We start from the raw sequence: 93,978 nt of genomic DNA on the forward strand, positions 1-93,978 counted from the left end.
AAGACAGGCCTCCCGATGACTAGCAGGAACAGTATATTCATAAAGACCATCGGTATCTGGAATACGGCTTTTAACTGGATCAATTCTTCTATTGTCATGATATTTTCTCCTATGGCTTTTTTACGCCCAGATCCCATATGGAAATCTGCTGTTGCTTTCCCTCATCCATCCTGCGTTCTAGCTCTGGCTGCCGGTACATCATGATCTGCATATCCGTAAACTCACTGTCATACAGCTGCCTGATATTCTGGATCGCAGAGAAACGGTTATTGCTTAACGTGGAATGTGACATACGGAGTTCCGCCCTCACTACCTTCCAGGGCTTGTGTTCCACATATAAGGCTTTCAGCACCGCTCTCTGCCGATAGGGAAGTCCCTGGTAACAGATCCAGACCCGTTTTAGGGATTCCTCCTCCTGCATGAGCTGATTTATATACATTTTAAGGAACTCTGCATACCGCTCCTCATTCTCTTCATACCGCTCCAGAAGGTCCCCTAAATCCTTCTTCCTGTCTCCTCCAGATGTACCTGCAGTACCATAATTTTTCTTCATCTGCAGGCTCTCCAGAACGTCATCCGTCGTTGCCATGTTGCTGTGCAGGAAGCGGATCCGGTCGCGGACATCCTCCAGTAATGTCTCATAACCAGACAGGCAGCGTACAATATAATTCTCATCTATTTCCATTCGTTCCATCGTCATCACCTAACCTCCCGAAGCGGCACTGTTCCACAGGCGGGGAATATCCCCTGTATCAACGGATGGAATGCCTCTTCTTTTTTTTCACTGTTTCCCGGTGCTCCTCCTGCTTCTGTTCCGTTTTGATCGCATCCTCCGGTTCAAACTTATATTCAGCGATCGTTTTGGGGAATCTATCCCTCGTAAAGACTGATATGTAAGTATCCTGATCTGGTAGTATCCGTGCCTGATAGACCATTTCATCATCCATATATTGCTCTATATCCCAGGATCCGTTATCACCACTTCGTATTTCCTTATCAGGAAATCCATATATCTCTGATAATATGTAATGGCAATTTCTTGATTTTTTATTATCCATATCTATCTTTTTGTCCTCTAACTTCAATTCCTGTTTCTTTTTTTTGCTTTGAGGTTCAGCTTTTTCAATTATGTATTTTATTTTTTTATTCACATTCTTCTGGTGGGCAATAAAATCTTCTGCTAATTCCTGGCTGGCAAAAGCACATTTTAATTCATACATATCTGTACCCCCCAATTTCATCTCATAGTCTTTGTATACTCTGAATGGCAATATGCCATTAATAACCTCTATCCCATCGTTTAATCCATTAGTATAAGCGTCTACTTTATCCATATTTATTTCTCCCTTCAAAAATATAGGTATATGGTTTTTCCCTTTCTGTGCATTGTTTATTTGTCATCATTAAATATATTTTCCATTTTTCTTAAAATGTTGAATCACATATCCAATACCATATCTATTCTCTATCAAAGATAAGTATTTCCTTGCATAGCGAATACTGCAAAAAGCCGCGACTGGCTCATAAAAAATATCACGGCCTATTTTTACAGGTTGTCCATTATTATGATAAAAAATTTTATACACAATATAAGGACAGGCATGTATTAAATCCTTCATAGCTTCGCTTTTAATCACCTGATAATACTTGTGACTATTTTTCTGGTTTACTGCACCCGCAAATGTTTCTGCCTCTCCTATGTCTATAAAGGTTGCAAGGTAACAAGATGTCCATTCCGGGGTATCTGTTACGATATATTTGAAAATCATGCTATTCTCATGCCCCTCCCTCAATACAGCAGATTATAGTAGTCCTTAAAATAATTTGAACAAAAGAAAGGCCAGTTGTATCACAATAATCAAGCAAATTATTAACACGATTGTCAGAGGTATCAATTCCTGTTTTTCTTTCGCTTGGAAGTAATCACAGGTATCCGCTCCCCAGTCAAACCGACATATATCTTTTTTTTTGAACCTTGTACATTTTCCTTTTTTAAAGAATTTGCACCTTCCCATACTTTCTCCTTCCACGTGTTCTATTGCTACATGTACAACATGACACAGATAAAGAACGAAAACACAAAAAACACCCCTCCCAACACTATAAGGCGGACCACGGATGGTTTGATATTTCCTTGATGCAATTTGGTATTTTTGCCCTTTTTTACTTTTCTATAACTACAATATGTATCGCCGCATTTCAATCGGCAGATGCACGATTTCTTGAAACGTTTGCATTTTCCATTTTTGTAATATCTGCAATTCAAAATATTCTCCTTCCTGCGTATCCAGCCATACGCTCTTTCAGTAAATCATGAATTAATGTCCGTTATTCATGATTCCTCTGGTTTGAAACCGTATATCCTTGACAATACACATTCTTTTTTATCTTTTTCCATCGGTACTCTCCTCATAAATATTCGATAAAATGACGATAATCCTTGACCAAACGCCTGCCATCATTTAAAATGATGTTGTCTATGCATGGGCCTGGCAGTGTTTATCTGTCGGGTTCATTTTATTTCTGCCTTTTCCGCTTCGATATACTGCATGAGCTGTTCCTGATCCTCTTTCTTCTCCTGCAGGAGCTCCTGGTTGACCCTCAGCACCTCATCCCAGCTCTCCGGCTCCACCCCGCCCCATTTACATACTTCACAGTAATGCTCGTATGCCTTTTTCAGTCTGTCCGGTTCTTCTGTGAGCAGCTCTATATCGTGGTCATAGTTATAAACGTAGTATCTCCACGGCATCAGGAAATCTGTGGTGATACAGTAAGCCCTGTCATACCAGGTGTAGGCAAACTGCTCTTCATCGCTGCCGTTCCTCTGCCAGCCGGTCAGATCTGCGACAAAAGACTGTATCAGCTCTCTTGCATTATGCAGGCCGGCACGCAGTGCCATCAGCGTAAGATTGCTGTACTGTTTGTCTGTCAACTCCGGGATTAGATCACACCTTATCTGCAGCGTATCTAAATCTTTTATTACATCAGAATCTTTCATACTTCATTCTCTCCCCTCTCATACAGCTTTAAGCTCCCGCTCTTTTCTCGTATTTTTCTTCAAGTAATCTATTAATTCATCTTCTTCAATGAACCACTGCACCCCTACTTTATAGGCTGGTGAATCCTCAGCGTGGAAAATAGCGGCTGCCGTATTTGGACTGATACCGAAACGCTTGATTACATCTTTTGTGCATAAAGTCCTTCCTTCCATACCAGGTACAGGAAGATTTAATGAATTTATCTCCGTTATCAATTGTTTTATTTCGTTTAATTTTTCAATTGTTCTGTCAATTTCCGTATCGTTTATAAAAATTTTCGCTGAACTTATTTTTTTCCCTTCCATATTCTACCTCTAGTTCCTTTTCATAAAATTATCAGGGTTTACTTCGAGTGCCATGCAAAACGCAAGTAATTCATCGCCAGACATTTTTCTCTTTTGATTTGTTATCGCACTAAATTTGTTTTTATCCATATTGAGCTCAGGATTAATATCATTCATTTTTTTTATAACCCATGCTTGCGTTCTTCCTTGGTTTGATAATATTTCTTTTATAGTGTCTGCAATTGTGAAATTCATAAATATCCTCCTCTCATTCAAGTATTTCTTGATTTATTTCATATTAATCTATATTTTCTTGATTGTCAATACTATTTTCAAGAAATTCTTGATTTTTATTGTCACTTAATATATACTAAGACTATCAACCAAAAGGAGGTTACAAATTTGTCAACCTTAGGAGATAGAATTAAGCTTGTACGAGAACAAAAAGGCTTACTTCAGAGTCAATTAGCATCATTGATTGGCGTTAAGTCCTCCGGTGTTATTAGTAATTGGGAAAAGGGAATAAATAAACCTGACGCAGATAAAATTGTCAAACTATGTGAAGTATTAGATATATCTGTTTCTTATTTACTTAATTACCACGGTAAATCGCAATTAGAATTAGATCCATTAGAAAAAAAACTTATTGAAAAATTTCGTAGACTTGATGTCAATGAAAAAAAAGTAGTTGATAGTATATTAGATAGTATACTTGTTCTTAGTGAAGAAAAGAAAAAAAATCTTCTGTCAGAAGCTACTAATTCAGTAAATGAAAAACTAATAATGTATACTTATGCTCAACACATGGCCTATGCAGGTGAAGGGTTTTATTTTGATGATTTATCAACTGATTTAATAGAAGCTCCAGAATATCCTGGAGCCGATTTCGTCATAGGTGTTAATGGTGACAGTATGGAACCTACTTACTCTGATGGTGATAATGTCTATATCAAAAAAACATGTGAATTAAATTATGGAGAGGTTGGATTATTTGTTATGGACAATTCGGCTTATATAAAAGAGTATACGAAAGAAGGATTAGTTTCCCACAATAAATCATATCCTCTTATTGCCGGCAGAGATGACATTAGAATAATAGGGAAGGTACTAGGAAAAGTATCTAAAAAAGCAAAGATTATTAGGAAATAACAAATGAGGCATATATGAGAGAATTTATTAACAATATATTTGCAAATGAACTTTTTGCTACGATTTTTGCAGGGGTGATTATCTGTTCATTTCTTCTTTTATCTGATGGATTTTTAGCAACCCTTTATCGTAAACTGGCCAATTTATCGATGATTTTAATGATGATTATTGCTCCTTTCATAGCAACAGAATCACCAACACCTTTTGATACTATTCTTATGGCATTGTTTGGCTTTGTATTAATCAATCTGCCTATTACGATAAAAAGGCATATTCAAAAAAAGAAGTTACAAAACGAAATAAAAAAAACACTTTTTGATGATAGTATGAAAGATCAGCAATAATCAACCGAGCTTATAAACACCATATAATATACTTACCTGGGCAGCCAGTAGAGCGGCTGCGGTTTCCCGCCTAAGTCTTGATAGGAGGGGATGCTTATGAGTACATACGAAGAATTGCAGATAATTACTTCTATTGCAATACTGATCGTTGCGATTCTCACTTATGCACATAAGAAATAGCCGCCCTGCTCTGGTAAAGTAGACGGCTATTCTTAGTTAGATATTTCGCCAGGTCGGGGAGCCTTGACCTCCCTTACTGGCTGTCTTGTTAAGTATATTATATGTCAAGAAAAAAAATGTGTCAAGTGACCCTGCACACATGGAAAGGATGGCTTATGAATTACAAAGAGATCGAACAATTAAAAATATCTTTACCAAAAGCTGAAACTTATATAGCCAACTACACCTCCGCTTTTGATGTAAAATTCGCTCATCACTCTACGGCTATTGAAGGTAATACCCTCTCTTTCATAGAGACCAAATTAGTAATTGAAGATCGCCAGTCTATTGGGGGCAAATCATTACGCGAAATATATGAGGTCGCCAACCATCATGACGCCTTCATGTATATTTGTGATCAGGTTCAACAGGGGTTTTCTCTAAATGAAGAAAAGGTCAAAAAAATCCACAGGCTCCTGTTGGACAAGATTGCCACATATGCCGGAACTTATAGGGCAAATGATGTTTTTATCTCCGGTACAGATTATGTACCACCTAGTTATGATGGAGAGATGTATCCTATGCTCCGAAAATTCTATGAGGATTTATCTGTAAAAACAATGATATATAATCCGATCGAATACGCAGCATGGACACACGCTGAATTTGTCCATATCCATCCCTTCAACGATGGTAACGGCCGAATAGCCCGCTTGCTGCTTAATTACCAGCTGATGTTCAATGGCTATTTACCCATCATCATTCCTTTTGAAGAGCGCAACCAATACTACCAGGCGCTGCAGGTATATGATCACGATCACAACCTTGAACCATTTGCTGAATTGATTGGAAAATACGTTTATGAGGAGCTAAAAAAAACTGCGAAATACATCCGGAGATAGCCCCTCCCTGTTCGCAGCCAAAGAAAAAGTCTTTTCGTCACCGATTAACTTTATAAAAATAAAACCGCCCCTGCGCCAACAGGAACGGATTTATTATAGATGCAACCTATCACGAAAGGTGATGATATACACCTTACCAACAATAAGATTATATCATGCACCTTTCCTTTTGCATAGGTGTATTTTTTATGCTCAAAAAGGAGGTCTAGATATGGCAAAGAAGCGTTCTGATGGAAGATACGCAAAACAGGTAGTTCTAGGATACCGGAATGGAAAGCCTGTACGAAAAACCATCTATGGGAAAACACTGAAAGAATTGGACAAAAAATATAGGGATTTTATGAATGACAAAGAATCCGGAAGATTAATCAAAAATGATAAGATCAAATTTAAAGAACTATTAGAACTATGGTTTACAAATACCAAAGTAGGCGAATTAAAACCCCAATCCCTGGGTAACTTAAAAAGCCAAATAAAGGGTGTAAACTACTATATTGGCGACAAACTGGCAAAAGACATCCAACGTTCTGACATAGAACAAATTCGTGCTGAGTTAATAGAAGAGGATCATATAGACAAATATAATAAAGCTCTAGGAATAATCCGAGCAGTTTTTAACTATGCGATCGAGTGTGGATTTGTCTTAAATAACCCCACTCTCGGTATGAAAAGAATATCCATCAAAAGAAATACCCGGGCCTTAACTGATGAAGAGAGGCTTCTATTTGAGAAAACAGATTTAAATGAATTTGAACGATGTTTTACATCTCTACTTTTATACTCTGGACTCAGAAGAAGTGAAGCGCTTGCGCTTTTTGATTCCGATATTCATTTTGACGAAGGATATATCAATGTTAATAAAACCCTTGTTTTGTCAAAAGCCTCGACTTCACCTGAAATAATACAAGATATGCCCAAAAGCGATTCCGGAATTAGAAAAATACCAATATCCCATTATCTCTACCCTATACTATTTAATTACTGCCAAAACCGGACAGGACTTCTCTTTTTATCAGAAGAAGGGAACCCCCTTGGCAGTTCAACATTTAGAAAACGTTGGCAATCCATGCTTCAAAAACTAGAGGCCGTAAATGGTAAACCAATAGCAGAAGATATTACACCGCATATTTTCCGTCATACTTATACGTCCGATCTGGTCAAAGCCGGAATGGATATTAAAACAGCTCAATATCTTCTAGGCCATGCAGATGCAAAAACTACATTAAATGTCTATACTCATTTTGGCTATAATGATATCAAAATAAATAAGCTCGATGATTATTACAAAACTCTTGCAGTCAAAATGCAGTCAAGACAAAAAGAAAACCCTGAAAGTGCCTGAAATAAAGGCATTTCCGGGGTTCCCAATAAGTGAAATTATTTAAGTGTAACTTTAGCGCCTTCGCCCTCAAGTTTAGTTTTGATCTCCTCAGCCTCAGCTTTGGAAGCAGCCTCTTTAAGAACTTTCGGAGCACCGTCAACAACTTCTTTAGCTTCTTTTAAGCCTAAGCCGGTAACTTCACGAACAACTTTGATAACTTTAACTTTGTTAGGACCAACCTCTGTCAGTTCTACGTCAAACTCATCTTTCTCTTCTGCTGCTGCTGCACCATCACCTGCTGCTGCAACTACAACGCCTGCTGCTGCGGATACACCGAATTCTTCTTCGCAAGCTTTTACTAATTCATTTAACTCTAATACAGATAACTCTTTGATAGCTTCAATAAACTCAGCTGTTGTTAATTTTGCCATTTTTATTTACCTCCAATTTTTTGTTTTATTTTCGTTTGATTGTACGTCTGACTTTGTCAGCGTATTGAATTACTCTGCTGCTGCTCCACCCTGCTGTTCAGCAATCTGGTTAAGCACACGAGCGAAGTTTGTGATAGGAGACTGGATACTTCCAAGCAGTTTTCCAAGCAGTTCTTCTCTTGAAGGAACTTTGGAAAGTGCCTCGATTCCTGCCTTGTCGTAGTAAGCGTCTTCAACAACACCTGCTACTAATTCCAGAGTCGGAACATCCTTTGCGTATTTTGCAAGGATTCTTGCCGGAGCAGTTGCATCTTCCATACATACTGCCAAAGCGTTTGTTCCCTCTAAATGCTGGCATAATTCTTCACAAGGAGTTCCTTTGAAAGCAAAGTTCATCATTGTGTTTTTGTATACTTTGTAAGTAACACCAGCTTCTCTTAATTCCTTACGCATTTTTGTATCCTGCTCAACAGTGATACCTTTGTAGCTTACTAACACTACAGATGCGGCATCTTTAATACTGCTGGCAATCTCGTCTACGACCGGTTTTTTGAGTTCTACTTTTGCCATGAATTAGTGCACCTCCTTATTTTTTTAGGCTGCGCTGCTCATATATCGAAAGGTACTTCAACGATTAGTACGAAAAAAACCTCTCTGCATAGACAGAGAGGCTTCATCAATCCTAATAATTGCAAGAATGAATCTTTCCTCGGCAGGCGTTTTGTCCTTATGCCTAACGGCACCTGCTGTCTTCGGCAGCTATTCCTGTATTAAAATACCATGCAGGACAAGTATTGTCAAGCATTTTTTCAATTTTTTTATCTGCATCCTCATGTATCCTGTTCCACGAGAACTTCTTTTGCTGCCGCTTCCAATTTGCCGTCTTTTTTCTTTACCTCTGCTTTTTGTACTTCTGCCCGGATTTCCTGTTTTGCCGCTTCTGTTTTGATCTGGCTCTCCAGTACGCCTTTTACATCCTTCAGCGGCAGATATCCGTCCTCTTCCCTCTCAAGGCATTTCATGACCAGCATATTCTGCCCGGCTGCAAAAGGCTCACTTATCTCACCTGCCTGCATGCCGGCTGCCAGCATCCAGCGCAGACCGTACACGCCGCTTTTTCCCTCCTGGGTATCAAGGGAATTCATCTCCAGCTCATAAAAGCTGATATCAGGGAATGTTTCTGCCAGCTCTTCCTTCTCCATGCCGCTCTCCATAGCTTCGGCCGCATGCCGGAGTATTTCTGTGTTCTCTGCCTTTGTCTCTGCTGCCAGCACATTCACTTTATTTTCATACCGATAGCTTTCCAGGTTCTCATTGTATGCGGATTCCAGTTCCTTATCTGTGATAGTATGCTCTTTTTTCAGCGCCTCCGTCAGTTCTGATTCCAGTTCTGTATAGAAATACTGATAATAAGCTTCTTCCGTATAGGTGATAAGTCCATAGTTCACCTCACCGGAAGCTTCCTTCCGGCTGCGGGACGCATTCTCCTGCTCCATGGAATCCTTCAGCGATTCGTAATCTGCATCTACACGGATTCCCCGGGTCTCTGCCATGGATGCGATCACCTTGTCCCGTATCAGTTCCTCCTCTGCAAGACCCATGATCTCTTCTAAAGGTGTACTGCCATCTATCCTGCCGGTCCAGAAGTCCTTCCTGTTTGCCTCCTCTGTGGAATACCCGCTTTTCACCTGTGCCCGGAGTCTCTGCAGTATGAGCTGGTACTCTTCCCGTACAACGTCCTGACCGTTTACTTCCATCACGGTACGCATCTCTTCCGGCTTCTGAAATCTGATATAGATGATCAGACCTGCCAGCAGCAATAGAACCACTCCAAAAACAGCATTCACAATATATTTTTTCCGCATCTGTCGCTCCTGAAAATGGGAGCTGCCGAAACAGCCCCCATACATGTCTTTTAAATTCTGTATCTTAGTTTCTGTATTTCCGTTTCTTTCCGAAAATCACCACTGCTCCTCCTGATAATACCAGAAGTCCGGCCATAAGTGCAAGCGGTGTTTCATCGCCTGTCTTGGCACCGGAAGATTTTTTATTTCCGTTTGTTGTGGTGGTATTCTTCTTTTTGGTGCCGGGAGTGCTGGTTTTCTTCAGGTTCCTGACTGCTTTCTCCAAAGCCGCCTGCGCCTTGTCTACCTGAGACTGTGTTGCATCCTCATCCTCCAATACCGTCTTCGCTGCCTCCAGTGCCTTTTGGAAGTTCTTCCAGCTTGCACTTGTATAACTTCCCTGCTTGTCATCTTTATGCTTATCATAGAGTTTCTGCAGTTCTGTCTTATCAGCCTTTTTGGAATCCGTCTTCTCCTTCAGTCCCTTCACTGCGCTTTCAAGAGATGCGGCTGCCTCATTGATTTCTTTCTGGGTTGCAGAATCATCTTTCAGGACCTTATCCGCCTTTTTCAGGGCAGCGGTAAATGTTTTCCAGGACTCATCCGTATAATTGCCCTGCTTGTCATCCTTGTGGGCCTTATAGAGTTTTTCCAGAGCGGTTTTGTCGGCTTTGATCTCCGGATTTTCCTCAAGAGCCGCGATCGCAGATTTCAGGGCTTTCTCTGCATCGTTCACTGTATCCTGGTCCACATCATTGTCCAGAGCATTCTTTGCATCTTTCAGCGCGTCTGTAAATGTTTTCCAGGACTCATCCGTATAATTGCCCTGCTTGTCATCCTTGTGGGCTTTATAGAGTTTTTCCAGCGCCGTTTTATCGACTTTGACCTCCGGATTTTCCTCAAGAGCTGCAAATGCATCTTCCAGCGCTTTCTTAGCATCATTTACTGCTTCCTGGTCCACATCACTGTTTAAAGCTTCCTCGGCTGTTTTCAGCGCCTCTGTAAACACCTTCCAGCTTGCGTCCGTATAATTGCCCTGCTTTTTATCCTTGTAGGCATCATATACTTTCTGCAGTTCTTTTTTGTCTACAGCCGGAGCCGGTTCGTATTTCTCCAATGCATGAAACGCCTCTGTCAATGTATCTGCTGCTGCCTCGATGGAATCTTTTGTGGCATTTGCATTTACTTTCTCCAGTCTGGCAGCCAGAACCGCATTCCGGTACGCCTTCCAGGAGGCTTCTGTGTAATAGGACTCTTCCTCTGCAGGAGTAAGGGCCAGAGCTGTATCAATGGCGGTTGTATCCAGCTCTTCTTTTGCTATTGTATATCTCTCGTACAGGGAAACATCATCCAGCAGGACAGACGCCGCGTCACTGTTGACGCTGAGGCTTATCTTATTGTATTCCTTTGTGGTAAATGCAAGTTTTACCTTTCTCCATCCTTTATCGGAAGCTTCTGACTCGGGTTTGGCATTTCCAAGCTTGATGTCACCTGTATGAGTAACATTGTTATGATGTTTTGCCTCAATAGCAACTTTGTCAACATCGGAATCATTGCATTTTATCCAGGCTTCACATATATAATCTGTATCAGCCTTAACCGGAACTTCTCCGATTTCCGAGTACGCTGTACCCTGACTGGTCTTGTCCACCTTAAGACTCTGTTCACCACTGTGGGCATCCTCTTTTGTGACCCCTACACGGCTCTGCCATGCTCCCCAGTCGGTTTTTTCTCTCTCAAAGCCTGCATTATCTTTATCAGGATTATACTCTTTCAGGATATTGTCTGCTGAATCCGGAGTATTTTCTTTTATGTCAACCTTCTTTATCATGTCTTTCACTGCATTTTCCAGCTTCGCTGCATAGCTGTCGATCATATCCTGTGTCACAACAGGGCGTGCAAGTACCGTCTTCGCAGCTTCCAGAGCCTTCTGCATTGCGGTAAAACTGCCGGATTCAAAATCAGCTTCCCGGTATGCTTCTGCCATGGCTGTCAGGGCTTCCAGATATGTCTTGTCCACTTCCGGCCGCTCTGCTTCGCTTTCACCCTGGTATTCAAATGCACCCATATCCAAAACTGCTGTTCCGCTTTCTCCCGTATAAGGAGCGGGATTGCCTTCATAGTCCTTATTTTCAATGGTGATCTGTGTCGGTACCAGTTCATCTGCTACTTTCGGCATAGATTCCTGGGGAACCGGCATATAATCCATACCTGCATCAATACAGGGTGAGGTGGATTTAAGCTTGAATCCATCCGGACTTCCCAGGGTCACCGTATTGTCGGAAAAACTTCCTTCTGTATAGTTTGTCGGATCTGTAAACTGAGGATCTGCGATGACAGCACCCTGGTCCTCATCTACCGGATATATATCCGCAATACTTCCGTATACACAGTTATTGGCATAGGTAACACCGTCATTATTTACGAATTCATCACTGTCACCACAGAAGATATTGTTGTAGATATCCGTTCCGCTGGACGGTGGAGTTCCCCATGTTGCCTGCTCTACTGCATTTATCTTATACCCACGGTTCCAGTACATGGTGTTGTTGTAGAACTGGTTGCCGATACTTCCGTATTCACCGATACGCAGAATGCGGGCGCCGTCAAACAGGCCGTCATTTACACTGACATTGTACCTTGCAACTGCATTGACTGTGTAGTTCGGTCCCGGACAGGACATCCAGAAGCCGCCTTTGTTGTCATGACTGTAATTGTACTGATACATAACATTCTGGTTGCCATAGTCAAAATCAAATGCCATGCCATCCTGATAACTCTCCGTATGGGCCGCCTCATTGTACTGCATGGTCACATTATTGCAGTCCCACATCCAAATAGCCGCATGCGCAGGGTTTCTGCTGTAATCCCAGTCCTCGCTGGCGCTTTTTACGATCAGGTTCTTCTCTGCAACGCCGCCGTCTGCATTGATCAGGACGATGCCGTCACCGGCTACATCATAGACATAGTTCTCTGCCACATATACATTTGGCCATCCGACCCATCTTCCTTTTCCGGCTTCCTGTGAACCGCTGCCGCCGACTAATACTCTGGATGCCCAGGAGCTTTCCATATAAATAGCCTCATGGCAGACATTTTCCACCTTATTGCCAACGATAGTCAGGTCTGTAAAACTGGATTCAACCGCATCTCCGGTCACCAGGGCGATCACGCCGCCTGAGCCTTTCTGGGCACCGCCCTGCATGTAGCCGTTGACATCATGTACATAGTTATTTTTCACAACAACACCCGGCAGATCCCCTGCATCGTGGTTTTCCACAAGGATACCAGTGAGCAGATACCGGCTCTGTTTCTTATTGGCATTGTCTTTTACCAGGTCTGCCTCATCCGTCTCCCAGTTGGTCACTTCCAGGTTCTGGACTGTGATGTAACTGGAATTGTAAATGTGGACTGCTGCCACATCCTGCTTCGGTGCGTTCTTATTGGTCTGCCACGGATTACCGCTGCCGTTGATGACCGGATCTGCACCCTCGCCGTATCTGTCCACATATACGGGGTTCTCCGGAGTTCCTGCCGCCTCCTGCAGTTTAAGCTGCTCACCGTTCCATGTGCAGCCTGCTTTTAAAAGGAGTTTTCCCCCTGCCTGGAGACGGAGTCTCTTTACGTTCGCAAAGGTCTTCCATGCCTGCTCCGGTGAGGTTCCGGTATTGGAGTCATCCCCGCCAGCCGCATCAATATAGAAGGAATCGCTGCTTATGATCGGGGTATCCTCGTCCGGGATATCAGGAGTGTCAGGATTGTCCGTCTTTACGAGCCTGATATTTCTGGCCTTGGCAGTTCCTTTATCCAGCCAGACACTGATATTCTTTGAAGTTTCCCCTGCCGGCATCTGGAATTTAACAGAAATGGCCTCCCACTCATTTGTCTTTGTATTTTCCGCAAAAGACTTATCTGTCTTGTCTGTCCCTGGTTTCTTCTGGGCTATGGAAATGGCATTTGCAGTGTCCGCATACACCTCTCCGCTCAATTCATACCAGGCCCCCGGTTCCAGGCCGTTTACATCCCGGTTAATACCATTGGCTTCTTTGCCGGCATCAAATGCACTGTAGTTAACGCCATCCTCCTGCCCAATGGTGATCACTGCAGTATTCGGCCATTTTCCCCAGCCGTTTAACCCATCTGAGAAGTCACCGTTTGTCAGAAGATTGGTCTCCTCCTGTGACCCCTGCTGTTTCTCCAGGCTGCTGACAGTGTTCACCAGCTCTGCTGTAATGGCGTCCACTTCATCCTGGCCTTTCTGGGCTGCTTCATAGGAATTGGCATCTAAAAATGTCTTTGCCTCGTCTGTCTTGCTCTGAAGCGCTGCAAGAGATTCCGGTGTATAGATATCTGTCTGTCCCAGCTTCTCTTCCGCATCGGTGACTGCTGCATTCAGGTCAGACAGATTCGGTGCTTCATACAGTTTTACATCATCTGCAAAAGCATCGCCCGCGTTTGCGTTCAGCCAGGTATACACATTTGGTTTCCGGGCGCCTTCCCACATGGTAAAACGCACAGCAACTTTAACCCATTGGTTCACTTCACTCTGTGACTGTACGGCAAACTGCGGGTCACTGCCTTTTCCCTCATCCTCATGAAATCCTATAGAATAAGAACCCGGAACAGTCTGGTAAATCTGTGCTGTAAGCCAATAATCCTTTCCCGGTGTCAGTGCAATATCCTGTGTCACCTGTGAGCCGTTGCCCCTTGCATTTTCTTTCAGACAGAAGCTGCCCTCCGCAGGCTGGATAACATCGCTGCCAACCCGCTCCATGATGGCCCCTCCGTCCTGGCACCAGCCATTTCTTATCCATCCGTTTAAATCTTCTTCTTCAAATCCTCCATTTACAAGCAGGCCTGCTGTAGGTTCTGCTTTGACCGGCACAGCTATTGTTATATTCCCCATAATCATAGCTGCTGCCATCAGAATGGAAACTCCTGATTTCCATTTTTTCATCATTTTGACCTATTCCTCCTTCAATTTGAGTTTTTGTTTATTCACTTCTTAAAGTAGGCATCCCTCCTCTGCATCCTTTTACCGTCATTTGCACTGCTAACGGGGAAATTTATCCCATTTTTTATATAGTATCACAAGGGATGTATCTGTTTTTTTCAAATTCAACCATATTTTTAACAAATTCAACCATCTTTACTAAAATTTTATCCAATCCTTTTTTTATTAGAGTTAAACTTTTACGACCGTACACATAAACTAAAAGAAAAGGCCATTTTTATGAGTATACATGTTGTTTCCCAAGGCGAAACTATTGCCGACATCGCCGCAGAATACGGCGTATCCCCAAACCGTCTTTCCTTTGACAACCAGTTAAGCGAGCAGGACCATCTGGTGGCAGGCCAGGCTCTGCTTGTACTTCAGCCTGATGTGATCCACGAGACCGCCCGGGGAGAAACCATTCCCTCTATTGCAGCCCGGTATGGTGTCCATCCCCTGCAGATTGTGCGGAACAACCCCTTCCTCACCAGCCAGCCTTTTCTCAGACAAGGACAATATCTGGTCATCCTTTACCGGGGACAGTCTGACAGACCTCTGACGGCTGACGGATATGCTTATCCTTTTATCAATAAGAGGCTTCTGGGGGAGACGCTGCCCTACCTGGGATATCTGTCGATTTTCTCCTACGGTTTTACTGAATCCGGGGAACTGATCCCCATTGATGATGAGCCTCTTCTTGAGGCCGCAAGGGTATACGGAACAAAAAGTGTATTTGTTCTGACGCCTTTTTCGGAGGCAGGGACTTTTAACAGCAATCTTGTCACGGTCGCTGCTCAAAATATGGAGGTTCAGGAAAATCTTATAGATAATATACAGAGAACCGTACAGAGTAAGGGATATTCAGAAGTAGATGTGGATTTTGAATATATAAGGGCAGAGGACCGCCTTGCCCATGTGGAATTTGTCCGCAGACTGACACAGAGAATGAACGCCATCGACATTACCGTCTCCGTGGCCCTGGCCCCGAAAGTATCCGCAGATCAGCCGGGGCTGCTATATGAAGGAGTGGATTACAGGCTTCTGGGGGAAGCTGCCAACTCGGTACTGCTTATGACGTATGAATGGGGATACACCTACGGGCCGCCTATGGCCGTAGCTCCTATTCCATCTGTGAGACGTGTCCTTGAATACGCGGTGACAGAGATCCCTCCGGAGAAGATATCTATGGGCATACCAAATTACGGATATGACTGGCCTCTGCCCTTTGTCCGGGGCGAGACAGCCGCCGTGAGCATTGGCAACCAGGAAGCCGTGGCTATTGCTGCCGCCAACAACACGGTCATACAGTACGACGAAGTCTCGCAGGCACCGTTTTTTGAATATGAGGCCCAGGGCATATCCCATATTGTATGGTTCGAGGACGCGCGCAGCATCCTCGCCAAATTCCAACTGGTAAAGGAGTTCGGATTTCCCAGAGTGGATTACTGGCAGCTCATGCGGCCGTTCCGTCAAAACTGGCTGCTTCTCTGCACGGAATTCTCGCTGTCAAACCCGGCTTAAACAATTGCAGAGATACCGGCGGGCCGCCTGGGCAGATTGGAAGTACGGTGTTTTTCCCCCCAGAATATATCCGGCAGCCTCCTCCCACTCTTTCAGTGAGTATTCTTCTGAAGATATTCCGCATACGGCATCATAGATCTTCCCCCTGCTGATATAGCCGTGCAGATCCGACAGCATTGCTGTTCCGCTTTCCCTTGCCAGTCTGTCCAGTAAATTCTCCTTCACGCCCCGCACCTCCTCTGTCTTTCTTCATAAAAACCACATAATGGTGGTTATGTGGTCAAATGAACTTATGATTTCAACTTGAATACATAGCAATTTTATCATGCTTCCGTTTAAAATACAACATTTTATACGGGGTAAGATGAGAAAAGACACAGCGAATAAACCGGAGGCATCTCTGCGACAGCGCCGGTTTATTTCCTGTGTCTTTTTTCATGATTGTTATCTTTAGCGGGAGGCACAGAAGTCTGGATTTCAGATTTGTGACCACATAACCACCATTATGTGGTTTTTTATATTCTAAGAACTACAAGCCCCATTCTTTCTACTTGTTTTGCATGTTCCAATCCGCTTTCCATTGTATAAATGCGGGTAGTTGTCACGTTAGAATGTCCCAGAAGATCCGCAAGTCTGGACAGATCCTTTTCCATATGATAATAGGTTCTCGCAAACAGGTGCCGCAGATTATGAGGAAACACCTTCTCCGGTTCCACGCCGGCACTGCAACACAGGTTTTTCATATCTCTCCAGATATTGGAGCGGTCAAGAGGTTTTCTGTTTTTTGTGCGAAACACAACGCCTTCTTTGATTCCATGCTCCCGGCAGTATTCCTGCAGAGCTCGGCTTAATGCACCGGGCAGAAAAACCGTACGTTTCTTTCCTTTGCAGTCCACCACAGTCCGCCCGGTCCTGGCTGTTTCCAGCGTGATAAACTGCAGCTCCGAAACACGGATGCCCGTGGCACAGATTGTCTGCAGAATAAGGGCAAGACGGCAGTTCTGCTTTTCCTCGGCTGCTTTTACCAGACGGATGTACTCCTCCTTTGACAGCTCTTTCTCCGGTTTCGTAAATATCTCCCTCTGTATTTTCAGCGGTTTTACTCTGTACTGGGGATAACCAGCCCATTCCAGGAACCCATTCACTGCCGCCAGCATGGAATTTACACTGGCAGGAAGATACGTCTGTGTCAGCTTTTCTTTCCAGCACACCAGGCTCTCCTTTGTCACCGCTTCCCCCTGAAGAAAAATAAAGTAGGATTTCAGGTCACGCATATACTTTGTGATGGTATTTCTGCTTCTCTCTTCTTCCACCAGATAATTCTCATAGTCCCTCACAAGACCTGTTTTATCCAGCCTCAACATACCCGGTACATTTCCATACTCCATGATTTACCAACCTTTCTGTCACATTCCAAACCTTGCGTCAATATCTGTCACCTGTTATTGTACCGAACATCTGGTATATATATACATTTAATTTTTCTCCAAATGGCGCACGAATTCGATATTTGTTGTTGAAATGGTAAACGCAGCGAGATGATTACATGGTATAATAATAGTGGAAATTTATGTCTGGAGGTGTAGCACTTGAAAATTGCAATTGTAGATGACCAAAAAAAGGACCGGGAGGAGTTAACGGAAACTCTGATTCCCTATTTACATACATTAGATTTTGAAACAGAATTGTGCGAGTACGAAAGTGCCGAAGCGTTCCTGGCAGATTTTGAGAAGGATGAATTTGACATATGTTTTATGGACATTTACCTAAAGGGAATGGATGGAATGACTGCCGCCAGATTCATCGCCCGCAAAGATCCTAACTGTTTTATCATTTTCCTCACAACCAGTCCTGACTACATGGCTGAAGGATATGATGTGAGGGCATGGAGATATATTGTAAAACCCCTGCACAAGGATGCCGTCAGAAAAATACTGGAACCATGCATAGAACAAGTTGTGCTTTCCCGGCGCTACCTTCACGTAAAATCAGACAGACAGGAACTGGACATTCCCTATTCCAAAATTTATTATATTATCACTTCATGCAGAAACACGATCATTCATCTGAATGATATTCAGATCACAGTCTCATCCAGAACCTCATTTTCCGAGCTCACGGAGCCGCTGCTGAAAGACTATCGTTTCTTTTGCTGCAACAGGGGGATTCTGGTCAATCTTTCAAAAATAAAAAGTATGGACAAAGATACCCTCATCCTTATGAACGGAGAGCAGATACCTGTGAGCAGAAACAAAATCAGAGATACAAAATCCGCATATCTCCAGGTAGCCTTTGAACATATATAGGAGATACCTATGAAAAAAAAATATTTCTCTCTTCTCGCATATATTTTGTTTCTGACCGTCGTTTCCATTAACCCGGTACAGGCTGAACCCGCTGATATTGTACTGTATTCTTTTGACCCTCAGGACGATTATGACTGCTTCATGGAATATTCCTGCTATGCAGGCGAAGATATGTCCTACATAGCGGAAGAACTCTCAAATCTCAAAGTAAATGCCTGTACAAAAAATCCATTCTCTGCTTCTCCGGATACTGTATATTATCTGCAGGCAGACTGGTCTATAGAAGGACAGGCACAGACAGACACAGAATATGATAATATCCACTTTACACTAAGCAGCACACCCGGCAGGTATGAAATAACAGGGAAAGTTATCATTCCCCGTGGTTTCCGGCTTGCGGAAGACTTACAGCCGCCCACGGTCCGGCTTTACATCAACGTTCTGGCTGAAGAGGAAAAGAAGGAGATCACCAATCTGAACATATCATCCAACCTCACCGAGATACTGCATCCGGAAATTGTATATAAGGATAACGAAAATTATATGGATGATCTCTCTTCTTCGTTTTACAGTGATTGGATTGGCACTACATCTGATTTATCGCAGTTTGCCCTTCTGGATATAAACTGGGATTTCAGTTCAGTGGATATCAGCCATGAAGGAACTTACGAAGCCCGTCTGACCTTATCCATCAATGAGGAATTTGAAAACAGGTTTTATATCGCGGACGAAAATGCCTGCTATACCAAGACTATATATGTATCTGATGCAGAAAGCTGGAATTTTTATGTTACCATAATCAGTCCTGAATTTTTTTCCGCCGAACTTTCCAGAACCCCGGCTGTATGGTATGACCTGGAAGTCTACTGCCTCCAAAGCGAGAAACCGCTTGATAAAAACGCTGTCCGTTACAGTGAGTTTTCACTCTGTGACACCCCCGAATTTATAAGGTTAACTCCGGGCTATATCTCTTTTAAACGCAGCCAGCTTGATCTGAATACATATTATTATTTTTTCTTTAAGGCAGAAGGGGAATACAGCAATGTTATATGCATTCTGGATAACGGAACGAATCAGGTATTCTCTACTATGGAAGGCAACCGGGACGGCGGCGACTCTGCAGAGAGGCCGGATACCCCTGAAATTAATCAGCCTGTGCCTGACCCACCCGATACAGAGAATCTCCCTCAGGCACAGCCGGATACGGACATTCCCCCTCAGTCACAGCCGGATACGGACGGCACTCCTCAGCCACAGCCGGATACAGACACTCCTCCTCAGCCACAGCCGGATACGGGCACTCCTCCACAGCCGGATACGGACATTCCCATTCCGGACAGGCAGACAGATACCAGCGGCAGTGAGGATGGAACAGAACCGGATGATTCCTCATCAAATGGCAGCAAAGTACAGCCGGTCAAAGACAAAACGGCCCCTGCAGACAGAATGGCCGAATCGAAGAGCACCCAACAAAACACAAGCTCTGACTCCCCTTCAGAAAAAGCGGGAAAAGGCATAACCGGGATCTCAGGGACAAGATTGTCCTATCTGTATCAGGAATACGGGGATTACATTCCATTTTCAGCCCAAAATATAACAGTAAAAATCCCTTCCTCATTTTTAAAGGGATTAGATATGAAGGACTCTGATATCCTTACCGTAGACATCCAAAAATCGGATGACCTGTCCTTTCGACTGCGTATACTGGTAAACAGCAGGGAAGTATTTCCCCATACCGACATGAAGGTTACCGTACGGATCGGCAGCAGTCAGATGCCTGATACCCTGTTTTTTGAGGGAAAAGAAACCGATATTGAGATAACGGAAGTAAACGGTTACGCATCTTTTGAAATACAGACCTCCGGTTTCTACGAGTTAAAATATCAGGACGATCCCTCATTAAAGTGTCCTAAAAAAAGAAAGGCAGTTCCCGCCGTCATACTGCTGGTATCCGCCATAGTTATACTATCCGTTTATTTTCTGCATTCCAAAAGAAAGCAGGTGAAAAACAGAATATGAAGCTGCGCAAAAATCTAATACGTACTATTTCAGCCTTTTCCCTCAGTGTCATTTGTTTCTTTCTGTTCCTTTTCTTTCTCTATGAAAAGGACAATAAATATACAGACAGTTGTCTGCAGCCAATCAGCGGCATACTCTGTCCAGATGAGGAATCCCTGGAAAAAGACATCTTTTATCTCACAAATCAGTGGCAGTTTTATCCTGACGCGAGCCTGACACCCCGGGACTTTAAGCAGGGATTGCCTGATATGCCGATGGAATTTATCACAATAGGAAAATACAATGATTTTTCTCTGGGAGACAGGGACAGGTCACCATACGGGAGAGCCACATACCGGATGTCAGTGGAGCTTCCTCAGAAAAGCAGGGTATACTCCCTGTATCTGCCGGAAATCTTTTCCTCCTATCGGCTGTATGTCAACGGTACATTGCTTACTTCCATGGGAAACCCGGATTCAAAAGACAGAAAAACAGGAATACAATCCGTCTCCTTTTCTGCCCGGGGTTCTGTTGAAATACTGATTCAGGCTGCCAATTTCAGCCACTACTACAGTGGTATGACATACCCTCCCATTTTCGGACTGGAAAAGAATATATGGCGATATCAGTATACCCGGCTGTTCCTGCACAACGTAGTTATAATTCTTGTCTTTCTGCTGTGCCTGTTTTCTGCGTATTTCTTCCTGAAACTGCGGGACAAGAGAGCAGGGACTTTCTCTCTGATGGCTCTGTTGGTGACCGTTTACATTTCCTACCCGGTCTTCTATACATTTTTCAGCCCGGGCAATACTGTGTGGTACGGGCTGGAGCTGTTCACTACATATGCCATATATTTTTTATATGTTTATCTGCAGAATACTTTTTTAAACTGCCAGGCAAGGGGATATCGGATTTTCTCTGTGTTTCTGCTGCTGTTCAGCGCAACAGCCTTTCTATACGGCACATTTGGAAGCGCATTGCCTGCCGTACATGCTGCTTTCCCCTATGCTGTAACTGCTGTAAAGATTCTTGTATCTCTCTATCTGGCAGCTAATGTAGTGTATGCCGCAGTCTGTGGGGAGAATTTCTCTTTCTTTGTCCCTGCCCTGACCGGAATCGTATGCGTCTCCCTCTGGGCTGACCGCATTTTCCCTCTGTATGAGCCAAAATACGGAGGATTCTTTCCGGAATACTGCAGTCTGGCTGCCGTCACAGCCGGCGCCTTTTTCCTGTGGTCACAGCTCGCAGACGCTTACAGGCTGAATCATTTTTACGAAGAAGAAAGAAAGCGCCTGTCAACACAGGTGGCAGTGCAGAAGGCACACTACGGTGAACTGACCGAAAAGATAGAGGAATCTGCCAGGCAGAGACATGATATGCGCCACCATATGCTCACTCTGTATCAGTTTCTGGAAAAAGGCGAGGCGGAACAGGCCATGCATTATCTGGCAGGCTGCGATATCAACCAGGCAGCAGCAAACAGGGTAACCTACTGCAAAAATCCCATTGCCGATGCTCTGCTGCAGTATTATAAAAACATGTGCAGCCAAAATCACATTGCCTTTCTGGTCACCCTGGAAATGCCCCAGGACCTTCCCATTGAGGATATTGATATCTCAATTCTCTTTGGCAACCTTCTGGAAAACGCCTACGAATCCTGCCAGGAGTACCAGGGCGAACATCCGTTTATAAAAATAAGGGGAAAATACGGGGAGAACGGATTCCTTGTACGTTTTGAAAATACATTTTCTAATCCGCTAAAGGAAACGAATGGAAAGTTTTATTCAACAAAACATAACGGACCGGGAATCGGAACAGAATCGGTAAAGAAAGTAGTACAGCAGTACCAGGGGACTGTGGAGTTTGCCAGGGAGGGGCATGTCTTTCAGGTCTCCATCATACTGCCCATTTAAAAAAAGCAGACGGCCATTATTTCACAGGCCGCCTGCTTCAGTCACTCAACCATAACCGTCAGTTCATCATCTCCAAGGACTTCCCAGGTAAAGTTCTCATTTCTTCCTTCCACTCTGAGTTTAATGGCAGCGCCTGTCCTCTCCGCTCTTACTTCCATGACTGTACATCCTCTAACATCTGTAACAGAGGCCTCCGCCTTACTTCCCTCATCCGGAAAGTACAGAAGCAGGTTTACACCGTCTGCATAGTCGTAATCCGGCCTGTCACAGTTTCCACCCGCCGGAATAATACTGCCGGGACGTACAAGAAGGGGAAGGGTAAAGTAATCATGGCTTTCTTTCTGCCAGCCGCCGCCTGTCAGAGTCTTCCCTGTCAGTATATTTATCCAATTCCCTTTCGGAAGATAATATTCAACTTCCCCGGATTCCCTGAACACAGGTGCAACAAGAAGCGAGTCGCCCAGCATATACTGCTTATCCAGTGTTTCACAGCAGCGGTCCTCCGGAAATTCCAGGAACATCGGCCTCATCAAAGGGATTCCTTCCTCATGGGTTTTTACCGCCTGACTGTAAAGGTAGGGCATCAGCGCACATTTTAACTTAACAAATCTGCGCAGCACATCACACGCCTCCTGGTCAAACACCCAGGGAACCCGGTATGAGGAGGAACCGTGCAGACGGCTGTGTGTGCTCAAGAGTCCAAACTGGCACCAGCGCTTGTATATATCAGCGGAAGCTGTGTTTTCAAATCCGCTTATATCGTGGCTCCAGAATCCAAAACCGGCACACGCAAGGGAAAGGCCGCTGCGGATGGTCTCTGCCATGGACGGATATGACGCGGAACAGTCACCGCCCCAGTGTACAGGGAATTTCTGGCCTCCCACTGTAGCTGAACGGGCAAAAAGAACTGCCTCGCCCTCTCCTCTTTCCCTTACCAGCAGCTCAAATACTGCCCTGTTATATAAATAAGTATAATAATTATGCATTTTTACGGGATCTGAGCCGTCATGGTATACAATATCCCTGACGGGTATGCGCTCACCAAAATCCGTCTTAAAACAATCCACTCCCATGTCCAGCAGTTTCTTCAGTTTGCCCTGATACCAAGCCGCTGCGTCCGGATTGGTAAAATCCACAATTCCCATACCTGCCTGCCACATATCCGTCTGCCATACATCACCGTTCTTCTTTTTCAGAAGATATCCCTCCTTCATAGCCTCCTCAAACAGGGGGGATTTCTGGCCGATATAGGGGTTGATCCAGACACATATTCTGAGCCCTCTCTCATGGTACCGCTTAAGCATACCCTCCGGGTCCGGAAATGCAGCCGGATCCCAGGTGAAATTACACCATTCATAAGCCTCCATCCAGTAACAGTCAAAATGGAACACATGAAGGGGAATATCCCTGTCAGCCATTCCCTGTATAAAACTGCCGGTTGTCCCCTCATCATAATCTGTTGTAAAAGAGGTGGTAAGCCAGAGGCCAAAAGACCAGGCCGGAGGAAGTGCAGGTCTTCCCGTCAGTTTCGTGTACAGTGCCACCGTTCCTTTGGGGGTATGCCCGTTCACGATGTAATAAGCAAGCCGCTCGCCTTCCACGGAAAATTGTACTCTCTCCACCTTTTCACTTGCAATTTCATACGAGGCATCCCCCTCCTCGTCAAGAAGTACTCCATACCCCTTATTCGACAGATAAAAAGGGATATTCTTATAGGTGATCTCACTGGCTGTTCCGCCGTCCTCATTCCACATCTCTACACTCTGCCCGTTTTTTACAAACGGCGTAAATCGTTCTCCCAATCCGTAAATATATTCATCTACATCAAGGGCAAGCTGTTCAACCATATATACTCTGCCGTTGTTTTCATTCTTCATGTATGCCATATTTCTGAATCCTGTATTCGTCAGCTCCCTGTCACCGTCCAGAAAACGGATTCCCCAGGATTTCGGCCTTTTGTCTACAACAGCCCTGGTCCTGCCGCTTTGAAAACTTATGATATTCTCATCTTCCTCTATCACTACACGAGGAGCACACTGGACAGTTTCAGCAGATGGCCCTCTTGAGACCGTCCCCTCAAAGTGAGTAACCGAAACTTTTATGATATTCTCTGCAGGGCTTGTCAGACGAATGGTGAGAAGCCCCTGATTCAGACAGTCACCTCTGTCAGCAATGTGTCTGCCCGGAGCATAGATGACCAGTTCCCCATTCTTTACTTTATGTGAGGAATATTCTGCCGCGTAAAGCGGCGTGATTCCTTTTTTTACACACCAGTATCCGTCCGTAAATTTCATTTTCCGTCTCCTTAATTTCCGAATGACAGTTCCTCTGCGATTCTGCACAGTCTGTCATAACATCTGTCAAAAAACATCTGATAAGATTTGCAAAAGCAGTTCACAGCCTGTCCCTGTTCCTCCACACGATTTCTGCGGCAGCCGCCCCGGCACACAAAATAGTACCGGCAGTTTTTACACCGTGCATTTTGATTGCGGGAATTCTCCACAAACCCGGATACTGCTCTTTTTTCGTATATTTCCGCAAAGGAATTTTGATTGAGATTTCCAATGCCGTATCCATCCAGTACATAAAAATCACAGGGATATACGCTGCCGTCCGCCTCCACCACATTCTGCAGACCACAGACGCCGTTCTGTTCACATGCATCAGGATAGCTTCCCATTAATATAGCAATATAGTTTTCAAACTGACGTATATACGGTTGTCTTCCCTTTCGGTAATCCATATACCACAGCTCAAATAAATCTATCAGAAACCTGCCGTACACTTCAGGTTCCAGTCCATATTCACCGCCTCGTCCGTCATTTTCCAGGGAGTCCAAACATGCGATATACTGCTGGTAAGAAAAGCCCCATTTCCTGTACTGCTCATAAATCCTGGAGATTCTGGGCGCTGTTTTTTTGTTGACTACAGTCAGGACATTAAACTCCACATGATATGCCTTCAGCATCTGCGCTGCCTCAAATACTTTTGAAAATGTACCGTTTCCGTCTTTATTCCTTCTGCAGGAATCATGTGTGCATCGGATTCCGTCTATGGAAAGCCCTACAAGAAAATGGTTTTCATGGAGGAAACGGCACCAGGATTCATCCAGAACATATCCGTTGGTCTGCAGCGCGTTCTGAATCACCAAAGAATGCCTGTTATATTTTTTCTCAAGCCTTATCACATTTTCAAAAAATCCACGACCGGCAAGCGTCGGTTCTCCGCCCTGAAAGGCAAAGGTACATTGCCCTTCCGCGAATTCCAGTGATTTTCTGATCACATTTTCCAGGGTCTCCGGGGACATGAGCCCCAGATTCCCTTTCTCCCTGTGATTTATTTCATCCGTATAGAAGCAGTAGGTACATCTCATGTTACACAAACCTGACGCAGGCTTTATCATCACATTTAACGCAGGCACTTTTCTTTTCCCTCGCATTCACTCTTAATTTAAACGGTACGCCATCTCCATAGTGAACCGGACGCTCTCCCTGTCTGTTTCAGGGATTACAGTATCTATAAAACGTTCTATCACATTTCTGTCAATGGAGCGGATACCCCCTGCACTGCAGAATTCTTTGAACTGTTTTACCAGTTCCTCTTCCTTCATATAAGGTGAGGCTACATTTTTCAAAGCTGAGAACTGCCATTTTGCAGGTTCTTCCCACTGATACTCCTCCAGACCGCTCACGGGGTCGTAGGTTTCCTTCTCTTTTCTCATCTCAAGGACCATCTCTGCGGTGACACACTCCTCAACCGGAAATCCCATGCGGCAAAACTGTTCCTTCGGTGCATCATTCTCCTTCATAAGCCGTATCATCGCATTTATCAGCTCCGCCTCTTTATCCGGGTCATCCAGAGGATGCTTCTGTTCGGGATCATTTTCCAGATCAAACAAAAGGTCTCCGTACCGGAAGCAGGATGCCACCGCTCCCCATTCCTCAGAGGACGGAATCTCCAGAACCGGACAGCCTTTTGTAAAGGAGAATGGCTGTCTCAGCTTCATACCCTGCAGTTTCTCCGGTGCCATTCTGGAACGCATGACAGTGGGCATAAGTGTGTATTCCGCCAACGGCTGATTTTCCTTTTTTGCCGGCCCCCTCATGTAAATATACCTGCCGTCAGTGATGTTGATCATTGACCCAAAGAGGCCGAATATTCCGTATTTCCTTACAGGTTTATCCGTTTTGATCACATCTCTTAATGCAGAGCCCTGCATATCCTTTGGAATATCGGTTTGGAAATAATCCAGAAGTGTTGGGGCCAGATCAATATTCTGCACAAGAGACTGCCTGCGTTCTCCTTTCACACCGCTTCTTGGGTCCCATATGAAAAGAGGCGTCCTGGCCATCTCATTGTATAGAGGCATAACCCCCTTTGCCCACCAAAGATGTTCGCCCAACATAAACCCATGGTCTGTATTCACGATCAGCATGGTGTCATCCCACATCTCATATTCATCCATCAGATCAAGGACCAGGCCCAGATAATGGTCACACATACTCAGAAGCGCCCGATATTTATTGCGTACACCGGATACCACCTCTTTACTTTCTGTGACAGGACCGTAGGGTGGCCAGTCAAGAGGACACAGCTCCTCCCCCTCCATCCTGTAAAGTTCCTGATACTCTTCGGGTGAGAAGAAAGGTTCATGCGGGTCAAAGGTTTCAATCTGCAGAAACCAGTTGTCACAATCCTGATTCTCCCTGATAAATGCAAGGCCGTTTGAGAAGGTCTTCGCCTGCGGGAAATCCTTTTCTTCTTTTATATGTCTGCGGTTTGCACAGTCCTGACGCCTCATATTATTTCCAATGGGATCTCTTGGAAACGGCCCGAAAGACCCCGGGTGATCCTCTGCCCGCACTTTCAAGTCAGCTTTCCATGGATCTCCCTCCTGGCCTCTTGAGCACTCCCAGGAATTATAGCGCGTGTGGTAAGTAGCACCGCCATCCTCCCAGTAGTGCTGATGGTCTGATACCAGGTGGGTATAGATACCGTTCTTCTTCAGTATCTCCGGCATAGAATCATCAAAGGGTTCCAGAGGACACCATCCTCTGTGAAGAAAATTCAGTCTGCCTGTATGCAGTTCCCGTCTGGCCGGCATACACGGCAGGCTGCCCACATAGGAATTGTCAAATGTCACACACTTTTCCCCAAGGCGACGAAAATTGGGCATCTTCGTCAGTTCATTGCCGTAATTGGGAAGGAAATGACGGTTCAGAGAATCGTACATCACCATAATTGCTTTCATAATTCAGTCTCCTCTCAGTTCTTCATTCCGGATGATACGATTCCCTGCACAAAGTATTTCTGCGCGCAGGCATATACGATCACCATAGGTATTACTGTGATAATGGTAGCTGCCATCAGGTAGTTGTAATGGGTCATGGAACTGCCCCGGAACATCTGCAGTCCAAGCTGCACAGTCTTCATCTTCTCAGACTGGGTCATAATAAGCGGATAGAAAAAATCATTCCATGTGGCAACAGACTTCAGGATCGTCAGTGTTGCCAGTATAGTCTTGGAAAGAGGCAGGTAAATAACAAAATATGTCTTTATCACACCGCATCCGTCTATCCTGGCCGCATCGTCCAGAGATGTGGGGAATGTAGAGTAAAACTGTCTGCACAGAAAAATACCGAATGCCCCCGCCAAAAACGGCACGATCAGGGAACCATAAGTATCAAGAAGACCTGTCCCGCCCTGACCCAGAATGTTATTGCCTCCGAAAAGCGGAGCGGAGCGCATCATGACATACTGAGGTATGATAATGGACTGGGGAGAGACCATCATTCCCAGCAGAACACTCATAAACAAGAATTCCCTGCCCTTAAACTTCAGCCTTGCAAACGCATACCCTGCCATTGAGTTAAAGATCAGACTTCCCACCACAGTAACCGCGGTTATGAACAGGCTGTTCTTGAAATACTGGAACCAGTCCCCCATGGCAAATGCCTGCCGGAAGCTTTCAATATTGCCGAAACTCTCGGGAAGCCATTTGAAGCTTGCCATGGAAATCTCAGGATCTGTCTTAAATGCTGTCAGCACTGTAAAAATAATAGGCACCAGCGTGATGAGAACCCAAATAATCAAAACAGCATAGCTGATTCCTTTCACCAGATTTTCCTTTTTCTTTTTTCCCATATCAGCCAAGGTCATTCTCGTCACCTCCACCAAATCTCATATTAATCAGAGTGATCGCAAAGATTATCACCATAAGCACCACAGCCTGCGCGGAGGCATAACCCATTTTATAGTATTCAAAACCGTTTCTGTATATCTGATGTGCAATTGTCGTTGTGGAGTTCATAGGGCCTCCGTTTGTCACGATCAACACCTGTCCAAAGACCTGGAAAGAGTTGATGCACGCCATGACGAACACAAAAAAGGTCGTGGGCTTTAACATGGGAATTGTCACATGAATAAACTTTTCCCATGCAGTGGCCCCGTCAATGCTGGCTGCTTCATACAGGTAATCCGGTATGCCCTGCAGTCCGGACAGGAACAGGATCATGTTGTATCCGGTGGTGCTCCATATACTCATAATGGCTATGGAGATCATTGCCATGGAAGCACTGCTGATCCACGGCACAGCCTGCATTCCAAGGTCTTTCAGTACCTTATTGAGAATACCTGAGGTGGTATCGTACAGATACAGCCAGGCCATGGATACCGCTACCATGGAAAAGATATTGGGCAGATAGAAAAGCGTCCGCAGAAATCCTTTTCCTTTTAATTTCTGGTTCAGGAACATTGCCAGCGCAAGTCCCAGCAGCATAGCCGGGACAATCGCAAGCAAACAGTAAAACAGGGTATTTCCAACACTTTTTATAAAAATAGGGTCTTTTGTAAGCTGAATATAATTGCTGATTCCTACAAAATGGGCTTTGCTTAGGTTATAGTCTGTAAAAGACATGGCAATGGTCCAGATAACTGGAATCAGAACAAAAAACAGGTATATGAGATAACTGGGAGCGATCAGCAGATACGCCGCATTCTGCTGTTCCAGCTTTCCCCTCTTCTTTCCAATCCTCTTCATAATCATAGCCTCCTATTTACCGGCCTCCACAACTGCGTTCCACTGCGCTGCACTGTCCTTCAAAGTTGCCGCCGCATCTGTACCGTTAAACACGGATTCCATTGCTGGGCCTATATTAGACTGCGCCTCACCGAAATTGGGATGCATGGGTTTTCCGTAAGAAAATGATTTATCATATGAATATACAATATTCTCATAGTCCGGATTAATCTTAATATAATCCTCATTTAAGGACTTTCTTCCTGAATAGTGGCCTGCAATCTCAGCAAACTGTTTCAGAGATTCCTTTGAGAACATATGAAGGAGCATGTCTGCCGCCACATCGGGGTTTTTGGAGTTCGCATTTGCTGCCAGATAATCTCCGATCAGCAGTGTAGGCATTTCATTCTTTATACAGCCTATCTGTCCCGGGAAAGCACTGTCGTCTGTCACATATCCCTGGTTAGCATCAATCGCCATGGCTGCCACACCTGATGCCACACCTGTCGTACCTGCCGCGGCGTCCTGGAAGCATACATTTCCCGACTCATAAAGTTTGTTCATATACTCCATTGCCTGTATGCCCGCATCCTGGTCATAAACTGCCAGATAATCATCATCCCACAGCGCCGGTTCATCTGTAAACATTCCCATATAGGTAAAGAGCTCCTGTACTTCATCCGGGTCAATCTCCAAACCATAGGTCACAACATTGCCGCTGTCATCCCTGACTGTCATCTTTTCAACCAGTTTTTCAAAATCTTCGGGACTCTTAATATTAAGCTCCTCCTCTGTAACACCGTTCTGCTCAGCGATATCTTTTCTGTAGAAAACGGTTCTGTTGGACGGTTTGAATAAAGCATAGTAATCACCGTCGCGCTGACAGATCTCCAAGATATTTTCATAAAAATCGTCGTATCCGTCCCAGTCCTCCGGAAGATATTCACTCAGGTTCAGAAGGTTTCCCGCTCTCTGTACAGAACCAATCTGTCCGTATCCCAGCATAAAAATATCAGGACCGCTGGCACCTGCAAGGCCTGTATTCAGCTTTGTAAAGTAATCGCTCCATGGTATGTAAGTGAGCTGATAGTCCACATCTGCGTTCTCCTCACAGTATGCATCCAGAACTGTTTTGTATGCCTTGTCTGCATCGGCATCACCACTGCCTGCGATCCAGATATTCATGACTGTTTTTTCTGTCTCTTTCCCACCTTCGGTTTTTGCTTTGTCAGAACCCCCCTGACATCCGGTACACAGCATCATGGCAGCCATTCCCAATGCGATCAAACTTTTTTTCTTCATACTTTTTTCCTCTCCATTTACCATTATTTGGTTAAGCGCTTTCTCATTTAAATTTTATTAATATTTTTATATATGGCAGCAACTTCACAAGATTTCCCCTGTTTCATGTGGCAATTCCTTCCTTTTATCCACGAATCGTTGTAAAGAACACTGTCTTCGCTTTAGGTTAAGCGCTTTCTCATGGTGTTACCATACATCAATTTAGACAATTAGTCAATATATTCTTTTTATATTTTATTTTTTTATAATTTATGCACAAATACAGATATTGTTTTTTGTTAATAATGTTTTGATTCTTTTGCGTAACCGTTTACACAATTTTATTGACAAATAAGGCTTTCTCATTTAAAGTAATACTAACAAGATTTAACTGCCCGTGCCGCGGGCGGGGTATCAAAAGGAAAAGGATAAAAATATGGAATCTCAAAAGAACATAACGATATATGATATAGCACAGGCAACGAATCTGTCTATCGCTACCATTTCCAGGATAATTAATAAAAAGGGCCGTTATTCGGCAGAGACGGAGTCCAGGGTTATCAAGGCCATGGAGGAATTAGGCTATACCCCCAGCGCCAGCGCGCAGAGCCTGGCCTCCAACCAGACACATACCATCGGACTGGTTCTGCCGTTCTGGAGCATACAGCAGCCAAATGATGACTTTACCATTCAGTTTCTGAGCGGCGCCACGATTGCAGCCAATCACCTGAAATACGACCTTCTGCTGGACAACCGCTCTTTTGTTCCGTCAGCCTCTACCAGCCAGATCATAAAACGCCGGAGGGTTGATGGCTTTATCTTTGCATCAGTGGGAAACAGTTATCAGCACTTCATGGCAGAACTCATCGCAGCTGACTTCCCAACCATTTACACCGGAGTGCAGCTCCCCTTTGACAGGAACGGCAACAATGTCTACGGCGGACATGAAATATACAAACAGGATTTCCTGGAAATCTGTTATCAGAAGGGCTACCGCAACACAGCGCTGTTCACCAGCTACATGCAGGCACAGGAACTGCAGATGGTGGAGATCAGCCGGCAGATCGTGGAGGATTTCCGGCTTAAGAAGGGGCTTACTCAGGAGCAGTGCCGCTTTATCATGTATGATTATTACAATCCCAAAAGCTTCCAGTATGCGCTGGAAGAACTACTGACTCAGAAAAACCCTGTGGAGGCAATCTATCTGGATCAATTCCCCACCTGCAGCCAAGCCTATAGTATTATAAAAGCCATGGGGCTGCGCATCCCTGAAGACGTGGCTGTGGTGGCAACCAGCCACTACTCACGGGGAGGAGAAGAATTCTCTCCAAAACTGACCACTACCTATGTACATTCCTATGAAATGGGATACCGGGCAGTGGAACTGCTGGTCAACAAAATAGAAAAGAAGGGACTTGAGATCGAACATGATGTTCCCTACTCTTTCCTGTACAGGGAGAGCTTTTCCCCGTCGATAAAGACCCAGGGTCAATAAAAACAGGCCGCCGCATTGATTTCTCAATGCGGCGGCCTGTTTCATTTCATCTATTACTGAGCTAACTTAACCGGGTTAAGCTTAACGCTCGGTCCCATTGTGGAAGCGAGTGTTACACTCTTCAGGTACTGACCTTTCAGTGTGCTTGGCTTAGCCTTTGTGATAGCTCCCATGAGCGTCTGGAAGTTGTCCGCTAACTGCTCCTCTGTGAAAGAAGCTTTTCCGATTGGCACGTGAATGATATTTGTTTTATCAAGACGATATTCAATCTTACCAGCTTTGATATCCTGAACAGCTTTTGTTACGTCCATTGTTACGGTTCCGGCTTTCGGGTTTGGCATTAAGCCTTTCGGTCCGAGTACACGACCCAGACGTCCAACAACACCCATCATGTCCGGTGTAGCAACAACAACGTCGAAATCTAACCATCCTTCGTTCTGGATCTTCGGAATCAGTTCCTCTGCTCCAACATAGTCTGCACCTGCAGCCTGAGCCTCGTCAGCTTTGGCATTCTTTGCAAATACTAATACACGAACAGTTTTACCGGTTCCGTGCGGCAGTACAACCGCACCACGAATCTGCTGGTCTGCATGACGTCCGTCACAACCTGTTCTGATATGAGCTTCGATTGTTTCGTCAAATTTAGCTACTGCTGTTTTTTTAACTAAAGCGATAGCTTCTTCTGTATCATATAAGTTTGCGCGATCAACTGCTTTTGCAGCCTCTACATATTTCTTTCCGCGTTTCATATTAAATAACCTCCTAGTGGTAATTGCGGGAATGTCCCTCCCACGTTCGTTTCAATAGTTCAAAAGGCAAGGCCTGGCCTTATTCCTCTACAGTGATTCCCATACTTCTTGCAGTACCTGCGATCATGCTCATTGCTGCTTCTAAGGAACCTGCATTTAAGTCCGGCATTTTCATCTCTGCAATTTCCTGAACTTTCGCTTTGGAAATTGTAGCAACTTTAGTTTTGTTCGGTACACCTGAACCGGATTTCAGGTTGCAGGCTTTCTTTAACAGAACTGCTGCCGGCGGAGTTTTGGTTATAAAGCTGAAACTTCTGTCCGCATATACTGTGATAACAACCGGGATGATCAGATCACCCTTGTCTGCTGTTCTCGCATTGAATTCCTTTGTAAACTGTACAATGTTTACACCGTGCTGACCCAGAGCAGGTCCAACCGGTGGTGCTGGTGTTGCCTTTCCAGCAGGAATCTGTAATTTAATATAGCCTGTTACTTTCTTTGCCATTTTCGGCACCTCCTAATTATGTGGTAATGTCGGGGATTTCCCTCCCACGAGCCATGTGACGTATGGCCCTTTCATCTTCGTTACATTTTCTTAACTTCTGCGAAACTGATTTCAACTGGCGTTTCGCGGCCAAACAGCTCAACATTTATTGTTACAATCTGTTTTGCTTCATTGATGCTCTGGACAACGCCCACAGTATCTTTCCAAACACCGCCTGTAACAACAACACTGTCACCCTCTTCAAAGTCGATCTGGAGCGTTACGTTCTGGATACCCAGACGATCCATCTCTTCCTCTGTCAAAGGAACCGGTTTTGACCCCGGACCAACGAATCCTGTGACACCTCGTGTATTTCTGACAACATACCAGGTATCATCATTCATCACCATGTTAATAAGGACATAGCCCGGAAACATCTTCTTCTGCACCAGTTTTTTCTGGCCGTTTTTCATTTCCTCAACGTCCTCCATGGGAACACGGACTTCCAAAATCTGATCTTCCAGGTGTCTGTTTTCAATTGTCTTGTCAATGTTGGCTTTTACCTTGTTCTCATACCCTGAATAGGTATGCACAACATACCAATTTGTTTCTGACATAAAATCACCTTGTCCTTATTTGATTAATAGATTCAGAATCTGCAGGGCTCCGCTGTCAATCACGGCAATGAGCACTCCCAGAATGGCAGTGATCACCACAACCGCAACTGTCTGCTTTACCAGCGTCGGCCTGTCAGGCCAGATAATCTTCTTGAATTCAGCCTGAAGTCCTTTGGTCCAGTTCTTTTTAGGAGCTTTTACCTTCTTTTCTGCATCCATAGCTTCACCTCTCAAGCCAAATTATTTGGTTTCTTTGTGCATAGTGTGAGCCTTGCAGAACTTACAGTATTTTTTTGTCTCCATACGTTCCGGATGGTTCTTTTTTTCCTTTGTCATGTTGTAATTACGCTGTTTACATTCAGTACATGCCAATGTTATTTTTACGCGCACGACTTCTCCACCTCCATGTGTCTTTTATCTCCGGCAGATTCACGTCTCTGCCGCATGCAACGTTTCGGTTTCCTGCGACAAGATCCTATTTTCTGCCTGAAAATTAGGCACAAAAAAAAGACCTACTTCCACTGTCGCTTGTCCAGTTTAGCATAGAAATAGGTCTTTGTCAATTTATTTTTCTTTTGTTATCTCAACCCCCGGCCATTTTTTCGCCTTCATCATTCTTGATCTCCCAATGGATCAAAATCGTCAGGATTGCCCTCAGCACAATGATCCCCGCCACAATATAAATCTCGGACAGCTCCCTCACCACCACCGTGCGCAGGATCTCACTTCCCAGCTTGAACTCCAGCCCCATGGCAAGTCCTTTTGCAAGAAGCAGCTTTGTACCCGGGTCCCGCTTGACATAGTGGATTATCCCTCTGATCCCTGCAAATATAATAACTCCCACGCCGATATATTCAAATAACAGAATCGCCAGGTCCACGATTATACCCAGCACCTCTTCTAAAAACAGCATAGACTACCCTCTCTCGTCATTATGTAAACCATCTACATATGCCATCAACTCCCTCTCACTGGCAATATCGCCGTCAAAGGGATAGTTTTTTTCCACTTTCTCAAACAGCCGCTTCCATTTCTGTGCCGCTTCCCTGTCCTGATTCTGGATCAGATCATAGGCGTATTGGATACGCAGCACGGACGGCATTGAGAAGGAACGCTTCAAAAACTCCTGAATCCCGGTCTTCTCATACTCTCTGCTCAGTTCTTCTCCGGGGCCATCCAGCATAAGTCTGCAGAATATCATCTCCGCCTCCAGCATGGACCTCTGGATTCCTATAAGACCGGATGCATGCTCCAGCAGCCTTTCCCCTATTTTCAGGGCTGCGGGGAAGTCCTGCCTGTCAATATTCCGGCCGGCGGCAAATACACCAGTTGCCACACACAGGGCATTATCCCACAGCGCTTCCGGTACAGGTTCAAACCACTCCTGTGGCATATCCTTCAAGCGTACTCCCAATGTAAACTGTTCATTTATCTTTAGCTGCAGCCACAGACAGCGCACTGCCTCTTTATCCTTCCCCAGATGGAGCGCATTGTATCCATCATTGTTTATCCCGCCAAGCCGCATGGGCACTGCATTCATCAGTGCAAGAAAGACACCGACAACAGCAAATGCCATAAACAGGATCTGCAGATACCCGTGTCCGTCTGCTGCAAAACAGATCATTAAGGATATGGCAGCAGACAGCAGATTAAAAAGGCTTCCGCCCAGATTGTACAGCAGATACGGCATACTTCCATTCACCAAGTCAGGCGGTGCCAGAAGGCACTGTCCCCCTGTGCCCATAAGGGAATACCTGCCCCGCTTAATTCCGTCTCTTTTCTTAACCAGAATCACTTTTCCCACACGGAAGGAAGAAAACTTATATCCGCTCAGAAGCCCGCAGACCAGATGTCCCCCTTCATGTACGATCGTCTGCAGAAATGCTGCCGCATAAAGGCACAGGATTATCCACGCAAGACCTGCCAGAATTTCCGCAATCCTGACCTTTCCTCCATGCATTCTCTCCACAAACATCATGCCAAAGTACCCGCACGCTCCACCGATCACGGCTCCCACGATCATCTGCGGCCACAGTCTCTGTCTTTTCTTTTTTATTCTGCCCATAATCTGCTCATTCATCCTCCAAAAACAGCCTGTACGGCAAATACGCCCGGCTGTTGATCAATCTGCTGTCTCTTAATTTCTACAGTTACATATCATCTTACCCTGTATCCCGCCCACAACTTCAGGTGCTACGGCTAAAATATCGGACTGCAGGGCAGCCGAACCACTCCACATTTCTTTTATTTGTGGTAAATGCGGGCAAATTCTCTTACCTGCCGCTCCAGTTCCTCAAGTCCGTCCTCCACACTGCATTCCGGACTGTCATATTTATTCAGCAGAAAAAATATGGGGGCATAAAAATTAATTGCCATGGCCCTGGCATCCGCCTCTCGAAAGACTCCCTGACGTATCATTTCCTCAAACAAAACCGTCTGATAACGGATACTGTCCTCCATATAAATCTTCCTGTACACTGCCGCAATCTCCCTGTCCCTGTACTGCTCTATGGTGAGCATTCTGCGGAATCTGCCCGCAAAAGGGTCCTGCAGGTAAAACAGAAAGACCTTCCTGCTCAGCTCCACCAACTCCTCCACGCTTATGACGCCGTAGGCAAATGCTGCCGCCTCCACAGTGGTATCATCCGGAAGGCCAAACGTGTGGCTCATGGCCTCCATTCTTCTGGCCATCTCCTCCACAATGGTCTCAAAAATCTCCTTTTTGCTTTTAAAATGCTTATACAGGGAACTATCTTTGATTCCCACCGCATCCGCGATATTTTTTACACTGGTCCCCTGATACCCCCTGCTTGAAAAAAGTGTCAGGGCCTCCTCCACAATCCGCTCTTTAGTTGACATAACTTTGTTGTATCCCTTCCAGATATTTTTTCACAGTCTCTTCCTGTTCAAACAATGCACAGCCCCCTGTATGTATACCGGTGAGGTTTCCATCCTCCCGCAGTCTGCGAAACAACGGAGAACGCATGGCTTCCTTAAGGCTTACATCCTGCAGACTGGTGTCCGAATAGGGGAAGAAGGGACACGGTTCCGCCCCGCCCCGGGCATTGATATGGAAAAATCCCCGCCCCGCGGCAAGACACCCTCCGGATGCCCTCTCATCTCCCGGAAAAGAAATCAGAAGCATATCCCTCTGCGTCTCCCGCAGCGCATCCAGCCTGTCTGCCATATATACCCGATCCTCATCATCCGGTGCAAGACCTGCCGTATCTCTGTCCACAGGTACATATTCCACATAAATCACAGCTCTGCAGCCCAATAGGGAAAGTTTTTCAGAGAAAGTATCTGCAGTTACTTCCTCCATATTTTCTTTTGTCACCGTAACAGACACTCCATATAAGATATCCCGCGCCTTTAGCGCCTCCATGGTCTGCAGCAGACAGTCATAGATCCCGGCGCCTCTTCTGGCATTCGTCTTCTCTCTGTCCCCCTCAATGCTGAGAACCGGCAGAAGATTCCTGTTATCCGCAAATAGCTGCAGGCAGGCATCTCCCTCCGGGTCCGGCCCGCTTTTCCCGCTGTCCGGCAGAGTATTATTAATAATCATAGTACCATTGGTGAAAACAGGGAACAAGATATTTTTTCGCATTCCTGCTGCTTTCAGCACATCCGGCCTCATCAAAGGCTCCCCGCCTGCCAGCAGTATGAAGCCCACCCCCATATCCTCTGCCTGCGCAAAAATATCATCCCACTGTTCAGCGCGCATCCCATTATGCTCAGCCCCGCTGCCGCAGGAACGATTGGCCCATGCATAACAGCCTTTACAGCGGAGGTTGCACCGGCTGGTGATGCTGGCAATCAGAAACGGCGGGATATGCTCCCCATTTTTTTCAGCCTTCCTTCGTTTCCCCGCCGCCTGTCTGGCAGCCTGTGCATATTTCACCAGAAATACGGCGGATCTCGGATTTGTAAGAGACGCTTTCTTCATGCCTCTGATAATATTTTCCACCCCGCGGTTAAGATATTGTTCCAACTGTAATTTTTCCATACACTTCCCTCTCCCTTTCTCTGCATAGACTCTCTGCCCCTCAGGCTAGCAATCACTAGCTCTTTATCTCATTGTAGCTAGTATTCACTAGCTTGTCAAGCAAAATAAATCATGACTTCTTTGGAAATGAATGTTAAAATATAAGAATCACAGTAAATGACACCCGCATCCGCACGCATATGAAATGAGGAAACCTCTTTGAAAAATATACTGGAATTAAACCATGTAAAAAAAGAATACTCCGCCGACGGCCTGAAAACCCTGGCCGTGGACGATGTCAGTTTTTCTGTACCTGAGGGAAGTTTTATAGGGGTTATGGGGGCCTCCGGCTCCGGAAAATCCACACTGCTGAACCTTATCTCCACCATTGACCGGACCACCTCCGGCCGGATCATACTTGACGGTACAGACCTCTCCCAGATACACCCAAACCAAATGGCACAGTTCCGCAGAGAGCATCTGGGATTCATTTTCCAGGATTATAACCTGCTGGACACTCTGACCCTGCGGGAAAATATAGCGCTTGCCCTCACAATAAAAGAACTTCCCCGAGCAGAGATCACCAAAATCACATTGGAGACTGCAGCCAGACTGGAAATAGAAGATATCCTGGACAAGTTCCCCTGCCAGGTATCCGGCGGACAGCGGCAGAGATGCGCCTGTGCAAGGGCAGTCGCTGCCAGTCCCCGGCTCATACTGGCTGATGAGCCTACCGGTGCCCTGGATTCCCACTCTGCCAGGAACCTGATGGAGACCCTTGTGATGCTTAACAGGGAGTTTGGCGCCACAATCCTTATGGTCACCCATGACGCCTTCTCAGCCAGCTACTGCAAGACGATTCTGTTTATGAAGGATGGGAAGATTGTCCATTCCCTGGCGCACCAAAAACAGGACCAATGGGGTTATTTTATGGAAATATTAAATACCACTGCAAAAGTAATGGGGGATTCCGGATATGTATCTTAGACTTGCTCTCCGAAACGCCAGGCGTTCCGGCCATGATTATCTGATCTATATGACTACGCTTACTATTTTGATCGGGGTCATGATGTTGTCCAACCTCACTGCCGCTGCGGGAAAAATGGAGGCAGGCTTTGAGACGAGTTCTCTGCCGCTCATCATAACAGTCATTATCCTTCTTCTGCTGAATTACATGAATCGCTTTATTCTGAACCAGAGAGCACGGGAGTTTGCTGCCTATGCTCTGATGGGAATGGAAAAAAACAGATTGTCCTGGATGTACTTTACAGAATTTTTGTTTCTCGGACTGCTCTGTTTTATATTGGGACTTGCTGTGGGAATACTGTTATACTATGGGCTTTCCCTCCCCTTTTCCCGTTTCCTTGACAGATCACAGATAAACCTTATCCTGATTTTGCAGGCTGCTGCACAGACCGGTCTTTACTTTATGGCCATACAGGTTCTGTCCCTCCTGAACTGCCGGAGGATTATCAGCCGTCTGGAGATCATCCAGCTTATGACCGTTCAAAAGAAGAACCGGCAGGCCGCTGTCACCCGTTTCAGCAGAATATGGCCGGCAGCTTCGCTTATCAGCTTTCTTCTTTTCTGCTCTCTCGTGTCTGCCATTGCCTTTCTTCCGGGAAATGAAGGTATGGCGTTCGTTTCCTGCATCGCTCCGGTTATGCTGTTTTTCGTCTTTTCTTTTTATAAGGCGTCCTATATAAACGGCAATAAATACCGACAGCAGAAAAATGAACACTTGTACCACAAAAACCGGCTTTACACCGCAGCCCTGCTGCTTTCAGACAGCAGATCCGATATCCTTATAAACAGTGTCCTCTGCACCTGTCTGCTTTTCTCCTTTTCCTCTTTTCTATGCGGATGGGTCATGCTGCAGGCCAAGGATGCAGTTATGGATGCGGTCTCACAGAGATGGATGGGATTTCTTCAGATCTGCATGTGCTCTGCTTTTATTGTCATCTATTTTTCCGTTCTGTCTGTGCAGCAGATCGTAAGCATCCGCAAAGAGGCTCATGGGCTGCAGGTTCTGCAGTATCTGGGAAAAAACCGGCTCCAGGTGACAAGACTTATGGCCCTGCAGATCTGTCTGAAATTTTCCATCCCGCTCATTCCCTGGGCCATTCTGATGCTGCCTGCCGTTCTGCTGTCTGACCATAAATTAACCCTCGCTTTGAGGACACCGCATCTGGTGCTTCAGGGGGCTGTGGGGTTTCTGATCTGCTTTACCCTGCTTTATCTCCTGTATTTTTATCTGGTTTACCATACAAATATAAAGAATATTTCTTAGGAACAACATTAGAAATCCCGGGGTTCGCCGGCAGGAATACGGAACAGGCTGCTCCGTATCCATGCCCGGCAAAGCTCCGGGATACTGTTTTATTGATTGATAAATGCAGCGATGGTCTCTGTCACATCATCGGGGACATGTTTTGTTCCCTGATAGCTGGCAGGGCCGTCGTCATATCTGCCTTCTGTAAATAGATGGGTAAGTCCCGGGAAGGACACAAACTTCCAGTTAGCACTGCCCTCATAATTTTCTTTCCATATCTGAAAATCATCCATGGTCACCTGATAGTCTTCCTCACCCTGCAGGACAAGCACAGGAACGGTTATGTCTGCCGCTTCCTTTACGGCATCATAGTCCAGGAGACTCTTCATATAAGTCTGGGTCTGGCCCATGATCCTCTCATCCTCGGGCAGAGAATCTATATTCCTCATCTGTTCCACTGCTGCAAGCCCCTGTTCAAAAGCTGCCTTCTCCTGCTCGGTCGGCTCAGAGTTCAGGCTTTGAAGAAACTTATACTGCCTTTCCAGGGTATCCGCAAACCCTCTTGCCGGTCCGGCCATCATGATACAGCCGTCCGGCTGGCCTTCCTTTGCGATTGCCCCCATCATCTGGGCGCCCTGGCTGTGGCCAACCACATATACCTTTGAAACGCCTTCCTGTTCACGCAGCATCTTAACTGCCGCTGCAGCGTCATTTACCGTCTCATCGTATACGGTAAAATCATTATCCTCTGCTAATTCCTTTCCATACACATAAGAAATCTTATCATAACGGTATGAGGCGATTCCTCTCTCGGCAAGTCCCCATGCCAAATCCTGAAATGGCTTGATCTGCCCAAGCGCCTCATTCCTGTCGCCGCTGCCTGAGCCGTGTACGAATACCACAGCGGGATATTCTTTCAGATTTTTAGGTACCGCAAATGTTCCGGGCAGCGTGCGTCCTCCCGCTATACTCAGATCTATATCTGTCTCCGTCACATTTTCCGGTATGGATACCGCTTCTTTCTGTTCCTGATACGCACCTGTATGGACGCCTCCTATCCTGCCGTCCAGCACGGATATTACCATATTCAGCGGCTGTACGGTAAAATCGCAGGGAACCTGAATTGTATTATAACCGGCCTGCGGTTCCGACTCCCATGCAGGCTGAACCTCTTTCAGTTCGCCCACTGCATCCAGGGTACTCTGAAAAGCAGAAAGAATCTGACCACTATCCACAGCAGCTTTCATCTGATCCGTGTATTCATAATTGCCCTTGATATTCTCTTCACTGCCTGCAATTAAATCCTTCACAAATGCCTCGGCAGTCTCCAAAAGCTTCTGATCATCCGTCCGGGCATCTGCTTTATCCTGACTCTCTGCAGCCCCTTCTTTCTCATCCCCGGAACTGTTCCCGCCGGATGCTCCGTCCTCTTTTTCTGCAGTACTGTCTTCCTTCTGTGTATTCTCTTCCTTTTCCTCTGTGCCTTTGTCTTTCTCATTGCCCTTGCCGGAACAGCCTGCAAGCGCCGCCATAAGAGCAATACCCAGAATGGTTATGATCATTTTCTTTTTCATAGCGAAACCTCCTTACCACTGTCTGTTATTTTCTTTGTTGGCTTCACTATATCACACGGTCCCAAAATCACAACTGCCTTAACACAAGGTACAGAAAACAGAGAATAACGTAAGCTGCTGTAATCCGTGCCGGCAGAGGCTCACATTTTCTGTACCCTCTGTTCACTAAATTATTGGCAGTTCTCCCTACAGATTTGCACCGTTATTCCTGATTACTTCTGCATACCAGTTTGCAGAATCCTTTAATATACGTTCCTGTGTCTCAAAATCCACGTAAACCATACCAAACCTGTCGGAATATCCCTTTGCCCACTCAAAGTTATCAATCACGGACCAGGCAAAATAAGCATCCACCCTCACTCCATCCTCTATGGCGCGCCCAAGTTCCCGCAGATATCTATGGTAAAAATCAATCCGGCCCGGATCATGGACCTTACCGTCCAGGGACACCACATCCGCACAGCAGCATCCGTTTTCTGTGATGACGATAGGCTTCCGGTAGCGCTCATACAAAAACCGCGGGCCCCAGTAAAGAGACTCCGGAACCACAGGCCATCCATTGCCTGTCCTGGGGTAGCCTACAGGGCGCTCCACAGTCTCCCATCCGCCCTTTTTATCACTTTTTACCCTGTATCCATTGTAAATATTCTGTCCGTAGAAATCCAGCGGCTGATGCATCAGTTCCAGGTCCTCCGGTTTAAATTCCGGCATATCCTTCTCAAAAAGTTTCAGCCCATCCTCCGGATATCTGCCCAGCATGACCGGGTCACTCCACCAGCTCACGGACCACATATAATCCGGTTTATCCTCCACCGCGAAATAAGCTCTCCGTGCAGCCTCAATATCCTCCAGGGTGTCCGACGCAGGGATCACCGGATTGGAGGTAGGCGCATATCCGATCTGCGCATCCGGTACCAAGCTTCTGATGGCCTGTACCGCCTTGCCATGTGCCATCATCACATGGTGGGCCATTTCCAGTACACTGCGGCGGGACATAATGTTGCCGGGAGCGTGTTCTCCGCTCACGTGCCCCAATCCGACAAAACACTGCGGTTCATTGAAGGTCATGAAGAATTTGACCCTGTCACCGAATGCCCTGGCCGCCACTGCCGCATACTCTGCAAACCAATTGACGATTTCCGGGTTCTGCCAGCCGCCCATCCGGTGCAGAGCAAAGGGCAGATCCCAGTGAAACAGTGTCAGGCAGGGTTTAATATTGTACTTTAAAAGCTCATCGATCAATGCGTTGTAGAAGTCTATCCCGCTCTGATTAACCTCTCCTCTTCCCTCCGGCAGGATCCTGGACCATGCAATCGAAAAACGGTATGCCTGGATTCCCATATCCGCCATCATCTTTACGTCCTCCTTGTAGCGGTGATAATGGTCACAGGCCACATCTCCGTTATGCATGGAGAAGACTTTGCCCGGAGTCCTGCAGAAATCATCCCATACCGTGTACCCCCTGCCGTCTTCAAATGCACCGCCCTCTATCTGGTAAGAAGCGGTTGCTGTACCCCATAAAAAACTCTCTGGAAATCCCATAAAATATCCTCCTGTATATGCTGTTATATACTTCCATTCTAAGTGAAAAACCCTCTGTTTACAACTGTCCGTAGAAAAAGAGTCCGGAAAACCGGACTCCTGCGCCAAAGCGTCGGCAGTATTTAACTTCCGTACCCGCTTGGTCTTTATGTTTATATTTCTATCCCTGCCCGTCCAAAACGCAGCTTTACATAGGAAAGACTTTCCAGATAAGCCTCGTCTCCATCCAGGTGTTCAATGATCAGCGGCATATCCGGGTCCGCCTTACGCGCAAGGCCGGCGTACTTCTCCAAATTCAAACCGCCTCTGCCGCAGGCAGTTTCCCTGAACTGAAGGGTAAACTCCTGTCCAAGCGCCACATCCTTCAAATGACAGCTCCTGATGTACGGCCCAAGCTTACGGAAACACTCCTCCATAAACTCTTCGTGATAAAAATACCGTTCAGGTGTTGTGATCCAGTTGAACACATCCATATGCACGGCAAACCGCTCTCTGTCCACATCGTGAATCAGCTTTAAGTATTCATCCGGACCCATAGGGTACATCCAGGGCATCGGCTCAATCGTATAATAGGTATTTTTCGGATCTGCCGCATCTATAATATCCCGGATGCTCTTCACCACCAGTTCCCAGGTATCCTTTGTCAGATTCTCCTTATAGGGACCGTCCCACCGCTCTCCTCTGGAACCGGAGACGTTTACACAGCATCTGGCGCCAATCTTATCTGCCAGCTTTAACTGTTCCACACATCTTGTAAATGCTGCCTCCCTGACCTTGTCATCCGGGGAAATGGGGTTGCACCAGGCTCCCACCTCCGCGATCATCAGTCCGTACTCTTTGGCAGCCTCCGTGTATTGTTCCAAAAGTGCCCGGTCACAGGTATAGTCCACAGGAAAATTCACAGAAGTACATCCCATCCGGTGCATTTTTTCAGCCCATTCCCATGGACTTTTATGCTCCAGAGGGCTGGATAATCCCAGTCTCATCCGCATTTCCTCCCGATTATCTGTCGCTCTCCAGCAGTTCTACGATACATTTCAGGTCTTTATAAGCGTTCATGTAAGTATATCTTCCGCTGGCATCGCCGTATTCGCCCTTCTGCTCCAGAACCATGCCAAAATCCTCGCAGCGTTTTACCGCTTCCGGCATTTTCATTCCTTTGATATTGAATGCCACATGGTGGATGCCCTCACCGTGTTCGTTCAGGTAATTCCTCCATGTGGAGGGTGCTTCATTTGGCTGGATCAGTTCAAGCTGCAGTCCCGGTCCCACATCAAAAAATGCAAGATAACTGTTGGCCTCCGGTGCAGGCTGGCCCTTAAACTCCGTCTGTGTGGTCTCATATTCACCGCAGAGAGCTGCCTCCGGCTCCTCAACGCCTAAAAACTCTGCCCATTTCTTTTTCGTGGCGTTGATATCCTTTACAATAAACCCAACCTGACAAACTAAATCTGTACCTACTACTCCATTCATAATTCTTTCCTCACTTTACCTTTTTTGTTTTATATTCTTCCCACCGGTGTTCCGGTCCTCACAGGCTCCGGTCTCTCGCAGGCAGTTTTCATTTCATATACTTTTTTATCACGTGCTGATTCCATCATGCCTGTGATGGCCTCGATCACATGGCAGGCCATCTCTGCATTTACTCTGGGCTTTCTGCCGCTGACTATGGAATCTGCCAGATCCAGTACACCGATTCCCCTGGTATACTCACCTATATGGGGATACAGCTCGGGCAGCTCCACGCTGATATTCTGCCTGGCCTTTGTCTCTTCACTGTCATCATACAGCACATCCAGGGTCCTTTCTTTTCTGTAGACCTTTGGTCTGCCGCCGGACATATTGGGGTCCGGCACCTCCAGTGTTCCCTCCGTCCCGTATATCTCAAACATGGGCAGATTGGAATGCCAGATGTCAAAACTGATATTCATACTCACGATCACCCCGGACGCAAGCTCCGCGGTACCCGAATAATGGGTAGGCGTCTCCACCTGTATCTCCTGCCCTTTCAGCGGCCCGGCGTATATCCGCCTGACGGGAAATCCGGTGCCGGAAAATGCGCTGACACGTTTTACCGGTCCAAGCAGTGCTGCCAGTGCCGTAAAATAATACGGTCCCATATCATACAGAGGCCCTGCTCCCCGCCGGTAAAAATTACCGGGGGCCGGGTGCCAGGTCTCCACACCGTTTGACATCATATTGGCAGTCACATAGAGAGGCCGCCCAATCCATCCGTCATCCAGTATTTTCCTGCATGTCTGCAGGGAAGACCCCAGAAAAGTATCCGGAGCACTGCCCACCAGAAGTCCTTTTTCATCCGCCAGCGCCATGACCTCCCTGGCCCCGGCAACTGTTGGTGCAAATGGTTTCTCACAGAACACATGCTTTCCTGCCAGCAGAATTTTCTTATTCAGCTCCGTATGAAACTGCGGCGGAGTCAGGTTCACCACCAGCTCCACTTCCTCCATGGCAAGCATCTCCTCCACAGAGCAGCCTGCAGGTACCTGGTATTTCTCTGCATGGCTCCTTGCCAGCTCCACATTTACATCCGCGCAGGCTGCCAGATGCAGGGACGGATAAAAGCGCTTGATATCCCGGATATAGGTATTGCTGATGACTCCGCATCCGAGTATTCCCACATTTACATTTCTCATATTCGCTTCCTCACGATCTTGCACCTCAGTACGGCATTGGCTCACCCCTGTAGTTGATGAAGGGGACATCCATATCCGGTATCTGTTTCTTCCTGTCCAGAATGTCATACAGTCCTGCTGCTGACTCGGAAGGCGGAATCTGGGCATTTTCTTTTCCCATAATGGTGTCCATACGGCCCGGATGAATCATGTAGATCCGCATATGCCGGTCTGCCTGCTCCTCTGCCAGATAGTTCCGTACCTTCTGGGTGTACATATTTGCCGCATGCTTTGACACAGAATATGCCAGATAGTTGTAGCCCTGAGGACTCAGATGCCCTGCCTCAGATGTAATGTTCATGATACAGGCATCTTCGGACGCATACAGCAGGCGTATAAAATATTTGAGCACTATGGCAGTGCCTGTCACATTTACATCCAGTGTTTTTCTGAACTTCTCCACATCCAGGTCAGCAATGGCATCCCCGGGCATCACCATTTTTTCAAACAGTACCCCTGCGTTATTCACAAGGAAATCTATATGTCCGAATTCCTGCTGCACCTGTAACGCCGCTTTCTCTGTCATTTCCCGGTCCGTGACATCCATCTCCAGGATCCTCAGGCTGCCGGGATATTGCTCTTTTAATTTCAGCAGGCCACCGACTGAGGTTTCATCCCCGGTGTTTCTGCAGGCTGCCAGCATGGTGTGGCCGCGGCGCAGCCCTTCTTTTATCATCTCATAGCCCAACCCCCGGTTGGCGCCGGTCACTAATCCAATCATATTGCCTCCTAATAATCTGACTCTCCGAACCGGAAGACCTTGAACAGCACCAGGATGATCGCCAGTGCGATCAACAGCAGAATCCAGGCCATTGCGGACGCATATCCCATCTTAAAGTAAGAGAACGCGTTCTGATACAAATACAGGGAATAGAACATGGTCTGATTGTCCGGCCCGCCGCTGGTCATTATGTACGGCTCTGCAAACCACTGGAACACGGCAATGATCAGTGTCACCACATTATACAGAATAGTGGAGCGCAGAAGCGGTATGGTAACGGACATAGTCTGGCGGAAAAATCCTGCCCCGTCCAGAGCTGCTGACTCATAAAGACTGTCCGGTATATCCTGCAGTCCTGCCAGATAGATGATGATGGCATTGCCGCAGGTCCACACCATCATGATGATCAAAGCCGGCTTTGACCAGAACATGCTGGAAAGCCATCCCGGCCCCTGGATGCCAATGTACCCCAGCAGACGGTTGACAATACCTGTCTCCGGCTGCATAACCCAGATCCACAGAAGACACGCTACAACTGTGGGCACCAGTGTGGGGATAAAGAAGATCACACGGAAAGGACCGGTATACTTTAACTTTTTATTGTTGAGGATAATAGACACTGCCACCGCAATGAACGTGGTAATCGGTACTCCGAAGATAACCATATACACGGTATTGCTCAATGCCTTTAAAAATGTCTTGTCCTGAAACAGTGCCTTATAATTCCCAAGCCCGATGAAAACAGGTTCCTTGATGACCTGGTAATCACACAGGGAATAGTACAGGGAGGAGCAGATCGGGTACAAGGTAAACACCAGAAAACCGATGATCCACGGAGAGACGAACAGCAGACCATGAATGGCTTCTTTTTTTCTCATATTCATTTTCTTCATTGTTCCGCCTCCTTAACCTTTGATTCCCGACATTGCGATACCCTGGATGAAATACTTCTGCATCACAAAGAAAAGAATGAGTACAGGAAGAATCATCACAGCGCCCAGTGCCAGCAGCAGACTCCAGTTGGGGTCCAGATTGGATTTCAGCATGGAAGCTGCCAGGGAGAGTGTATAAAGTTCATCCTTCCCAAGAAATACCAGAGGTCCCAGGAAGTCATTCCAGGAGCGGATAAATGCAAAGATCGCAACTGTTGTCAGAGCCGGCTTCGCCATAGGAATGACCAGCCTTGAAAAAATGGTGAACTCCCCGGCCCCATCTATCCTGGCAGCCTCTGAGATATCCTGGGGAATACCTGTGAAAAACTGGCGCAGCAGAAAGATGAAGAACGGATTTCCAAAAAAGCAGGTAACCGTAAGAGGAAGGAAGGTTCCGATCCACTTCATTTTCGTGAACATCAGGAACAGAGGGACCAGTGTGACCTGATAAGGAAGGATCATAGTGATCAGCACCAGGATAAACACTTTGTCACGTCCCGGCCAGCGCAGCCTGGCAAAACCGTAAGCCACCAGGGAACAGGACAGCAGGGAACCGACAATATTACATACTACGATGATCATTGTGTTCTTTAAATATTTAAAAAAGGGAATGGACGAAAACATGTTGATAAAATTCCCGAACTGGAACTTATCCGGCAGCCATTTAAAGGGCACGCGGAACAGTTCGCTCTCCGCCTTAAAGGAACCCATAAACAGATAAAATATGGGCAGAATAAACAGAATCGCCAGGACGATTAAAAACGCATACAGAAATATGACTTCCAGGCTGGGAATTTTCCCTTGTTTTCTCTTCCTCTGTGGTTTAGCCATCTCAAATCTCCTTTCTCCCCGGCAGGAGTGCCCCGCACAGCAGCAAAACTGCTGTACGGGAATTCCCGCGGGATTTTATGCCGCCTATTCGGCGTTATCCAGTTCCGTCTGATACTTATCCTGAAGTTTCTGCAGTTCACCCTGAATGTCCGTAATATTACCGTAAATCACACCTTCACGGAACGTTACGAATGCTTTTGCAAGTTCTGCGGAGCAGGAGCAGAGTGCCGGGATTCCGTTTTCCGGTGAATTGGCAAGTTCTCTCTCCAGTTTATACATTTCATCTCCGTCTTTTGTCAGACTTACATTGTCAAACTCAGCATCACTTGTGGGAATACTTCTCCACTGCGCAAAGTTATCCTCATTGACTGCACCTGACATACAGAATTTGATAAACAGTGCTGCCAGTTCAGGATTCTGGGAACCTTTCGGAACCGCAAACACATTTGTCTGGAATGTGGTGCTGTCCGCACGTCCGCCTTCCGGTACCGGAACTGCGCATACTTCATAGTTTACATCAGGAGCGTACACACGCAGTGCATTGGAGAACCAGTTGCCTGTGATAGTCATACCGACTTTTCCTGTCATAAAAGCATGGTCAGGTGAGAACATTCCGCCAAGACCTGAGGTGAAGGAGGAAATCCTTTCCGGATCATATTTCTCGCCGTAGGACTGCAGCCATTCCATACAGGATACCATCTGCGGGGAGGTAAGGTTTAATTTGTTTGTATCCGCATCATACACATCAGCTCCGAAGAAGAAGGGAAGGGTAAATGCGTCATCCTTCAGATCCAGCCACGGGATCAGACCAAATCTGGCATAGCTTCCGTCGTCGTTCTGAATGGTCATGGCCTCCGCCCACTGATCTAATTCGTCCAGGGTCTTCGGCGGATTCTCCGGGTCAAGCCCTGCTTCTTTTGCTATATCAGGATTGTAGTATAAAAGCATAACATTCGTATCCTGAGGAATCAGGTATGGCTCATCCTTGTAGTAAATTACATCCTTACAGCCGTCAAAAAAGTTGTCCACATTCAGGTTTACCTGTTCCAGATAAGGCTCAAGCATCTCAAAGCTGCCGTTGGCCGCATAGGAATATGCCGCTGTCGCATTATCGCATATTACCAGGTCAGGTGCCTGGCCTCCGGCGATCGCAGAGAGGAGCTTGCCGTTGTTAATGCCTGCGCCGTCAGGTACGAACTGTACGTTGCATTTGATACCTTTATCTTTATATAATTCATTGAATGCATCCACGCGGCTCTGGTCCCAGACCTGGGAATCCCCGGTAAATGCCGACCAATATGTAAATTCACCTGTCAGATCCGTATCCTCGGCCTCCAGCCCCATGGACTTTAATTCCTCTGCAGACATCTTTACGGATTCCTGCGCCTCTGTGGTTTCCCTTTTTTCTTCCGTCTTATTTTCCTCTGTCCCCGTGGTGGACGTGTCCCCCGATGCAGAGCTGCTGTCTCCGCCGCATCCGGCCAGTGTACCTGCTGCCATACATAACGTTAAGAATGCTGCTACTAATTTTTTCTTCATACGTTTCTCCTTTCCTGCTTTACCCTCTATACCTTATTTTTTCGGTTCGTATTTCACCTGTACAAATGTCCCCAGTTTTTCTTTGCTGTCAAAGACTGTGTAATTTCCGCCCTCATATTCCCCGTAATGGCGGATTGGCATATCGTTTTCCTCAAAGTATTTTACTGCCGCGTCTCTGTCATCTGTCATAAACGCAATATGGTGGATACCGTCACCGTTTTTCTCCAGGAAATCCTTCCAGGAACTCGGTTCCTCATCAGGCTCTGTAAGCTCCAGAACTACCTGGCCCAGATTAAATACCGCAAGTTTTGCTCTTGTTTTGCTGGGCATCCCCTTGAATTGTGTGTGTGCCACGGATTCCTCGGGAACCCGGAATATCTCCGGCTTCGGAACGCCGAAAAGTTTTGCGTACTCCTCTGTTGTCTTTTCCAGGTCTTTCACCACCAGGGCTACCTGGCAGATCGTCTTGCCATCAATTACTCCCATGAATAAATCCTTTCTTTGCTTGTATTCGTTTTAACCTTCACGCGCTTCGGTTTCGATATGTTTACTATAGCATTGAAGCAGAGTGTTTTCTATTAATTTATTGCTATATAGTCACTATTTATTGCTTTATATTTTGAAGTAATGCAAATTATCAATATGCAATTAGCACATTCTCACACATTAACTGTGGCATTTTTGTGTAATATGCACATTTATTTATCGCAATATTTAACCTATAATATCTAGTATAAGAATCTATTGTGTGTGTTTGTTAAAATTTGTCTATTTAATTATCATTTGCAATATTTTATTATGCTTTTTTACAATTAAAATCATAAGGAGTAATTTGTTATGATCAAAGCCGATTTATCAGAACCTATGTACTTTGAACATGATATGTCCATCAATGTATCCTATGGACATTACTATTCCCGCTTTCCCATGCACTGGCACAGCTTTATGGAGATTGTGGCACCGCTGTCCAATGACATGTCTATCACCCTTGGAAATGAAACATATGCACTCACGGAAAACCAGTTTGCCCTGGTACCTCCCCGCAGCCTGCACTCTCTGACAAAAAATAGTACGGTACCCTGTCTGGTCCTGCAATTTTCCAATATGCTGCTGCCTCAGCTCCATGATTTCATCATCCACAGACAGCTCCTCTGCTGCCAGCCTGTCATTGACGTGACGGACGCTGTACCATTTAGCGACAATCCGCTGGAAACACTTATAAAGATCAAGGGACTGTTCTACAGCGATATCAGCTTCAAGGAAATGCGCATGTATGAAGAACTTCTCCATTTTTTCATTGTGATAGGGGAACATAATTATCAGATCAAGAATTCACTCTCTGCCCAGAAAACACCGCAGCAGAAAGCATACGACAGAAAATTCGATGCGGTTACAGAATACATAAAAGAACATTATACAGAACAAATCAGCCTGGAAGACCTGGCTGCCTTTGCCGGATTCAGCAAATACCATTTTTCAAGGATTTTCAAGGAATATTACCAGATGTCCCTGCCTGAATATATTACATCCCTGCGGGTATCACGCGCAACGGAACTCCTGGAGAATCCGGACCTGTCCATTATGGATGTTGCGCTGCAGTCGGGTTTTTCCAGTCTGCCGTCTTTTAACAGAACATTTAAACAGATCAATAACTGCACGCCATCCCAATTCAGGAAGATGTTTGATCATTTTCCCGGATAGGAATTGCAAAGTATGTCTTTACAAACATGCAAATACATGATATATTGAAAATATAAAGGACAGCCGCCCACAAGGTGAGTTGACCGTTATGATGAGAAGAAAGACCACCCGTCCACTGGCCAAAGTTTCAGGGTGGTTTTTCTATGTAGATTACTTACAAAACATAAATATGAATGTAAGTAATGCCAATAGGAACAGACCAAAGGTCATTATATCCTGAAAATCGAAATGATTTTTCATAGACATCACCCCCATTCTATAGAACAGAGGCCACCCCACCCTGCAACACGGCTATCCGTCTTTACATTATAGCATTCACTTATAGCATAAGCAATCTGTAATTTTGCACAAAAAGCAACCGGAAGAAGGATTAACGTCCCATCTTCCGGTCTTTAGGAAAATCTTATCTACACCGAACTCGTATAGAAAGGTAAATTATTTTCTCGGATAAAAATTGCAAAGTATATCTTTACAAATATGCGAATGCATGATATATTAAAAATATAAAGGACAGCCGCCCACAAGGTGAGTTGACCATCATAAGATATAGAGAGACCACCCTTCGACCGGTCAAAGTTTCAGGGTGGTTTTTCTATGTAGATTACTTACAAAACATAAATATGAATGTAAGTAATGCCAATAGGAACAGACCAAAGGTCATTATATCCTGAAAAAAAACCAGAAAAAGGACTAGATTCCTTTTTCCGGTTTTTCATATTTTTATATCAACTTACTCAATTCCCATCAGATCACACAGTGACAGAATATAAATCCTTCCCGCATTCACCGCATCCTCAATATCCACATTCTCATTATAAGAATGGATACCTTCCGTATTGGACGGACCATACTGAATGGTTGGAATGCCCTGTGCGCGGTACTCTCTGGCATCGCTGGATGCCCACTGGTAAGCCGGGATCACGTCGATTCCCCACAGTGCCTCTGCATTTTTCTTCACTGTCTGGACAATGGCTGCATCCTCATCTGTGTAGTTTCCTTCACTCTTCCACTGCGCTTCGTACTCAATGCCTGTCTCACCGCTCTCACGGATGATAGTGCGCACCATCTCTTCAATCTCCTCATGGTCCACACCGATAGGCAGACGTACATCCACGATTGCCTCACAGTAATCCGGAACCATATTCGGGCGTGTTCCGCCCTGAATCACGCCGACATTGGCGGAAACATGGCTGATCACCTCACCGATTCCCGGCTCGCCGATCTCCTGCTGCGCGATGAGCTTGGAGTTCTCCAGGGCATGAGCCTGGCTGTCCTTGAAATGGCCTTCAATCTTTGTCAGACCCTGCAGCTTATCCAGAACCTTGGAAAGCTTGATGATGGCATTTTCCCCTTTAAATCCGCCCAGGCTTCCGTGTGCAGATTTGCCGTAGGCCTTCATGATCAGGGTCAGACCACCCTTCTGGCCGATTTCAATGGTATTGTTGGATGTCGGCTCTGCGATCAGGCAGGCATTTGCATCCTTGGCATAGCCATTTTCACACAGCCATTTAGAACCGTATTCTCCGCCGCTCTCCTCATCGGATACAATGTGCAGACGGACATTTCCGTTTAAAGGAGCACCTGACTCTGTAAGGATCTTCATGGCAAACAGAAGGCCGGCCACACCGGCTTTCATGTCGGAAGTTCCTCTTCCCAGAATCAGCTTGTCTGTCACTTCACCGGAGAAGGGATCAAAGTCCCACTGTTCTCTGTCGCCGGCAGGAACCACGTCCACATGTCCGTTTAAGATCACGCTGAAGCCGTCCTCTTTGCCGATTTTCGCAAGTACACACGGGAAATCAGGATGCGCGGCAACTTCCTCGCTGTCAATACCTGCCTCTTTCAGGTAATTCTTAACAAAGTCTACAACTTCTCTCTGTGTTCCTGTAGGATTTTCACTTGGGATCCGGATCAGGTCAGAAACCAGTTTAATAAAATCATCTGTCTGGCTTTCAGCCAGTTTCAGGATCTCTGCTCTTGTAATATTACTCATTTTCGCTCACACTTTCTTGTCAAATGCAGTAATCCGGCTCATTTGCCAAACCACTGCTGTCAAATGATATCCATTTTATTTCTCATCATACAGGAAGCAGGCAACCTGATGGCCCTCTCCCTGATTCATCAGCTTAGGTGTTTCTTTACGGCAACGCTCCATGCACTGCGGACATCTGCCTGCCAGCGGACAGCCTATCTGTTCTCCGATAGGACTGGGGATATCTCCCTTTAAGACGATTCTCTCTTTCTTTACAAAAGGAGATTCCGTGGGAATCGCGGACAGCAGTGCCTTTGTATAGGGATGCAGCGGGTTGTCGTACAGTTTATCCGCGTCACACAATTCCACGATCCTTCCCAGATACATAATGGCGATCCTGTCACTTACATGCTTGATGACACCCAGGTCATGGGAGATAAACACATAGGTCAGGTTATATTCCTTCTGCAGACGGTTAAACAGGTTCAGCACCTGGGCCTGGATAGATACGTCCAGTGCGGAAACCGGCTCATCGCAGATGATCAGCTTGGGATTCAGGGCAAGGGCGCGGGCAACATTGATACGCTGCCTCTGGCCGCCTGAAAACTCATGAGGGAAACGGTTTACGTGCTGTACATCAAGGCCGACCTCACGCATGAGGCCCAGCACCTTGTCATCCCTTTTCTTCTTGTCCGGCTCCAGCTTGTGTACCACAAGAGGCTCCGCAATGATCTTCGCCGCTGTTTTTCTGGGGTCCAGGGAAGAATAGGGGTCCTGGAATACCATCTGGATATCCCTCTTTAAATCCTTCAGCTCTTTCCCCTGTAAGGAGAAAATGTCTCTGCCATTGTACTCCACACTTCCGGAAGTGGCTTTGTGAAGCTGGATGAGAGTCTTTCCAAATGTGGATTTACCGCATCCTGATTCTCCGATGATACCCAGTGTCTCACCCTCATAGATATCCACGGAAACGTCATTGACCGCGTGGAGGATCTGGGGCTGCTCACCGAATTTACTGGCTTTTATCTTAAATTCTTTGGTCAGATTCCTGACCTTCATAAGAACCTTTTTCTCATCCTTCATTTTCTTCGTTCACTTCCCCTCTGACTAATTTGTTCTCCAGATTCTGCCTGTGACATGCCACAAAATGACCCGGCTCCACTTCAACGAGAGGCGGAACCTCAGCACGGCATTTTTCCGTCACATACGGGCAGCGGTTGTAGAAATTACAGCATTTACCTGTCAGACGCAGATCAGGCGGTGTACCCGGAATGGTGTTCAGCATACCCTTGTTCTCGTCAGAGAGCTTTGGCATGGAATCCAGAAGTCCCCATGTATACGGGTGCAGGGGTTTGGAGTACAGCTCCTTGGTGGTTGCGTACTCAACAGTATTGCCTGCGTACAGGACCATAACGGTATCGCACATCTCCCACACAACGCCCAGGTTATGGGTAATCAGCAGAATGGAGGTATTGTACTCATCCTGCAGCTCTTTTAACAGGGCCAGCACCTGTGCCTGAACGGTAACGTCAAGGGCAGTGGTAGGCTCATCGGCGATAACCAGCTTCGGCTTGCAGCACACAGCCATAGCGATGATGACACGCTGGCACATACCGCCGGACAGCTCGTAAGGATATGCCTCCATACGTTTTTCCGGCTGGGGGATGCCCACTTTATTCAGGGCTTCCACTGCCATATTCCAGGCTGTTTTCTTATCCACATCCTGATGGGCACAGATCATCTCAACCATCTGGTTTCCAATCTTAAATACAGGGTCCAGACTTGTCATAGGATCCTGGAAGATAACTGCTATATCCTTGCCGCGGAAGTCCAGAAGCTCTTTTTTATTAAGCTTCAGCACATCCTTGCCGTCAAAGTTGATCTCACCGCCCACGATCTTTCCGGTACGCGGCGGGAGCAGACGTATGATGGATGAGGAGCTTACACTCTTTCCTGAGCCGGATTCTCCCACGATTCCCATGGTCTCACCTTTTTTCAACTCAAAACTGACACCATCCACCGCTTTTGACACGCCGCTTGCAAGGAAAAAATATGTCTTCAAATCTTTTACTGTCAGTAAGGTATCACTCATAATAACTCCTCATCTATTCGTATTTTTCCTTCATTTCCTTAAAGTCTCTTCTGATCGCCTCCAAAAGTTCCGGATTCGTCAGAACATCCACTGCCGTCATTGCCATAGCCTTGGAGCCAACAGCGATCGTCTTGTGTCCGGCCTCGCTGTAGCAGGCATCCTCAAACTCTTTTGTATGACCTCTGGTCTCAGGCACTACCAGGACATAAGACTGAAGTCCCGGTATCTCATGGGTCACATTGCCCATATCTGTACAGCCGATACCCAGGGCTCTTTCCCTCGGCTTAACAATTTCGCCCAGATCTGTAAAATTCTTCCGAAGAGCCTCTTCCAGAGACTGATTGTTACGGATATCCTCATAGGCAAGTCCGTCGTCGGAAATCTCAAGTCTTGTATTGGTGATCTCCGCTACGTGTTCACATATCTTTTTAAAGCGTTCCAGCAGTTCCAGCTTATACTTCATGCTGAAGGAACGAATTGTAAATCTGGCCTGGCAGTGGTCCGGAATATAGATGGGTTCCTCTCCGCCTTTGGAGATGATACCCAGAATTTTTCCTTTGTCAGCCAGCTCCAGACGCATGGAGTTCACGATCTGGAACAGATCCAGGATGGGATTCAGGGCACTGATACCTTCCTCCGGCCATGTGGCTGCATGGGATGTCTTCCCATAGTAATCCACGATCAGGTCTGTTCTGGAATAGGAAATGTCATTTACCACGGTGTCACTGGCAGAGTGCAGAATCATGGCAATATCCAGTTCTTTGAAAGCGCCGTTGTTCAGCATGATGATCTTGCCGCCGCCGCCTTCCTCTGCGGGGGTGCCGAATACGGTGACTTTTCCGCCGATATCATCAATGACGGAATGAACTGCTTCGCCGGCTCCTACAGCCATGGCACACATCAGATTATGTCCGCAGGAATGACCCATTCCGGGAACAGCGTCGAACTCCCCGAAGATACCGATATTGGGTCCTTCTTTTCCTGTGTCGTATACAGCCTTTACGGAGGTCTCAATCCCTCCGACACCTGTTGTCACTTCAAATCCGAATTTCTTCAGAAGCTCGGACATGGACTTACAGGCATGAAATTCCTCAAAATTATATTCCGGATGTTCCCAAACTGTGTTGGAAAGTCCGATCAGCTCAGGCAGAATCTCCTCTACCCTCTTCTGTACTCTCTCTTTAAAATCGCTCATCTGGCACCTCCTGCTTATTTCTTCATCTTCGGGTCAAGGACATCACGGATACCGTCACCCAGAAGGTTGAATCCGAGAACTGTAACAAGGATAAACAGACCTGAGATCATGGCTACATGAGGAGCCGTATTCAGGCAGTCTTTACCCTGACGCAGGATACTTCCCCAGGATGAAGTAGGTGTGGAGATACCAAGTCCCAGAAAGCTCAGAGCAGCCTCGGAAATAATGGCACCTGCAACGCCTAATGTAGCGTAAACAATAACCGGGGAGAGAATGTTCGGCAGAATGTGTGAGAACAGCATCCTGATATTGGATACACCGATAACTCTTCCCGCATTACAGTATTCCTCGTTCTTGACTATATGTACCTCACCGCGGACCACTCGGGCGAAGCTGGGCACATTACCCACACCGATGGCTATGATAACATTGACCACGCCCGGCCCCAGAACTGTCATCAGGATGATAGACAGAAGTACGAATGGGAAAGCCAGAAGACCGTCCATGATACGCATGATAACCGCGTCCACGAATCCGCCCATGTAACCGGCGATCAGGCCCAGCAGGATTCCAATAATACCTGCAACAATGGTACCGCCCACTGCAACGATGATGGAAACACGGGAACCGTAAAGGATTCTGGCAAACAGATCACGCCCGAACTCGTCCGTTCCGAAAATATGGCCGTTCTGTCCGGGTGTCAGGAAAGTATCCAGAGGATGAATCTCATCCGGGTCCACGCTTGTAATGACAGGAGCAAAAATGGCAATGATCACCATGAACAGCACGATGACAAGGCCGATCATAGCAGTCTTGTTTCTTTTCAGTTTGTTCCAGACATTATTGGCCCGGCGTTCTTTTTTCAGCATTTCCTCATGGGCTTTTGCGCCTAAGGCTTCTGTATTCTGTGCGTTCATTTACTTTCCTCCTTTTCCGCTTTCGTAGCTTACTCTCGGGTTGATCAGCATGTAGACCACATCCACCAGCAGGTTGACCACAACGAACACCACTGCGATGAACAGAACGGTTCCCTGGATCAGCTGATAGTCCCTGTTGTCAATGGCACTTACGATCATGGTACCCATTCCGGGCCAGGAGAAAATACTCTCCGTCAGGATAGCACCGGTAAATGCCTGGGCAAGCTGAAGGCCCAGCACGGTAACGATTGGCGGAAGCGCATTTTTCAGTGCATGCTTCCAGATGACTACGCTCTCTTTGATACCTCTTGCACGGAGGGATTTGATAGAGTCATTATTGATAACTTCCAGCATACTGGAACGTGTGATTCTTGCAAATGTAGCTGTAGGTATGGTTGCCAGACAGAAACAGGGCAGAATCATATGGCTGATGAAATCACCCAGGCCATTACTCAGATCTCCCATACCCAGAGCCGGCAGCCACCCCAGATTTACACTGAAGGTCATAACCAGCATCATACCTAACCAGAAGATTGGCATGGACACACCCACCAGCGCCAGGATCATGAACACGTAATCCAGAATTGAATACTGGTGCAGTGCAGAAAATACGCCTATGGCAAGTCCGATGATCAGAGCGATCACAAGACTTGTGAGAGTGATGACAAGTGTATTTGGGATTCTCTCCGCGATCAGGGTTGTCACCGGTTTATTGTACACATAGGATTTTCCGAAATCCCCTTTCAGGACATTGAACATGTAATCTACATACTGTTCCGCCTTACTCTTATTCAGTCCCATTTCCTCTTCCAGTTCCGCTATGGCGTCCGGAGATGCCTGGGGCCCGAGCACGCTTCGGGCAGGATTACCTGGAATCATTCTGGTCAGAACAAAAGTCACCGTAACTACGATCAAGAGGGTTGGAATACTTTGTAAAATTCTTTTCAAAATGGTTTTTAACACGAATTTCTACCGCCCTTTTCATTTAATCTGACAAGCAGGGGGCATCGCGAACAGCAATACCCCCTGCAACCTCATTTACTCTTAACTTAACTGATTACTGCACTTTCCAGACATTTGTCCAAGGTGTTACAAAGAACATCTGGTTGTCTGCCTTCTGTACGAAATCCTGCACAGCCGGATTCAGGCCATGGATAACATTCTCATTAGAGTAGAAGATACCCGGCAGCTGTTCTGTAACGATCCTAAGTGCTTTTTTATACATTTCCGCACGTTCATTCTGGTCGGTCGCTTTCAATGCATCGTCAAGCAGCTGGTCAACTTCTGCGTTGGAGAATCCCTGTCCGTTTCCAAGAGCACCAATCTCTTTGCTGGAGAACAGTTTGTTCAGGAAGAAGTACGGGTCCGGATACCATGTCCAGGACATACCGTACATATCAGCGTTTCCTGAAGATGCGGACTCACTGAAGGTACCCCACTCGCTCTTGTTAATGTTTACTGTAACATTCAGGTTTGTCTTTAAGTAAGCCTGTACCAGAGTTGCCATTTTTTCACGTAATGCTGTGTTTGAAATATAAAGGTCGCATTCAAATCCATCCGGATATCCAGCTTCTGTAAGGAGCTTCTTAGCGCCTTCCGGATCGTAATCCGGAACCAGTTCTTCACAGGATGCGTCATATCCCCATGATCCCGGCGGCAGAGATAATTTAGCCGGAACAGCTTCACCGTACTGGTAGATGCTGGCTGTCATTTCCTCTACGTTGATTGCTTTGATCAATGCTTCTCTTACTTTTATGTCGGCTGTCGGTCCATTTACCTGATTGAAGTAAATGTAAGCCACGTGCAGACCCGGCATCTCCATTAACTGCAGCTTGGAATCATCACGTACGGACTGAACAGCTTCGCCGGTGATACTGGATGCGATGTCGATCTCACCAGTTTTCAGGGCATTTGCTGCCTGGTTGGAATCTGTGATCACTTTGAATACCAGTTTGTCCAGGTTCGGTTCAGCTACCCAGTAATCCGGGTTCTTAACCAGTACAGACTGCTGGTCAAGCTCGAAGGATTCCATTGCGAACGGACCGGTACCTACCAGATGCGCACCGAACTCATCGCCCCATCCCTCAACTTCTTCTTTGGGAACTACGGAGTTTCCTGCGTCTGTGAGGGCTGTCAGGAATGCTGCATTCGGCTCAGCCAGTGTACATGTAACTTCCCAGTCACCTGTCACTTCTGCGTTCTCCAGCATATCCAGACGGTTCAGGGATGATTCCTTTGCGGAACGGTTTAAGGAATAAGCAACATCATCTGCTGTCATCTCACGTCCATCCTGGTATTTACCTTTCTGGAACTTAACACCCTGGCGGATCTTGAACACATATGTAAGTCCGTCGTCGCTTACTGTCCAGCTCTCTGCCAGTGAAGGTACGATTTCTGATAAATCCTTGTTGTACTCAACAACTCTGTCACATACATTGTTGATTACCTGGCCTTCATAGGAACCTGTATACATAGCCGGGTCCAGATTCCTCGGTGAAGAGGACAGGGATACGGTAAGGGTACCACCCTTTGTAGGTTCATCAGGCACTTCAATCTTTTCTTTTTCCACCTGTTTTGTTTCGCCGCCGGATTCTGTTCCTGCTTCGGTTCCCTTGTCAGCCGTGTCTTTTTTGCTGTCGTTTCCTGAGCTTCCACACGCTGTCAGGGAGGATACACAGAGTACAGCAGCAAGAGCTAATGCTAAACTCTTTCTTTTCATAATTTTCCTCCTTTTACTGCCTTGTTGTAATACTTTACCAAGATAAAGTTATTTATTTGCCCCATCTCTATCAAATTTTCCTCAACGAAATGTAGCCTGAGACAAATTTTATAGGTATTATACCTTTTAGTGCTTTAAATTGCAACTCCTTTTTCGACATAATATGCAAATTCCTATTGATTTTCAGCGGTCATTGTTATAGACTGGATAAAAACGCACATTTATGGGAGGAATTTGTAATGATATTAAGACAGGTTCTGGAATTATTCGACTTGCTCGACACACCGTCAGCAAACGGAAAACAGATCACAGATTTATTAAAAGAGCGCGGCGCACACGAAGTAACCGTGGAAACCGTCACAAGTGAAAAAGGCAGCACAGACTGCATCACTGTACTGATCAAGGGCAGCAACGGAAAATCAAGCGGCGGCAGCGCACCGACTCTGGGTATCATCGGACGTCTGGGCGGCCTGGGCGCACGTCCGGAACTGACAGGCTTCGTTTCCGACGGCGACGGTGCTCTGGCAGCACTCTCCGCAGGCCTCAAGCTGGCAGAGATGAACAAAAACGGCGATGTACTCAAAGGCGACATCCTGGTTGCCACTCACATCTGCCCGGATGCTCCTACACAGGACCACTATCCTGTTCCGTTCATGGATTCATCCATCGACATGCAGACCAACAACGAAAAAGAAGTGGACCCGCGCATGGATGCCATTATCTCCATTGACACCACAAAGGGAAACAAAGTCATCAACACCAACGGCTTTGCCATCTCCCCAACTATCAAAAGCGGCTACATTCTGGAAGTCAGCGATGACCTCTTAGACGTAATGACCCGCGTGACCGGAAAACTGCCCTATGTATTCCCGGTTTCCCAGCAGGACATCACACCTTACGGCAATGACCTGCACCACTTAAACAGCATCCTGCAGCCCGCAACCGCTACAGATGCCCCGGTAGTAGGTGTAGCCATCACCACAGAGCAGCCGGTAGCCGGCTGTGCAACAGGTGCCAGCCATCCTCTCGACGTAGAATCTGCAGCAAGATTCGCGGTTGAGGTAGCCAAAGATTACGGAGAAGGCAAAATTTCCTTCTACAACGAACAGGAATACGCTCACCTTCTGGAACTCTACGGCGAAATGAAAGTCTTCCAGACCTTCGGCAAATAAACAAACACAGTTACGAAACAAATACAAATCTCACAACAAAAGACAAGGTGCTCACTATGAAAAAATCTGATATGAACAACACTCCGGCCAGCCGGACACAGACAAAAATAGGAGCCATCACCATAGGACAGAGTCCCCGGACCGACATTACCGGGGACATCTGTCCTTTATTGGCTCCCAACATCACCCTGCAGGAATACGGTGCCCTGGACCCTTTTGACGCTGACTACATCAACCAAAACTTTGCCCCCGGCCCTGACAGCTCCGTTCTGGTCACCCGCATGCGCGACGCCTCCCAGGTCATCATCGGTGAGGAGCACATCCTACCTCTGGTCCAGTCCTGCATCACCCGTGCCGAAGCCGACGGCTGCCAGGCCACCGTCCTCCTATGCACAGGCAAATTTCCCAAACTAAAACACCAAAAGATGCTCATCATCCCCCAGCCCCTTATACACAGCGTCCTCAAAAAGCTGGCCGATGACCGCCCCATAGGCCTCCTGGTCCCCGACGAATCCCAAATCCCCCAGGCGGAAAGCTGGTTCTCTGAGAGCGACATTCAAATCAAGGTCCGTGCCCTCTCCCCCTACCTTGAAATCACCCTCCTGGAAGAGCGTGCCCAGTCCCTCCGCCAGGAAAACCTCTCCCTCATCCTCCCGGACTGCATGGGCTACAGCATCTCCATAAAAAGAGAACTGGAACACCTCCTATCCGTCCCAGTCCTCCTTCCCCGCACCTTCATAGCCTCCCTCCTAAACGAACTCTACGGCTCCTGACCCCCAGGAGCCCCCTTCATCCCAACGGCACCTCCTACCTCTTTTTTCTGAACCCTGTTCTGCAGCTTCCCCTTGTTATCCCTACCTCCTTTTCACAGCCAGACATAAGCGAAGGAAGATCTGGCAGGCCCCGGCAGTTCTCTGCCTCCCTATCTTTCTGAACCCTGTTCCGCAGCTTTCCCTCAGTATCCCTACTACCTTTTCACAGCCAGGCATAAGCGGAGGAAGGCCGGGCAGGCCCCAGCGGTTCTCTTTCGCGGGCAGCCTCCGCAGGCAAGTCCTGCTTAGGCAAAACGAGGCCCCGGTCAAGGAGAATTTTCGGTTACCATCCGAAATTTCAGGGCAGTTGAGCCATTCAGCCATAAAGGCTGGATGGCGGTTCTGCCCGGTGCCTTGACCGGGGCCTCGTTTTGACTTAGCAGGACTTGCCTGCGGAGGCTGCCCGCGAAAGAGAACCGCTGGGGCCTGCCTGGTCTTCCTCCGCTTATGCCGTCCGTGAGCCACTTTGGTCCGTGAGCCACTAAAAATCCTTAATTATTATAAACAACCACCCCATCAATAACAACCCACTTCACCAAAGACTCCACCCGAAGCGGACTCCCACTCATCACTACAACATCTCCATCCTTCCCCACTTCCAGCGACCCGACTCTATCCTCAACTCCCAAATGTTTTGCAGGATTTATCGTAATCGCCTTCAAAGCATCAAACTCATCCATCCCCGCCTTCACAGCAAGTCCTGCGCAAAGCGGCAGATATTCCTGAGGAATCACCGGCGCATCCGTGATAATAGAAACCTGGCATCCCATAGAAGCCAAAACTCCCGGCGTCGTCCAACTCTTATTCTGCAGCTCAAACTTCGTGGCATGAGTCAGCGTCGGTCCCACAGCCATAGGCACGTGCTCACCCGCCAGCTCATCTGCGATCATATGTCCCTCTGTCACATGCTCCAGCGTAATATCCAGCCCAAACTCTTTTGCAATACGCAGGGCTGTAAATATATCATTAGCCTGATGTGCATGTGCCTTCAGAGGTATCTCTTTCTTCAGTACAGGGATCAGGGACTCCAGCTTCAGATTAAACTCCGGCTGCTTCTGCACATCATCCCCTGCCGCCTCTTTCTTCTCCATATAAGCCTTTGCCTTAAACAGCTCATTCCTGAGAAGTGCCGCAGTTGTCATCCTGGAGGTATCCCCCTTATCCTGGTAACAGTTCTTGGGGTTCTCCCCGAACGCACACTTCATTGCCACAGGATATTTCACTACCATTTTATCAATCCGTTTACCCGCAGTCTTCACTGCCGCAAAGGTTCCCCCCAGTACATCCGCACTGCCCGGACCGGTTCCTATGCAAGTTACTCCTGCTTCTCTTGCATGCTGGAAGCATGGGTCAAAGGGATTGATTCCGTCGATCGCGCGAAGCTGAGGCGTCACCAGATCGTTGAGTTCACAGTAATCCCTTCCCTCATAACCGATTCCGTAACCGTCCAGACCGGTGTGGCAGTGTGCCTCCACAAACCCCGGATACACCTCCAGGCCCTCCGCGTCGACCACTTCTGTCCCCTCCGGAATTTCCAGATCCGCACCGATTCCGCGAATTTTTCCATCCTCGATCAAGACATCTCCTTTGATGGGTTCCTTCTGTGTCATTGTGTAAATCAGACCATTTTTAATGCATAACATAATCTTATCCTCCGTAAAATTTTACTCTTATGTTATCATACTGCAATTCCTGCAGTTAGACAATACTGCTTTCAGCGATACCCTTTCGCAGCACTGGCTTTACGGAGTCTCTTTATACACATCTGTATGTACACCGCCGATTTTGCCGTCAGAGGTAAAGGAGATCATCATATTCCAGGACTGATCCGCAAATTCACAGGGCACCTGCACATTGGAATAATCTCCCGCCTGATCTCCCAGCCAAGCGGCTTTTGTTCCTTTATATTCACCTGACGCTTGCACAGCAGACGTTATAGACTGTTCCAGTTCCCCGCTGTCCACGATTGCTTTCATCTCATCCTCATACTCATAATTATTTACCAGATTATCATGATTGGCAGCAATCAGATCCTCTGTAAAAGCAACCGCAGTCTCCATGAGCTTCCTTCCATCACTCTCAGAAATCTGTTCTGCCTCTGCTGCCGGCCCTTCCGTATCAACCTCCGGCACATCTTCCCCCGGTGTCTCCGCGTCTGCAGAAGCTTCCTGCTTCTTATCATCCTTACCGGTATCCTTATCAGCCTTATCTGTCTTGTCCCCGCAGCCTGCCAGTGCAAATACTGCTGCTGCCATTAAAATGACTAATGCTTTTTTTCTCATTATACTCCTCCTGTCTGCGGCAGCGCCGCTGTTAATTCGTTTCTGCTTACACTATACCATGTCTTTTAAAAATCGCAAAGCACCATTACATAAAATATGGTTTTTTATGCTCAAAAACGACATAGTTTCTTCATATAATAATGTCATTCTTTACCAATCTTCAGAAATTGTCGATGATTATCCGTTGCCATTTCAGGAAAGATGCGTTACTATAGGACTGACCTGTTGACTATATTCGATAGAAAGGATTTACCATGCAGTTACAAGTTAAAAACATGCTTTCTAACCGTTCACGCATTTATGTTCTCTGTGAATTAGTCTTTCTCGCGGGAGTTTTTGTCTTCTGCGCGTACTGGGCACACCTGCTGCCTCTGGATGCCGGTCCTGACGAAAAAATGCGTTATGATATCCCCATGTACATTTACGAACACGGCAGACTCCCCCACGGCGGTGACCCCTCCATAAGAAATCCCATATGGGGAACCTCCTATGCGTTTCTGCCCATATTATCCTATATAATATCAGCCCTGTTCATGAAAATCATGAGCATTTTCTCCACAGACCCCCAGCATCTTCTGTGGGCCGCCAGGCTTGTATCTGCCTGCTTTACCACCGGAGCTGTATTCTTTGTCTTCCGCGCCGGCAAAAAACTGTTTGACGGATACAGCAAATGGTTCTTTGTCTGTCTGGTAGCTGTTCTGCCTGAGGCTCTGTTCATGGGTGTCTATGTAAATAACGACGCCATGGCGATCTGCTGCGGCGCGGCGATCATATACTACTGGATCATTGGCATGGAGAGGAATTGGGATATCCCCAGCTGTGTACTACTTGGCCTCTGGCTTGGGCTGTGCGCCATGTCATATCTGAACGCTTACGGCTTTCTGCTCTGCAGCATTTTTGTCTTTACCCTGAGCTGCCTGACCGACAGTAAAAAGCAGATTGACTGGAAATACTGGCTGAAACGGGGGCTTGTGGTTGCGGCTTTCGGCCTCCTGATCTGCGGATGGTGGTTTGTCCGCAATTATATGATTTACGACGGAGACTGGCTGGGGCTGGCTACCAGCAACGACTTTGCCGACCGGTATGCACAGGAGCAGTTCCGCCCCTCCACTGCCCTCTCCTCCGGACGGGCACAGGGCTACACCATCCTCTCCATGCTCACCGGACACTGGATGTTTGATGTCCTGCGCAGTTTTGTGGGTGTGTTCGGGCAGTTCCAATACTGGGTGGATTCCTGGATCATTGTCCTTTACTACATTTTATTCACAGCAGGACTGATCGGATGCCTGATGCAGGCGGGTAAAATGTTCCGAATCCGGAAGGATGGGGAGATACAGAAAAAGGCTGTTTTCAACTGGGGAATGCTGATCGCTGCCCTCACGCCTGTCATCCTGAACTTTTATCATTCCTACTGGGTGGATTACCAACCTCAGGGACGCTATATGCTGCCCGGGCTTGTGCCCATGATGTACTTCACTGTATGCGGTATCACATATTTGGCAGAACGCTTTATCCCTAAAATGAAATACCGGAATATCCTGTCAGCTATTCTCTGCAGTGCTCTGGTACTGATCACCATAAAAGAATTTTTCCGTATTTATTAAAAAAGCTTCCCGCACGCCATGTGCGGAAAGCTTTTTTCTGCGGTAAAATACCCTTGTATTTACAGCCTTTTTTCAAACCCATATTCCCGCAGTACAAAGTCATCAAATTTCTCCTCATAAATGCCCTCTGCCTGTGCAAACCCATTCTCACGATACAAATTCACTGCAGGTTCATTGATATCTACAACGAACAGGCGCAGATACTCCGCATTTTTCTGCAAAGCAAGTTCCGCCGCGTTCCTAAGCATTACCCTGCCCAATCCCTGCCGCAGGTACTTTACATTCACACCGAGCCGGTCTATATAAAGAGCTTTTGCATCTGCATTTTCCCATTTCACAAAAGGTTCCCCCTCATTGGATTCACATAAGGCAAACGCTGCCGCTATGTCATCCCCATTTTTGAGTATATACAGGCGGCCAGCCCTGATATCCTCCTCCAAAAACGCACAGGGATAGATCTCATCCCATATCCGGACATTGCTGTGGTTCATATGGTCTGTTATTTCCCTGAACATTGCCTTTAATTCCGGCAGCTCTCCCATATACGCCGGCCTTACATCCATATCCGCACCTCCCTTATTTTTTCCTCACATCACTGGGTTTACACCCGTATATCTCCCGGAACATTCTGTTAAACAGCTTATAATTGGCAAACCCATGCTTCTCCGACAGTTCCATGACCCCTTCCCCTGTACTGCACAGATCATGGTAAATATGCATCAGCCGTATCTGGTTTACATAACGCGAAAATGTCACGCCCATATTCTGCCTGAAGAAACGGCTGAAATACTCCCTGCTCAAATAAAAATGGGATGCAATCTCCTCCAGAGATATTTTCTCCGCGTGATGTTCTTCAATATAGGCCGTCATCTCCGCCAAACGTTCCAAAACAGTTTCATCGTTCACCGCTCCTGCAAAATCCTCCGCAGCAGAGAAATGGTTCACCAGTTCAAAAAGCACCTCCATAGCCACAGCCTGGCTCTGCAGGCGGTAACCCGGAGGCCTGGTCACATACAGGGGCGGCAGACGCTTTAAAAGTCCGCATATCTCCAGGTATTTATCCAGTTTTTCCTTTTTCAGCGTCTGTCTGGAACAATGGATACGGTACTCGTCAATCTTTGACATATAATTCTTCATAATGGCCCTGGAATAGTGGATCACCACCATCATGGAGACTCTGGCACACTGTGCCTCATGGATCTGATTGGAATCCACAACAAGAAATTCCCCTGCCACCAGACTGTTGTCTTTTCCTTCTATAGTAATAGTCGCCGTCCCGTTCAGCACATAGATCAGCTCAATGGCGGAATGCCAGTGGGGCGGGCTGTACCGTCCCTTCTTTGTATGGTAGGCAATATGGATCCCTGTTTTCTCAAGCTCGAACAACGGCTCATAAATCATTTTCTGCAAATAAATACCTCCGTCAATGTCAACATTGCCCTAATAAATAGCTAAAGAAATATCTAAAATCTGCTGTTAACTCATGATAACATAATATACGTAGTAAGGAAAAGCAAAAAATGAAAGGAGATTTCATTATGAACAAATACACAATGTATGCGGGTACTGCAGGGGCTATCCAGACAGCGGAAGCAAAAGAAGAAAAGAAAGCATCCTTATGGGAGCGTTTCATAAACTATATGATTGAAAATGTAGACATCATCGCACCGGGTATCATTATGATGAACGGCGGTTATTACGTGCCGACAAAAAAATAATATAACCGCTATGAGAGAAAAACAGTTCAAAACACACCGGAACGAATAAACAGCAGGATAAGCTATCAAAAGCCGCCTGCTGTTTTTCTTATTCACATCTTTATTTTTCCTACTCGATCTCCCTTAACTGCTCCACCACACTGCCTTTGTTCCAAAGTCTGTCCACAATGGCAGAAATAGCGGCTGAGAGAAGAAGACAGATCAGCGCAGTGACAACCGCCGGAAGAATAGCAAACCGGTATCTGGCAAACCACCATCCTGCCGTCAGACCTTTAACCAATGTCAGGGAAACCACTGCACTGATGGCGATTCCCGCTGTGCCTGCCAGTATAGCGTACATGATGCCCTCATATATAAATAATTTTCTGAGCTGTCCCTTTGTCATGCCAATGCTCCTCATAGACGCAAATTCCCTCTGCCTTGCTATGGCACCTGTAAAGATCACGTTGATCAGATTGAGCACACCGATCACTCCCAGGATCAGGGATACAATAATTCCCACCGCATTGTAAGTTCCCTGGGTTTCTTTAAACTCCTCTTCCGCTGCCAGCCTGGTCAGCACGGACAATCCGTTTTTTTCTGAATAATCCTGCATGTAGGAATTTATGCTGTCAAAATAACCTTCTTCTGTGTCAAACAGACAGTGGATCGGATTTTGGCTGTCCGGGAACATCTGTGCAAAGACCGGTTCCGCAAACGTAATCGATTCGTATCCGCCTGAACTGTAGGACATATTCAGGGAATTCATTGTACCAATCACAGCCATTATAGTATATTCCTTCTTATTCCCCTGGATATCCAGTTCTATCTTATCCCCCGCGTGAAACTCCTGTGCATCAAAATTATATTCTCCCCTGTCGCTGAGGAAGCCGTTCGCCACAACATAATCACCGGAACAGAGCTTTTCATAGTCAATCTCTCCCTCAATCACCTCTGCTCTCATAAAAGCATTTTCATCAAAACCATACATCATCCTGTTTCTGTCAAACTTTGTTATATCGTCAGGTGTTGCCTCTCCGTTTATCTTCGTCACCTTTGCCAGGTCTGCTTGATCCTCTGTATTCTCCTCATCGGGGACCATCCGCACATATACCTGGCTGAAATCCTTTATGCCTTCCAGTCCGGCAAGCTCCTGTGCTGCTTTGCGGGGAACCACTTTGAGATAATCTTCCGTCATACTTTTCAGATACTCATCACTGCGCACATCAAAATCCGCGGCGGTCTGATGGTTTACATAAGTTTCCTTATCCATACTTCCGGTAAAATTTAATACGCTGTTCAGGAGAATGACGCTCAGACAAATGGATAAAATCACCAGAACCGTTTTCCCCTTGCTTCTTCCCAGGTTGGCTGCTGCCATCTGCAGGATGCGGTTCCTGGAATCCTTGCCTTTTTTCTGTTTCTTCTTTCCGCTCCCGGTTCCATGGTATTTTAGGGCTTCCACCGGGGAGATTTTTCCGGCTATTTTTCCGGGCCTGCTGCAACTTATCCTCACCGTGAGAAGTGTAAATGCAGCGGCAAACAGCCATACCCACACATTTGGCTTAATAAATACGGTTTCGCTGTAAGATGTACTGGCCATGACCAGAGGCTGCAGCGCATTGCCGAGCAGCCATCCCAGTACCAGGCCTGCCGGAATCCCCACCAGGGAGAGCATCATGCCCTGACGGCTTACCATGTAACGGATCTGCCTCGGTGCAGTCCCGATGGTCTTGAGCTGACCGTACAGGCGAATGTCCTTTTCAATGGAAATCTTAAAAATGTTGTATATGATCAGATAACCGGCCAGTAAAATGAGCAGCACCCCTACTGCCATGATCACTATGGTCTGTCCGGAATCCATGGATTTTGTCTCGTATACAGGATTCACATGGTGAATGATAAATCCTTCCTCACCACGTTCCGCATCCGGGTTATAACCCATCTTTTTCACGATACTGTCCAGGGTTTCCCTGATCTTCTTTTCAGAGGCGAAGGTTCCTCTGACCGTATAGCTGTCCCTCTCCGATTCGGCATATTGAGAACTGAGTTCCCCGATCACTTTATCCGCAAAACTGTCGGTTACCATGATCGTGGTGCGCTGTTCATGTTCCATTCCCTTCCAGATTCCGCATACTGTCATCTGCGCTTCTTTTTTACCTTCTATGGTTTCATATTCCAGTGTAAAAGATGTACCGGTTTCTTCGGGAAGTCCGAGGAGATCCAGAACTACGGTGTCACAGGCTATCTCGTTATCTTTTTCCGGGTAATGTCCCTTTTCCAGGTTCATGAAACTGTTTTCCGCGGCTGCCTTGCTCATCCAGCCGACTGTGGCTGTCAAATTCTTAAATTCCGGGTTTACAGCAATGGCAATACTTCTTTCCATACCCGTCTCTGTAAATACCGGGTCCTCTGCCAGCTCATCTGCCTGCCCTTTGGAAAGCCCTTTAATGGATACCATATACCTGGTCCCTGCCTGGCGGAACATCTGCTCTTTTGTGGATATCATTGTCCCCTGTGCCACGGTTGCAAGCGCCGTAAATAATACTGCCGTAAGAATAATGGCAAGCACTGCTATGATGTTCCTGTTTCTGTTTGCCTTTAGGCAGTTGTTGGACAGGGTTTTGATAAATTTTTTATTGTTGTTGTTCAGCACCATTACCTTGTCCTCCTAAAAGTTTTCTTTTCTTTCCACGATTTTCCCGTCTTCAATGTGAATCATCCGGTCCGCGATCTGCGCCAGTTCCGGGTTGTGGGTTATCATAACCAGTGTCTGGCTGAACTCCGTGCTGGTCATTTTCAGAAGCTGCATGACTTCCAGAGAGGTCCTGGAGTCCAGGTTGCCGGTAGGTTCATCTGCCAGGATTATGGCCGGCTTGCTGGCCAGAGCTCTTGCGATGGCAACCCTCTGCTGCTGGCCGCCGGAGAGGTTGTTTGGAAGATTTTCCAGTTTCTCCTCCAGATGGAGCAGCCGGATGATCTCTTTCACATAGCTTTTATCCACTTTGTTTCCGTCCAGCTCTATGGGGAGAACAATATTCTGATAAACATTTAAAATAGGAACCAGATTATAGTTCTGGAACACAAATCCTATATTTCTTCTGCGGAAAACGGTGAGCTGTTCATCGTTCATCTTACCAATCTCCCTGCCACCTATCTTCACGCTGCCGGAACTGGGAATGTCCAGTCCTCCCAGCATATTCAGGAGCGTTGATTTTCCGCTGCCGCTGGTGCCTATAATGGATACGAATTCTCCCCGCTCCACCTGTACGTCAACGCCGTCCAGCGCTCTGGTGATATTTGGTTCCTGTCCGTAATATTTTTTTAGATTCTTTGTCTCTAAAATATATTCCATATTTTTTTCCTGCCTTTCCCTTGATGAATATAGCATACAAAAAGATTATCTCAAACTCTTCTCAAAAAAGTAACAAGTTTGAGATAATCTCTCTACTGTACCACAGGCAGGTTGACATAAAACTTGGTGCCCTTTCCCGCTTTTGACCGTACCTCTATAAAACCTCTCTCTTTCATGACAATCTCTCTTGCCAGATACAGGCCGACACCCACGCCGTCCTGGTCCGCCACTTCCGGTTCCCGGTAAAAGCGCTTGAAGATTTCTGTGATCCGTGATTCCTCTATGCCTTTTCCGTCATCCTCTATGCCTATCCGCACATAAAAATCCGTCACCTGCGCCTGTATGCGGATATTTCCTCCCACACCGGTGTATTTTACCGCGTTATCCAGAATGTTAAACACTGCCTCCAAAGTCCATTTTCCGTCAAAGACGGCTTTCAGGCTGTCCTCGCATGCCATCTCTATATGAATCTGTTTTTCATCCGCTTTCAGCGCGACATCGCAGACTGCCTGTTCCAGGAGCTGTCGGATGGAGTTTTCCTTTGGCTGTACCTTCACAATACCGTTCTCCAGCCTGGACATTTTGATCATACTCTTCATGAGAAATTCCAGCTTGTCTGTCTGACGTTCCGCTGCTGCCAGGAACTGCTGCCGTTTCTCCTCATCCAGGTTCTTCTTCTCTAAAAGACTGTGGTACATCCTTACATTTGCTATAGGTGTCTTCACCTGATGGGAGATATCCGCCACCATAGTTTCAAGCTGCCGGCGCTGTATCTCATTCTCTTGTGATTTCTGATCCAGGCTCTCACAGAGGCGGTGCAGCTTGGACTGCAGTTTTCCGGTCAGGGTATCTTCTTCCTCCTGAAATACGATCTCTTTGCGGCCTGCGATCATGGCATCCAGGCATTCCCCCATTTGACGGCTGTACTGGAGCAGCCGCTTTCTCACCAATGCCATGATAACGGCAGACGCCAGCAGGCAGATAAGGGAAACAGCCAATATTAATTTTTCCATTCTGTTTTCTTCCCCTTCCACTGATATCCCATACCATACAGCGTCTTAATGTAGGCATGGTCCCCGGATTCAATCTTCCTGCGCAGTCTGTTGATGTTCACTGCCACGGCGTGCTCATCCACAAAGTTCCCGGTGTTGTCCCAGACTTTCTCCAGCAGCAGAGTTTTTGTCATAACCCTGTCGGCGTTGGCGATCAAAAGCCGGAGGATCTTAAATTCCGTAGGTGTCATAGCCAGAGGTTCTCCCTCCAGGGTGGCTGTCATGGTATCAAAATCTATCTTCAGACAGCCGTCATCGTATTGGATCCGCTCCCCTGGGCCTGCAGAAGTCCTTCGCAGGGCTGCCTGAAGCCTTCTGTGGAGAATAGGCATTTTAAAGGGTTTTGTGATATAGTCATCCGCTCCGCAGTCAAACCCCCGCATCTCGTCCCGGTCCATATCCCGGGCAGTGAGAAATATGATGGGAATGTCCTTTTCCGCTTTTATGGCTCTGCAGAAGTCAAACCCGTCACCGTCCGGCAGGTTGCCGTCCAGGAGGATCAGATCTACCTCATTTTCACTGAGGACAGACATGCCCTCACCCAGGGTCAGCGCGGAGTATACTTTGTAGTTTTCTGCTTCCAGGTCATAGGTGAGGCCTGTGTTCAGGTCTTTGTCATCTTCGATCAACAGTATTTTATTCATAGGCTGCTGCACGTTCCTTTGCTGTATTTTCAGGGATTTCCTGAGGATCCGTTATATAAAAGTTGTAATCAGTATAGCATTTTCTTATGGGAAATCCTATCCCGGAATGACAGAAACCATATTTTTCTTCCTCCGCACCGCATTCAGCCGAATTACAAAACAGACACCATTGCCGTCACCGGCAACCGTGTCTGTCTCTGTTTCATTTCTTACCAATATGTTTTCCAGTCCGTCAGTTTTCTTGTCAGCGCTTCCAGATAGAAATAATCCCCCCACAGATTGCATTCATCCACACCTCTGTCTGTCACACTGTTGTAAGGGCTGCTCTTGGCATAGACCCCGTGAAGCAGCAGACCGTTTGACTCTTTTATGGATGTGACTGCATAGTGGTCTATAAGGTTTTCCAGCATCTGGTCTGCCTTTTCCTCATAAAAAGCCTTCTCCTTCTTATCTAAACTGCCGTTCCTGCACATTTCCATCATACCGCATACCGCGGCTGCGGCTGCGGAGGTATCTCTCGGTTCACCGCTTCCCCGGGAAAAGCTCAGATCCCAGTAGGGTACCAGATCCTCCGGAAGATGATCCATATAAAACGCCGTCACTTTACGGAACAAATCCTTACATGTCTCGTCTTTTGTGTAGCGGTATGCCAAAGCCGTTCCGTATATTCCCCATGCCTGGCCTCTGGCCCATGCGGAGTCATCCTTATATCCCTGTGCCGTCACTCCGCGCACCGGTTCCCCGGTCCTCGGATCAAAGAAAAATGTGTGGTATGTGGAGAAATCTTCCCTCACCAGATTCTGTATGCTGGTCTTTGTATGGCGCACAGCAATCTCCCTGTACTTTCCGTCTCCGGTCACATCGGATGCCCAGTAAAGCAGGGGCAGGTTCAGCAGGCAGTCAATGATCAGGCGGTAGTTGTCCTCCGCTCCCAGAGGCCCCCATGCCTGGATGAAACCACCCTTTTCCTGAAAACGGCTGATAAGCTGTTCGGCTGCCATGACAGCAGCCTCCTTTGCCCTCTCATTTCCCGTAAGCTGATAGGCTGCCACACAGGACGGTGTATATAGGAATCCCATGTCATGGTGTTCCACGTCAATTTTATCTTTTATTCTGTTATAGAAGCTGTCTGCCTGTATTTCCGCTGACTTTCTGAATGCCTCATCCTTTGTCAGCTCATAGGCCAGCCAGTAAGTCCCGGTGCAGAATCCTGTGGTCCACTCTACATTCTCCGTTGCAGGGTAGAACTGATTTTCACTGTTGGAACCGGGAAAACAAAAGGTATAATCCTTCAGGTTCTCCTTCAGAATGGATACCGCCGTATCTGCAGCTCTCTGCAATTTTTGCCGCTCCATGACATCCTCCTTTTGTCTATTTTGTCACTTTTACGTAGTTATCGTATGCTTTCTGCTGAATTTCAATGGCCTTCTCAATGTCCCTGTCCTTCAGCTCCTGGATAAACGCGTCGTACTCATCGTCAATATTGCTGGAGCCTAAGATCCAGCTCTGCAGTTTTTCATATACAATAGGCTCAATTCCTGACATGATACTCTTATATTCATCCATTCCGTCGGTGCTCAGCTTCAGCTCCGGAAGTTTCGGTGCCTTGAACCATTCGTCATGTGCATCGTACAGCTCATTTGCCGCCTTGCCTGCTTCATTCATGGTAGCGTATTCATAGTCTGCTGCCTGTACATAGCCTGCACGGTACTGGGAGCCTAAAGAACGCAGATACTCCACAGGAGCCAGCCCGGAATTAAATACTTCCTCTGTAAATGCCTTATTTCCCTTGTCATCCACTGTATAGGTCTTGCCCTCAATGCCCCAGTTCATCAGATCGGAACCTTCCTCTGTGAACATAAAGTCCATGAACTTGATTACGCTCTCCGGGTCCTTACACTGTGAGGAAATGCCCCATCCGCACTCTGCGTAACGATAGTCACGCTCTTTCACATTTCCGTTCTGGTCCTTCAGCGGAGCGATGGCTGTCATCTGGAATCCCGGAATTTCCTCACCCAGGGAGTCATTGTAGTTTCCTGTACTTACCCAGTCATGGGTAAATCCGCCGGTGTTGTTGCTCAAAAGTGTATCCCTTGCTGACATTCCCCTTGTAAAGATTTCCGGATCGATCAGTCCTTCCTTGTACCACTGGGCAAGGTTCTTCACCGCGTTTTTATAATTCTCTGTCAGCGGTTCGTAAGTGATCTTGCCGTCGCGGGGATAGAAGGAAGCACTGGAATCCCATAAGGCCAGATATTCACCCATCTCCGTTTCTGCGGTAGCGGAGCGGTCAAACAGCGGGATCTCATCAGCCTGTCCGTTTCCGTTTGGGTCATTGTTTTTGAATGCTGTCAGTACATCGTGCAGCTCATCTACGGTTGTAGGTGCTTCCAGGCCCAGCTTATCCAGCCAGTCCTGGCGGATCCAGTAGAACTGTGAAGATTTTAATTCTTTTCCCAACGGAATATTGTAGATATTCCCATCCTCTGCTGTCGCCTGGTATTTCAGGTTCGGGTCGCTGTCCAGGGCTTCCTTGATATGTGGTGCATGTTCCTCGATCAGGTCATTTAAGGGAATAACTCCGCCGTCCTTGCCCAGTTTCTCTATATCTGTAGTCAGGTCGCAGGCAATGATATCGGCAAGCTGACCGGATGCAACCATGTTCTGGAATGCAGTGGCGTAGTCTGAGTTGGAGGAAGCCACAACGCCTTTTAGTTTCACGCCTGTCTTTTTCTCCACTTCTTTCCACACTTCCCAGTCAGAATTGAACGGTGTCCCTGACAGGAACATGAAGGCAGTAAACTCCTTGCTGCCGTCCTTGCCTGATGCTGTCTCTTTGCTGCTTTCTTCCTTGCCGCAGCCAGTCACTCCAAACGCCATGGATGCTCCCAGAACTGCTGTCAGTAATAATGCTGTGATCTGTTTTCTCTTCATTATAATAATCCTCCGTTTATGATCAGCCTTTTACACCGCCGACGGTGAGGCCTGTTTTAAAATATCTCTGAATGAACGGGAATACCACGATCATCGGAACGATTGCCAGAATGATCAGTGCGTATACCTGTGTAGTTGGTGATGTTAAGGATGCCTTTGTCACAATAGCCGCATCCGACGGATTGGAAACCCGCTCTACGATCAGTTTTTTCAGGAAAACCTGAAGGGGTATCTTATTGTCATCTTTCAAAAGCTGCATTGCCCAGAAGTATCCGTTCCAGCGGCTGATACCATAGAATAGCCCCACTGTGGCAAGCGCCGGCTTGGAAAGGGGAAGATATATATTCCAGAATACCCTGAAATGCCCTGCCCCGTCAATGAATGCCGCTTCTTCCAGCGCTTCCGGTACCTGTTCAAAAAAGCTCTTCATAATGATCAGGTTATAGGTCTCAATGGCAAATCCGAAAATGATCGCTGTCCTTGTATCCAGCAGACCCAGGTTATTGAAGTTCATATAAGTCGGAATAATACCTGCGCTGAACCACATGGTGAATACCGTAAACAGGGTCAGAAGCTTTCTTCCCATCAGATATTTCTTGGACAATGCGTATGCCATGGTCGTGGTAAAAAACATATTTGCCATGAGTCCGAACACGGTATAGAAAATGGCATTGCCATAGGAAGTCCACAGTCCGTCCCTCTTAAACACAGCTTCATAGCTGGCTGTGGTAAATTCTTTGATCTTCAGCAGCACATCCCCATTCTCCACGAAGAAAGGCTTGCTGAAGGAGGAGATCAATACATAATATATGGGGTACAGGGCAATGAATGTGATTACGATACCGAGAACGATCATTACCGCATTGAAGACACGCTCTCCCATTCCGATGACCTGCCCCTGTTTTCTTTTATTTCCTGCCATCTCTCTTCCCCCTTACCATAACGCGTTATCGGAAATCTTCTTGCTGAATCTGTTTGCAAGAATTACCATGATAAATGCCACCACGGATTCAAAGAGTCCCGCAGCAACAGACAGCCCATAGTTTCCATTCTCAAATGCCAGACGATAAGAATATGTAGAGATCACATCAGCCGCAGAATACGTTGCCGGCTGGTATAACAGTAAGATTGCCTCGTATCCCACCTTGATAATACCTCCCAGCTTCAGGATCAGCATCGTCACGATCGTGGGCACAATGGCGGGAATCGTCACATGGAAAATCTTCTTCATTTTCCCCGCGCCGTCCACGGTTGCCGCCTCATAAAGCTGCGGGTCAATTCCCATGATCGCCGCGATATACACCAGGGCGTCAAATCCCGCGTTCTGCCATAAGGTCATTAATGTGTAGATTCCCTTGAAATATTCCGGTTTCGTCATAAAGTATACAGGGTCCACACCGATTTTCTCCAGCACCAGGTTGATGACACCCGTACTTGGAGACAGGAAGTTGATCACGATACCGCAGACAACCACGACTGATATGAAATGTGTCAGTAATGTGGACATCTGTGTCATCCTGCTGACAAACTTATTCTTCATCTCCGTCACACAGACTGCCAGGGCAATCGGAAGCGGGAAACAGATCAAAAGCTGCCAGAAGGAGATCATTAAAGTATTCTTTAATACCCTGGGAAAATCCTTCCCTCTGAAAAATTCCATAAAGTTCTGCAGTCCCACAAATGTACTTCCTTTTATACCCTGAAATACATTGTAGTCGTAAAATGCTATCTTGAGTTCTGTCATTGGGCGGTAAGCAAATAGAAGATACCATATAATACCGGGAAGCAGCAGAAGGTATAATTCCTTACTTGAAGCTATCTTTTTTATGACAAAAGAAAAATTTCTTTTCTTCTGTATTTTTATTTGTTGTTTAGCCAAAGTCCTCTTCTCTCTCCTTTCTCCTTTATCGAAGCGCTTCGAGTCGATATCCACACCTTAACGGAAATTTTTTGAAATGTAAATCATCAAATTCCACGGCTTATTTTCTTCCGGATTTTTGGGATACACATTTTTCACTTCGTCCCTGTTTTTCAAAGAAGCGCTAGTTTCCGGGGCATCACCATTTTTCAAATCATCACCATTTTATCCCAAGGCCCATAAATAAAGGCGCTTCCACTTGAATTATCAACAAAATGCAATTATAATTTAATCTCGTCAGGAAAATCCCCCTTCCATTTCGCACATAAACCTGGCAGCGGGAACTTGACGCGGATCAAAGAAAAAAGGAGACAGCAGATATGCAGAAACAGCCATCCGGATTATATCACCAAAAACTGAAAATCGTATTCCTGCTTCTGGCCGCTGTGGTGACTCTTGTTTTGGCCTCCGTCTCAGGCATCTTGCTGACTCAGCGCTCAGAAGAGAATTATGAGACCTCCATCTCTGTATCCCGCACGATCCTGGAGGAAAAGAGCGCAGTCTCTCTGAAAGAGATATCCAACACCATGACGGATATCGTAAATGATTCCCTGATCAAGGAATGGTCTGTCTCAGAGGGCACACGTGATTTTTATCTGCTCTCCTCCCGGGCACAGAAAGCGCTTCTCAAATACGCAGGCGCTGTGGAAACACGCTTTCAGGTGTATCTTCTGCTCAACAACGGACAGACAGATTTTGATGACAACACACATTCCAGTGTCCTGTCCCCTGAGGGCTCTTTCTCTGTCTCTGAATTTTTAAAGAAAAAGGGATTATCGGAAGATGATCTGACAGATATACAGGAATATTTTGATAAGAATATGTTTCCCTATGTAATTCCGCATTACAATGACCGGGGCGAGCTGGCTTCCCTTTATTATCTGATCAAGGGGTATAAGCAGCCGCGCACCTGTATTTACATGGCTGATATCCCCATAAGCTCCCTTGTGGGTACTGCCACACCGGAAAAATACTGGATTTCCAACACGGACGGTCTGTTTATCCCCAGTTCCCTGGATGAACATGATGTGTCTCTCTTTACATCCCTTGGAACAGATCTGGACGCAGGCCGGGATATCGTAAAAAAATCCGGTTATTACATAGCCAACGCCCACCTTTTGTCTATGAACTGGAATATCTCTTACCTGTATGACCGGTATAGCTTCAATGCCATGAACATATTCCTCTTTCTTCTGGCGGTTTTGGTCATTTTTATCCTTTTGAGCGCTGCCTTTTATTATGTGGTGAACCTTCTGTACCGGCCCATATACGAGGTACTGCAGCCTCATATAGAGAAAGATTCCAAAAGCTACGATGAATTCCAGATTCTGAACGACAACCTGGCAAAGATGCAGAGTCTGAACCACAGCCTGATGGCAACCAGGAAGACCACTAACACCCTTCTGGCCCAGCAGTATTACCAGAATCTGCTCACAGACCCCAATGGATATCTGGCCCCCAAAGAAAAACCGTATTTCCCTGACAACAGCCTGTTCAGTGTGGGGCTTATATGTTTTTCACCGGATGCCTCCCAGACTTTGGATGACAGCGGATTCTGCCAGCTTGAAATGTACAAGAACCTGATCTTCCAGAACTGCGTAAAGAGAGATGATATTGTATTCGTGAAGCTTTCCATGTACCGCTGCGCCCTGATCCTGAAAACCGACAGTATGGAGAGCGCAAAACTACTGACCGCCAGGGCTTTGTCCGCGCCTATGGAAGGTGACGAATCAGGCAAATACTGGGAGGAGCAGACCGTGCTCAGCACAGTAAGACGGGGATTTGAAAATCTCTACCACTGTTATCAGGAGACGCTGAAAATAGCAGAGTATCTGCCCATGCTCCCCCATGACAAGATCATTACCCACGAACAGATCGCCGCTATAGATTCCGCCACCTATTCTTATCCTCTCTCAACGGAGAACAAGCTGATCCAGGAGATCATCAACGGCCGGGAACAGGCAATGGAACTGTTCGACAGCCTGATCCGGGAAAATCTTGTCCACAAGGTATTGTCCATGGAGGTTCTCCAGAACTTTGTCTACGCTCTGATCGGAACCATAAACAGGGTTTTTCAGGAGCTTAAGACAAGCCCCGAGGAATTTATCGGCCGGTCCATTGATTATGAACACTGGTACACACACTGGGCCGATTCCGTGACCATAACAGGCATCAAAACCGTCATCTCTGAGATCATAAAGGAGAAAAACAGGCGCAGCCAGACACAGGATGAAGCTATTTTGTCCCGCATGCTTGACTATATCCATCAGAATTACAGGGACAATATCATGCTCAACGACCTGGCAGACCAGTTCAACATCTCCCCCAAATACTGCGGGATTCTCTTTAAACAGCTCAGTGACAATAACTTTAAGGATTACCTGAACAATTACCGCATCAATCAGGCCAGGGCGCTGCTGGAAAAGGACCCGTCTTTAAAGACAAAAGATTTAAGTGCTATGACCGGTTTCAACAGTTCCAATACCTTTATCAGGGTATTCAGTAAATATACGGGAATGACACCGCAGAAGTATGCGGAACATGTTATTGATAAAGCAAAAAAATGAGTCCGGGTTTTTCCGGACTCATTTTCCTGTTCATAAACGTGCCTGTCTAAAGACTTAAATTACCTTCAAGCCCTTCATAATCCACGCAGACCGTTCTCCCTGAACGCAGCGCGATTCTCACAGGCCCTGCTGCTCCGCATTGTCCCTCATCCTGAAACTTGATTTCTCTGACAGGGAACAATTCCTCCCCGGTAAACTCCCTGCCCTCCGCGGTCAGAACAGCATAGACCATCACATAGGGCCTGTACTCATAATACTCTTCTCTTCTGCATTTTCCGTAAAGCAGAATACTTCTCTCAGCGACTGCATTTACGCCTGTGCGCTCCTTCATTTCAACGCTGTCAAAGCCGGTATAACTCACAAAGGCCAGGCTCCGCTTTTCATTTTTCACGATCAAGGCCTGCGCTGTGCCATCTGACCTGCGCTCTGTCTGTACGTTCCCCTCCTTCGGAAAACCATACGCTCCCAAAGTAAGGGTGAAGGGTTTCTCATGTATCCTCATTTTATCCGCATGCAGGATACCGTTAGGCAGTGGAATATCCGCCAGATCCATACATGCCAGACCCTGAAAATTATACTGAAAGTTAAAATACTCCTGGCGGTACAGCACGCCGTCCCGCACCCCGCCATACAGCATGATATTGGGAATCTGCGCCTGATGCTCCCCATCGTACTGCAGGCTGTACTGCATGGCCTCTGCCCCCCGGCGGTCAAAATCCTCCCAGGGAAAACGGCTGTGAAACGCCAGACGTATATATGCCTTGATGTAATCATCCTGCGGGTGGAACACATTTTTAGCTGTGCAGAATTCCGCCGCCCCGTTGGCACCCTGATGAAATGCCGCGATGCCCGGTCCGTCCATAACATAAGAGCTGTACGCATCCTCCCTCAAAGTATCCCAGTCCCCGTTATTCTCCTTCGCAGTCCAAAAGGGGTGGTCTTTCGGAAGATTCAGACAGAGGAACGGATTTGCCATCCAAAAGGGACTCTCTGCACAACTGTAATCCTGAAGCATGGGCGGGAACTCCCCGTAAAACCCAAGAACAGGCACACCGTTTTGAAACACTTTGTCGTTCTGTATGAACTGCAGAAGCGCTCCGGAATTGATCCGTCTGGCAAGTCCGGGGTCCATCTCGTGCCTTTTCAGGAAGAACACCGAGGCAAAGGGCGCAGTGGCGGCGTTCCGGTAGATACCGCTTCTCCCCCACATGGTCACATGGGCCTCTCTGTCAAACATTCCCGTGTATTTTTGAAGAAGGCAGTTGGAATACGCATCTATCCGTTCTGCCATATCCGGCTCTTTCTCGTACCCGTACCACACATTCCAGAGTGCAGCATACACATGAAAGGCCCAGGGGCTGTAATAATCAAAACGGTGTCCGTCCCTGAACCAGCCGTCACCGGCATAGTAGGAAAGAATGGTCTGGGCATGATCCTTCATCTTATGCTCATCAATTTCATATCCCTGGCTCCACAGAAACCCTAAGATCAGCATATTGAACAGACGCCAGTTGTGGGGCACTGTCCTTGCGTCTCCGAATTCACGCAGATACTCCGCTATTTTATCCCTTTCCTGCTGTGTGTAGGAATCCCATATAACTTCCCTGCACTGCCAGAGGCCGATCGCCAGCGACGCGCACTCGCAGGTATGCTGAAAGCAATGCTCCTTTTCCCCGGACATGGCATCCAGTTCTCTGTAGGTAAGCATATAATCCCCGGTTCCCTTTGTGACTGCGCGAAGTATATGTTCTCTGTAATACTCCTTTACGGAAAATCCTCCTGCTTCAGCCTCCGGTCTGTTGTGAAGAAGCGGAGCCGCTATCAGGAAACTCCTTGCCAGGCCCTCGAATCTGGCGGCAAATGTTTTCCATTCCCCGCTGTTTTTATTGGGATAACTGACCGCAAATTCTGTTCTCGGACAGTATATGGGCGTATCAAAATCCCCGATGTTGGAGAAAATCCCATCTAACAGAAACTGAGCAGCATCCAGCCAGTGTTCTCTTGTCATTCCGGTATAGGGACTTTTCTCATGATCCGGGTTATTTATTCTGAACTTCATGTATCTCCTCTCCCTGCCCGGACTCTAATGTATAGATATTATACAGCCGGGACAGTGTTATGTATTGCTGTGTCCAGCACTATAGAATGATATCATGAATGAAGAATTTTTTTATTCCTATTTTTATACAAAACATTGCAAATACCGTACACTATTCCTCGGTTATCCACGGTCTTTGGCCCGCCTCTTTTCTGAACTTACCGGGAGACATCCCGTATTTCTTTTTAAAGCAGTACCCAAAATAATCCGCCGCGGAAAACCCGGTCTTCTCTGCAATTTTTTCCACAGAATCACGGGTATCCTCCAACAGACGGCAGGCAAGCTCCAGTTTATTATCCATCTGCATCTGCCGGAATGTGATTCCATAATGGCTCTTCATCAGGCGCTGCACCTGACGCACACTGAGCCCAAGCGCTTCCGCCAGTCCGTGTATGGTAATATGTACCGGGTCGTCCAGAAACATTCTCTCTATCTGCAGATATTTCCCCTCATCGGAGCATGGCATGTACACTTCCCCCTGCTCGGGCTGCCCTGCCCGGTACATCCTGCCAAGTGTGATAAAAAGCTGGCCTGCCAGATGCGGTATCATTGCCTGAAACCCGGCAGGTCTCCTCTCTGTCTCACGGATTATCCCCCGGAGGATATCCGACACCTCCCCCGCATCATCTCCAATCCAGAAACGCTGGTCCAGCAGGCATTCCATCCAGTCCTCCCGCTGCGGCTGCGCCCTGCAGGACAGAGGAACCGTATAATAGAGGACCAGCTCCTCCATAGGCTCCCTGGACACTGTGATCTGTTCATGTGCCACTCCCGGTCCTGTCAGGTAAAAGGTCCCCTTTTTAAGTCCGTGCTCTCCCGAGCGGAGGCGCAGTATGCCTTCTCCTGATTCTATATAATGAATTTCATAGCTGGTTATGCTGTGCACGTGCATCTTAATGTGACCTGTGATCCCATGTCCCACAGATACTATATGAAACGGTACACCGTCCAGATTCACTTTGTAATTCACATCTGCCATTTTTCTTCCTCTTTTCAGAAGCTTTACTTGGTAAGTATTCAGCCGGCGGAATCGTTACCTTTTTATAACTGTTCAGTCAGGTCTGCGCATTTACTGCGCTGACCGTGCATAAGAGTAGTGGTAGCAGGTATTCGTCCCATCGCAAAGCGATTTTTAATGGGCGAATACCCGTAACTATTCAGCTGGCTGAATAGTTACACCTTTTTTGTAATTATACATGCTTTCCGCGTATATGAAAACCGGTTTTGAGCACGCGGTGTCCTCACCCTGAAAATAACGACATTCCGACAGAAAACTGGACGCTTTTCTGTCTTTTTATTTCCTGTGCCGGGACATACAATAGAGACAGTTACGGAAAGGAGAACGCCTATGTACAGCAAAGAAATGTATTTACAGCAAATTGAAGATGTCATTAACAGAGGGCCATACAAAGCCAACTGGGATTCCCTCTCTGCCCACGAGACCCCCGCCTGGTTCCGGGATGCAAAATTCGGTATTTTTATTCACTGGGGCGCCTACTCTATACCCGCATTCGGAAACGAATGGTATCCGCGGAATATGTACATACAGGGCAGTCCGGAATACGAACACCACCGCCGGGTATATGGAGATCAGAAGGACTTCGGCTACAAGGATTTCATTCCCCTGTTCAAAGCAGAACGATTTGACGCCGCCGCCTGGATAGACCTGTTTAAAAAGGCCGGGGCCAAATATGTTGTTCCCGTTGCAGAGCACCACGACGGCTTCCAGATGTACCGCAGCGATATTTCCCACTGGAACGCTTTTGAAATGGGCCCGCACCGTGACGTCCTGGGAGAACTGACAGAGGAAATGCATAAAAACGGGCTGGTGAACGGAGCCTCCACCCACCGTATTGAACACTGGTTTTTTATGGGACATGGGCGGGATTTTGACAGCGATATCACCGGCTCTGAAAAAGAAGGAGACCTGTACTGGCCTGCCATGCCGGAGGGGGACCATCAGGACTTATTCAGCAAACCCGTCCCCACCAGAGAATTTCTTGAGGACTGGATGGTGCGGACCTGTGAGCTTATAGACCGCTACCACGTAAAAGAGCTGTACTTTGACTGGTGGATCCAGCACAGCAGCGCCAAACCCTATCTGCAGAAAATCGCTGCCTATTATTATAACCGCGCCGCAGAGTGGAAAGAAGAGGTTGTGATCGCCTATAAACACGACGCCTTCATGTTCGGCACCGCCCTGGTGGATATTGAACGGGGACAGTTTGCGGACGTACAGCCATTTTACTGGCAGACAGATACTGCTGCCGCAAAAAATTCCTGGTGTTATACAGAGAACAACGAATTTAAAAAGGCAAAGGATATCCTCTGTGACCTGGTGGATGTGGTCAGCAAAAACGGAAATCTTCTGCTGAATGTAGGCCCGAAGGCAGACGGAACCATCTCGGAGGAGGACACGGAGATACTGCTGCAGATCGGAGCATGGCTGAAGGCAAACGGTGAGGCCATTTACGGCTCCCGCGTGTGGCGCACAGCCGCGGAAGGTCCCACAAAGGTGGAAGAAGGACAGTTTACAGATGGTAAGGACAAAGTCTTTACAAAAGAGGATTTCCGGTTCACAGTTAAGGGATCACACCTCTATGCCGCCTGCCTTTCCTATCCTGAGGACGGCCGCATTGTCATAAAATCCCTGGCCGAACAGGATGCATCCAGACTGCCGAAATTCCACGGCATCATTGAAAATGTGGAAGTGCTGGGTTTTGAGGAATCTCCGGTCTGGAAAAGAACAGAAAACGGACTGGAAATAGAAACGCAGAATGTGAGATCCGACAAACCCGTAGTGTTTAAGATTGCAATCAAATAGCCGCTCTTTCGGATGGCAGAAGACGCACAGCCATTTGTCATAACTCTAATGGTAAAAATGCCCCATAAGTGCCTGTATCATGACATTTATGGGGCATTTGATGTTCTTTTTCTCCTCCGTAATCACAGTTAAACGGTAACTCTAACCAGCAGTTCTTACCTGTCTCCGCAAAAAGCCGGCAGATGAGTCCCTCCCGTACTTACGGCAGGGCATATACCATTAAACTTGAACAGTATTATCTTCGCACCCTCTCGCCATTACAAAGTAAGTTTTTCCTTGTTCAGCAGCTCTCCGATTCCCCGGCAGAGGGCATTTACATTCATCTCCAATATTTCCATTCCGTATTCCCGTGAGGCATCTGTCCTCGGGTCAGCCCCTGCCACAGCTATGGGCAGTTCCTCTCCGTTCCGAATTCTTTCAAGCTGAACAAGTTCCGGGCGGACCGCCATGGTAATGGAAGTCTCATTGGCTGCAGCATGGTCATTCTGAAATCTCAGCCTGTCATCTTCCATGAAATCAAAAGCTGTCACCCCGATCAGACCGCATTTGCTGTGCAGTTCTTCTTTCAGAGCACCAAACTGCCGAATGGACGGCCCATGGCCATGGGCAGCAAGTATTTTAAATCCTGCTCTGGACAGATTTGCTCCAATACGCAGAATCATTCCTCGGTACTCCTCATCCGGCATCCAGTAGGCACTTCCGGGAAGCTGCTGCATTTCATAAGGCACTATGGTCCCGCCTGTGCAGATATCCATACCGTAAAGCTCCCTCTCCGGGTCATGGTAAAACCGGTCAGGCCCGAGAAAGAGTTTCGGCAATACGATTCCGCCTATCCTTTCTGCTGTCCGTATAAATAATTCCTGAGACTGAATCCCGTCCGCTCCCAGGGGCAGATGGGGACCATGCCATTCCAGCGTCCCCAACGGCAGGTACGCTACAGGGCACGCCTGCAGCCGGTCCTGAAATTCTGCCGGGCATAGCTCTTCGTACAGGACTTTTTCTGTCATGTGGTATTTCCTCCTCTTTTATTCTCTTCTTTGTATGGATGCATGAAGTTTTTTAATATACTCCGGCATAATACCAAACTACTTTCTCAGATGCAGCAAAAGGATATTCCAAACGTATTTCAATATTGCAGATAATACCAGGCATAACACAACCGTATTTGCAACTATAGGAATTGAAATATTTAAAAAATAGGGACCATTTGCATGGTTTATTATGGAGATGTTTAATATTCCGATACACGCAAGCCATAAAATGCATCGAAGGTAAAAACTGGACTTAGATTTTATGTCCGTATATATTTTTTCCGTACTGCAGCTTCCATCTGCTTCAAAATAGTAGAATCCCCATTGTTTATGAACAAGTTTCATATTTAACTCGTCTAAAAATCCCACGAACTCCTCACTGTTTTTAAGAAATCCCCTTTGGTCTATGCAGTACCGGTATGTCCCCTTTTCGCAGGGTTCAAACTTATAAGAGAACCCGTGCTTTCCGACGAAACGGCAACCTTCACTGCTCATATCATTCAGCCACTTTTCTTCCTTTTCTATGGACAGAAAAAATTTAGTCACTTCCATTCTCATCCCCTCCATTCAATATCTGCTGTCCCAATGTGTAATTCAGCTTTAGCCTTCTCACTTCCCTTTCCAAAACAGCTCTGCCTTTATCTGTGATCAAATATGTCTTTTTCCTGTCATCCCGGGCATATAGAGCGATCCACTCCTTTTTCAGCAGCGCATTCACTGCCCCGTAAAGTGTTCCTGCCCCGGGTTTTACCCTGCCTTCTGTGTGCTCCTCCAGAAACTGCATAACTCCATATCCATGATTCGGACTGCAGAATGCCAGCAATACCAGATAGGAGATTTCGGTCAATATTTCATTTCCGCATTCGCGCATGCATATTCCCTTCTTTATTACGTTTAGTGTAATATTATTATATCTCTTTGGAGGGCATAATGCAAGGGGTAATTGTAATTCCGCTTTGCGCAGCCGGAACAGTAAATGCGCAGAACTGACCGTACTATTATGGCATGCAATGGCACCATAGAAATCCATGCTTATCATCGGACATGAAGACAGATTTGTTGTTGCGGCTAATATAATTTCGGAAATCTATTTAGCCTTTGTTATTAAACTACACCCTTCACTACATTAGATACTCTTTTATCAACCTTTCCGCAATTCTGATATTCAGCGGATGATCTTTCGTTTCATAAGTCAAAATCAACTGTTTACCTGTATAAATCCTGTTTTTCTCATAACACTCAATCTTTTTAATTGCTGTCTGACAGTAATCCTCCACATCCATAAGCCCTAAATGCTCCCAATAATACGTTTTCCCGGTCCGTTTGTTCAGTATTGTGAAATCAGGTTTAACATATCCATACCCCTGAAGATATAAAGGTACTTCATAGAAATACGGAATATTCATTAAATAAAATTTATCCGCAAGAATTTTTTCTGATTTCGAGCGCACACATTCTCCCTTCTCCGTATATATTTGGGATATGCATTTGGCTTCTCCTGATTCAGCTATTTTTATTTCATTTTCTTGTATCCACTGTTCTGCAAATTCATCCTCAGACAATATATAAGGTACGATCATTTCTTGTCTGGCCTGTGAAAGCCTTTCATATGTATAAAGTAAATCTTTCCATGTACAGACATCATATATTCTCTCCAGTTCTTTTATTTTCTTTCTGATAACCGGAAGCATCTTTTTAGCATATTCCTTTTGCGCCAGCCCTTTAATAAGCGCCTCATTACTCTTTTTAATATATCTGCCCTTTGTATCTTTTGGCTCTGTTCTCCAATAGTATTGATTGGAATTGTGATTTTTTGCAATGCGGAGAGTACCTGGGGGCGCATTTTTCAAATCATCCGCAGCCATCTTTTCCATTTCTTTTAGTTTCCTCAATTCCTGTGCAGCGCACATTTTTATTTCTTCCATAATTACGCCTTTCTATGATTGTTTTTCCGCGATTTACGGATAAGATATAGGATTGTATCAGAATATAGTAGGTAAATTTTATCCTCCAAATAGTATTTTCAATAGGAATTACCTACAAGCAAAGAGAGTTTCTAAGAAATTATTTGTAAATATAAAAAATAAGAGCCGATTTTCTTAAAGATAAACCTATTATATTGGTCGCCTGCGTTAAATTTATATGTAATGACTTAAATTTGGGATAGTTTGTTCAGATATTTTACAGATAAAATAGAACTATATTAGAATTGTTATCCGCAATACACCCTTTTTCGTTCGGGCATACTGCGGATAACCGATTTATTTTAGATTAATTAGTATAATTTTGCCCCTGCCGGGATATGCTCATCCACCATCAGACAGTGCAGTTTTTCCTCTCCGTTTTCATGATGAACCGCAGAAATGATCATTCCGCAGGAATCAATGCCCATCATAGGACGGGGAGGCAGGTTTGTGATTGCAATCAATGTCTTTCCTACCAGCTCTTCCGGCTCATAAGTATCGTGGATGCCGCTTAAGATCACACGGTCTTCATCTGTGCCGTCGTCTAAGACAAACTTCAGAAGTTTCTTGCTCTTGGGCACCGCGGTACATTCTTTTACCTTCACGGCACGGAAATCAGACTTTGCAAAAGTGTCAAAGTCAACCATATCCTTGAACAGCGGCTCAATCTCAACATTAGAGAAATCAATCTTCTCCGGAACATTCACAGCTTCTGCCGGAGCTGCTTTTTCCGCTTTTTTAGGAGCGTCAGAACCTCCCAGACTCTTCATCGTGGGGAAGCATAATACATCTCTGATCGCTGCAGAATCTGTCAGCAGCATAACCATACGGTCAATACCGAATCCGATACCCCCTGTAGGAGGCATACCAATCTCCAGCGCATTCAGGAAATCTTCATCTGTGGTGTTGGCTTCCTCATCGCCCTGGGCCAGCAGTGCTTCCTGTGCTTTGAAGCGCTCTCTCTGGTCGATGGGGTCATTTAACTCGGAATAAGCGTTTGCCATCTCCCAGCCATTCATGAAGAACTCAAAACGCTCTGTGTACTCCGGATTCTCCGGTTTTTTCTTTGTCAGCGGAGAGATCTCAATGGGGTGGTCCATAACAAAGGTAGGCTGGATCAGATGCTCCTCTGCGAACTCCTCGAAGAACAGGCTCAGGATATCACCCTTCTGATGTCTCTCCTCGAACTCTACATGGTGCTCTTTTGCAGCGGCTCTTGCCTCTTCCAGGGTATGGATCTCGTTAAAGTCAACGCCGGCATATTTCTTGACAGCATCCACCATAGTAATTCTCTCGAACGGTTTGCCCAGGTCCATCTCCACGCCGTTATAAGTGATCACAGTGGTTCCCAGAACCTCCTGCGCCACATGGCGGTACAGGTTCTCTGTCAGATCCATCATTCCCTTGTAATCTGTGTAAGCCTGATACAGCTCCATCAGCGTAAATTCCGGGTTGTGTCTGGTATCCAGGCCCTCGTTGCGGAATACTCGTCCAATCTCGTATACGCGCTCCATGCCGCCAACGATCAGTCTCTTCAGATACAGTTCCAGGGAGATACGCAGCTTAAAGTCCTCATCAAGAGCATTGAAATGTGTCTCGAAAGGTCTTGCGGCTGCACCACCTGCATTTGCCACCAGCATAGGGGTCTCCACCTCCATAAATCCCTGGCCGTCCAGGTATTTACGGATGCTGCTGATGATCTTGGAACGTTTGATGAAAGTGTCCTTTACTTCCGGGTTCATGATCAGGTCCACATATCTCTGACGGTAACGCAGGTCTGTATTGGTCAGACCGTGGAACTTCTCAGGCAGAACCTGGAGGCTCTTGGATAACAGTGTCACAGCAGAAGCGTGAATGGAGATCTCACCTGTCTTTGTTTTGAAGACTTCGCCTGTGATGCCTACGATGTCGCCAATGTCCATTTTCTTGAAATCCTGATAGGATTCCACTCCGATACTGTCACGTGCCACATAAGACTGAATGTTGCCCTGTAAATCCTGCACATTGCAGAAGGAAGCTTTTCCCATGATACGTTTTGACATCATACGTCCTGCTATGGTTACGGATTTTCCTTCCAGCTCTTCAAAAGCATCTTTGATTTCCTGGCTGTGATGGGTTACATCGAATTTGACGATCTGAAACGGGTCTTTTCCGTTTGCCTGTAACTCAGCTAATTTTTCACGGCGGACCTTCAATAACTGGTTGACGTCCTGCTCCTTAACATTCTTTGACTGCTCTGCCACTTTACACACTCTCCTTCATCTATATGTTTCTTTCAATCTCCAGAACCTTATATTCCATAACTCCGGAAGGCATCTCTACCTGTACGGTCTGTCCTTTTTTAGCTCCGATCAAGGCTTTTCCTACCGGAGACTCATTGGAGATCTTGCCTTCCAGGCTGTTTGCCTCTGTGGAACCTACGATTTTGAATTCAATCTCCTCTTCAAATTCCACATCATATACTTTTACCTTACATCCAACACTGATGGTAGCCAGATCCACTTCATCTTCCACTACGACCTCAGCGTTTTTCAGGATTTTTTCAATTTCTTCGATTCTTGCTTCGATATCGCGCTGCTCGTCTTTAGCCGCATCGTACTCTGCATTCTCAGACAGGTCACCCTGCTCTCTGGCCTCTTTGATCTTACCGGCTACTTCTTTTCTTTTGTATACCTTCAAATCATGAAGCTCATCCTCTAATTTTTTCAGTCCCGCATACGTAAGAATATTTTTCTTCTCTTCCATTTTTATACACCCTTTCTTCTATATTATAAAGTAAGAAGAGGGCCTGCACGGCACAAAGCCGGACAGAATCCCATATTCTTCTCCCAGTATAATCCATCTTTTTCAGGTTTCATTAACCTAACAGTCATAATATTATAAGAAAAACCCATCAGAATGTCAAGAACAATCTAACATTCTTGCCAAATAATCCATTACATCTGTAACAATTTACATAACCCGCACTACTACATTGAATCATCCTGTATACTGCCACTCTAAATCCTCCGAAACTTCCGTCCACCTATACACTACCGCTTTGAATCCTTTGAAACTTTCGCCCTTCAACACACAGTCATGCGGGCATGGGTATCTCTCATGCAGGCATTCCCGCGTCTTTAGCGAAGGCAAGATCCACCGTTTACGGAAACTTAGACACGAGGGCTCTCCCGAGTGCTCTTAGTTGCAGTTAACGGTTAGCTTGACTGAGTGTTGCGGGTGTTTGCATGAGAGATACCCATGCCCGCATGACGTCCGCTTAAGCCACAAACAAAACATCAAAACATCTCCACAAGCCTCTCAAGCTGCTCATACGTCTCTATTTCATTCACCTTCCGTCTGACAGATGCCGAGTGAGGCATTCCCGCTGTATACCACGCAACATGCTTTCTCATCTCCCGCATACCGGTATACTCCCCTTTATACTCAAGCTGCAGACGTGCATGTTTCAAAATCATCTCCCTGACATCCGAAGAGGAGGGCTCATCCGGCATGGTGCCGTTCTCCAGATAAGACCGTATCCTGCTGAATATCCATGGATTTCCTCTGGCCGCACGGCCGATCATAATGCCGTCACACCCTGTCTCCTCCAACAGGCGCTTTGCACTCTCCGGTGAATCCACATCCCCGTTGCCGATAACCGGAATGGAGACTGCTTCCTTTACCCTGCGGATGATATCCCAGTCCGCCCTGCCGGAATAATACTGTTCTCTGGTCCTGCCATGCACTGCAACTGCTGCCGCACCTGCATCCTCTATGATCTTGGCGATTTCCACCGCATTGACGCAGTCCTCGGTAAATCCCTTTCTGATCTTGACCGTCAGTGGTTTCTGAATAGAGGATGCGACTTTTTTCACAATCTCTCCCACCAGTTTCGGATTTTTCATAAGGGCGGAGCCTTCCCCGTTATTGACTACTTTCGGAACCGGGCAGCCCATGTTGATGTCCAGGATGTCAAAGGGCTGTTCTTCTATCTGCTGAGCGATAAATCCCATCAGCTCCGGTTCTGAACCGAAAAGCTGCAGGGAGACAGGCCGCTCCCGGGGAAGGATCTGCATCAGGCTCTTTGTATTCTTATTCTTAAAATAAATGGCCTTTGCGCTGACCATCTCCGTGCAGAGAAGTCCTGCGCCCTGCTCTTTGCAGAGCAAACGAAATGGCAGGTCCGTGACTCCTGCCATGGGTGCGAGTATCAGGTTGTTCTCAAGAGTTACATTTCCGATTGTGAGTTTCATATTAACCTCTGCTCTTCTTTGTTTTTTCAAAAATGATCCTGAGACCGGTCAGCGTAAGCTGTGTATCGTACACGTCGATCATATCCGTCTCATCTGCAATGATCTTGCCCAGTCCTCCGGTTGCCACTACTTTCAGGTTCTCTATCCCTGATTCTTCCTTTACTTTCCTGATAATGTATTCCACCTGCCCGATATATCCGTACACAAGCCCTGCCTGCATACTGGTGATGGTCTCCTTAGCCAGGATGGACGCCGGCTTCTCTATGGCGATCTTCGGAAGCTTGGCAGCATCCTGCCACAGTGCTTTTGCGCTGATCTCAATGCCGGGGGAGGTGATGCCTGCCACAAAGCATCCGTCCTCTGTGATCAGGTCATACGTGGTGGCTGTCCCAAAATCAAGGACAAGAACAGGTCCGCCGTACAGTTCATAGGCAGCCACAGCGTCCACGATCCTGTCCGCCCCGATCTCCTTGGGGTTCACAGATGTTACACGGATGCCTGTCTTACATCCGGGTCCCACATGCAGCGGATAGGTGTTAAAATATTTTATGACGCCGCTTGCCAAAGAATGCATAACATCCGGCACAACGGAGCTGATAATGGCATCTTTTACCGCGTCTTTGGAAATTCCACGGTATTCCAGCATATTGCACATGAGAATACCGTACTCATCCGAAGTGCGGTTCTGTCTGGTCGTCATGCGGAAGGTTCCTTTTAACTCCTCCCCGTCAAACACGCCCAGGGTAATATTGGTATTGCCCACATCGATCACTAAAAGCATATTCTATTCCTCCCCTTCATTCAGGGTTTCCTCCACATCTTCTCCCAGGAAAAATACCCTGTAGTAGAGTTCCAGCGATTCCAGCAGTTCCTGTTTGTCTGCTCTGATCTGCTTGATCCGCAGCACACTTCCTATATCATCGTACATGGCATCTGATTCCAGAGCTTCTGTCTTGAACTCCAGACTGCCGTCCTCGTCAAATTCCAGTGTCAGGACTCCACCGATCTCCTCTGTGTAAAGTACGCACATAATATGCAGCTCATCCTGCACAGACTGAGGAAGTGCGGAAAAATCTTCATTAAAGTAGTATTTATGCTCATAGGCACTGGCGCCGCACAGCACTATCTTATCCTTATACATAAACTCTCCTTATACCATCCGTCTTATACATCATAACTAGTAACTATTCAGCCAGCTGAATCGTTACGGGTATTCGCCCATTAAAAATCGCTTCGCGATGGGGCGAATACCTGCCA

85 protein-coding genes and 1 other annotated feature are annotated in these 93,978 nt (G+C 46.6%); of the genes, 18 read left to right on the forward strand and 67 right to left on the reverse strand.

Annotated features, from left to right (window positions below):
- Positions 1-109: 109 nt before the first annotated feature.
- The 6 genes from WMO65_RS20825 to WMO65_RS20850 form a co-directional block, all read right to left on the reverse strand.
- Positions 110-700 (reverse strand): hypothetical protein, encoded by a 591-nt coding sequence (locus tag WMO65_RS20825; protein ID WP_349064647.1) that lies wholly within the window; start codon positions 698-700, stop codon positions 110-112.
- A 52-nt stretch (positions 701-752) separates the two neighbouring features.
- The gene (locus tag WMO65_RS20830; RefSeq protein WP_349064648.1) at positions 753-1,334 is read right to left on the reverse strand and encodes a hypothetical protein; all 582 of its coding nucleotides are present in this window, start codon (positions 1,332-1,334) and stop codon (positions 753-755) included.
- 69 nt (positions 1,335-1,403) lie between these two features.
- Positions 1,404-1,769 carry a hypothetical protein gene (locus WMO65_RS20835; protein WP_257414157.1) on the reverse strand — a complete coding sequence of 122 codons (366 nt, stop codon included), beginning with the start codon at positions 1,767-1,769 and terminating at the stop codon, positions 1,404-1,406.
- Positions 1,770-2,512: 743 nt separating this feature from the next.
- Positions 2,513-2,998: a hypothetical protein gene (locus tag WMO65_RS20840; RefSeq protein WP_288976530.1), complete on the reverse strand. Its 486-nt coding sequence runs from the start codon at positions 2,996-2,998 to the stop codon at positions 2,513-2,515.
- Positions 2,999-3,016: 18 nt separating this feature from the next.
- Positions 3,017-3,343 carry a helix-turn-helix domain-containing protein gene (locus tag WMO65_RS20845; protein WP_349064649.1) on the reverse strand — a complete coding sequence of 109 codons (327 nt, stop codon included), beginning with the start codon at positions 3,341-3,343 and terminating at the stop codon, positions 3,017-3,019.
- Positions 3,344-3,352: 9 nt separating this feature from the next.
- Entirely contained in the window at positions 3,353-3,577 is a 225-nt protein-coding gene (locus tag WMO65_RS20850; RefSeq protein WP_288976533.1) for a hypothetical protein, read from the reverse strand.
- Positions 3,578-3,724: 147 nt separating this feature from the next.
- On the opposite strand from WMO65_RS20850, the gene WMO65_RS20855 reads away from it, so the two are divergent.
- The 4 genes from WMO65_RS20855 (at position 3,725) to WMO65_RS20870 (ending at position 7,218) form a co-directional block, all read left to right on the forward strand.
- Positions 3,725-4,471 carry a S24 family peptidase gene (locus WMO65_RS20855; protein WP_349064650.1) on the forward strand — a complete coding sequence of 249 codons (747 nt, stop codon included), beginning with the start codon at positions 3,725-3,727 and terminating at the stop codon, positions 4,469-4,471.
- 14 nt (positions 4,472-4,485) lie between these two features.
- Positions 4,486-4,815 carry a hypothetical protein gene (locus WMO65_RS20860; protein WP_288976538.1) on the forward strand — a complete coding sequence of 110 codons (330 nt, stop codon included), beginning with the start codon at positions 4,486-4,488 and terminating at the stop codon, positions 4,813-4,815.
- 335 nt (positions 4,816-5,150) lie between these two features.
- A complete protein-coding gene (locus tag WMO65_RS20865) occupies positions 5,151-5,876 on the forward strand; it encodes a Fic family protein (RefSeq protein ID WP_349064651.1) in 726 nt (241 codons plus the stop codon).
- 211 nt (positions 5,877-6,087) lie between these two features.
- Entirely contained in the window at positions 6,088-7,218 is a 1,131-nt protein-coding gene (locus tag WMO65_RS20870) for a tyrosine-type recombinase/integrase (RefSeq protein WP_349064652.1), read from the forward strand.
- Positions 7,219-7,253: 35 nt separating this feature from the next.
- On the opposite strand, the gene rplL is transcribed toward WMO65_RS20870, so the two are convergent.
- The 4 genes from rplL to WMO65_RS20890 form a co-directional block, all read right to left on the reverse strand.
- Positions 7,254-7,628, reverse strand: coding sequence for a 50S ribosomal protein L7/L12 (gene rplL / locus WMO65_RS20875; protein WP_018596966.1), 375 nt, complete (start codon positions 7,626-7,628; stop codon positions 7,254-7,256).
- A 69-nt stretch (positions 7,629-7,697) separates the two neighbouring features.
- The gene (gene rplJ, locus WMO65_RS20880; protein ID WP_033139964.1) at positions 7,698-8,198 is read right to left on the reverse strand and encodes a 50S ribosomal protein L10; all 501 of its coding nucleotides are present in this window, start codon (positions 8,196-8,198) and stop codon (positions 7,698-7,700) included.
- A gap of 63 nt (positions 8,199-8,261) precedes the next feature.
- Positions 8,262-8,402 (reverse strand) — a sequence feature (ribosomal protein L10 leader region).
- 56 nt (positions 8,403-8,458) lie between these two features.
- Complete coding sequence (locus tag WMO65_RS20885; protein ID WP_349064653.1) at positions 8,459-9,493, reverse strand: peptidyl-prolyl cis-trans isomerase; 1,035 nt, start codon at positions 9,491-9,493, stop codon at positions 8,459-8,461.
- A 64-nt stretch (positions 9,494-9,557) separates the two neighbouring features.
- Positions 9,558-14,432: a carbohydrate binding domain-containing protein gene (locus tag WMO65_RS20890; protein WP_148391851.1), complete on the reverse strand. Its 4,875-nt coding sequence runs from the start codon at positions 14,430-14,432 to the stop codon at positions 9,558-9,560.
- A gap of 273 nt (positions 14,433-14,705) precedes the next feature.
- Between WMO65_RS20890 and WMO65_RS20895 the strand changes: the two genes are divergently transcribed.
- On the forward strand, positions 14,706-15,986 hold the full coding sequence (locus WMO65_RS20895) for a glycosyl hydrolase family 18 protein (protein ID WP_148391850.1): 1,281 nt from the start codon (positions 14,706-14,708) through the stop codon (positions 15,984-15,986).
- Here WMO65_RS20895 and WMO65_RS20900 read toward each other — a convergent pair.
- Together WMO65_RS20900 and WMO65_RS20905 are read right to left on the reverse strand one after the other, a co-directional pair.
- Positions 15,972-16,211: a hypothetical protein gene (locus tag WMO65_RS20900; RefSeq protein WP_052099066.1), complete on the reverse strand. Its 240-nt coding sequence runs from the start codon at positions 16,209-16,211 to the stop codon at positions 15,972-15,974. The two genes, WMO65_RS20895 and WMO65_RS20900, sit on opposite strands and share 15 nt — an antisense overlap.
- A 290-nt stretch (positions 16,212-16,501) precedes the next feature.
- Positions 16,502-17,350 carry a tyrosine-type recombinase/integrase gene (locus tag WMO65_RS20905; protein WP_103732486.1) on the reverse strand — a complete coding sequence of 283 codons (849 nt, stop codon included), beginning with the start codon at positions 17,348-17,350 and terminating at the stop codon, positions 16,502-16,504.
- 225 nt (positions 17,351-17,575) lie between these two features.
- Between WMO65_RS20905 and WMO65_RS20910 the strand changes: the two genes are divergently transcribed.
- From WMO65_RS20910 to WMO65_RS20920, 3 genes are all read left to right on the forward strand, one after another.
- Positions 17,576-18,292 (forward strand): LytR/AlgR family response regulator transcription factor, encoded by a 717-nt coding sequence (locus WMO65_RS20910; protein ID WP_033139672.1) that lies wholly within the window; start codon positions 17,576-17,578, stop codon positions 18,290-18,292.
- 9 nt (positions 18,293-18,301) lie between these two features.
- Positions 18,302-20,311 (forward strand): hypothetical protein, encoded by a 2,010-nt coding sequence (locus WMO65_RS20915; RefSeq protein WP_148391849.1) that lies wholly within the window; start codon positions 18,302-18,304, stop codon positions 20,309-20,311.
- A gap of 248 nt (positions 20,312-20,559) precedes the next feature.
- Positions 20,560-22,203, forward strand: a complete 1,644-nt coding sequence (locus WMO65_RS20920) for a GHKL domain-containing protein (RefSeq protein ID WP_158587280.1) — start codon at positions 20,560-20,562, stop codon at positions 22,201-22,203.
- A 41-nt stretch (positions 22,204-22,244) separates the two neighbouring features.
- Here WMO65_RS20920 and yicI read toward each other — a convergent pair whose 3' ends face one another.
- The 6 genes from yicI to WMO65_RS20950 are packed head-to-tail and all read right to left on the reverse strand — an operon-like array spanning position 22,245 to position 30,523.
- On the reverse strand, positions 22,245-24,497 hold the full coding sequence (yicI, locus tag WMO65_RS20925; protein WP_148391848.1) for an alpha-xylosidase: 2,253 nt from the start codon (positions 24,495-24,497) through the stop codon (positions 22,245-22,247).
- 11 nt (positions 24,498-24,508) lie between these two features.
- The gene (locus tag WMO65_RS20930) at positions 24,509-25,624 is read right to left on the reverse strand and encodes an anaerobic sulfatase maturase (RefSeq protein WP_148391847.1); all 1,116 of its coding nucleotides are present in this window, start codon (positions 25,622-25,624) and stop codon (positions 24,509-24,511) included.
- 24 nt (positions 25,625-25,648) lie between these two features.
- The gene (locus WMO65_RS20935; RefSeq protein ID WP_148391846.1) at positions 25,649-27,454 is read right to left on the reverse strand and encodes a sulfatase; all 1,806 of its coding nucleotides are present in this window, start codon (positions 27,452-27,454) and stop codon (positions 25,649-25,651) included.
- Positions 27,455-27,468: 14 nt separating this feature from the next.
- Positions 27,469-28,362, reverse strand: a complete 894-nt coding sequence (locus WMO65_RS20940) for a carbohydrate ABC transporter permease (RefSeq protein WP_118593919.1) — start codon at positions 28,360-28,362, stop codon at positions 27,469-27,471.
- Positions 28,349-29,242: a carbohydrate ABC transporter permease gene (locus WMO65_RS20945; RefSeq protein WP_225305200.1), complete on the reverse strand. Its 894-nt coding sequence runs from the start codon at positions 29,240-29,242 to the stop codon at positions 28,349-28,351. Before WMO65_RS20945 ends, WMO65_RS20940 begins: the two co-directional genes overlap by 14 nt.
- A gap of 12 nt (positions 29,243-29,254) precedes the next feature.
- Positions 29,255-30,523 carry an ABC transporter substrate-binding protein gene (locus WMO65_RS20950; protein ID WP_187370539.1) on the reverse strand — a complete coding sequence of 423 codons (1,269 nt, stop codon included), beginning with the start codon at positions 30,521-30,523 and terminating at the stop codon, positions 29,255-29,257.
- A gap of 415 nt (positions 30,524-30,938) precedes the next feature.
- Here WMO65_RS20950 and WMO65_RS20955 point away from each other — a divergent pair, with 415 nt between their 5' ends.
- Positions 30,939-31,997 (forward strand): LacI family DNA-binding transcriptional regulator, encoded by a 1,059-nt coding sequence (locus WMO65_RS20955; RefSeq protein WP_130179617.1) that lies wholly within the window; start codon positions 30,939-30,941, stop codon positions 31,995-31,997.
- A gap of 53 nt (positions 31,998-32,050) precedes the next feature.
- On the opposite strand, the gene rplA is transcribed toward WMO65_RS20955, so the two are convergent.
- The 9 genes from rplA to WMO65_RS21000 form a co-directional block, all read right to left on the reverse strand.
- On the reverse strand, positions 32,051-32,746 hold the full coding sequence (gene rplA / locus WMO65_RS20960; protein WP_033139666.1) for a 50S ribosomal protein L1: 696 nt from the start codon (positions 32,744-32,746) through the stop codon (positions 32,051-32,053).
- 79 nt (positions 32,747-32,825) lie between these two features.
- On the reverse strand, positions 32,826-33,251 hold the full coding sequence (gene rplK / locus WMO65_RS20965) for a 50S ribosomal protein L11 (RefSeq protein ID WP_033139665.1): 426 nt from the start codon (positions 33,249-33,251) through the stop codon (positions 32,826-32,828).
- Between the two features lie 80 nt (positions 33,252-33,331).
- On the reverse strand, positions 33,332-33,847 hold the full coding sequence (nusG, locus tag WMO65_RS20970; RefSeq protein WP_033139664.1) for a transcription termination/antitermination protein NusG: 516 nt from the start codon (positions 33,845-33,847) through the stop codon (positions 33,332-33,334).
- Positions 33,848-33,862: 15 nt separating this feature from the next.
- Positions 33,863-34,066: a preprotein translocase subunit SecE gene (gene secE / locus WMO65_RS20975; protein WP_033139663.1), complete on the reverse strand. Its 204-nt coding sequence runs from the start codon at positions 34,064-34,066 to the stop codon at positions 33,863-33,865.
- A gap of 21 nt (positions 34,067-34,087) precedes the next feature.
- Complete coding sequence (rpmG, locus tag WMO65_RS20980; RefSeq protein ID WP_018597038.1) at positions 34,088-34,237, reverse strand: 50S ribosomal protein L33; 150 nt, start codon at positions 34,235-34,237, stop codon at positions 34,088-34,090.
- Positions 34,238-34,430: 193 nt separating this feature from the next.
- On the reverse strand, positions 34,431-34,760 hold the full coding sequence (locus WMO65_RS20985; RefSeq protein WP_033139662.1) for a DUF1622 domain-containing protein: 330 nt from the start codon (positions 34,758-34,760) through the stop codon (positions 34,431-34,433).
- 3 nt (positions 34,761-34,763) lie between these two features.
- Positions 34,764-35,912, reverse strand: a complete 1,149-nt coding sequence (locus WMO65_RS20990; RefSeq protein ID WP_148391844.1) for a zinc metalloprotease — start codon at positions 35,910-35,912, stop codon at positions 34,764-34,766.
- A 179-nt stretch (positions 35,913-36,091) separates the two neighbouring features.
- Complete coding sequence (locus tag WMO65_RS20995) at positions 36,092-36,706, reverse strand: TetR/AcrR family transcriptional regulator (protein ID WP_033139660.1); 615 nt, start codon at positions 36,704-36,706, stop codon at positions 36,092-36,094.
- Complete coding sequence (locus tag WMO65_RS21000) at positions 36,696-37,853, reverse strand: radical SAM/SPASM domain-containing protein (protein ID WP_148391843.1); 1,158 nt, start codon at positions 37,851-37,853, stop codon at positions 36,696-36,698. The genes WMO65_RS20995 and WMO65_RS21000 overlap by 11 nt, the downstream gene beginning before the upstream one ends.
- 198 nt (positions 37,854-38,051) lie before the next feature.
- Between WMO65_RS21000 and WMO65_RS21005 the strand changes: the two genes are divergently transcribed.
- Positions 38,052-38,819 (forward strand): ABC transporter ATP-binding protein, encoded by a 768-nt coding sequence (locus WMO65_RS21005; protein ID WP_103731154.1) that lies wholly within the window; start codon positions 38,052-38,054, stop codon positions 38,817-38,819.
- Positions 38,809-40,122: an FtsX-like permease family protein gene (locus WMO65_RS21010; protein WP_148391842.1), complete on the forward strand. Its 1,314-nt coding sequence runs from the start codon at positions 38,809-38,811 to the stop codon at positions 40,120-40,122. The genes WMO65_RS21005 and WMO65_RS21010 overlap by 11 nt, the downstream gene beginning before the upstream one ends.
- A gap of 89 nt (positions 40,123-40,211) precedes the next feature.
- Here WMO65_RS21010 and WMO65_RS21015 read toward each other — a convergent pair whose 3' ends face one another.
- The 10 genes from WMO65_RS21015 to WMO65_RS21060 form a co-directional block, all read right to left on the reverse strand.
- Positions 40,212-41,678, reverse strand: a complete 1,467-nt coding sequence (locus tag WMO65_RS21015) for an alpha/beta hydrolase (RefSeq protein ID WP_148391841.1) — start codon at positions 41,676-41,678, stop codon at positions 40,212-40,214.
- A gap of 186 nt (positions 41,679-41,864) precedes the next feature.
- Positions 41,865-43,220 carry a GH1 family beta-glucosidase gene (locus WMO65_RS21020; RefSeq protein ID WP_148391840.1) on the reverse strand — a complete coding sequence of 452 codons (1,356 nt, stop codon included), beginning with the start codon at positions 43,218-43,220 and terminating at the stop codon, positions 41,865-41,867.
- A 152-nt stretch (positions 43,221-43,372) separates the two neighbouring features.
- Complete coding sequence (locus WMO65_RS21025; RefSeq protein WP_054351784.1) at positions 43,373-44,206, reverse strand: sugar phosphate isomerase/epimerase family protein; 834 nt, start codon at positions 44,204-44,206, stop codon at positions 43,373-43,375.
- A gap of 16 nt (positions 44,207-44,222) precedes the next feature.
- Positions 44,223-44,693 carry a VOC family protein gene (locus WMO65_RS21030; RefSeq protein ID WP_033139654.1) on the reverse strand — a complete coding sequence of 157 codons (471 nt, stop codon included), beginning with the start codon at positions 44,691-44,693 and terminating at the stop codon, positions 44,223-44,225.
- 29 nt (positions 44,694-44,722) lie between these two features.
- A complete protein-coding gene (locus WMO65_RS21035; protein WP_148391839.1) occupies positions 44,723-45,874 on the reverse strand; it encodes a Gfo/Idh/MocA family protein in 1,152 nt (383 codons plus the stop codon).
- A 25-nt stretch (positions 45,875-45,899) separates the two neighbouring features.
- The gene (locus WMO65_RS21040; protein ID WP_148391838.1) at positions 45,900-46,634 is read right to left on the reverse strand and encodes an SDR family NAD(P)-dependent oxidoreductase; all 735 of its coding nucleotides are present in this window, start codon (positions 46,632-46,634) and stop codon (positions 45,900-45,902) included.
- Between the two features lie 8 nt (positions 46,635-46,642).
- Positions 46,643-47,527, reverse strand: a complete 885-nt coding sequence (locus WMO65_RS21045; RefSeq protein ID WP_033139651.1) for a carbohydrate ABC transporter permease — start codon at positions 47,525-47,527, stop codon at positions 46,643-46,645.
- Between the two features lie 12 nt (positions 47,528-47,539).
- Complete coding sequence (locus WMO65_RS21050; protein ID WP_033139650.1) at positions 47,540-48,397, reverse strand: carbohydrate ABC transporter permease; 858 nt, start codon at positions 48,395-48,397, stop codon at positions 47,540-47,542.
- An 84-nt stretch (positions 48,398-48,481) separates the two neighbouring features.
- Positions 48,482-49,936, reverse strand: a complete 1,455-nt coding sequence (locus tag WMO65_RS21055) for an extracellular solute-binding protein (RefSeq protein WP_349064654.1) — start codon at positions 49,934-49,936, stop codon at positions 48,482-48,484.
- Positions 49,937-49,969: 33 nt separating this feature from the next.
- Positions 49,970-50,422 carry a VOC family protein gene (locus WMO65_RS21060; RefSeq protein ID WP_033139649.1) on the reverse strand — a complete coding sequence of 151 codons (453 nt, stop codon included), beginning with the start codon at positions 50,420-50,422 and terminating at the stop codon, positions 49,970-49,972.
- A gap of 351 nt (positions 50,423-50,773) precedes the next feature.
- Between WMO65_RS21060 and WMO65_RS21065 the strand changes: the two genes are divergently transcribed.
- Positions 50,774-51,637, forward strand: a complete 864-nt coding sequence (locus tag WMO65_RS21065) for an AraC family transcriptional regulator (RefSeq protein WP_148391837.1) — start codon at positions 50,774-50,776, stop codon at positions 51,635-51,637.
- 730 nt (positions 51,638-52,367) lie between these two features.
- On the opposite strand, the gene WMO65_RS21070 is transcribed toward WMO65_RS21065, so the two are convergent.
- The 7 genes from WMO65_RS21070 to WMO65_RS21100 form a co-directional block, all read right to left on the reverse strand.
- Positions 52,368-53,630: a M20 family metallopeptidase gene (locus tag WMO65_RS21070; RefSeq protein ID WP_187370538.1), complete on the reverse strand. Its 1,263-nt coding sequence runs from the start codon at positions 53,628-53,630 to the stop codon at positions 52,368-52,370.
- Between the two features lie 75 nt (positions 53,631-53,705).
- Positions 53,706-54,692, reverse strand: coding sequence for an ABC transporter ATP-binding protein (locus tag WMO65_RS21075; RefSeq protein ID WP_033140002.1), 987 nt, complete (start codon positions 54,690-54,692; stop codon positions 53,706-53,708).
- A complete protein-coding gene (locus WMO65_RS21080) occupies positions 54,682-55,701 on the reverse strand; it encodes an ABC transporter ATP-binding protein (protein WP_033140003.1) in 1,020 nt (339 codons plus the stop codon). The genes WMO65_RS21075 and WMO65_RS21080 overlap by 11 nt, the downstream gene beginning before the upstream one ends.
- Before the next feature lie 13 nt (positions 55,702-55,714).
- Complete coding sequence (locus WMO65_RS21085; protein ID WP_033140004.1) at positions 55,715-56,896, reverse strand: M20 family metallopeptidase; 1,182 nt, start codon at positions 56,894-56,896, stop codon at positions 55,715-55,717.
- Positions 56,897-56,910: 14 nt separating this feature from the next.
- On the reverse strand, positions 56,911-57,813 hold the full coding sequence (locus WMO65_RS21090) for an ABC transporter permease (RefSeq protein ID WP_148391836.1): 903 nt from the start codon (positions 57,811-57,813) through the stop codon (positions 56,911-56,913).
- Entirely contained in the window at positions 57,814-58,776 is a 963-nt protein-coding gene (locus WMO65_RS21095) for an ABC transporter permease (protein WP_033140006.1), read from the reverse strand.
- 94 nt (positions 58,777-58,870) lie between these two features.
- On the reverse strand, positions 58,871-60,532 hold the full coding sequence (locus WMO65_RS21100; protein ID WP_033140007.1) for an ABC transporter substrate-binding protein: 1,662 nt from the start codon (positions 60,530-60,532) through the stop codon (positions 58,871-58,873).
- Positions 60,533-60,771: 239 nt separating this feature from the next.
- Here WMO65_RS21100 and WMO65_RS21105 point away from each other — a divergent pair, with 239 nt between their 5' ends.
- Both WMO65_RS21105 and WMO65_RS21110 read left to right on the forward strand, forming a co-directional pair.
- Positions 60,772-61,704 (forward strand): DUF1177 domain-containing protein, encoded by a 933-nt coding sequence (locus WMO65_RS21105; protein WP_033140008.1) that lies wholly within the window; start codon positions 60,772-60,774, stop codon positions 61,702-61,704.
- Positions 61,705-61,760: 56 nt separating this feature from the next.
- Positions 61,761-62,477 carry an AroM family protein gene (locus WMO65_RS21110; RefSeq protein ID WP_148391835.1) on the forward strand — a complete coding sequence of 239 codons (717 nt, stop codon included), beginning with the start codon at positions 61,761-61,763 and terminating at the stop codon, positions 62,475-62,477.
- Between the two features lie 530 nt (positions 62,478-63,007).
- Here WMO65_RS21110 and WMO65_RS21115 read toward each other — a convergent pair.
- Positions 63,008-64,159: an amidohydrolase gene (locus tag WMO65_RS21115; RefSeq protein ID WP_148391834.1), complete on the reverse strand. Its 1,152-nt coding sequence runs from the start codon at positions 64,157-64,159 to the stop codon at positions 63,008-63,010.
- Positions 64,160-64,258: 99 nt separating this feature from the next.
- Positions 64,259-64,798: a DUF3887 domain-containing protein gene (locus WMO65_RS21120; protein WP_148391833.1), complete on the reverse strand. Its 540-nt coding sequence runs from the start codon at positions 64,796-64,798 to the stop codon at positions 64,259-64,261.
- 254 nt (positions 64,799-65,052) lie between these two features.
- Here WMO65_RS21120 and WMO65_RS21125 point away from each other — a divergent pair, with 254 nt between their 5' ends.
- The gene (locus tag WMO65_RS21125) at positions 65,053-66,402 is read left to right on the forward strand and encodes an ArnT family glycosyltransferase (protein WP_148391832.1); all 1,350 of its coding nucleotides are present in this window, start codon (positions 65,053-65,055) and stop codon (positions 66,400-66,402) included.
- Between the two features lie 59 nt (positions 66,403-66,461).
- Here WMO65_RS21125 and WMO65_RS21130 read toward each other — a convergent pair whose 3' ends face one another.
- Entirely contained in the window at positions 66,462-66,965 is a 504-nt protein-coding gene (locus tag WMO65_RS21130) for a GNAT family N-acetyltransferase (protein ID WP_148391831.1), read from the reverse strand.
- 13 nt (positions 66,966-66,978) lie between these two features.
- Positions 66,979-67,803: an AraC family transcriptional regulator gene (locus WMO65_RS21135; RefSeq protein WP_148391902.1), complete on the reverse strand. Its 825-nt coding sequence runs from the start codon at positions 67,801-67,803 to the stop codon at positions 66,979-66,981.
- 137 nt (positions 67,804-67,940) lie between these two features.
- Here WMO65_RS21135 and WMO65_RS21140 point away from each other — a divergent pair, with 137 nt between their 5' ends.
- A complete protein-coding gene (locus WMO65_RS21140; protein ID WP_054351777.1) occupies positions 67,941-68,120 on the forward strand; it encodes a hypothetical protein in 180 nt (59 codons plus the stop codon).
- Between the two features lie 109 nt (positions 68,121-68,229).
- On the opposite strand, the gene WMO65_RS21145 is transcribed toward WMO65_RS21140, so the two are convergent.
- The 8 genes from WMO65_RS21145 to WMO65_RS21180 form a co-directional block, all read right to left on the reverse strand.
- Positions 68,230-70,758: an ABC transporter permease gene (locus WMO65_RS21145; RefSeq protein ID WP_148391830.1), complete on the reverse strand. Its 2,529-nt coding sequence runs from the start codon at positions 70,756-70,758 to the stop codon at positions 68,230-68,232.
- 12 nt (positions 70,759-70,770) lie between these two features.
- Positions 70,771-71,454: an ABC transporter ATP-binding protein gene (locus tag WMO65_RS21150; protein WP_148391829.1), complete on the reverse strand. Its 684-nt coding sequence runs from the start codon at positions 71,452-71,454 to the stop codon at positions 70,771-70,773.
- Between the two features lie 92 nt (positions 71,455-71,546).
- Positions 71,547-72,467, reverse strand: coding sequence for a sensor histidine kinase (locus WMO65_RS21155; RefSeq protein ID WP_148391828.1), 921 nt, complete (start codon positions 72,465-72,467; stop codon positions 71,547-71,549).
- Positions 72,455-73,150: a response regulator transcription factor gene (locus WMO65_RS21160; protein WP_103732729.1), complete on the reverse strand. Its 696-nt coding sequence runs from the start codon at positions 73,148-73,150 to the stop codon at positions 72,455-72,457. The genes WMO65_RS21155 and WMO65_RS21160 overlap by 13 nt, the downstream gene beginning before the upstream one ends.
- Positions 73,151-73,359: 209 nt before the next feature.
- Entirely contained in the window at positions 73,360-74,505 is a 1,146-nt protein-coding gene (locus WMO65_RS21165) for a glycoside hydrolase family 88 protein (RefSeq protein ID WP_148391827.1), read from the reverse strand.
- 16 nt (positions 74,506-74,521) lie between these two features.
- A complete protein-coding gene (locus tag WMO65_RS21170) occupies positions 74,522-76,084 on the reverse strand; it encodes an extracellular solute-binding protein (protein ID WP_033140020.1) in 1,563 nt (520 codons plus the stop codon).
- A gap of 22 nt (positions 76,085-76,106) precedes the next feature.
- The gene (locus WMO65_RS21175; protein ID WP_033140021.1) at positions 76,107-77,006 is read right to left on the reverse strand and encodes a carbohydrate ABC transporter permease; all 900 of its coding nucleotides are present in this window, start codon (positions 77,004-77,006) and stop codon (positions 76,107-76,109) included.
- 12 nt (positions 77,007-77,018) lie between these two features.
- Positions 77,019-77,963 carry an ABC transporter permease gene (locus tag WMO65_RS21180; protein WP_225305202.1) on the reverse strand — a complete coding sequence of 315 codons (945 nt, stop codon included), beginning with the start codon at positions 77,961-77,963 and terminating at the stop codon, positions 77,019-77,021.
- 359 nt (positions 77,964-78,322) lie between these two features.
- Here WMO65_RS21180 and WMO65_RS21185 point away from each other — a divergent pair, with 359 nt between their 5' ends.
- Positions 78,323-80,569: a helix-turn-helix transcriptional regulator gene (locus tag WMO65_RS21185; protein ID WP_148391826.1), complete on the forward strand. Its 2,247-nt coding sequence runs from the start codon at positions 78,323-78,325 to the stop codon at positions 80,567-80,569.
- Positions 80,570-80,615: 46 nt separating this feature from the next.
- Here WMO65_RS21185 and WMO65_RS21190 read toward each other — a convergent pair whose 3' ends face one another.
- Positions 80,616-82,628 (reverse strand): DUF2264 domain-containing protein, encoded by a 2,013-nt coding sequence (locus WMO65_RS21190; RefSeq protein WP_148391825.1) that lies wholly within the window; start codon positions 82,626-82,628, stop codon positions 80,616-80,618.
- Positions 82,629-82,779: 151 nt separating this feature from the next.
- Complete coding sequence (locus tag WMO65_RS21195) at positions 82,780-83,646, reverse strand: AraC family transcriptional regulator (RefSeq protein ID WP_148391824.1); 867 nt, start codon at positions 83,644-83,646, stop codon at positions 82,780-82,782.
- 369 nt (positions 83,647-84,015) lie between these two features.
- Here WMO65_RS21195 and WMO65_RS21200 point away from each other — a divergent pair, with 369 nt between their 5' ends.
- Positions 84,016-85,491, forward strand: a complete 1,476-nt coding sequence (locus tag WMO65_RS21200; RefSeq protein WP_148391823.1) for an alpha-L-fucosidase — start codon at positions 84,016-84,018, stop codon at positions 85,489-85,491.
- Between the two features lie 257 nt (positions 85,492-85,748).
- Here WMO65_RS21200 and WMO65_RS21205 read toward each other — a convergent pair whose 3' ends face one another.
- The 9 genes from WMO65_RS21205 to WMO65_RS21245 all read right to left on the reverse strand — a co-directional run bounded on the left by WMO65_RS21205 (position 85,749) and on the right by WMO65_RS21245 (position 93,862).
- Positions 85,749-86,498 carry a creatininase family protein gene (locus WMO65_RS21205; RefSeq protein ID WP_033140026.1) on the reverse strand — a complete coding sequence of 250 codons (750 nt, stop codon included), beginning with the start codon at positions 86,496-86,498 and terminating at the stop codon, positions 85,749-85,751.
- Between the two features lie 78 nt (positions 86,499-86,576).
- Positions 86,577-87,074: a DUF2812 domain-containing protein gene (locus WMO65_RS21210; protein WP_187370537.1), complete on the reverse strand. Its 498-nt coding sequence runs from the start codon at positions 87,072-87,074 to the stop codon at positions 86,577-86,579.
- Positions 87,061-87,393, reverse strand: coding sequence for a PadR family transcriptional regulator (locus WMO65_RS21215; protein ID WP_033140028.1), 333 nt, complete (start codon positions 87,391-87,393; stop codon positions 87,061-87,063). Before WMO65_RS21215 ends, WMO65_RS21210 begins: the two co-directional genes overlap by 14 nt.
- A 250-nt stretch (positions 87,394-87,643) precedes the next feature.
- Entirely contained in the window at positions 87,644-88,447 is an 804-nt protein-coding gene (locus WMO65_RS21220) for a hypothetical protein (protein WP_148391821.1), read from the reverse strand.
- Between the two features lie 350 nt (positions 88,448-88,797).
- On the reverse strand, positions 88,798-90,729 hold the full coding sequence (lysS, locus tag WMO65_RS21225; protein ID WP_148391820.1) for a lysine--tRNA ligase: 1,932 nt from the start codon (positions 90,727-90,729) through the stop codon (positions 88,798-88,800).
- A 19-nt stretch (positions 90,730-90,748) separates the two neighbouring features.
- Complete coding sequence (greA, locus tag WMO65_RS21230) at positions 90,749-91,231, reverse strand: transcription elongation factor GreA (RefSeq protein WP_033140860.1); 483 nt, start codon at positions 91,229-91,231, stop codon at positions 90,749-90,751.
- Between the two features lie 533 nt (positions 91,232-91,764).
- Positions 91,765-92,721 (reverse strand): tRNA dihydrouridine synthase DusB, encoded by a 957-nt coding sequence (gene dusB, locus WMO65_RS21235; RefSeq protein ID WP_033140859.1) that lies wholly within the window; start codon positions 92,719-92,721, stop codon positions 91,765-91,767.
- 1 nt (position 92,722) lies between these two features.
- Positions 92,723-93,502, reverse strand: a complete 780-nt coding sequence (locus WMO65_RS21240; RefSeq protein ID WP_033140858.1) for a type III pantothenate kinase — start codon at positions 93,500-93,502, stop codon at positions 92,723-92,725.
- Between the two features lie 3 nt (positions 93,503-93,505).
- The gene (locus WMO65_RS21245) at positions 93,506-93,862 is read right to left on the reverse strand and encodes a DUF6145 family protein (RefSeq protein WP_033140857.1); all 357 of its coding nucleotides are present in this window, start codon (positions 93,860-93,862) and stop codon (positions 93,506-93,508) included.
- Between the last annotated feature and the right edge of the window lie 116 nt (positions 93,863-93,978).

This window comes from Blautia caccae (assembly GCF_040095955.1).
Classification (GTDB): Bacteria; Bacillota; Clostridia; order Lachnospirales; family Lachnospiraceae; genus Blautia; species Blautia celeris.

What these genes read in the sequence shown, in the direction of transcription:
- WMO65_RS20920 (WP_158587280.1), top strand. Translation starts at nt 20,560, where the DNA reads ATGCCGATGGAATTTATCACAATAGGAAAATACAATGATTTTTCTCTG.
- WMO65_RS21210 (WP_187370537.1), bottom strand. Translation starts at nt 87,074, where the DNA reads ATGGAAGTGACTAAATTTTTTCTGTCCATAGAAAAGGAAGAAAAGTGG.
- WMO65_RS20990 (WP_148391844.1), bottom strand. Translation starts at nt 35,912, where the DNA reads ATGGGCAGAATAAAAAAGAAAAGACAGAGACTGTGGCCGCAGATGATC.
- WMO65_RS20870 (WP_349064652.1), top strand. Translation starts at nt 6,088, where the DNA reads ATGGCAAAGAAGCGTTCTGATGGAAGATACGCAAAACAGGTAGTTCTA.
- WMO65_RS21010 (WP_148391842.1), top strand. Translation starts at nt 38,809, where the DNA reads ATGTATCTTAGACTTGCTCTCCGAAACGCCAGGCGTTCCGGCCATGAT.
- WMO65_RS21045 (WP_033139651.1), bottom strand. Translation starts at nt 47,527, where the DNA reads ATGAAGAAAATGAATATGAGAAAAAAAGAAGCCATTCATGGTCTGCTG.
- WMO65_RS20860 (WP_288976538.1), top strand. Translation starts at nt 4,486, where the DNA reads ATGAGAGAATTTATTAACAATATATTTGCAAATGAACTTTTTGCTACG.
- WMO65_RS20885 (WP_349064653.1), bottom strand. Translation starts at nt 9,493, where the DNA reads ATGCGGAAAAAATATATTGTGAATGCTGTTTTTGGAGTGGTTCTATTG.
- WMO65_RS21035 (WP_148391839.1), bottom strand. Translation starts at nt 45,874, where the DNA reads ATGAGAAATGTAAATGTGGGAATACTCGGATGCGGAGTCATCAGCAAT.
- WMO65_RS20935 (WP_148391846.1), bottom strand. Translation starts at nt 27,454, where the DNA reads ATGAAAGCAATTATGGTGATGTACGATTCTCTGAACCGTCATTTCCTT.
- WMO65_RS21075 (WP_033140002.1), bottom strand. Translation starts at nt 54,692, where the DNA reads ATGAAGGATGAGAAAAAGGTTCTTATGAAGGTCAGGAATCTGACCAAA.
- WMO65_RS21015 (WP_148391841.1), bottom strand. Translation starts at nt 41,678, where the DNA reads ATGAAAAAGAAAATGATCATAACCATTCTGGGTATTGCTCTTATGGCG.
- WMO65_RS20995 (WP_033139660.1), bottom strand. Translation starts at nt 36,706, where the DNA reads ATGTCAACTAAAGAGCGGATTGTGGAGGAGGCCCTGACACTTTTTTCA.
- WMO65_RS20950 (WP_187370539.1), bottom strand. Translation starts at nt 30,523, where the DNA reads ATGAAGAAAAAAAGTTTGATCGCATTGGGAATGGCTGCCATGATGCTG.
- WMO65_RS20890 (WP_148391851.1), bottom strand. Translation starts at nt 14,432, where the DNA reads ATGATGAAAAAATGGAAATCAGGAGTTTCCATTCTGATGGCAGCAGCT.
- WMO65_RS21145 (WP_148391830.1), bottom strand. Translation starts at nt 70,758, where the DNA reads ATGGTGCTGAACAACAACAATAAAAAATTTATCAAAACCCTGTCCAAC.
- WMO65_RS20835 (WP_257414157.1), bottom strand. Translation starts at nt 1,769, where the DNA reads ATGATTTTCAAATATATCGTAACAGATACCCCGGAATGGACATCTTGT.
- WMO65_RS21055 (WP_349064654.1), bottom strand. Translation starts at nt 49,936, where the DNA reads ATGAAGAAAAAATTAGTAGCAGCATTCTTAACGTTATGTATGGCAGCA.
- greA (WP_033140860.1), bottom strand. Translation starts at nt 91,231, where the DNA reads ATGGAAGAGAAGAAAAATATTCTTACGTATGCGGGACTGAAAAAATTA.
- WMO65_RS20850 (WP_288976533.1), bottom strand. Translation starts at nt 3,577, where the DNA reads ATGAATTTCACAATTGCAGACACTATAAAAGAAATATTATCAAACCAA.
- WMO65_RS21155 (WP_148391828.1), bottom strand. Translation starts at nt 72,467, where the DNA reads ATGGAAAAATTAATATTGGCTGTTTCCCTTATCTGCCTGCTGGCGTCT.
- WMO65_RS21090 (WP_148391836.1), bottom strand. Translation starts at nt 57,813, where the DNA reads ATGAACGCACAGAATACAGAAGCCTTAGGCGCAAAAGCCCATGAGGAA.
- WMO65_RS21160 (WP_103732729.1), bottom strand. Translation starts at nt 73,150, where the DNA reads ATGAATAAAATACTGTTGATCGAAGATGACAAAGACCTGAACACAGGC.
- WMO65_RS21085 (WP_033140004.1), bottom strand. Translation starts at nt 56,896, where the DNA reads ATGAGCGATTTTAAAGAGAGAGTACAGAAGAGGGTAGAGGAGATTCTG.
- WMO65_RS21175 (WP_033140021.1), bottom strand. Translation starts at nt 77,006, where the DNA reads ATGGCAGGAAATAAAAGAAAACAGGGGCAGGTCATCGGAATGGGAGAG.
- WMO65_RS21220 (WP_148391821.1), bottom strand. Translation starts at nt 88,447, where the DNA reads ATGGAAGAAATAAAAATGTGCGCTGCACAGGAATTGAGGAAACTAAAA.
- WMO65_RS21140 (WP_054351777.1), top strand. Translation starts at nt 67,941, where the DNA reads ATGAACAAATACACAATGTATGCGGGTACTGCAGGGGCTATCCAGACA.
- WMO65_RS21100 (WP_033140007.1), bottom strand. Translation starts at nt 60,532, where the DNA reads ATGAAAAGAAAGAGTTTAGCATTAGCTCTTGCTGCTGTACTCTGTGTA.
- WMO65_RS21130 (WP_148391831.1), bottom strand. Translation starts at nt 66,965, where the DNA reads ATGGATGTAAGGCCGGCGTATATGGGAGAGCTGCCGGAATTAAAGGCA.
- WMO65_RS21105 (WP_033140008.1), top strand. Translation starts at nt 60,772, where the DNA reads ATGATATTAAGACAGGTTCTGGAATTATTCGACTTGCTCGACACACCG.
- WMO65_RS20830 (WP_349064648.1), bottom strand. Translation starts at nt 1,334, where the DNA reads ATGGATAAAGTAGACGCTTATACTAATGGATTAAACGATGGGATAGAG.
- WMO65_RS20825 (WP_349064647.1), bottom strand. Translation starts at nt 700, where the DNA reads ATGACGATGGAACGAATGGAAATAGATGAGAATTATATTGTACGCTGC.
- WMO65_RS21020 (WP_148391840.1), bottom strand. Translation starts at nt 43,220, where the DNA reads ATGGGATTTCCAGAGAGTTTTTTATGGGGTACAGCAACCGCTTCTTAC.
- WMO65_RS21245 (WP_033140857.1), bottom strand. Translation starts at nt 93,862, where the DNA reads ATGTATAAGGATAAGATAGTGCTGTGCGGCGCCAGTGCCTATGAGCAT.
- WMO65_RS20985 (WP_033139662.1), bottom strand. Translation starts at nt 34,760, where the DNA reads ATGCTGTTTTTAGAAGAGGTGCTGGGTATAATCGTGGACCTGGCGATT.
- rplL (WP_018596966.1), bottom strand. Translation starts at nt 7,628, where the DNA reads ATGGCAAAATTAACAACAGCTGAGTTTATTGAAGCTATCAAAGAGTTA.
- WMO65_RS21000 (WP_148391843.1), bottom strand. Translation starts at nt 37,853, where the DNA reads ATGGAAAAATTACAGTTGGAACAATATCTTAACCGCGGGGTGGAAAAT.
- WMO65_RS21150 (WP_148391829.1), bottom strand. Translation starts at nt 71,454, where the DNA reads ATGGAATATATTTTAGAGACAAAGAATCTAAAAAAATATTACGGACAG.
- WMO65_RS21215 (WP_033140028.1), bottom strand. Translation starts at nt 87,393, where the DNA reads ATGCGCGAATGCGGAAATGAAATATTGACCGAAATCTCCTATCTGGTA.
- WMO65_RS21120 (WP_148391833.1), bottom strand. Translation starts at nt 64,798, where the DNA reads ATGAGAAAAAAAGCATTAGTCATTTTAATGGCAGCAGCAGTATTTGCA.
- WMO65_RS21135 (WP_148391902.1), bottom strand. Translation starts at nt 67,803, where the DNA reads ATGATTTATGAGCCGTTGTTCGAGCTTGAGAAAACAGGGATCCATATT.
- nusG (WP_033139664.1), bottom strand. Translation starts at nt 33,847, where the DNA reads ATGTCAGAAACAAATTGGTATGTTGTGCATACCTATTCAGGGTATGAG.
- WMO65_RS21205 (WP_033140026.1), bottom strand. Translation starts at nt 86,498, where the DNA reads ATGACAGAAAAAGTCCTGTACGAAGAGCTATGCCCGGCAGAATTTCAG.
- WMO65_RS20840 (WP_288976530.1), bottom strand. Translation starts at nt 2,998, where the DNA reads ATGAAAGATTCTGATGTAATAAAAGATTTAGATACGCTGCAGATAAGG.
- dusB (WP_033140859.1), bottom strand. Translation starts at nt 92,721, where the DNA reads ATGAAACTCACAATCGGAAATGTAACTCTTGAGAACAACCTGATACTC.
- rplK (WP_033139665.1), bottom strand. Translation starts at nt 33,251, where the DNA reads ATGGCAAAGAAAGTAACAGGCTATATTAAATTACAGATTCCTGCTGGA.
- WMO65_RS21125 (WP_148391832.1), top strand. Translation starts at nt 65,053, where the DNA reads ATGCAGTTACAAGTTAAAAACATGCTTTCTAACCGTTCACGCATTTAT.
- WMO65_RS21115 (WP_148391834.1), bottom strand. Translation starts at nt 64,159, where the DNA reads ATGTTATGCATTAAAAATGGTCTGATTTACACAATGACACAGAAGGAA.
- WMO65_RS21070 (WP_187370538.1), bottom strand. Translation starts at nt 53,630, where the DNA reads ATGAGTAATATTACAAGAGCAGAGATCCTGAAACTGGCTGAAAGCCAG.
- rplA (WP_033139666.1), bottom strand. Translation starts at nt 32,746, where the DNA reads ATGAAACGCGGAAAGAAATATGTAGAGGCTGCAAAAGCAGTTGATCGC.
- WMO65_RS21060 (WP_033139649.1), bottom strand. Translation starts at nt 50,422, where the DNA reads ATGGGAGTAATTGATGGCAAGACGATCTGCCAGGTAGCCCTGGTGGTG.
- WMO65_RS21165 (WP_148391827.1), bottom strand. Translation starts at nt 74,505, where the DNA reads ATGGAGCGGCAAAAATTGCAGAGAGCTGCAGATACGGCGGTATCCATT.
- yicI (WP_148391848.1), bottom strand. Translation starts at nt 24,497, where the DNA reads ATGAAATTTACGGACGGATACTGGTGTGTAAAAAAAGGAATCACGCCG.
- WMO65_RS21065 (WP_148391837.1), top strand. Translation starts at nt 50,774, where the DNA reads ATGATCAAAGCCGATTTATCAGAACCTATGTACTTTGAACATGATATG.
- WMO65_RS21025 (WP_054351784.1), bottom strand. Translation starts at nt 44,206, where the DNA reads ATGAGACTGGGATTATCCAGCCCTCTGGAGCATAAAAGTCCATGGGAA.
- WMO65_RS20940 (WP_118593919.1), bottom strand. Translation starts at nt 28,362, where the DNA reads ATGACCTTGGCTGATATGGGAAAAAAGAAAAAGGAAAATCTGGTGAAA.
- WMO65_RS20945 (WP_225305200.1), bottom strand. Translation starts at nt 29,242, where the DNA reads ATGAAGAGGATTGGAAAGAAGAGGGGAAAGCTGGAACAGCAGAATGCG.
- WMO65_RS20895 (WP_148391850.1), top strand. Translation starts at nt 14,706, where the DNA reads ATGAGTATACATGTTGTTTCCCAAGGCGAAACTATTGCCGACATCGCC.
- WMO65_RS21040 (WP_148391838.1), bottom strand. Translation starts at nt 46,634, where the DNA reads ATGATTGGATTAGTGACCGGCGCCAACCGGGGGTTGGGCTATGAGATG.
- WMO65_RS21080 (WP_033140003.1), bottom strand. Translation starts at nt 55,701, where the DNA reads ATGAGTGATACCTTACTGACAGTAAAAGATTTGAAGACATATTTTTTC.
- WMO65_RS20915 (WP_148391849.1), top strand. Translation starts at nt 18,302, where the DNA reads ATGAAAAAAAAATATTTCTCTCTTCTCGCATATATTTTGTTTCTGACC.
- WMO65_RS20955 (WP_130179617.1), top strand. Translation starts at nt 30,939, where the DNA reads ATGGAATCTCAAAAGAACATAACGATATATGATATAGCACAGGCAACG.
- WMO65_RS21170 (WP_033140020.1), bottom strand. Translation starts at nt 76,084, where the DNA reads ATGAAGAGAAAACAGATCACAGCATTATTACTGACAGCAGTTCTGGGA.
- WMO65_RS20905 (WP_103732486.1), bottom strand. Translation starts at nt 17,350, where the DNA reads ATGTTGAGGCTGGATAAAACAGGTCTTGTGAGGGACTATGAGAATTAT.
- WMO65_RS20845 (WP_349064649.1), bottom strand. Translation starts at nt 3,343, where the DNA reads ATGGAAGGGAAAAAAATAAGTTCAGCGAAAATTTTTATAAACGATACG.
- WMO65_RS21110 (WP_148391835.1), top strand. Translation starts at nt 61,761, where the DNA reads ATGAAAAAATCTGATATGAACAACACTCCGGCCAGCCGGACACAGACA.
- WMO65_RS21240 (WP_033140858.1), bottom strand. Translation starts at nt 93,502, where the DNA reads ATGCTTTTAGTGATCGATGTGGGCAATACCAATATTACCCTGGGCGTG.
- secE (WP_033139663.1), bottom strand. Translation starts at nt 34,066, where the DNA reads ATGGATGCAGAAAAGAAGGTAAAAGCTCCTAAAAAGAACTGGACCAAA.
- WMO65_RS21195 (WP_148391824.1), bottom strand. Translation starts at nt 83,646, where the DNA reads ATGGCAGATGTGAATTACAAAGTGAATCTGGACGGTGTACCGTTTCAT.
- WMO65_RS21185 (WP_148391826.1), top strand. Translation starts at nt 78,323, where the DNA reads ATGCAGAAACAGCCATCCGGATTATATCACCAAAAACTGAAAATCGTA.
- WMO65_RS21050 (WP_033139650.1), bottom strand. Translation starts at nt 48,397, where the DNA reads ATGGCTAAACCACAGAGGAAGAGAAAACAAGGGAAAATTCCCAGCCTG.
- WMO65_RS20865 (WP_349064651.1), top strand. Translation starts at nt 5,151, where the DNA reads ATGAATTACAAAGAGATCGAACAATTAAAAATATCTTTACCAAAAGCT.
- WMO65_RS21200 (WP_148391823.1), top strand. Translation starts at nt 84,016, where the DNA reads ATGTACAGCAAAGAAATGTATTTACAGCAAATTGAAGATGTCATTAAC.
- rplJ (WP_033139964.1), bottom strand. Translation starts at nt 8,198, where the DNA reads ATGGCAAAAGTAGAACTCAAAAAACCGGTCGTAGACGAGATTGCCAGC.
- WMO65_RS21030 (WP_033139654.1), bottom strand. Translation starts at nt 44,693, where the DNA reads ATGAATGGAGTAGTAGGTACAGATTTAGTTTGTCAGGTTGGGTTTATT.
- WMO65_RS21190 (WP_148391825.1), bottom strand. Translation starts at nt 82,628, where the DNA reads ATGAAGTTCAGAATAAATAACCCGGATCATGAGAAAAGTCCCTATACC.